This window comes from Vibrio sp. B1FIG11 (assembly GCF_905175335.1).
GTDB classification, from domain to species: Bacteria; Pseudomonadota; Gammaproteobacteria; order Enterobacterales; family Vibrionaceae; genus Vibrio; species Vibrio campbellii.
This window is the reverse complement of sequence record NZ_HG992752.1, coordinates 1,729,726-1,845,068: the sequence shown is the minus strand read 5'-3', so window position 1 is coordinate 1,845,068 and position 115,343 is coordinate 1,729,726. Positions and strand designations below refer to the sequence as shown.

Here is a 115,343-nt window from a genome sequence, read left to right as displayed (position 1 = left end):
AAAACAGGAACAACTCGGTGGTGATTTGCTCTCTTTTTTGTGCTGCTTTTCCTCGTTAGATTGAATGCAGTTAAGAGCTAGGGGGAATCCTAATGAAAATTGAACATATCGCGATTTGGACTGAACATTTGGAAGAGCTAAAAGCCTTCTATGAGAAATACTTTAACGCGGCGTCTAACGATAAATACCACAATCCAACTAAGCAGTTTTCATCTTACTTTCTTTCGTTTGAAAGTGGTGCACGACTGGAGTTAATGTCGATGGAAGGTGTGACCGCATGTGAAAAATCTCATGCAATGCAGGTAACAGGGTTGGCACACTTTGCCTTCGCTCTAGGATCAGAACAGGCAGTGGATCAATTAACCAAAACCTTAGTAGATGATGGCTACCAATGGGGCGACGGTCCGAGACAAACAGGTGACGGTTACTACGAAAGCTGCATCTTAGATCCGGATGGCAACCGTCTTGAGCTTACGGTGTAACGCAGCTTAGCTTATTTCTATCGTTCACAGGCTGCTTTCATATGAAAGTGTTCGGGCGTATACTGCAAGCTCATCAAAAAGGAGCGAGCCTGTGAACTCAAGACAAAATGAAATCCTGCAATTGGTTAATGACCGCAAACGCGTTCAAGTGACGGAGCTTTCTGACATCATTGGCGTGTCGGGCGTGACCATCAGGCAGGATTTGAACTTCCTTGAGCAACAAGGCTACTTAAAGCGTGTACACGGCGCTGCGACCGCGCTACAAAGTGACGATATTGATACGCGACTTGAAGTGCGCTTCGACATCAAACAGGCGTTAGCCAACAAAGCGGCAGACTTGGTATCACCAAACGAAACCGTATTGATCGAAGGCGGAAGTGCTAATGCGTTATTAGCCCGCACGTTAGCTGAACGTGGTGATGTCACCATCATTACCCCATCGGCGTACATCGCCCACCTCATCCGTAATACCTCAGCGAACATCATCTTGCTTGGTGGTGTGTATCAGCATCAAGGCGAGAGCTTAGTTGGGCCGTTAACCAAGCTGTGTATTGAGAACATTCACTTCAGCACGGCTTTTTTGGGTATTGACGGTTTCCATCAAGACACTGGCTTTACTAGCCGAGACATGATGCGTGCAGAAATCGCTGAAACCATTATTGCGAAAAAGCGTCGTAACATCGTACTGACGGATTCAAGCAAGTTTGGGCAAATCTACCCATCTTCGATTGGTAAAACGAGTGAAATCTCGGTGCTGTTAACTGACGAAGCCGCTCCGAAAAGCGACCTCGAACAGTTGAGAAAGCAAGGTGTAGAAGTGGTGTTGGGCTAACTAATCTACTTTGCCCTTCTCTTAGCAAGCACGGCGGCAGGGGAGAAGCCCGTCACCAACATCGTTCCACTAAGCACCAGAATGGTACCTATGATGGTATTGAAGCCGATCGGCTCGCCCAGAATTAAATAGCCCCATAGGATGCCAAAGACAGGGACAAGGAACGTGACCGTGAGGGCTGAAGTCGGGCCAATTTCAGAGACTAAGTGGAAGTAAAGTAAGTAGGCTAAGCCAGTACATAGCACACCGAGTGTAATCACAGAGCCCCATTCAAAGGTGCTTGGTTCTGCCCGCATTGGCAAGAATGGCAGCAAAGGAAGTACCCAAATCACGGCTGCCCACATACTGCCGTGAGCATTATCAAAGGCAGGGACTTGTCGCGCATTCTTGGTGTAGTTGGTTGCAATACCATAGCTGAATGAAGCCATTAAACTCGCCCCGATAGGGAATATTGCTTCATTGCCAATGGTTGAAGAATCCAAGCCAACAAGAACGGCGACACCGCCAATACCTATCATCATGCCAAGAATCGCTTTTGCGCTTAACGGGCTGCGATACCAAACAAAGCCAATTAAAGCCCCCCATATCGGTGCCGTTGAGTTGAGAATAGCTAACGTTGATGCATTCAGTGTTTGTGCTGCATACGCGAAAAGCAGAAAGGGTACGGCACTATTAAACAAGCCAATAATGAAAAAGTGTTTAATGTGTTTGAAGAAGACAACTCTCTTTCTGAGGTAGAGGGCAATCAACAATAATGCCACTGCTGCGAAGGCTACTCGAAACTCAATTAAGTAAGCGGGTCCAAATGTATTGGCGGCGACTCGCATAAATAGAAACGAACCTCCCCAAATAGCAGCGAGACAAAGTAAGCGAAAAAAACTGGCTGCACTCATGTTACATCCTTGGTCGAGGTCTAGCGCCTCATTGATTAATTGTTGCGCTAACAGTGACTTAAACCAAAGGTGAGATCAACCAGTAATCCAATGTCAGTTCCGATTCTGGCTTATAAATTAATGACTCTCAGACCAGACCGCGAACTCATTGCCACTCGGTTCGGTGAAATGGAAACGACAACCTCCGGGGAATTCAAAGATCGGGCGGATGACTTGCCCTCCGAACAGCTCAACTTTTGCTAACGTGGCGTGAATATCTGAGCTGTAGAACACCAAAAGCGCAGCCCCATTTGTTGTTTGGCTGACTTGCTCCGCTACATAAAAGCCACCGTCTAAACCTTGACCTGTAAATGCGCTGTACTCGGGGCCGTAATCAACGAAGCTCCACTCAAAGGCTTGCTCGAAAAACCGCTTTGTTGCGCGGATGTCTGGTGTACCAAACTCAACGTAATTTAACTTTTCATGTTGGGGCATCATGGTGTCCTTTTCATCGATGTGTTTTTCTGTCAGTGTACTGGTTCATTCCTCGAGAAACTTATCACTTCCTCGAATTTTATTGCTAAACCTGATGTTCTGAGAAAAATTTCATAGATTATCCCTATTAAATCTATCGTTATTTCCCATTAAACAAATGTAATCATTGAAGATATATTCTCGGTGGGCAGAAAAGAGCTTTTGAATACCCATTTGCCATATGAATGGCTAAATGGTTAGCACGCATTGGAGAGCAACCATGCAGATGTCAAAAAGCTTTTTATTAATTACAGTTGGCTTAGCCAGCACATCTCTACAGGCGCAAACCCTGACAAGAGACAATGGTGCACCAGTTGGTGATAACCAAAACTCTATAACGGCAGGTGAAAACGGCAGTGTATTACTGCAAGACGTTCATCTGATCCAAAAATTGCAGCGTTTTGCTCGTGAGCGTATTCCTGAGCGTGTCGTGCATGCTCGTGGTACGGGGGCTCACGGTGAATTCGTTGCATCTGGTGATTTTAGTGATCTAACGGTTTCCGCTCCTTTTACTAACAAAGGAAAGGTAACTCCTGTTTTCGTTCGATTTTCGACCGTTATTCACTCGAAAGGCTCACCAGAGACACTTCGTGATCCACGAGGTTTCGCAACCAAATTTTATACTGAGCAAGGAAACTGGGACTTAGTAGGTAACAACCTACCTGTGTTCTTTATCCGTGATTCGATTAAGTTTCCAGATATGGTGCATTCGCTAAAACCATCACCGGTAACGAATGTACAAGACCCAAATCGCTTTTTTGATTTCTTCAGTCATGAGCCGAGTGTGACCAACATGTTGACTTGGGTTTACAGCAACCTAGGGACACCTGCGAGCTACCGTACAATGGATGGATTTGGCGTTCATGCTTACAAGTGGATCAATAAGCAAGGCGATGTGAACTATGTGAAGTTCCAATGGAAGAGCCAACAGGGTATTGAAAGTCTTCGTCCTGATGAGGTCACCGCTATGCAGGGTAAGGACTTTAACCATTTGACCAATGATCTGTACGAGGAAATTGGGCGTGGTAATTACCCTAAATGGGATCTTTACGTGAAGGTGTTATCACCAGAAGCGTTGAGCAAGCTCGACTACAACGGCTTGGATGCGACCAAAGTATGGTTGAACGTACCAGATAAAAAAGTCGGTACTATGACGTTGAATCGACTGCCTGAAAGTTTCTTTTTAGACACCGAACAGTCGGCATTTGCGCCTTCAAACCTGATTCCTGGCATCGAGCCTTCTGAAGATCGCTTGCTGCAAGGTCGCTTGTTTGCGTACGCGGATACACAGCTATATCGCTTGGGTGCGAATTTATTCCAACTGCCAGTGAACCGTCCGTTAGCTCCGGTAAATAACCACAATCAAAATGGTGTGAGCAACAATGCTCAGGCAGCAAATGGGGACGTAAACTACGAGCCAAGCCGTCAGCTTGAATTGGTAGAAGACACGCAGTTTAAAGCGGTTGAAACCAAGTTGGCTGGTACTGTTCAACAAAAAGCGATCAGCAACCCACGTAATTTCTACCAAGCGGGTGTGTTGTACCGCAGCATGAACGAGCAAGACAAGAAAGACTTGATTGCTAACCTTGCTGGTGATCTGAACAAGGTAATGGATAAAGACGTCAAGGCAACGATGGTGAGCTATTTCTATCGTGCAGACAAAGAGTACGGTACGCGCCTAGCAAAAGCGACCGACACAAATCTCTCGCAAGTTAAAAACAAAGCGATGATGTAGGCGTAAAGTTTTGGCCTACGGGAGATAAATCTGCTCTTTTCTGCCCGGAAAACAGGGCTCCTGTAGGCCATTCTTGATTTGATGAGGGTGAGTCGATGAAAACACTATTTTTGCTCAGTTCTATTTTGTTTTCTCTGAGCTTGTCTTTCAGTTTGTACGCTTCTGAAGAAAAGCTAGAAACGGAATATCAATCTTTAGTAACGCTGTTCTTTGATGCTGCCCGAATTGGCAATAATGAAGTGGTTGAAGCCTTTGTTTCACAGGGCTTTCCAATTGATCAACGCAATAACCAAAGTTATACGGCATTGATGGTTGCCGCATACCAAGGGAATAGAGAAACCGTCCGTTACCTACTGGACGCTGGTGCTAATGCTTGCTTGCAAGACAAGCGTGGTAACACCGCATTAATGGGGGCGCTCATTAAGCGTGAAGTCGGTATTGCTAAGGACCTCTATCAAGCTGGCTGCTCTCCAGAGCTACGTAATAAATCGGGTCTAAATCTAAAAGAATTTGCCGAAGTTTTTGGGCAGAGTGATGTTCTGAAATCTTTGGCAAAATAACATCACGCTTAGTTCTCCTATGGGAAACTCGCGATGAAATAAGTAAAGAGCCAAGCATATGCTTGAGTTCAAAAACAATACTAACAATAAGGATCTTATTTTATGAAACTAAGTGCTTTAATGGCGGCTTGCGTTTTGCTATCAGGTTCGGCTCTTGCCGATGAGTTAACGGTGGAAATGACCGATCTTGCAACAGGTAAGTCTGTTGGCGAAGTTGCGATTACAACTAGCGATTATGGTACGGTTTTCACTCCAAACTTAAGCGGTCTTCCATCTGGTGCTCATGGTTTCCATATCCACGCTAATGGCTCTTGTGATAGCAGCATTAAAGATGGAAAAACAGTGTTAGGTGGTGCTGCTGGTGGTCACTATGACCCTAAAGGTACTGGTCAGCATGGATTTCCTTGGACTGATGGCAACCACTTAGGTGATCTACCTGCAATGTACGTAGATGCAAACGGCATGGCGAATCAACCTGTGCTTGCACCACGAGTTAAGCTAGCGGATGTAAAAGGTCGAGCGCTTATGGTTCACTTTGGCGGTGACAACCACTCAGATCATCCAGCGAAACTTGGCGGTGGTGGTGCGCGCATGGTTTGTGGCGTAATTAAGTAATCCCCCCAAGCTTAGTACACGCAAAAACGAAAAACGGTCCAGTTTTGCTGGACCGTTTTTTGTTATTCAGAGGGGGGATTAAGCGAAGTTTTCTACGATGATGTCATCTGCATTTTTAACAAACACCGCGCCTTTCTCTTCCATTTCAGCAATGACCGCATCAATAGTATCTGGCAATACCGCGCGGCTAGATGCTAGGTTTACAATCACTTTGAAACCTAACTCTAGAGCTTGAGTGACGGACTTTTTCACACAAAAATCGAGTGCCAAGCCACCAACAACCACGGTGTCGATGTGGTTGAATTTTAAGAACTCATTCGCACCGGTGGTTTTGGTATCCGCCACGTCATGGAAAAAGATGCCGTAAGGGTGGGCGTCTGGATCCATACCTTTGTTGACTTGGAAATCGTATTCCAGAACAGGTGGCAGACCGTCTAGCAGTTCCACCCCAGTAGTACCAAGCACACAGTGGCGGTTCCACTTAATATCCACATTGGGCAGGCCAACTGGCTCAAGCATATTTGCTGGCGTTTCTGCATCCCAAGCCGCTTTTGGTGGGTGCAAGTCACGGCTGACTAATTTCAAACGACCTTTCGTGTGGTTCTTAAGCAGCTCTGGAACGATTTCTAATGCGCCAGTAACTGGCAGTTCGTCAGGGCAAAGTTCGGTGAAACCTTTCTCTGGATCGACATCGATCACAGCAGTGGTTTGATAATTAACTCGAACGGTCATGGCAGACTCCTTGTCTGTCTCTATGCTTGCGTTAGCCACGCAAGCAGTTTTGGAAAAAGGTGACTTCGTCGCTTGCTAGGGTGTACACCATAGCTGGCTTACCGCCTTTGCCTTTGTTGGTAGAAGCGACTTTGTTGGTCGGCTTAAGTACGCCGGAATCAATCAAACGGCGTTTGATCGTCATTCGGCTGATGTCGATGCCGAACTCTTGATAGGCGGAAATAATATCGGCAACCAAAAACTCTTTATCAAGTGCGAACAGCAGGACAGAGGTGTATTCGATAGAGGCGCGCAGCTTTTGCCATGCTTTTTCAATCATCTTTTGGTGATCAAAAGCGAGGGTTTCTTCACCATCAAGGATTGCTTGGAGCGGAAACCACTTCAGATGACATTCTGGTACGCCAGCGTTATCGATTTGCTCTTTGTTGTTACGGTCAACCAAGGCGTAGTGAGTGATGTTCAGGCTCCAATCCTCAGGATCGCGCTTTGGGTCACCATCGACAAAGGCTTCACTAAAGTGACGCGGATAGGTGTGGATTTTTTCACGGCAAATACGACGTCGTGCCGCTTCGAAGTTCTCGTCTGCTGGTCGTCCACCTTCGTCGGTCATGTCTTTATCAAACACGAACCCGCCGGGAAGAGCCCATACACCGTGGTACGGACGTTCCGGATTCGAACGTTTGATCAGCAACACTTCCAACCCTTTATCGGCGCAGCCAGATAGCCTGAATGGAATGATGTCGACGGTTACGATCATGATTTGGTCCTGAGAATAATTTGTAAGTAATCTAGCGCATAACAAGTAGTCAATCAATGGGTAAGTAACCGATTGTTAGAAACGTACTCATCGCTGCCTAGCGTTTCTCTTTAAGCAAGGGTGTGCTTATCTGCTTAGGTTATCCACAATAACTGTCGGATTTTTGTGCGTAAAAACCTTATAGAAATGAGTGGTTAGTAACAAAAGTTGACAAACCCTAAGTGGGTGTTTATTGTTTACGCAATTAAGTTAGTAACAACAAGTTATATACCCAAGTTTGCCTTGTTGAGAACTTTCCACCAACTTGGTTGGGAAAACAATAAGATGCGGTTTGTACCGTGCTGAGGGAATTTGGGTATAAACGAAAAAGGGCGTGTAGAAGGGCTCCGAATGACCACCAATTTATTTTCGTCTCGCATCATCCAAAGTGCGTTAGATTTTGACGTATACAAAGTGAATATGATGAGTGCTGTTGCAGCGCTCTATCCCGATGCGATGGTGTCTTATAAATTCATCGTACGCAGTGAAGAAGACCTGTCTGAATTACTGCCAGAGGTGAAAGCTGAAGTACTTAAACTGCAAGACATCACTTTCTCCACTGAAGAAATCGAGTACATCAAAGGTGTTGCACCTTATCTAAACCCTGAGTTTGTTGATGCGCTGCACGCGTTTCGTTTTAATCCTCAACGTGACGTTTCTTTCAACATTAAAACCATGGCAGATGGTACCAGCCAATTGCGCATTACCATCAATGGTCTTTGGAAAGAAACCATTCTCTACGAAACCATCATCATGAGTATTGTGTCCGAAGTGCGTAGCCGTGCACGTTGGGCAGAGATTCCAGTCGAGCAATTCCAATCTGTTTTAGAGGAGAAGGTCCGTCACCTTAAAGCAGAACTGAAACGTCGCAATATCACCAACTTTAAGTTTGCTGATATGTCGACTCGTCGTCGTTTCTCGTTTCAAGCTCAGCGATCAATGTTGCAGTATCTGAGCGAAGAGTTGCCTGACAGCCTCACTGGAACCAGTAACTACCATTTGGCGAAAGAGCTAGGTCTAACACCGATTGGTACTGTGGCACATGAATGGTTTATGGGTCATCAAGCATTGGTGAATGTTCGTGATTCACAAAAGGTGGCTTTGCAACGTTGGCAAAAGATGTTTAACGGCGCGTTAGGTATCGCGTTAACGGACACTATTGGCATTGATGCGTTCTTAAAAGACTTTGATGAAGAACTCAGTAACGCGTACGTGGGAGTGCGCCATGATAGTGGCTGCCCTTACACATGGGGCGAGAAGATGATCGAGCATTACCAATCGCTTGGCATCGACCCAATGACGAAAACCTTAGTGTTTACCGATGGTTTGAACTTTGAGCAAGCACTGGATATTTGTGAGCACTTCCAAGATCGTGTTCAAGTGAGTTTTGGTATTGGAACGTCACTAGCGAACGACATGGGTGATTACGCAAACGCACAAGGTATCGCATACAAGCCGCTGTCTATTGTGATTAAGATGGTGTCATGCAATGGCTCACCAGTTGCTAAAATCAGCGATGAGCCAGAGAAAGCGATGTGCGAAGACATCTTCTTTTTAATGAACTTGAAGCGTCGTTTTGAGCAGCCACTTGATCTTGACGAGTGCCGTGTACTGATCGACCGTCTAGAGGATGAAGGAGATAATTACCTCATCGACGCCTGATAATAGAAGTGAATGATTGATAAAAAGAGTGGTGCAAATGCATCACTCTTTTTGTGCCTCACAAACTTCGTTATATTTGATCTCGCACAGTGCCCCACACTTTGTGCGATAAGGGAGACGTTTACTGCCTGTATTGGCACGAACCCTCTTTACAATAAGCCCCTCTAGGTCGGCACTCTTTAGGTGTTTTTCTCGAACCTTCTTCCAATAATCATCAAAAGCCATACGTCACCGTGTTGTCATTTTTATTTTTATAAATTTGTTATTATTCTATGCAACACATTCCAGTTTCTAATGTCAGAAAAATCCTAAAAATCGTTAAGTAAAAGGCGATTTGTTGTAATGCTCTCGTTTCTTGATTTTTAACTTCTATGGTTTCGACAAATTTATATCGGCAAACCTAGAAGGCGATTTGGTTATAGTACAAACAAAGATCAGGTCGGGAACTTACGATGAATTTGGTTGTGCATCTACAGAAGAAAGTGATTAACAAACACGGTTATGAGTGGGCGACGCGCCAAGCGTGGAAGTGTGGCATCAAAGCGAACCTTGTTAAGCGTGTGATTGGTATTTACAAGGGGCAAATCGTGTGTGTTGTTGAAGGTTGCCGCGCTGAACTGACGACACCAATTAACAACCCTCTGCATGACGATGAAAAACAAGGCCGTTACGTATTTGTTGGCGGAATTTTCTGGGAGCCAAACAATATCATTGCTCCGGGTTTTCCTGACTTTATGTTTATGCACTTACGTAGCCTCAGCCATCGTCATAAATATCTAACGGACGATGAATTGTTTTTAAGTTTGGCTTAAGCATTCTGGAAAAATCGGATGACGAGTCTCTTTCTTAAATCTTTACTCGGTGCGGGCGCAGTGTTGATCATTGCTATGCTGTCGAAGTCGAAAAGTTTCTACATCGCGGGTTTGGTGCCATTGTTTCCAACTTTTGCGTTGATCGCTCATTTTATTGTGGGCAGTGAACGAGATATGGAAGCCTTGCGGCAAACGGCACTGTTCGGTATCTATTCTCTTATTCCTTATGCCGCGTATCTGATTTCAGTCTTCTATTTTAGCTATCGCTTGAGCTTGGTTGGCACGTTAACAGCGGCGACACTTGTTTGGGTTATGTTTGCTTCGATGTTGCTTGCATTTTGGACGCGATGGATGGTGCCTGCGTAATTATTACCCATCCTTACAATGTAGTTAGCCGAATACTCATAGCTCACCCTGATGTGATCTAGCTCTGATTTACCGTGGCTTGCCTTTTTGCTGACGTTATCTTAATAAAACAATGTTTTTTAACCTGCTAATGACAGAAGGCTTAATTTGGCCTGATGTGAATTTCAGCCCGCGATTTACTATACCGCCAAGCAAAGATAACTGTACTGGGAAGTAATCCATGAATATGAAATCTATCGCAATCGCTGCAGCCGTTGTTGCTGTACTAGCAGGCTGTAAAGATAAGACGCCACCGGCACCAACAGAAGCGAACATTACGCTTGTTGAAGCGGTAACTGAAACAGTGAAGAACCCACACCAAGTGTGTAAAGACGTGGTTGTGACTCACCAAGTAGAGCCAAAAGATAATAACAAGATCCTTGGCACGGTTGGTGGTGCCGCGGCAGGTGCTGCATTAGGTAACCAAATTGGTGGTGGTTCTGGTAAAGTGATTGCAACGGCGGCAGGTACTATCGCGGGTGCAATGGCGGGTCGTGAAATCCAAGACAATGTTCAGAAGGGTGATGTTGTGACATCAACTGAGAAGCAGTGCCATACAGAGTATACGACTTCTGAAAAAGTAGTCGGTTATGATGTCACTTACGAAGTTGCTGGTGCACCAACCACGGTTCGTATGAAGAGCAAGCCTGCTGGCAAGACATTCCCAATTCAAGATGGCAAAGTGGTTCTACCGCAATAATCGCCAACAAACTTGAATATAAAAGCCCTTTGCTTAAACGAGCAAAGGGCTTTTTTGATCATGCAGTAATTACTTCTCGACAAAATAGTCGACTAAGGTTTTGCGCCACTCTCTCGACTCTCTAATCTGCAATAATGCGCGATTGATCTCTTCCTCATATTGGTTGTTTTCGGTCATGATGAAACCGTAGTTTTGCTTTTCCAATTGGTAAGGTAACACTTCAAGGTTTTCAAATTGTCCGTTCTGTCTGCCGTTACCAATCATGTACTTTAGGACGACATCATCGGCGACAATTGCTTCAACTTCCCCATTTTCCAATGCTTCCAGCAAGGTTGTCATGTCGTCGTAGCTTTTGTGTCGAATACCAAAACTGGTGAGCATGAGCGAAGAGGTCGTTGCTCCTTTGGCGCCAACTTGAACTTTGGCAAGGTCATTGACGCCTTTGATTTGAGAATATCCTTGGCTGAGCGTGAGCTTACTGGCTAAAACAGCGGTAATACTTGCGATGAAGAGCATGCTAAGTACACCGATTAGTACAGTGACGATACGCCCTGTCAGGCTCTTAAACTCAAAATAATTGAACGGGCCGCGAGTGATGAACAGTAAGCCAAGTATAAAGCTCTCAACCCAGCGACCGGTTCGAGTGTTCATTGAATACAGCTTTTCATTCTTTCCTTTCTCTATGATGTAGAAAAAAGCGCCTACTAAACTTGCTATCAATACAATTGCCCCAATGATCAGCCATAACGCAGGGTTCAAGAATATCGACTTTAAGGTATGTAGGTAGCCTTGACGCTTAACCGCGATGGCGAGGTGTGTTTCATAAAAGGAGTGAGAAAAATCGGCAAATAACTCTCGCTCTGGTGTGATCGATATACAGGAGACGCCAATATCGACTTGGCCAGTTTCAATCGCACTGAGGAGATCGTCGAGAGGATGATTTTCAAGCTGAAACTCTACTCCCATGTTTTTGGCAATTCGCTCCCATAGCTCAACGCTCAGGCCGTTAAGTTCTTCACCAGTCGAATGAATAACAAAGGGAGGACAGGGATAAGTGCCGACTTTGAGAGGGGTAGCGAAGGATGCTGAGCTAAATAAGAAAATAACGAAAAGTGCGGAAGTGACAAAGTGTTGAAGTGTCAATTTGAATACGTTTTGCATGCACAAGACCTCAAATAAGAGGCAGCTGTGAATTGTATCGAGAGCGAGAGTCACCCTAAAAATGTAAGAATGTTCAGAAACAGAGGGGGTGATGACGAATTCAGTACTGCCCTAGTTTTATTATTTACGCTTTTAACTATAGCAGTTGTTACCAAACAACAAGGGACAGTGAATTGCCCCTTGTTTCGGTGCCGTCTACGCCACAGGTGCTTGGTGGTGCTGTTGCTCTTCCGCGAGTTTTGCGGCTTGGGCTTGTTTTTGTTTGCGGCGTTCGCGCTTAGATAGCCAAACCAGAGGCACCACAATCATCACTGTGCCAATTGCCATAAAGATATCTGGCACTTCACCAAACCAAATCAAACCAACGATTACCGCGCCAATCAAGCCGCTATATTCTGCGCTGGCAATTTTGTTGCTATCGATAGAGCGATAAGCCAATACACAGGTTGCTGCATAAATCATGATGAACAAGCTCGAACCTGCCGCAATAGGGAAGGAACTCCAATCCCATGCTTCACCTTCAATAAACACCAACAACAATGATACCGGGATGCCGGCTAGGTTAGTCATCAACAGTGTGTGTGGGACAGATTGGTTTTTTGGCAGTTTGCGGATCAGCAGGTTGTTGATCGCCAATGTGACTGCGACAACCAATGCCGATAGTGCCGCCCAATCAATCTGATCGGGACGAATAATCACAAGCACGCCTGCAAAGCCCATCACTGCCGCCGCAATGGATTGACCGGAAAGCTTTTCTCCAAAGAAGATGGCCGCCAGTGGCAGCATGATCAAAGGCGCGGCATAGAAGATCGCGTTCGCGGTGGCGAGTGGCATCGACGAGATGGCAAACACCATGAAAATCGCGCCAGTTAACCAAACGTGCGCACGAACTACATGCCACTTGAAGCCTTCCATTAATGGGGCTTGTTTAGTGAGCAAATACACGGGTAGTAACATCATTACAGCTGACAATTGTCGGTAAAACACAAACTGAAAAACCGGCACTTCATTACCGACACTTTTGATCAAAGCGTCTGAGAGCACCGCAACTAGGTTACCAACGATTAATAGCAGCATGGCTGCACCGACAGATGTGACTTTCACTTTATTCCTCTCCTCATTCTTTGCCAAAGAGTAGGTGATGTCATAGGATGAAGTGAAATGATATTTATTAGTTTAAGTATGAGATTTTTAGATAATGAAACTACCACCTCTTAGAGCGGTCCACTGTTTCGAATCTGTTGCGCGCAATTTGAGCTTTTCCCTTGCAGCAGAAGAGCTCAACGTGACCCAAAGTGCGGTGAGCCATCAGATCCGTATATTAGAAGACTACCTTGGTGAAGCCTTGTTTATCCGTCAGGGGCGTAAGTTGTCACTCTCGGATACCGGCTTTCGTTATCTTGAAGATATCAGCCCTGCCATTAGTGCGATTGCGATGGCGAGTCAAAAGGTGCGTGAAGGAGAAAAGGGCAGTCTTCGGTTAGCGATTTACAGCTCGCTGGCGGTGAAATGGCTGATCCCAAGATTGGCAGACTTTAAGCGTCAGTACCCAGAAATCGATCTCTCGCTCAATATGGTCGCCGGAGATCCCGAACAAACCGACAGTGTTGGTGATTGCTTTATCACAGTGCAAAAGCCGAAGCGTAATTATATGGCAGTGCGCTTATATGATGAGGTTTTGTATCCAGTATGCAGCCTCAATATCTGGAAAGAAATCCAAGACCAACCTATGCCGAATGCGCTCTGGCACTATCCGATCCTTTCTACTGACTCTATCTATCGCGAACGAGGTAAAGATTGGGCAGAGTGGTGCAAAGCCGGTGGGTTTGAACTGCCAAAAGACATTGATATGCAGCACTTCAGTCACATGTTGCTTGCTATCGAAGCTGCTCGTTACGACCAAGGCATTACGTTTGCCAATGATTTCATGTTGAATGAACGAGATAAAGCTCAGGATTTGGTCTATATCCCTTCGCATGGACTGGAAACGGGAGACAGCTTCTACTTCGTACACAAGAAGAATCGTGCTCGTCAGCCTGAAATCATCAAGTTGACTAACTGGCTTAAACAACAGTGCTTGTAGTGTAATTGGAGTGATTGCTTCGCTGCTCTCCTTGTGGTGCTAGACTTAACTTAGGCAGGTCAGTTGGGAGAATATCATGAGCTACGCACACATTTTGGTGGCAGTAGATTTATCAGATTCGAGCCGAGCGGTAATCGAAAAAGCGATTGCGATGGCAAGAGATGCAAACAGTAAGGTGTCCTTTGTTTTCGTCGATCACGATAGAGTCGCGCTGGAATCGAAAGACGAGCAGAAGCTAATGCAAGAACTGCAAGTGCTAGCGGAACAGAGTGATTATCCAATTAGCGAAACCATGGTGGTCGTTGGGGATTTGCATATTAAGCTGGCTGGTGTTGCAAAGGAAAACGACATCGATTTGGTGGTTTGTGGACACCATCATAAGTTTATGAGTCGTCTGTTCTCTTCCATTCCTAAGCTCGCGAATGCTATTGAGGCAGACTTGCTCGTCGTATATTTGGACTGAGCCTTCACTCAAGAGCACAAACGATAAGGGAGGCTCTGTGAAGCCTCCCTTTGCGATCATAAAAAGCGATTATTGCTTTTTGATCAGCGTTTTAATCACATCAATCGTGTATAGCTGGCAATCGACAGCGGTTTGCGGATCGAAGTCTTGCTTATGTTGATCGGTGTTCGACAGGATACGGATGCCAACGAAAGGTACTTGGTAAGCTTGAGCAACCAATGCCGCTGATGACGTTTCCATCTCTTCAACAGACGTACCGTAGGTTTTATGGAACCAGTTGATGCGGTCTACTTCGCGGTTCCATTCGTCCGCTGAACCAATCAAGCCTTTCACAACTTTGCCTTTTTTGTATTCTTCAGACAAAGAAAGAGCAGTTTCAACCAATGCTGGATTCGCCTTGAATTGTTTGTGTTCAACAAACTCGCCGTTTTCACGTAGACGCATGGTTACGTCGAAGTTCTGCCACTTCGTTGGGTCGATGCCTTTGCCTTTTTCAGTAAACTCAGACTTGTAAGAGCCCATGTTGAAGCTGGCTTCACCCACGACAATGTCACCACGGTATAGCTCAGGATCGTGACCGCCCGATGTGCCTTGGTTGATGATGTACTTAGGATTGAAGTGTTCAATCGCAATCGTGGTAGAAGCGGCAGCGTTCGCTAAGCCAACCTCGGTACGAGACACGACAACTGGGTAGCCATCGATTTTACCTTGCCAGAAAGTCCAAGAACCAACGGTGGTTTCTTTCGCATCATCCAATGCTTCAACCAATGTACTGGTTTCAATATCCATTGCACCCTGAACAAGGATAGGTTGAGTTTGAGCGAAAACAGAGAAGGAAAGTACTGCAGGAACAAGTGCAGCGAAACGTTTAAAGATTTGCATACGACATACTTACAAATGAAAAAGATGGCGCAATCTATCAATGGCAATCGTTTGCGTCAATTGGTGCCGTTGTTATTTTTCTCAATAAGTGAAAATTCTTGATTGTCGTTCTAATTAACGAGAATGAAAAAATCCGAGCGGGGGAGGCTCGGATTGGGTCTTTATCAGGATGAGATGCAATCGCTATTCAGCATTAAGGCATTTTGCTTAGGTTGTAGAATGACGCTAGCTCGCCTGTTGCTTTTTCGCCGTTCATATCTAGCTTCATTAGCATGTTTTCACCAACGAAGTACTGGTTTGGACCAGACTCATCAACTAATGTGATGGTGTTGCCTGATTCGTTCCAAGTGAACTTACCTTCCGATTTGATTGGGTCGCCTTCTTTACCCTCGTACAGCTCTACCAATGAGTAAGTGCCGTCTTCGTTCAGGGTTAGCGTGGTATCGATACCCGCGCAATCAGCACAAGGAAGTTTGCCTTTGTAAATGCCGTTCCAATCCAGTGCATTTTGCGCGTTGTGACCAGAATCAACAAAAGTATCTGTGGTGATCACTTGCTCTTCTTCAATCGGTGTTGCATCAACGGTGGTTTCAACTTCTGTTGCTTGAGGAACCTCAACCGCAGTTGTCTCCGCGGGTTTCTCATCCTGACAGCCTGCTAAGATAACGACTGCACCAGTTAGTGCCAATAGTGTCTTTTTCATAATATTCCTCTCTAAATCAACGAGTTGATATACCAAAATAATCTCGTTGCTTGTATGCTAAGGTCACTTGGGTATACCGTGATAATAATAGACCTGTTTCCTAAACCTGCGTCAGAACAAAGCAAACCATTGAACAGCCTTTGTAAGAAAAACTCTTTAACGTCAGTGGTTTGAAAATAAAAAGGAATAGGAAAAGAAAATGGAAGAATTAGTCATAGGTGCGCTTAGGATATTGGGAGCACTTATTCGTTGGTTGTTGATCGAACTTTGTTTAGACAGGGTTGCTTATAGTATCGGTTACGCGGGATTGTATATTCTGACGTTAGGTAAAAGGCCGCACCGTCCCGTCTCGACAGAAATGCAGGGACGGATTGTTCTGCTTGGTATCGTGTTGAGTCTGCTAATCTTTGCACTGCTTATATGGCTGTAGCGATAGCGATAACACCAATAGTAAAGAGACAACAAAGCAAACAAAAAGGCTCATCCGACGATGAGCCTTTACTGTATTAAGATGCCTTATCCATTACTGGAGGCGTTTTGACCTCCTTTGGCGGCGACGCCTCTTCGGTATTATCAGTAAAGATTTCAGCCACGGCGCTACGTTCTAGTTCACCTTGCAGATTACCTTCGTCATCCACAACCGGCAGTGAGTAGTCACAAGACATGGTGTCTGGTAGCACTTCTTCAATTACGGAATCAGGAGAGACAACAGGCACTTCTTCGTAGATTTCTTCTGCCAGCTCTTGCGCGGCATCCGTCTTCGCGGCGTCTAGCAAGCTTTCTTTGGTAACGACTCCTTGATAGCCTTCATCGGTCACGTGGTACGCGTAGTCTTGTTTCACGCGTTTCATCTCGACAAGGGCTTCTTCGATAGTCGTAGCTGCAATACGATATGCTGGTGGCTGCATTACGGTTTCTACCGTAAGCGCTCTAGCTCGGTTTACGTCCTTAACGAAGGCTTCTACATATTCATCGGCAGGGTGGAGCAGAATCTCGTCTGGAGAACCTTGCTGTACTAACTCGCCATCTTTCAAAATAGCGATACGGTCACCTAAGCGAAGCGCTTCGTCCAAATCGTGAGTGATAAAGATAATGGTCTTATGTAGCTTCTCTTGCAGTTCAATCAGCTGATCTTGCATCTCGCTCCGGATCAGTGGGTCGAGTGCCGAGAATGCTTCATCCATCAATAGGATCTCAGCGTCAGTCGCCAGCGCGCGAGCTAAACCAACGCGTTGTTGTTGGCCGCCAGAAAGCTGAGCAGGGTATTGGTTCTCGTAACCTTTAAGGCCGACTGTCTCCAACCATTCGTTGGCTTTCGCAATGCGTGCTTCTTTCTTGATGCCTTGGATTTCCAGGCCGTAAGCGACGTTGTCAACCACAGTGCGATGAGGCAAAAGGCCAAAGCGTTGAAATACCATCGACATTTTATGGCGACGAAACTCTTCCAACTCTTTTGAAGACAGCTGCATCACGTCGACGCCTTCAACCAAAATTTGTCCCATGGTCGGGTCAATTAAACGGTTAAAGTGACGAATCATGGTCGACTTACCAGAGCCAGATAGACCCATGATAACGAAGATCTCACCTTTGTTAATTTGCAGGTTGATGTCTTTTAAACCGACGGTATGACCTGTATCAGCCAGAATTTGGTCTTTGCTCTGACCTTGTTTTACTCGCTCAATCACTGTTTTTGGCTTTGGTCCGAAGATCTTGTACAGCCCGCTGATTTCAATAAGTGGCTTAGTCATGTTTCAGATCTCCTAAGTGTGCTTGGGTTCGCTTCGCGTAAGCTTGCGACGCACGGTCAAACAAAATCGCCAGTGCCACAATCGCTAGGCCATTAAGCAGACCAAGAGTGAAGTACTGGTTGGTGATTGATTTCAATACTGGCTGACCTAAGCCTTTAACCCCAATCATAGAAGCGATAACAACCATAGAAAGCGCCATCATGATGGTTTGGTTGATACCAGCCATAATAGTTGGCATTGCCAAAGGTAATTGTACGCCGACTAAGCGTTGCTTGTTACTTGCACCAAAGGCGGTGGCGGCTTCAAGTACTTCTTTGTCTACGAGTCGGATGCCTAAGTTGGTCAAACGAATCACTGGTGGGATTGCGTAGATCACAACCGCAATCAAGCCAGGGATCTTACCGATACCAAGGAGCATCACGACAGGAATCAGATAAACGAATGCGGGCATGGTTTGCATCACATCGAGCAGTGGTGTTACGACAGATTGCACGCGATTGGAGCGCGCCATGGCAATACCAATTGGAATGCCGAGCGCAATAGCGAGCATGGTACAAACCGTGATGATGCTGAGCGTCCGCATCGTGTCTTCCCACATGCCAAAGTACCCAATCAGTATCAATGACACGAAGCACGCGACAGCCAGTTTCCATGAGCGACTAGCGGCATAAACCAATGCAGTACACACACCAAGAATGATCATCCATGGTGTAGAAATGAGGAGTTTTTCGAACCAAACGAGAAATGAGAGAAGAGGGTCGAAGAATGATTCAATAAGGTCGCCATATTCGCGAGAGAAATCGCGGTAGGCTCCATCTAAGGTTTTGCGGATGGCTCTGAGATCTGAGCGATCCATTTCTGGGAATTCGCTAAGCCAATTCGAGTCAGACATGTTTACTTCCTTTTCTTGCCGAGACTCAAGCGAGCCTCGGCATACAACAATTTTGGTATTCCTATACCATTTACGAAACGTCTAAGTCTTACAGTGCACCTTGCACTTTTTTAGCTATGTCTTGTGGAACCCATGCGTTCCAGATCTGCGGGTAATTTTCTAGGAAATGGAACATGGTTTCTTCACCGTCTGCTTGGTTGTCTTCCATCCAAGCTAATAGCTGGTTCATGTCCGCATTGGTGAAGCCACGCTTAGTGAAGTAGTCGTAAGCAGCTGGAGAGCGTGAAGCAAACTCCTCAGTCGTAATGGTATGAACTGGTGAAGGTGGGTACATGGTTGCTTTTGGATTTTCACAGTCTGTTTGTGTTGTACAGCTGACGAACTCTTTCTCATCAACGCCGCTACCAAAATCCACTTTTACCATGTCGTATTTACCAAGAACCGCAGTAGGTGCCCAGTAGTAACCGAACCACGCTTCTTCACGCTCGTAGGCTTTTGCAATTGAGCCAGACAGACCAGCACTTGAACCTGGGTCGATGATGTCGAAGCCTGCGTCAGCAAGATTCATCGCTTTGAAAAGATTGCCGGCGCTAATTTGACAGTTCCAACCGGCAGGACAGCTGTAAAATGCTGATTTTGCTTTGTCTTCAGGATGAGAGAATAACTTCGCGTGCTTTTTCACACCTTCGATGGTTTTCATTTCAGGGTATTGCTTAACAAGGTAGGCAGGGATCCAGAATCCTTCTTCACCACCATCGACGAGCGCTTTACCTGCATAGCGTAGGCGTTTTTCTTCGACACCTTTGTCTAGCGCGTCTTTAAGGCTGTTACTCCACAGTTCAGGTGCCACATCAGGCTGTCCTTTTTCAATCATTGATGTGCCTGTCGGCATGGTGTCGCCAGGGATGAGTTCGGCATCACAGCCGTAGCCGTGCTCAAGAATAAAACGGTCCACATTGGCAATCAGTGTTGCAGAGTTCCAGTTCATATCTGCAATGGTAACCGTTCCACACTCACTTGCGTTTGCGTTGGTTGCTGCTAGCGCACCAATCGCTAGTAGTAAGGGAGTTTTGTACGTCATATTGAGTTTCCTTTCTCTAAATAGCTCACTTAGGGTAACGAATTAATCATTAGTGTTCAAACCAATGTGTTGGGTGAATTATAGCTTTATTTGTTAACAATCGTGAAAACGAAGGCGAATTTTTGATGAAAATAGCCTCATAAATGAGAGGTTTTTTATCGACTCATGTCAATGAATCGTATGGTAGTTTGTATGCGCCATTGCATTATTGTTAGATGTCTAACGAATATTCGCTGTTGATGAGATTTTTGCAAACTAAGATATTGGCATATGCTAGAAACTTTAATTGGCATATGCCATTAACGGGCGTAAGGTGAAGGTGTTTTGTAGAGAGGATGTGATGGCGAGACCAAAAATAGAAAGACGTATATGTGGACGTGCAGCGCACCATTGTTTTAAGCCCAATGGCGTACCGTTTTATGATCTAGAGAAGGTCAACATATTGCCAGAAGAATTAGAAGCATTGCGATTGGCCGATCTGGAAGGATTGAGCCAGCAGCAAGCTGCCGACCAAATGGGAGTCTCTCGCCAGACCTTTGGTAATACGGTTAAAAGCGCGCGTTTTAAAGTCGCGAAAAGCCTAGTTGAGGGTCATGCACTTGTTTTTCCTGACCAGGAGTCAAACTCATGATTTACGCTATTCCGAATGACGGCGAACGCGTCGCCAATCATTTTGTTAAAGCCCCATACATTGCGATTTATTCCGATACGGAAGGGCTGTTGAAAAACCTAGCTAATATTGCTTCTATGCCACAAGCTGGCTGTAAAGCAAAATCTCAACTTATTCAATCTTTGCAAGAATATCAGGTGGATGCGGTGCTGGTTCGTAATATTGGTGAACGTGCGCTTGGTAAGCTTTTGAGCAGTGGTAAGCAAGTCTTCAAGCTATCAACTCGCAGCTCACTGGATGATGTGATGGGTGTACCTCGCTCACCATTAACAGTTGCGACGCAAGGTCGCCCTTCGACCAATCATGCCAAAAAAGGTGGTTGCGGTGGCTGTGTTAGCAAAAAAGCGCCGTCGCTATTGATCAATCCTCAATCTCAATCAAAAAACACACTCATGACGTTGCGCCCGACTAAACTTAAAGCATTGGTTTCTTCTTACGTGAAAGAGGTGAAGTAATGGTTTGGTTGTTCACTTTTCTGGGGTTCTTAGCCATCATTTTGTTGATGTCACTGGGCGTGATCTTTCACAATAAACGCATTCAAGGCAGTTGCGGTGGCTTGAATAACGTTGGCGTTGACAAAGTGTGTAACTGCGAGACCACTTGTACAGAGAACGAACGCCGCCTTTATCAGATCCAAGAGCCAAGTTCGAAAGTTCAATAGACCCTAATATTGTCTAGAAGATCAAATTTTTAATGGTGAGTTTTTGCGCATTTTTTGTTCGCTTCTACGCTTAAGATTCGTCTTAATAAAGGAGAACCAAAATGGCATTTATGAAGCAGGATATCCCAAACCGTGTAACGGTGTACCATGACAATGTCGATCAGGAACAAGAACTAAAGAATGCGATGTTGCCAGAGAAGCCACGCTATTTTAACGGTTCTCCTACCTATAAAGCCGACAGTGTAGAGCAGTTCCAAACCAAACTGGACCAGATTGGTATGTCGTTAGACAAATAGACCTCAACTGAATACAACAACGCCCTCAAGTTTCGAGGGCGTTTTTTTGTTGGTGAAGTTAATTGTGTTAAGTCTTAGCTTTACTGTGTCGCTTCGTTGCAGACCTGTTTTTGTACTGCTGGTGGCGCTGGTTCGTAATGGCTGAGCGTCATGTTAAAACTGCCTTCACCGCCAGTAATTGAGCGCAGACGACGAGCATAATCTTGCAACTCGTTGACCGGAGACTTGGCTCTTAACATAGTGAAGTTCGCGTCGATAGGCTCAGTACCTTCAATCAGCCCGCGATTACCGGATAAGTCGCCGGATACATCACCCACATTCGCGGTTGGAATATGAAGCTCCATTTGCACAATCGGTTCGAGCACAATCGGGTCTGCATTGTTGATCGCATCTAAGAAGGCTTTCTTACCTGCGATGACAAACGCGATTTCTTTCGAGTCAACCGAGTGGTATTTACCATCGTAAACGGTCACTTCGACATCTTTGATTGGGTTACCAGAAATCGCTCCTTCTTCTAGTGCTTGAACAATGCCTTTTTCCACCGCTGGGATGAGCGCGGTAGGAATGGCACCGCCGACCACTTTATTGATGAACTTGAAGCCCGCGCCGCGTTCGAGTGGGCGTACTTTTAGTTGCACCTCACCAAATTGACCCGCGCCGCCGCTCTGTTTCTTATGACGATAATGACCTTCTGCTGGCTTGGTTATGGTCTCAAAGTATTCGACGCTTGGTTGGCTGGTTTCCACTTCCAATTTGTAAACAGAAGACATTTTCTCAAGCGCTACTTTGAGGTGGAATTCACCCTGACCACTGATGATGGTTTCATTAGTGCGCGCGCGATGTTCGATTCGAAGAGAAGGGTCTTCACTGGCGATTTTATTCAGCACATCCCCAAGCTTTTGTTCGTCGCCACGTTTAACAGGTTTGAGGCACAGTGAGTACATCGAGTCAGGGAAGTTGAGGGTTTTGAGTTGCACGCCATCTTCTTCATGAGAGTCATGGACAATGGAATCAAATTCCAACTCATCCACTTTGGCGAGCACGCAGAAATCGCCGGCAAGCGCCCTTGGGATCTCCGTTCTGTCTTTGCCTTGTAACTGGTAAAGATGACCGACTTTAAATGCTTTGTTGCTTTCGCCAATGTAGAGTTGACTGCCTGCGTTGATTTCACCTTGGTAAACACGCAAGTAGGCAAGTTTGCCCATGTAAGGATCAACGCTGATCTTGTACACATGCGCTACGCTGTGCTCAAGTGCTTCACAGTTTACTTTGACCTTTTTACCGTTTTTCTCCAGCAGCGGTGGGTTGCCCTCATTTGGCATCGGCATGATTTCCGCAAGAGTTCTCAGCAGCAGTTCTACCCCTGCGCCCGTTTCGGATGACACAAAGCAGATTGGAATCACGTGTCCGGTTCTCAATGCTTCTTCAAATGGATCATGCAGTTGTTCCGCTGTCAGTTCTGAGCCTTGTTCGAGATACAGTTCCATCAACTCTTCATCGACTTCAATCACTTGGTCTATCAAGGTTTCATGGGCTTCTTCGACTTTGGCGAGCAGGGTCTCGCGTTCGATCTCTGGTTCGAAATAGCAATCCACGACCGATTGAGCATCGGCTGAAGGTAAGTTGATTGGTAAGCAGTTGTCACCGAAGTGTTCGATGATGTTTTCCATCACTGCTTCAAGTTGGTTACCGTGATTGTCGAGCTTGTTGATGATGATCATCTGGCACTTTTGCTGCTCTTTAGCAAAGGCGAACAAGCGGTCAGACGTTTGGTTGATGGGCATTTGTGGGTCGATGATCAACGCGGAAGTTTCAACGGCAGGGAACACGCTGAGTGTGCGTCCGAGTAATTCACTTTGTCCGGGAGTGTCGATGATATTGAGGCGGTGTTTGTTCCAACTTAGGGCGACTGGTGTGGCTTCGATACTGTGTTGATATTGGATGGATTGTTGGTCGAAATCGGTCACCGTATCGCCTTTTTCCACACAACCTAAATGGTTGGTAGCTTGGCAGGTGTAGAGCAGTTTTTCTATCAGTGTGGTTTTGCCGGTACCCGTTTGACCGACAAAGGCGACGTTGCGGATCTTATTGATAGGCATAGAGCCTCCTTGCAAATGACGTGCGAAACCGAGTGAGCCTTTAGCGGCCAATCAACGGTTCCAAAGCAAACCTGATATCAGGCACGAACTGCATTGGAGTAGGGCGGGTTTACCGCCTTTTCGTCTTCCATGTCATTTTTCGGATGACTCTATACATACAACCACCACCTTGCTGAAAAAGCGCATTAGAGGTTACTACGGTATTAGCATGCCGTAATAACCCCGTAATTTATGTGACTTATTTCATCCTGACGGTGATTGTTTTTTAATCTAGGTCATGAAATGGGTGATGGGGTGATCACTGATCCTTTACAGGACGATTTCACCTTCTCGATATACCAAAGCAGGCTCAACATCCTGACCCAGTAAAACCGGACCATCTAAGTCGACCACTTTCGATTGGACAGCGATAGGTAGCGCTGCACGCATCGCCAGTGAAGTGCCTAACATGCAACCAGACATCAAGGTAAAGCCAAGGCGTTTCGCTTCTTCTGCAAGCAGAAGGGCTTCGGTTAGACCACCTGTCTTGTCGAGCTTGATATTAACCATTTCGTATTTGCCTACCAATTCATGCAATTGTTGGCGCGTATGGCAACTTTCATCGGCACAAAGTGGAATAGGGTGCGAAATGTCTTTTAGCTTGTCATCGTCATTCGATGGCAAAGGCTGCTCAATCATCGCAATATTCAGCGGCGCTAGCGCGGCAAAGGTGGCGTCTAAATCCAGTTCTTGCCATGCTTCGTTCGCATCCAGCACGATCATCGCATCGCCTGCCGTTTCACGAACTGCGCGAACACGTTCAATCACTTGTTCGCCATCGAGCTTCACTTTAAGTAGTTTTGCGCCTTGTTCGATGTAACTACGGGTCTGGTTTGCCATCGCCTCTGGTGTGTTAATCGACACAGTCATCGCAGTGACAATCGATGCAGGCAGTTCAAATAAATCTTGAGTGTGTTGCTTGCCCGCTAGCTTCGCTTGTAAGTTCCACATCGCGCAGTCGAGTGCATTACGTGCCGCGCCGCCAGGGAGAAGGGTTTGCAGCTTTTCTCTGAGGGAGACTATGTTTGCGTCACCTTTGGCAAACAAACTTTGCAGTTCATGAGCGGCTTGAGAAATGGCTTTGATCACCGATTCCACCGACTCGCCGTAACGGGGATAAGGCGTACATTCACCTTGGGCACTGATGCCACTCTGCTCTATGGTTACTCGCACCACGTGGCATTCGGTTCTGCTGCCACGGGAGATACGGAAAGGTGTCGCCATCGCAATGGTGACGGGCTCTACATGAATTTTCATCGCGTCTACAATCCTTAAATCGCAACTTAAATCGCAATAATCTTTTGAGTAATTTGCTCTACGCCAAAACGCACAGGATCGGTGACAGGTACTTGGTATTTCTCCGTCCAGTCTTGGCAAAGCTGTGCGGCATCATCTTCACTGATTGCAGAAGTATTCAAGCAGATTCCGACAAGACGTGTGTCAGAGTTTGTTAAACGTGCTGCTTGTAAATTCGCTTCGATGGTTTGCTCAATCGTTGGCAACCTAGCATGAGGAAGGTTGCGAATGTGTGGGCGACCGATCTCGTGACACAATACCAAAGCGTCTGCTTGTGCACCGTGAAGCAAGCCTAAACTCACGCCAGCAAAAGAGGGATTGAACAGTGAACCTTGCCCTTCAATGATGTCCCATTCGTGGTCAGTAAACTCAGGGCTAATGGCTTCCACTGCACCAGAGATAAAGTCCGCGACAACCGCATCAATCGAAATACCACTGCCCGCGACTAAGATGCCCGTTTGACCTGTGGCTTTGAACTCAGCTTTACAACCAGCTTGCTGCAAGGCTTTCTCAATCGCGAGGGCCGAGAACATTTTTCCAACCGAGCAATCGGTGCCAACCGTTAGCAAGCGTTTACCCGAGCGCGTTTTACCATTGCCCACTTTCAGTGATTCATCGTAATGGCGTACATCGTGCAACTTGGTTAAGCCACGTTGCTGTAAGTCGTTCAAAGGCGCAAATTCAGAAAGACGTTGATGCATACCCGAGGCAATTTCAAAACCCATTTCCGCCGCTTCCAGTAACGTCGCCTGCCATGATTCAGGAATAACACCACCAGGGTTTGCGGTACCGATGACAAGCGTTTTTGCGCCTTGCTGCTGAGCTTGTTGCAGCGTCATGTCGGTTAAACCTAATGAAACGGTTTCTGACGTAAGACGAAGCTGACCTAAACAAATCTCTGCGCGCCATTGATGGATACCGCGTGCAGTTTTTGCGGCTAATGGATCGGTGACGTCGCCAAGAAAAAGTAGGTATGGTTGAGCAATTTTCATGATGGTTCCCTCTGTCATTCGTACGTTTTCAGACAATGTAGTCAGTTTGAAGAGGGAAGCCGAATGCCTATTTGTTGTGCGCCTATAACTTGAGGTTATAGGTGAGTATGAGTGCTAACTTACTGATTAACATGCTGCTTTAACGACTCAATAAAAAGCTTGGTCGATATAGATTGCGGCGAGTGTTCTGCAAACATGATAGAGATAGAAAATGACAGCGCCGGAGAAAGTGAGCGCACGCTTACTGATTCGTCATCTTGATACTGTTTTGCTGTCCATGGGTCGACAATCGCAAACCCGGCATGATGCTTGACTAGCTCGGCGGCAGCGGCGTAACTGCGTACTGTGATCGCATGGTGATAATGTTCATCACGCGCAGAGAGTGTTTGATGAAGCAATAAACCGAGTGGGTCACGGCTGTCCAAGCCGATGATTGGCAATTCGTGCTGAATCAAATCATCAAACGATACCGAGTCGTCAGTTGAACTGAGCGCTTTTTTTGGTGCAATCAGAACAAGTTGTTGCTTGAGTAACACCTCACTCAAAATCGCGGGTGGCGCTTCTTCACCAAAGGCAATCGCCACATCTAGTTCGTGTTTAAGTAAGCCTGAACACAGCTCATCACGGTTTGCGGTTAATAGCTCAAATGAGATGCCTTGTTGCTTCGACAGCGCAGCAACCGTTGGAGCAAGCAGTTGGGAAGCTAAGACAGGCGGCGCTCCGACTCTCAAGTGCTGAGTGCCTTGCTTCACCTTATTGGTGAGGGAGCGAAATTGCCCAAGCTGTTGGTAGACTTTCTCGGCTTCTGGCAGTAGGGCTTTGGCTTCTTGGGTCGGTACTAAGCGGCCTTTAACACGCTCAAACAGGGCAAAGCTAAGTTGTTGTTCCGTGTGGGCAAGTACCCGAGTGACATTAGGCTGAGATACATGCAATAGGCGCGCGGCACCAGACACGGTTCCGGTTTGCATGATGGCGTAAAAGACTTCCAATTGTCTTAAATTCACTGCGGTTTCCTTTGCGGTTATCGAGCAAGATAAGTTTCCCTAATTTACTTCATTCCTGTCTCTAACTCTATGTTGTCGTTTTGATGGAGTTTTCACTGTGCATTATTTTCATCGTTTTTGCGTTCCTGATTTGTTAACGTAGTGTTGCTTTTAAACCTCAAGTAAACTTGAGGTGAGACGTTTATTGAACAAGAGGATAGAGATGGAAATCAGCGTAGGCGAAGTGGCGAAGCGTTCAGGGGTCAAGGTGTCCGCATTGCATTTTTACGAGCAAAAGGGATTGATTTCGAGCTGGCGAAATCAAGGTAATCAGCGTCGTTATCATCGCAGCGTGCTTCGTCGCGTGGCGGTCATCAAAGCTGCGCAGCAAGTTGGATTGTCATTAGAAGAGATAAAACAGGCACTGGAAGAGTTGCCCAAGCACCAAGCCCCAAATAAGGAACAGTGGGAAACCATGGCTAGTCATTGGCATGAGCAGTTAGAGCAGAAAATTCAGAAACTCAAAGCATTACAAAGTGATTTGGGGGGCTGTATTGGTTGCGGCTGCTTGTCGCTAGAAACCTGTGCATTAAGAAACCCAGAAGATGTACTGGGTAAAGAGCACGCAGGGTCAAACCTAACACTAGACGAAGAAGGTTGAGTCCTTCTTCATCGACGTGTTTGAAGAGTTAGTGTGGCAGGTTATTGTTCTGAAATAGAATACATCAAGCGTTCAAATCGCTCATGGCCATGGAGTAGCTCGAGATCGGGTTCTTCCGCTAATAGATCGCGAATGGATGGGCTGGTATCAATCGCACGCTCCAAGTCCTCAATCGCTTGCTCTTCAATCCCTAAACGAGAGTATGCACAAGCTCGTTGATACAAGGCTGGACCGTTGGTGTCATCTACTTCGAGTACTCGGTTACACAAGCTCAGTGCCCAGTGATACTCTTTGATCTCCATTGCTGCGTCAGCTTTGTAAGTCAATGCTTCCAAATCCCCCGGGCGAACAAGCAAAATTTCATCGTAGATATCGATACGTTGCTCAGGTGTCTGTGAACTTTGTGCGCGAAGCCATAAGTTATGGATCTCGTTGATCTTTTCTATTTCTTTGTTGTTCTCACTGATAATACGAGTCTTGCGTTTTAAGTCGCGCTCTAATGCTAAAAATTTCTTTTCGTACTCTTGGGCTATTTTTTCTAAGCGTTTGTCTGCCATTTCTTTGGTGTTGTGCTTGAACTCGCGCAGGGATTGCCAACCAACAAAAGCAATGAGCGAGGCGACACCAGCAATGATGTAGAAGAAGTACGTGACGGTGACATTGGCATAGTTCAGTGACTTATCGGCCACCGTTAACTCACGGTCAGTGATTTCAACAATCATTCTACGCTCTAGGTCTTGTTGCTCCTGACGAAGTGATTTCAACTCATCAAGGATATAACGCTCCATTAATGGTCGGTCTAAAAGGTCGGATTCTGAATGTTTTTCTTCTGATGCTAGGGTTGGAAAAGAGAGGAGAGCAGCGAAGAAGATGCTAATGAATAAGCGCATAGAACGTCCTTTTGCGTCGTGTGTGGTGTAATCCCTGAAACCATAGCAAATAGAGGCTGGTTTTAGCAAAGAACTGATAAAAAATGCTTGTTTTATAAAGTTTTCTAATGAGCTTGATGCTTGTCCTTTTTATGGTGAATGGATATCCTTTCTTTTTATTGGAAATGTATGGCAAGCAGTATGGACGCAAAATCACAAGCCTATCTTGAGCAATATCTTCAAACATTATCTCAGCAAGAAAAAGACGCAATCCCATCGGTGAGTACGGATTACTACTGCGCTGATGAACATAATGCGAATGCTTGCGCTGAATTGGTAAGAATTGGTCAGAAAACCGCCTCTTGCAGCATGGAGCTTTGGTATAGCGAACAGGGAGAAATGATGCCTCAAGTTGGACACTTACAAGTTGTGACCAACTGGGATGGTGAACCGGTATGCGTCATTCGAATCACTGATGTTAGTACTTGTCGATATGCAGACGTGAGTGAGGAATTTGCTCACGCAGAAGGGGAAGGTGATCGCACAATGGCTTGGTGGCGAAAAGCGCACACCAGATTTTTCAAAGCGGAATGCGAAGAGCTGGGTATCAAATGGCATGAGCAGCGATTATTGCTTCTAGAGCGGTTTGAAGTGGTTTATCCGCAATTGAAATGAACCTGATAGAAAAAGGCTTGGTGAAATACGAAGCCTTTCACTAATAAGATTATTTACGCCAATTGTTCTTGGCTATAGAGCTGTTGGATCAGCGTTTGCCACTCTTCTCTTAATACGCCATATTTTACTGAGTCGTAGTACTCGCCTTGGTAATAACGTACTTTGCGAATGCGTGCTTCTTGCTGCATGCCAAGTTTTTCTGCACAACGCATCATTCTTGGGTTACCTGACCATGTTGTTAAGCCCACTCGTTCTATGTCTTGGGTATCAAAGATGTGGCTTATCCAAGGCACGAGTGCGGAAAAGCCCAGCCCTCTATCCCAGTAGTTCGAATCGTAAATGACGATGCCAGCTTCCAACCAACGAGTGCTCTCACATTCCCAATACCAGCTCACTGAACCGACAGGTTTGCCCTCGAACTCAATCAACAACATGTCTTTGCCTTTCAGTAGGCGTTGAAAGGTGTGGTTCCGAAAGCCTTCTAATGTTGGTGTTTGATAAGGGAAGTAAGGACCATTAAATTGCGCCCAGCGTTCATCCTCAGTGATGAGCTTATAGAGCGCTTTGGCTTCTTCCGGAACGGCTCTTCTTAGTGTGATGCCTTGGAAATGGTACATAACACTCCTTTTAGTAACGGATTTTTAGTAACGAGTTAACGTTTGATGGCAGTGATGCTGAACGTATGCCAATGTTTAGCGTTCCCAACAGCAGTGGTGCCGTCTTCATCCCTCTCATAAAAGTGGATGATTTCGTAATCGTCAAATAATGCTTCGACTTCTTCCCTAGTAAACGCACTGATATTTGAGTGTATGTCTGTACCAACCCAGGAATCGCGAATTCCCAGTAAATCGCCGCAGAATATACCACCCGGTTGTAATGTTTCGTTAATTCTCTGCCAAACGCTTTCGAAGCTTTCACTAGGGCAAAAGAACAAGCTTGCACTGGCAATAAATAAACTGCACGGTGGGTAATCAAAGTCACTAAAGCAAGATTGCGATATGGAAAAGTTAGGATTGCCTTCGAAACGCGTCAAGCAAGTTTCCACCGCATCTTGATGAGTGTCAAACGCGTAAACGGTAAAGCCTTGATTAAGAAGGTAGTTGGAATCTCGACCAGTACCGCATCCTGCATCAATGGCGATTTTGCTGTCGAGCATAAGGAGATTGGCGGCACGTTCTACGTTTGGTCGGTGAGGTTGGCTCGCAACCTTTTGATAGTATTCGTTCCATGTTACTGACATTGAGATTCCTTTCTTCTGTGTAAAAAACGCTAATCAGTGCTGAATAGCGTTTTGATTTAGATTTGTTGATTTTATCCTTACAGGGAAGCTAGAGCTGATCCTCTATTGGCAGGATGCCCGAGAACCAAGCGCCCATTTTCCGCCATACGCTGGCTTCTGGTTCTGAATCGAATGTTTCGCCTGTCGCTTGATCAAGCCAGATGATATCACCGTCTTTGATGGCAACCTGGTAGGCACTTTCTTTGAGTTGTTCAGGCAACATGGCGAGTGACTTCTGCACGTATTCTGGTTGTTCTATGACCACACCCATCTCTGTATTGAGCTCAGCTGAACGTGGATCCCAGTTCATTGAACCGACAAATAAGGTTTTACCATCGATCATCATGGCTTTGGCGTGGAGGCTGGCTCTGCTGCTGCCCGTTAAGCTCCATTTGCTTTTGATTTTGGCGCTGGCTTTTACTTCCCAAAGTTTAATCCCTGCTTTAACCAAATCTTCACGGTATTTGGCGTACCAGCCATGAACGGCAAACACATCGTTTGATGCCAAGCTGTTAGTGACTATCGTGATATCTACCCCACGTTGGGCGGCTTCTGCCAGTGCTTTGGTTCCAGAATCCGTTGGCACGAAGTAGGGAGAGATCAAAACAAAGGACTCTTCTACATTAGCTAAAAGCTCTCCCAAGTTCGCGACCAGTTGGCTTTCTTGAGTGGCAATCTTATCGGGCATGTCGAACCAGACATCACCTTGGCCCCAATACAAATGAAGCTTGCCCTGCTGGAGCTCTTCATAAAGATCTAATTCTTTAAAGTTGTATTGGCCGGTGGAGAATTTTTCTTCTAGCTGCAGCTTTTTGACTTGAGCCTGAATCGCATCGTCTGCCACTTTTTCAGACTCAGGCACAATCCACTCCATTGGAATGGCATAAAGGCTATTCCAATAAAGATCGAATTGATCCGCAGTTTGCGTCACCGCTTCACCGTAAAGCATCAAATCGAAATCACCAAATTCGACGTTAGATTCAAAAGAGAAGTATTCATTACCAATATTTCTACCACCAACGATGGCGGAAACACTGTCAGAAATCAGAGACTTGTTATGCATACGTCGATTTAGGCGTTCAAAATCGCTTGCCAATGCAAATACACGAGCATCTCTATAATGGTGCGGATTAAAAAGTCGAATTTGGATGTTTGGGTGAGCATTCAATTCCGCCATTCCCGCATCGTTTCGCTTTTGCATATCATCCAATAGTAAGCGTACTCGCACACCACGCTGAGCTGCTTCATACAAACGCCACGTGATCAGTTGGCTGGTTTCGTCACTGCGATAAATGTAGTACTGCAAATCAAGACTTTTTTCTGCGGATTCAATTAATGCAATTCGGGCAAGGAGGGCATCGTTGCCTTGATTAAGCGGGTAGAAGCCCGTGTCTGAGTTAGGATCTTTGTCGTAGCTTTCAAAGAATTCTGCCAACGCAGAGTCACTTTGGTAGCCGAACTGAAAGCTGGTCGACTTCTCACTAGGGTCCCTTGGCTGAATTGAGGAACAGGCCGAGATAAGTACAAGCATTGAACCGAGTAAGGTTTTAGAGAGAGAACGTAGCAATGCACACTTCCTTGTTAATACATAACGTAACTCTTTGATTATATATCAAGCGTTGAAAGTAGGTAATGCGAGCGATTGTAGTCAAGTCGCAGTTTTCTTAATCAAGCAATCGAATCTAAATGAGTCGGTATGGCTTTTGAGGGCATATTATTCGGGCGGACAATATCATGTTTTTTACTTATCTTTTACTCAAGAATGGTCAATATCACTAATATCTGGTGGTAATTACCAACACTACACTGATAGAAATAACCATTTGAAGTTAACTTATTGATATTTAAGGTTTAAATATTTGGCATGCCGATTGCGTATAAACAGTGAGCGTAAGAGGCCGTAACTTGCGAAGTTGGTTAAGTTTTTGTTAATTTTATTAACTTGCCATGGATAGTTCTTTTGCGATTGATAATTGCGAAACACAGCGGAAGCGCGGCTCTCTTATAAAGTTGTCTATTTCAGATGCAAAAACTCACTGTTTGTCTGCGGGGAGTAGGATGCTAGGTTGCCGAATGTTCAGTTCGTTAACTCAGCGCCGAGGCGCAAGCCTGATGGGGACAAGCAGGAGAATACAAAAATAAAAAAGGAATTTTGATGTTAGCAAAACCAGTATTACGTTGGCTTTTACCCTTCGTTGTGGTGGGTAGTTCTTATGCGGGCTATGCCGCAATTGCTGCTACTGCACCCGAGAAAGAGTCAACCAAAGACACCGTTACTGAACCGACGGTACAAACCTCTTCACTCTTTCCTACTGATCACAAAGTGGTTATCACCAGCCATGGTGAGATGGTCCCTTTCGAGAAAACACACTTAGCGGCGCAAGTTAGCGGCGAAGTAGTCAGTTGGCACCCCAACTTTGTGACAGGTGGCATCGTTAAGCGTGGAGAGGTGTTATTCACGATTGAGAGTGATAACTACGAAGCGGCCGTTTTACAGGCAGAAGCTGGCTTGGCAAGCGCACGTGCTGCGTTGATCGAAGAGCAAGCCAAAGCGGAAGTCGCAAAACGCCAAGCGAAAAAGTTAAGCGACAAACAAGTCACAGACCTTTACCTACGCAAGCCACATGTGTTGAGTGCTCAGGCTCAAGTGAAGTCAGCTCAAGCTGCGCTGAAGCGAGCGAAGCGTGACCTAGAAAATTGCAAAGTAGTAGCGCCATATGATGCGCTCGTTGTTGAGCGTGATATCGGTGTGGGTCAGTTTGTTTCTTCTGGTTCTCGTGTGGCAACACTGAACAATATCGAAGTGGCGGAAATCCACGTACCTATCGCTGGCTTTGACAGTGCTTTTCTTCCTGAATCACTGAAAGAGCTGCGTGCAACGGTTACGCAACAAGGCATTCTATCGACGACTCGTGAAGGTAAAGTCGTTCGAGATCTTGGCATGATCGACAGCGCGACGCGCATGATCAACATGGTCATCCAAGTAAGAGACCCATATGGTCTCGACAATAATCAGCCGCCAATTAAGTTTGGCTCGTATGTTGAAGTTAGCTTTACTGGTAAGGAACTTAAGCATATCTACCGTCTTCCTCAAGAGCTGGTGAGAAACCGCACTGTATGGGTTGTGAATGGTGAAAATGAGCTTCAACCAAGAACGGTAAATGTCCTTCGTGCTGAGGGGGAATTCCTCCTCGTGGGCGAGGGTCTTGAGCAATCAGACAAGTTGGTACTGACGTTGCCTGAGTACCCGCAAAAAGGCATGGCTGTCCAAGTCGCAAAAAAGAATGACGACTCCGAAACCGTCGTACAGTAAGTAGGAGTCAATCATGGAAGAGAATCAACAAAAGGGCATCATTGCCTATTTTGCGAATAACTCTGTCGCTGCGAACCTAATGATGGTGTTCATCATCGTGATTGGTATCGTCAGCTTCATGTTCATTCAACGACAAATGTTTCCAAACGTTGAAGTAAACTACATTAATATTCACGCGGCATACCCAGGAGCCTCTCCTCAAGAGATTGAAGAGAGTATTTTGGTTAAAGTCGAAGAGTCGATCAAAGACGTTACTGGGATCAAAAAGACCGTAGCACGTGCTTCTCGAGGTAGCGCTCATGTATCGATAGAAGTGGATGTGAATGCCGACATCAAACGTGTATTGGACGATGTAAAACAGCGGGTAGACACCTTATCTAATCTGCCTGCAGGCATGGAACCCATCAACGTTTATCAGGTGGAGTGGCGACAAGAGGTGATAGAGATGGGCTTGGTGGGTGATAGGCCACTGGAAGAGCTCAAACCTATCGCTAAGCAAGTTGAAGACGAATTACTGCAACTGAAAAACGTTATGCTGGTGGATATAAATGCACCAGAAGAAGAGATTGCGATTGAAGTCGATCCGCTTGTTTTGCGTAAATACGACCTGACTTTGAACGATGTGAGTAATGCGATTCGTCGTTATTCTGCAAACTATTCTGCTGGTGAAGTAAAAACCAATGCAGGCATGATCGCAGTACGTATTGAGAACCAATACTACCGTGGTGATGAGTTCCGTAATATCCCAGTTAAGCTTGGCGCAAACGGTGCAAAAGTTCTGCTACAAGACATCGCAACAATTAAAGACGGCTTTACTGAGGAAGATCGTTACTTCGAATACTCGGGTCAAAATGCGATCTACATGGCGGTTCAAGCCACGCGTGATCAAAACATTATCCCAGTTGCTGAATCCGTTCGTAACTACATCGAAGCAAAGAACAAAACCTTACCTGACGACATTCAACTGAAAGTTCTCGTTGATATGACCTACTACCTAAATGGTCGTCTCGACATGATGTTGAAGAACCTTCTTCAAGGTGCCGCGTTGGTGGCCATCATGCTCTCGGTATTCCTTCGTTTCCGCTTAGCAATGTGGGTAATGTTGGGGCTACCTGTGTGTTTCTTAGGCGCAGTAATGATGATGCCAATGCTGGGTATCACCGTGAACATTGTGTCTTTGTTCGCCTTTATCATGGTGCTCGGTATCGTGGTGGATGACGCCATAGTAACCGGGGAAAGTGCCTACAGTGAGATCGAAGAGAAAGGCGGTGGTGTTGAGAACGTTGTGACGGGTGTTAAGCGTGTCGCGACTCCTGCTACCTTTGGTGTGTTAACCACGATAGCGGTGTTTGCCCCATTCCTACTCTCAAGTGGGATTGATAGTGCCTTCTTCTACGGCATTGCGGGTGTGGTGATCCTGTGCCTTATCTTTAGTTTGATTGAGTCTAAGTTGATCTTACCGGCTCACTTGGCGCACACGAACTTTACCCCAATTAAAGCAGGTGGTTGGCGGGATAATTTCAACAAGCGTTTCTTCGGCTTTGTTAATGGTCCTTACCGCAGCTTTGTTAAAGCTTGTACCCATTGGCGTTGGACCGTGTTTGCCTTCTTCTGTGGTCTGTTACTGATTAGTGCTGCTTTAGTTAGCTCGAACTACGTGCGTGTGATTCCAAACCCGAAAGTGCCAACGGATTATCCGGCGATTACGATTGAGATGAATGACACGGTATCGAGCGAGCAAACCATCAATGCGTTAAAAACCATTGAAGGCGTGATGCAGAAAATCGAAAACCAGATCATTGATGAGCATGGTCAGGGGATGATTCGGGATGTGCTTTCTTACAACCGCAGCCGTACTGAAGGTCGTATTCTTGTACCGCTTGTGGATGAAGAGCTGCGTCCATTCAATACCTTTGAACTTGCACGTCGCTGGCGTGAGGCAATGCCAGTTATTCCGGGCATGAAGAGCTTTAAGATCCGTGAGCAAAGTGCAGGTGGCGGTGACCGTGATGAATTTGGTTACTTGCTGTTTGGTTCGGACATTAACGAGCTAAACGAAGCGGGTCGCTACCTGATTAGTCGACTTCAGCAAGAGGAAGGCCTGTACGATATCTCTTCCTCTATCGATTCTGGTAGTAAAGAGGTACTGCTATCACTTGCCCCGGTTGCTTATGATTTGGGCTTGGATCTGACTATGATCGCAGAACAAGTAGGCGGCAGTTTCTACGGTGGTGAAGCGCAGCGCATTATTCGTGATGGAGAAGAAATTAAGGTCATGGTGCGTTACCCGCAACTGACGCGTGAAGCCTTCTCATCACTACGTTACGCTGTGATTACCACGCCAGCAGGCAAGAAGGTCATGCTTGGTGATGTGGTGAAGATCAACGAACAACCGGGCGTGAGTACCATTCGACGAGAAGGTGGTTACCAAACCGTTTACGTTTATGGTTCTATTGATGAAGAGCTGGTTGAACCTCAAGAAGTTGTGAAGGTAATTGACGACAACATCTTGCCGGACATGAAGCAAGCCTTCCCAAGTGTGAAAACGGAATTGGGTGGTGATATCGAAGAGCAAGCCGCGCAACGTAACGAGCAAATCATGTTCTTTATTGCAGGCATGATCATCGTGTATATCTTGCTGGCTGTGCCACTTAAGAGTTACACCCAACCGCTTATCGTCATGTCGGTGATTCCGTTTAGCTTAACGGGGGCGATTTGGGGACACTTCTGGCTGGATATGGACATCAGCATGATGTCGACATTTGGTTTAATTGCGGCAGCGGGTGTGGTTATCAACGATTCCTTGGTGATGACAGATTACGTTAACCAAGTGCGAGAAAAAGGCATGAGCATTAAGCAAGCGGTTGTTGAAGCTGGCTGTGCACGTTTTCGAGCGATCACGCTGACGTCTATTACCACCTTCGCTGGTGTGCTTCCTATCATGTTTGAAACCAGCTTGCAGGCGCGTTTTGTTATTCCGATGGCGGTCGCGCTTGGTTTTGCCGTTCTGTTTGCAACTGTCCTTACCTTGATTCTGGTGCCTTGTTTGTACCTGATGCTAGAGGATATTAAAAACATCTTCCGCATTATTAAACGATTCTTTGGTCGCTTGATAGGTAAGTTCAAATCACAGTCATCAAACACTGTCGGCAACGAAAGCACGCAAAGCTAGTTTCACCTAAAGCGAAAATCTAAAGCAGCCTTCGGGCTGCTTTTTTTGTGCCTTAAGCGAACTGAAATGGACTATCTATAATATAAATTGAGTGAATGGTTAAATATTCATAAATATCGTTGGTTAATTTAACACAGTGTGTGTGAAATTCGCCATTGAGCAGATGGTAGAAAAATAAACTTTTGTTTAACTTATTGATATTAAAGGTTTAAAAAGTTGGCATCCTATGTGCAATGTATAGAGCGCAACCCAATGAACTGCTAATCCCTAAGGAGCTTATTATGCAAAGCGTATTTCTATCTACTCTAGGTCTTATTGCTGTAATGTCATCACCAATCGCTGCTGCTAACACTCTAGACAAAGAAGAGTGGAGTGCGGATTTACGTCAAGAATTTACAACAATGAAGCATGAGGCGGTTGCGGACATCCAACAAATGAACATGGACGCTATTGATGAACGCGATGAACGCATTGTTAAACACATCAAAGAACAACAAGCTCAACTGGTAAAGGTCAAATGCCAGAAGACAGAGGCAACCAAGTCATAACCTCTGACGACAAAGATTCCGTGTTAGTCACAAGGACGAGTGATTAACCAGAGTGCATCCGATACAAGCACGACGTTAGTGAGCAGTCAGCGTCAACCTTGTTGCTCTATTTGCCAACCTATTAATGGGTTGGCTTTTTTATGCCTGTTGATTGAGGAGGGGCGCCAAAACGGGGAGTTGAGTAGGAGAAATACGGCAGATAGAAAAAAGCCCGCGAAGAATACCTTCACGGGGCGAAAAAAGGGCACCAAATTGGGTGTCTATTCATTTTGGAGATGGTCGAACGTCCATATCATACTGACAATAGGCTTGGTGAGAGGCTTACCACCAGTGCGACCAACGAGGCTAAAGTTAACATTGTTGTAATGATTGTTAAAATGTTAATTCTTCAATCAATGATTTCATTATCGTTAGTTCAGGATGTGAATGTGTTGTTGGTGTGTGTCATAAGTGTGCCAAATATCGTTTTTGATAATAAAACTTATCATAAATCCTACGGTGATCATTTGGGTTGGTTATATAAAACTCGACATACTGCATTCTTAATTGTTCATATTTGCACTTAATGCCACATAACAACCCTGCATTTGTTAAGCGTTTGTATTGCTTTTAACGCTATTTTCCGAAAACAAAAAGAGCGACCTAAGCCGCTCTCGTTCATTTTGATAATTAAACTTATCAGTCGTTTTAGATTTCTTCGTGCCTATGGACTAGGCCGAAGTCAGCTAAAATGGCATACGCAGCAGGGATCATAAACAACACCAATAGAGTGGATGCAAAAATACCAAACACGATGGAGATAACCAGTGGTTGGATAACCTGTGCTTGCAGGCTGGTTTCAGTCAGTAACGGAAGCAAACCTGCTGCAGTGGTCATTGATGTTAGGAATACTGCTCTAAAGCGCTCCCGACTGGCTTTGACTACCGAGTCGTGCACATTATCACCTTCATCTACATGATGGCGTATGTACTGAACTAACAGAATCGAGTCATTCACCACAATCCCTGCTAATGAGACGAAGCCCATCATACTTGGCATACTTAATGAGTGACCGAGTAGGATGTGTCCCCATACGACGCCGATAAAGGCAAGCGGTATCGCGAGCATTACCACGAAAGGTTCTAAATAACTGCGGAATTGGTAACTCAGAATCGCAAACACGCCAAACAAACCAAGCAAGAAGCCTTTACCCATTGATGCGCCAGTTTCGGCGGTATCTTTGGCTTCGCCTTCAAAATCGAAGCGAAGGCCAGGATACTTTTGCATCAGCTTTGGCGCTTCATCTTGTTGGAACTGACGAATTATGGCAGTTGAGTTGGCTTTCGTATTGTCGATATCGCCGAATACGCTCACAGTGCGCAAGCCATCAATGCGCTGGATTCTTACGTAATTACGCTGGAAATCCAAAGTCGCAATGGTCGCGAGTGGAATTTGACTGCCATCGGACAAGATAATCGGGAAGTTTGCCAATTGCTGTAAGTCACCCGCTTGTGCTTTATCGAGGCGAACTTCGATGGAAATGTTTTCTACCCCAACTTGGATCTCGTCTGCGGTTTGTCCAAAGAAAGCCGCACGCAATTGATTGGCGATGAGCTGGCCGTTAATCCCATAAGCTTCCGCCCCCGGACGCAGTTTAACCAAGACTTCTTCTTTACCCATACGCATGTCATCCAACACGCCATGCACACCGTCAAACTCATTCAAGTATTGCTGAATGTCGATAGAGGCTGCTTTGAGCGCATCCAGATCATCATGCTTCGCTCGAATTTCAATAGCTCGTCCACCCGGGCCCATGGTCGGTTGTTTAAATACCAACGAGATAGGATCGGCAAGTTCACCAATGTCTTCGCGCCATGCATCGATAAATTCATCGATGAGTGTGTTACGACTCTCTGCACCAAGCAAATCCAAACGTACCGTCGCAATATGAGGGCCAGATTCATTCGCGTCAGCGTTAGCGTTGAATTGACTGGTGATGTGCAGGACCAATGGATTGCCGTCTTCCACTTTCTCTGTCCATTCTTTATCTAGCTTTTGAGCGGAAGCGACGATCTTATCGACGACAGCTTCCGTTTGAGACAGAGAAGAACCCGGAGGAAGAATAATGCGCGCTTCTGCAATGTCGCCATCCAATTCAGGGAAGGGTTGGAACTTGAGTAAACCACCTACTAACGTGGCTGCGGAGATAAGAAGCAAGGCAACCACGCCCCCCATAAAGGCATAGCGATATTCAACCACTTTATCTACCGAATTGACCAATGTGGTGTTGCGGAAGTTTTCAAAAGAAGCGAGCAGCTTTTGTTTGAACTTCGGTGTTTTTCGCTCTTGCTTTTGTTTGTGTAGTGAGTGAGAAAGGTGGTTAGGTAAGATCAAGAAGGCTTCCACCAAACTCAAACTCAAAACGAGGATCAGAACTTGAGGAACCGCTTTAAGTACCGCACCCATTTCACCTTGCAAGAATAACAAGCTACCGAAAATACACACCGTAGTTAAAAAGGAAGATATGACCCCCGGTAGTACCTTTTTTACCCCTTTAATTACGGCATCATCGATCTCTTCTCCTCTGTCGAGGTGAGCGGCAATCGATTCAGCAATAACGATGGCGTCATCCATCATGATACCTATGGCCATGAGTAACCCAACCAAAGACATGATGTTGATAGACAAGCCAAGTTGCGCCATCAAAAATAACCCACCTAAGAAGGCTACGGGCAAACCAGCTGCGACCCAAAAAGAGTAGCGAAAACTAAAGAACAACCACATGGTGGCGAAAACCAGAATGATACCTTGCCAACCGTTTTTGACCATCATGGTCAGGCGATCCCAAAGCACGGATGAAAGGTCATTGGTCATTTGTAGCATCACACCGTCTGGCGCGATGGCTTGTTGTTCTTCGACAAATTGAGCAACACGTTCCTTGATACGCAGTGCATCGTCTTCTTTGTTTTTGCTGACTTTTAGTAGGGCAGAAGGGTGGCCATCGAAGAGGACTTTCTGTTCGTCCAATTCAAACCGATCGGTAATCGTCGCAATGTCTCTTAGACGGATGATTGATCCATTTGGTCCAGAGCCCACGACGATAGTCTCAAGCTCTTCTGGCGTCACGCGTCGTTCGTCAAAGCGGATCAGAAAGTTCTTATCTGGCGTTTCGACATTACCACTTGGCAACTTGACGTTTTGACGACCAATCTGCTCAGCAATATCACCAACACTCAAGCCGAGTTGGCGAATAGCTTGAGTGTCTAGCTCTACTCTGAATTGGTGATCTGAGAAGCCGGCCACGTCAACTAAAGATACGTCATAGTCGAGCTTTAACGTGCGCTTAAGTTGTTCTGCGTAAGCTTTTAATTCTGGCCATGTGGTATCTGCAGTGATCGCGACATCCACAACTGGCTCATTCCAATCTAGTTCTTGGACTACAGGAGATTCAATCTCTTGTGGGAAATCATTAATCGAGTTGATCTGAGTCTGAACATCAACCAGCATGCGGCTGATGTCGGCTTCTTCATTCAGTTTTAAGATAAGACGCGCAGAGCCTTCAATCGCTTCACATTGCGTTTCTTCAATGTTAGCAAGACCATCAACAGCATCTTCCATTCGGACACAGATACTCTCTTCGACTTCTTGCGGGGAAGCGCCAGGGTAAACTACACCTGCTAGGATGTAAGGTGGATCAAACTCAGGAAAGGTTTCCCGCTTAATCGTGGAAAGTGAAGAAATACCCAATATCAGCAGCGTTAGCATCAGCAAGTTGGCTGCTGTTGGGTGCTTGGCGAAGAATCGGATCATGAATCAGACTCCTCAATAGTGGCTTCTGACTGTTCAGGTGATTCTTTCAATAGCATGCCGTTAATAGCAGGCAGCAAATCGTTGATGATCAGCTTCTGACCTTGCTCAAGTTCACCATCAATCACCACTTGGTTATTGCGGCGGTATAGCACTTCAACCGTCACGAGTTGCAGACGATTATCATCGCCCATCAGGTAAATCTTATCGCCATGAAGCGCACGCTCCGGTATGACCCAACTCGGATTCTCTTGCCCCTCAATCAAGGCACGCACAAACATGCCGTTAACCAGTGGGGGAACAGAGGTTGGGTTCAATGCTCGGTAGTCTTGTTCAATTTCCAGAATCACACCGGCCGTCGCTTGGCTTGGATCAACCGTTTCACTGATGCGTGCAACTTTCGCAGGCCAGCTTGCAGAGAGGTTACCGCTGCTGAGTTCAATGTTGGCATGAATCGAATTCATATCAGGTTGTGGAATACCAGATTCATCACGGACAAACTCACCGATGCTCGCTGCCAAAGTTTGCATGTCATGAATGGAAAGCTGAGCTTCAACCTCCATGACATCAATGCCATGCCCGGTCACCATGGTCTGTTGTAGGTTAACTACTTGGTTTTGCTCAATTTCGACTTCTGCAATACGCAGATCGTAAGGTAAAGTAATGATGGTTTTATCAAGTGAACGTTTCGCTTCATCGACTTTTGATGCATTGACCTTAACTAGGGCTTCTGCGACACGCTTTTCATCCGGCATTAAACCGATTTGGTTTTCGATATCTAGCACTACCTTACGTTGAGAGAGCGCGCTTTGTTCTTGTTGGTCTACATCTGATTGGGAAGTTAGGCCTTTCTTGCGTAGGTTTTGTTTACGGTCTAACTCTTTGTTGGCGATAACCAGGCGGTTGGCTTCTATCTTGAGGGTGCTTTTGAGGTTCGCTTCTTCTTGGTTCAGCTTAGCCAGAGAGGTTTGGGCAGACTTGAGGTCAGCTTGAGCTTGAACCAGTTTTAACTCGTAATCGAGAGGATCGATACGCAAGATTTCCGTCCCTGCTTGCAGCACTTGTCCTTTTTCCAGTTGCGGGTGGCGGTAAACTACTTTGCCGGATACTTCGGCTATCGCTTTCCATTCAACTTTCGGAGCTATTTTACCAAAGCCAATAGCAACAGGTGCGATGGCTTTGAGTTCCAGAGGAATTGTTTCAACCAATCTTGCACGATCACTTGCGGGCTTGACGGGCAAATCTGGTTTAAGGCTCATCGCCAAAAATAGAATGACGACCCCAACAGCAAGGGCAGGAAAGAACAGCAGCTTTTTATTCATTTTCATATTGGTCGCCCGAGTCTAAAAATCCATGTTTCATCAGTTGTATGTTGTGTTCGAATAATCGGTTCAAGAAGGCTTCTGAGAGCTCGATACCGTGAATAGCCAGAAGTGCTGGTGGTGCCATAAAAGGAAACACCATTAAGCTGATGTAAGAGACGCGACAAAGTTGAGGGTCAGCGTCTTTTCGCAAAACGCCACCATCGACTAACTTATCAAAGATCACGCCTTGCATTGGCTTGCTGATATCAGCGAAAACTTTTTCGAGCAACTTACGTTGGGTCTCTGAAGGAGGCATATGCATGACTTGGGCAATCAAACGCGGGAACTGTGGCACCTTAATCATCTCGCGGTAGTAGGTTCGCATTAAATCGAGGAAGTTTTGCTCATTGCTGTCTGACATCAATGCCTGCATCTGCTTTTGCATTGGTGACAGTGTTTCGCGCAACATGGTCTCGAACAAGCCCTCTTTGTTGCCAAAGTAGTATCGAATCATCGCCACGTTCACGCCTGCTTTCTGCGCGATCAGGCGAGTAGATACCTTGTCGTAAGCCATAATGGTGAAGAGTTCGCGCGCATGGAAAATCAGCTTCTCCCGTGCGTCGATTTTATCTGTGGGTCTTCCCGCCCTTCGATGAGCTTCCGTCACAATCGTCTCTCAAAATATTAAACATTTGATTAATTATAAGACGCTGATTTCTCATGCGACATACGAAAAATTAATCAGTATTTAATCAAGTGATTAATTTGTGAGGGAGAAGGTAATCATCAGGAACAAGAGTACGACGGTTGGTAGGTGGAAAGTTAAAAAGGGAGCCATATAGGCTCCCTTGCTTAGACAGGATGGTAATCAAGAGCTACCAAGGATGTTGTCAGCTTTGTTGATGTTCTTCTCCATAGTGTTCCAAGCGTCTTCAAGTGACTCAAGGAAACCGCCTTCATCGAAGATGTAAAAGAGTGCAGAAGACATAGCGACACCAATGATTGCGTATTCGATCGCAGTGATACCATCTTCGTTATTTAGAAAGTGTTTAAATACGTTCATTTGTTTATCTTTTGAAAGCTGTTTAATTTGATTGATTAGCTGCTGCCTAGTACTTTGCCCGATTGTTTAATGTTCTTTTCCATCGTCTCCCAAGCATCTTCTAGAGACTCTAGGAAGCCGCCTTCATCAAAGATGTAAAAGAGTGCAGAAGACATAGCGACACCGATAATTGCGTATTCGATTGCAGTAATACCATCTTCATTAGAAAGGAAATTCTTTAGTGTTTTGTTCATTGTGTTTCTCATTGCATAAGTTATTTAAAGTTTCTCGCTGTGCTTTTAAGTAGCTACAGCTCGTTAAGACCATTTCAATATGACTATTATCGAATCAATACACCACGTTATTAACAAAATTTAGTTTCTAATAAGAAAACTTCGTCTAAATCTAGAATAAATAATCTACCTAAAGTAAATGAATAGTGTGATTTGCACTCATATGTCGGTGCGGAGATGTATCAGGTAAAAACATGGAACTCAGTTTGGTTTTTTTAGCCTTTTTTATAAAAAAACGCATCATTAATTCGATTTGTTAATCATTGTTAATTTATATTTATCCGTTTCTTGGTTGGATATCACGAAAATCTTATGTAGCATCCTTTCTAAAATTTAAGGCAATGACAATTAATTAATCCTTTTGCTTTGGTAATCATTAATGGTTAACACTGAACCGTGGTACTTGTCTCAAGTTACATTGAGAGGAGGACAGACATGATTAACGTTGTGATTGTTGGGGTTTCAACCGGTTTAGGTGATGAAACCCAGTAATGACTGGGCATGAGAGTGTGGAGTGTAACGGCTTCTTCTACTCAGCCTTCATGGTTTATACATGTGAGGTTTGAGATTAATAGTTAGAAGTGAGGAAGGGGACAAACTTATCGGATATCTCTGATTTCAACTAGAACACGAGTGATGGATGCCCAGTATTTAAGCAAATCTAATAAATGTATTACGACGGCATAAGCAAAAAAGCTAACAAAGAGTACGAGTATGTACTCATATAGTTTATTTCGAAACAAAATAGACCCCAGTTATTGGTTTTTAATTTTTGTGCCTGCTTAAGTTAACATCAAAAAAAGATTATTTGAATGTTGATAACATGAATAATTAACAATTAATGTTATTAGTGTAAGTCTGATCTTGGTTTGAGGCTAATATATGAAGCAGTAATTTCGAACTGAGTTCTGGTTAAGGAACGATATGAAAAAAAAATCACCAGTCTTGCATTTTCGTGTGATGGTATTACTTCAGTGGAATACGCCATTATTGGCGTTTGTATGTCGGTATCACTGTTATATATATTAGATAGCTCGAGCTTTCTACAAACATTGAACGAAACTTGGATTGATATGGCAAGAAGTGTTAATAGCTCTCTGAATGGATAAGAAATGAATAATGGTTATTATAAATTCATTAATACTCACATTGCTTTTAGTCATCTCATATGAAGATGTAAAACACAGAAAAATATACAATAAAAGAGTTGTTCTTTTGTTGTTGTTACTGTCTGTTAAGTATCTTTACGAGCTTTTTTTTGGTGGCGCAGAATTCCAAATCTCTGGGTATGAGTTTTCTATCTATATAGCGATATCTTTATTTTTCTTCGCTTTAGGTGCATTTAGGTTGCTAGGCATGGGTGACGTAAAACTGATAATGATTATGCTCATTTTTATTGAGTTTAGTGATTATAAATTGTTTTTATTTCACATGACGCTTATTGGCGGCGGGCTTGCCGTGCTTCAGTTAAAAATCCTTAATCACTATTTTGATAGATTTGGCTTTTCTTCGAATGGAGTTCCTTACGCGATTCCGATCATTGCATCTTACGTCATACATTCAAATACACTTTTTTTATAAAGGCAAAGCATGAGATTTCAAACTATTGGTTTACTTGCCCTCTTTATCATCGGGATGGGGGCTGTTGGTATCTACAAATCAGAAGATTTAAGCAGGATATCAAATCATGAAGAAACCGAAAACGCAGAACCACAAAACGTCCAGAAAACGGTGCTTGCTTTAGCCGTTAGGAATGCTTCTAAGGCGGGAACATTGGTGTCACGTGATTCTTTCGAGCTTCTACCTGCGACCTTTAGCCCAGAAGATGAAGGCTTATACATCACTGAAGGTGAAGAAGAGCTGCTTGATCCGGCGATTTTTATCTTAAAGCACAAGATGGACGCTGGACAGCTTATCTCCTTGGATGACCTTGAAAGTCTAAAAAGTAAAAACTTCACCGATATGGTGCTGAGAGTGGATAGAAGCTCAATCGAAAACTTCACTTCAGATTTCTATGACGTTTACTGGCACTTTAATAACTCTGGTCGAGATAAAAACTCCAGAAAAGTGAAATTATTCTCGAAGAATGTATTTATTCGACCACTAAACCAATCGCAAGAAGGGGAGCAAAACGCAGTGCCTCATAACAGCGATCATGAAAATCTTAGCCCGGTTGTATTTTCGGTCAATGACGATGTGGTAGAGCGTTATTTGCAAGCCGATCAGTTGGGCTACTTCAAGATAGTCAACGTGACACAAAAGAGTATCAATCTAGAAAACTATTCAACATTAGAAGTTGATTCATCTAAGGAAATTCAAGCAAATGATATTAGTTCGAGCTACAAATACGATGTCAACTTTATTAAATAGAAAAATCGTTCTCGGCTTTGTTTTGTGCTTAGCATCTTTATATGTACAGGCCGACACGTTTATTACTATGTCTGTCAATGAAACTAGGCATCTGTCCCTTTCGTATGTCCCTAAAGATATCGTTGTTGGATCGGACAAGATCGTTGATGTCACTCTGACAGATAGTAATAACTTGTATCTTATTGCACATGAAGCGGGGAAGACCAAGGTCATTGTAAAAGGAGAAGAAGAAACGACTGAGTATGTCATTCAGGTACGTGACACTGACCAGGATACCGAAAACCTCAATAAATATCTTAATTCCGCAGGCTTCAAGGACATAGAAGCGGTCAAAGTCGCGGAGAAAATTTATATCAATGGCGCTGTTAAAGACAAAGTCGAAAAGCGAGAGCTTAATGAACTGATCAGGAGTGCAATTTCAAGCTATTACGTTGATAACACGACGATCACTGAAAACCGCCAAGTGCGAATTAAACTCACCATGGCCGAAGTGTCAAAGAGTATTGATGATGATCTTGGCATCCAGTGGAGTGCTGGCTGGAGTAAAATAGATGGTGTGACGAGTGAAATGCTCAACGCCACGATAGGAATTTTATCTCGCAATAACTTAGCCACGGTACTTACAAGGCCTTCAATCATCGTCACGAACGATTCAACTGCAACATTCGAAGCAGGGGGCGAAATCCCCGTCTTGACTTACGATGATGAAAACGTTGACGTTGAATTTAAAGAGTACGGAATCAAGTTAGAGTTTAAACCAGAGATCAAACGAGATCAGAGTATTGACCTAAGAGCGAATATCTCATCATCACAAATTGCTGGTTTTATCAACTTAGCAGGTAATGACACTCCACAGCTCAACACTCGGAGTGTGAATACAGAGCTCAACGTTAATGACGGGGATATTTTCGTTCTTGCAGGATTGATTGATAACAGTCAGACGCAAGCCGTGTCAAAAGTTCCATTCTTAGGTTACTTACCCGTTATTGGTGCGCTATTTACGTCTGAGAACTTTCAATCTAATAAAACTGAGTTAATGGTCTTTGCAGAAGTTAACTTTGTAGAAAACAGTATAGAACAGCCAAAACTACCAAAGGTAAATATAAAGTCCTCCCTTTCTATATTCACTAATATAGATGGTGGTGATGACGTGCCTGAAGTAAAGGATATTATTAAACATGCTCAATATCATTATGAAAACTAAATTTAAATACATCTTTTTGATAGGGATGGTGACACTCTTTTCTGGGTGTAGCAGTGCACTAAAAGATGATTACGTTTATATCGTCCATGAAATATCTGAAGGAAATAATATTCAATATATTCTTCCTTTTTCAAAGGCGATCAACCAAGAAATAAAGAACGAAAGTGTTTCTTGGATTCATGGAATTAACGTCTATCATACAGATAATTTGTCTAGGGAGCGCCTATATCAATTAAAAATTGATATGGAAAACATCTACGACTTCTCGCCGAACTTTATTGATATCGGAAACTACGATGATAAGCAACTTCTGTTGTGGGAAGTACATGTAAGTGATACGCGACTGGTGAATTGTCAAGTCTGGGAAGTCCCTACATATGGACATTTCTCAATGTCTGATAGTGAACTCGATAACTTTGCCAATGAAACGGCCTGTTCTTCATTAGAGCTGTGGTAATTTAAATGATTTTAGAGAAATTAAAACGAGCAAGTAAAAGCCAGACTAGCGCAAAAGGTAAAGCTTTTTCACCTTACATGATTATTGTTATCTCTAACAACAATGAGATCATGCAACGTGTTCAGAACTATTTTTCTGCTTACAATGTGGAAATCATCGATTATCAAGACGATATCGAGTCATTAGAGAACGTATTCAACCTACACTTTAAATCAAAGATTTACGTCATTAGTGATGAAGATACGTTAAGAGAAAAGGAAGGGCTTGCTAAGTTTGTAGAAGTCACTAAAGGCCGAGTGGGGACACTCATTTATGGTGATCGTGAAGATCTGGATTATTACTGGTTCATCAAATCAGAAGGTATCAGTGAATACACCAGTTATTCTGATATGTCCAAGCAAGTGTTTAATATGATTTTGTGGTTTTTCGGAATTGTAAAATCAAACAGCAGCCACTGGTTTTTGCTTTCTGACACGACCCAACTTCATGGTGATAAGGTCTTACACTACGTATACGATAATTTACGTGACTACGTAAGAAAAAGACCAAGCTTGAATACCTTATTTATCAACTTGGATGTTTTCAGCATCTCTTTAGACGCGCGTATTGGTAAAAAAGCAGACCCTAAGATCATTAATATGTTGATCAATGGAGAGAACGTCGATTCGAAAGCGGCCGAAGAATACATCATTAAGGTTGATGAAAATTTTTCATATTTCTCGATTGATGTTTTGCATCACACCACATTGCATTCGATCGACAAAATTGCTGAACAGTTGATGAGTTTTTTCAATATTTTTGACGGTGAGTTTTCTTACATATTTATTTATGTTCCTTTTTACTTTACCAAAATTGAGCTCTATCAACAGCTGATTAATAAATCTGACAACGTAACTATGGTGACAGATGCCTCTCTAGAATCGGTATATATGCTTAAGTATCTTATTGAACAAGAAATAAAAGGAAAAGATGCGAATGTTAAAACATTCCAGATCAAGTCGAATAAAGAAAGTCGTTATTTATTAGATAAGAGTAGTATTTATAAAAAAACAGGCCAAAGAATTACTTATAAGTTTAACCCTGACAGTAAGAGCCGATTTTTTAAGAATAAAGATAGTAAGAACGAAATTATCACTAGGTTGGTGAAGAATGATTGATTCAAAAATATTTATGCTCTGCCGAAAGTTTGTTTTAGATAATATCGATATTACAGATATTCAACATGAAGACGATGGCATTAAAAGTAGCACCATCTACAACACAGTGAATGAATTTCTTTCAAGTTCTTCATTCATTCTAACTGAGTCAGATCGTCAGAAGCTAACAAAAGAAGTCAAAGATGACATATTTGGCTATGGACCTTTAGAAGATCTGCTTGGTGACAACACCATCAGTGACATTATGGTTAACAGCTTAACGGAGACGTTTGTAGAACGTAACGGCAAAATTAGTCGTGCTTACGATGTAGTTTTTCAGAATGAAGATCAGGTCTTACGTATAGCGAAAAAAAATCGTATCTCCCATTGGTCGACGTATTGATGAAAGTTCACCCATGGTGGACGCACGTTTGCCGGATGGGAGCCGTGTAAACATCATTGTTCCACCCATTGCTCTAGATGGCTGTAGTATCTCGATTCGTAAGTTTCGTGAAGATAAGCTCGATATTGTTGACTTAGTTCGATACGAGTCGATGACAGAGGAGATGGCGCTTTATTTGAGTGTAATGGTTCGCTCTGCGGCAAACATCATCATTTCTGGTGGTACTGGCTCGGGTAAAACGACATTGCTTAACGCTTGTTCCAACGAAATCAACGAGGGTCATCGTGTCGTGACCATTGAAGATGCTGCAGAGCTCCAATTACAACATGAGCACGTTGTTCGTCTTGAATCTCGTCCTGCGAGTAGTGAAGAGTCAGGGGAGGTTTCAATACGTTCTCTTGTTATTAACTCTCTACGTATGCGCCCAGACCGAATTATCGTAGGTGAGTGTCGTGGTGACGAGGCTTTCGAGATGCTTCAAGCGATGAACACTGGTCACGATGGCTCGATGTCGACCATTCACTCGAATAACCCCAAAGATGCGCTAATTCGTTTGGAAAGCATGATTATGATGACGGCAAGTAACTTGTCTCCAGAATCTATCAAAAAGCAAATAAGCCAAGCGGTAGACATCATCATTCAAACCAGTCGTCTTATCGATGGTCGACGGAAAATCACTCATATTACGGAAGTAGGTAACTTTGATGGCGGTGTTATCGCAACGCAAGACCTATTCGTTTATGACCACAAAAAAGATGATCACGTAAACGAGGTCAAATCCACTTTGCTAGAGCGAAAAGTTAAGGCTGCGGGCTTGGAAAATGAACTCGCGTTGGTATTTACTGATGTTTAATCGAAGCAACAAGATAGACGAGTATATTGAAGACGCTGAGCTTCCTGAGCTAGAGGAAGCCAGTAAGTTTGATGAAGTCAAAAAAGAGATCAACGATTTCTATATTAAGTACTTGAGTCAGAACATCCTGGTTATCTTCTTTGAAATCTATGGGCTAGGTGCTTTCGTTTTGCATTGTGGCGTTATCTTGTTTTACGTCGCTTTTATGATCTTCGTAAGTGAGACGTTTGATTTATCTTATTTCATCACACTGATTCTCGTGGGTGTTGTGATAACGATTGGTAGTTTGCTGATTTTGAAAGAGTACCATTTGAAGCTTAGTAACTACTTCGAAGATAAGTTTGCCTTTTCACTCCGGATGATCAGCAGGAACTTGTTGTCTGGTAAGACAATTATTTCAGCAATTGAATCAGCGTCACGCCACACGGTTGGTAAGATTCGAATCGAGTTTGAACGAATCATCAAACAGGTGCATGCAGGAAACACACTGGAAGAAGCGTTGATTGCAGGTGAAAAAATCTATCCCTACAAAGGGTATGCGGTATTCAGTGCAAACGTTCAAATGAGCCTAAAACGTGGTGGCAGCATTAAAGACTCTTTAAACGAACTTGCCCAAGATCTTGTTGCTTCTCAGGTTATTCGTAAGAAGACATTGGCGTTGACATCTGAGTCACGAGGGGCAGCAAAGATATTGGTTGTGTTACCTTTTTTGATGCTCTTTGTTCTCAAGAGCTTTGCAGTTGAAAACTATGAGTATTTGATTAGCGAACAATACGGTAAGTACATACTTATCTATGTGGTTACAAGTGTAAGTATTGGCTTTGTTTTAATTAAACGAATGATTGACAGTGTAGCGCTATGATTATTGCCATCAGTATTCTACTTTTCTTACTTGGTTCAATTGTTTTTATACTTAATAGTAAAAGTATGAAAGAAGAACAAGAATATGTAGATAACTTTAAGTTTATGATTTCTGACCATGATAGTAAACAAGAATACTATAATATATTTAACCAAATCTCTGAGCAGAAAAAGATTTTAGATGATTTTTTATATTCATTGATTACAAAGTACCTATCTGAAAATGAACTTTATACAATGCTACCTTCAGGTGGTTTGGTTAATAAAAAAGATAAAACTAATTTTTTTCTTATTTATTTTATAGAAGCAATACTAGGTTTGGCTATTGTTTACTACCTGAATGAAGACAAAATGAAAATGTTGGCTTTTATGGTAGTTTTTATAATAGTTAATAATATTATGATAAAGATGATCTTTAGGACATTTTTTATTAACGAAGAACGACGTCGAATTAAGACTAACTTCACTTACTTCTTGGATCTATTAGCAACAGCTACAAAATCTGGTATGACGGTGGAGTTGGGTCTCATTGCTGTGTCTGAGTATATCGGAAACATGTCATCTTCACTGGCAAACTACATCAAGATCTACTCGAATGATATTTCTAACAATGGCTTTAGCATTGCGGGGGAAAACCTACGTAAAAACTTGGATTTACAAGAGGTTAAAGACTTTACTGCGGTACTCGAAAACGCGGTAGAAAGCGGTGCGGCAGTGACTGACGCTTTACGCGTTTTGTCAAAGGAGACCCGAGATTTTCACTTTATTGAAACCGAAGAAAAGATAGGTAAGGTAAACGCGAAAATGGGTATCCCGCTTATTGTTTTCATCATGTTCCCTATTATCGTCGAAATCATCGCCCCAGGCGTCCTGAACCTAGTGAGTAAGATGTAATGAAAAAACGATTATCTACTTCAATGCTTTGTCTCGCTTTATTTGGGTGTCAGTCGACAGGCCAAGACTATGAAAGTGCAGAGCTTGCATTCAACTTAGAAAGCTATGACAAAGTGATCGCACAACTATCGGAGAAGAAGAAGCTCAGTGATAGAGAGAACTTCCTGTTGGCTTACTCATTCTATAAAAATGGCAATGGAGACAGAGCTATTTATGTCTTGAGTACCAAAGAAATACTTAATTATGACGATTTATATTTGTTATCAGTGATTTACCTAGAAAACGGTGATACCGAACGCTCTAGAAGTTATCTTGATGACATAAAAAAGACTCAGGGATACTCAGGAAACAATAAGCTAGCAGCGAAAGTCGACAATTTATATGCGGTCTCACAGTGTGAAGAACTTGGAAAAAAACAATGTAGTGAGCGCTTTAATACATTGAGTAAAAAATACCCGACGTCGGAAAGTATCTACAACAACATGCTGCTTTCTAGATTCGCTTACAAACCTGACGATAAAGCCAACTTTTTGAAGATCTATAACTCGTATGAAACTGGTACTAATGACATTGAGTATGTTGTCTTAGCTGGCATAGTTGCAGGCCAAGACGAAATGGTCATTGACCTTCTCAATAAGAAATATAAAGACAAAGAAAAGGCCTTGTTAATTTATGAAGATATTAAATATACCTCACTTAAATGACGAGGATGGTATAGCTGCAATTGAGGCTGTATTCACAATACCAATCATTATATATATTCTTATTGTTACAGTTGGATTTTTTCAGTATGTTGGGAATGAGAGTCTACTAAATTATAATATTACTCGTTCAGTTCAGTTATTCGATTACAAGTCCATAGAGAAAGAAGACAACGTAGAACTATCAAAGTCGAACTTTCTTAAAGAGTTGAATCATAAAGTGAACACAAATGTTATTAATATTAACTCTAACTCTCTTAAATTCATATGCTTCCAAAGTGTTGATGATTTAGTTGTCCGTAAAAACGAGTTGGAATGTAATCAAAGCAACATTAAGAAAACGAATTTAATTCTTATCTCTTTTGACTTTGACTACAAGAGGTTTTCATGGCTGTTTTCAACGATATATCCATCAGCCTTCTTAGACATGAAAAGAGAACTGGTTATTGTCAATGAAATTTATTAACTCAGAATATGGTGGGATGGCAGTCGAAACAACAATTCTTGCGCCTGTTTTGTTTCTCGCACTGTTGTTAACCATGCAATATGCCGCTTCAACGTCCTTGAAATTTGAAATGTCTGACATGGCTTACCAAGCCGGTGAAGTGATATCTAATCGCCGCGATATATTTGAAGGCAACTTGAAAGAGGCGGAGGTAAAAGATCTTTCGGAGATATTCCACTTAGAAGACCGAAATATTTCAATCATTGTTGAAGAACTGGCATATGGGGAAACAGTAACCCGTCAACAATATAAAAAAGTACGATTGAACCATGATCTTGAAGGGAAAGCCTGCGATATAGATACATCACTCTCTGACATCAGTCCTGTCATCAACGCTTATAAGAAGTATCACTCAGTCTATAGGGTGACTCTGTGTCGTGAAATTGCCGCGTTCAACACCATTGAGTTGCCAGAAGAAATTTATCAGTGGTTTGAAGTTAAGTTTTCTTCCACTCATTACGGGAAACACCACTAATGCGAAATCAAAGAGGGTCGGCTACGCCAATCGTTTTGTTGGTTATGCTGTCTGCAATTGTATTTGCTTACTACTCATACGATATGAGCCGAAGCTATTTAGCTGCAAAAGTCCAGATTAACACAGCTAGCGAACTTAACGATCTTACCGCTATAACGGGTGACTCGGAGTGGAATGTAGAAAAGCAGGTGGCTGAATCAAACGGTCTTGATGTGAATGGCTCCAACGATGATTGGACCTTTGAAGAGCATGACGATGATGAAGTCGTGTATATGACGACCTCTTTGCCTATGCAGCAGCACCGCAAATTAACCCCGGGCTTGAGCAGTGTGGGCAATGATTCATTCACCGTGAGTGCAAAAACGATTAGAGCAAAACACTATGAAGATTTGAATGTCATCATCGCTATTTCGAACGACCCTAGAACTCGTTCAATTGCGAGTGAAGTCAAATATGAAATTAACGATGCTCTCAAATCATTATTTGATAAAACCAATTCAACGCTAACGGTGATTCCTTATGGGTATCGTATCAACATAAGTGGCAAGTGTTGGAGCACCTTCCCACGTGGAGATAACTTCCCATTTCAATGGTGGGAGAGGTATTTTGGTGAGCTTGATGTGCTCAAGACCCTTGAGAATCAAAAATCTTCGATAGAAAACAATATATCTAACGCTAACTCTCAGATTGCCGCGAAACAAAGACGCATTAACGAGATCAATGAACTGCTTGCTGAAACAGAGGACCCAGAAGAGAAAGATCAACTAGAGGCGGAAAGAGAACGCTTAGAGAGGGAGATTGACGATCTTTATGAAGATATTGAGGAGTATGAGTCTGACCTCGAGGACAAAGAAGAACAGATCGAAGACCAAGAGGAGGTGATTGCAGAGCTCGAATCTAGCCCTATTTATGAGGAATACAAAGACCTTGCCTATCACTATGCTAAGCCAAACTATGGAGGCGCCAACTACCTCTACTTAGACAACTACTTTGACGAATTTCTCGAGTCTAATGGGTACAGCTATACAGATGGTGACGCTATTTCCGATTCGAAGCGAACGAACATGGCTAGTGTAGACGAGTTGAAAGTCACTAGAAATAAATACTTCGGAAACTCTAAGACCTGCCCGAGTCAGCAAGCTCTAACTAATTCGAGTGATTATAGTAAGTTTCTCTCCATAGTTAATAGTATGGATTTCAGTGATAGCTTTGTTTCTCCAATTCAGGGCTTTAACTATTCACTGAAAAAAGCATTTAACTTAGATAATAAAAGAACGGTTGTGATTAATATTACTTCCTTAGACGATACTTATCTTTCTGAACAGGACCAAAAAGACGAAGACAAAGACATACTCTCGGATTTTTGCAGCACGGTGCAGAACAAATACGTTAATGATGTGTCAGCTAAGTCGATATTTATAATCGATACCAATTCTAATCTTGATGATATTGAAGCGTTAGATTGTACCAACGCTTGGAATAAATCAACGGGAATTATTGATATCGATGAAATTGATGAAGATGAAAAGCTTACAGACAGAATCTCCTACGAACTTTTACAAGAATCTAGCTCTACTTATATTGGAAATGAAGACGATGAAGAATAAATCATATTTTGTGAAATTTGCTTTGACGCTGATGTTTACTTTCAGCCATACAGCCATCGCTCAAGGGTTAGTTGAGAGTTGTGATACCTACTTGATCCCTAAGAACACAATGAAAGATGGCAACTATTATTCTTTTATGGGACGCACTATCGAATCTCATTCAGTTCACAGTTATGTCCTGAAACAGAAGCTAAGCGAGCTGAAGGCATCCTCCTATGATATCTGCGAACGAAACGACTTTTCTGCTTTGCACAGGACATTGAATGCTAATAATTTTAAGCATTTAACTACGGTTTACTTTGATACCGCATTGTATGAAGCGAGAGAGGCGGATTTATCTCATATATCTTCAACGAACGAGTTCATCGATGCTGATGCCTTGCTTGTCGTAGGATCTTCCTCAATTGTGGGAGATTCGATTTATAACCTAAACCTATCATTAAAACGTGGCAATGAAGTTGTCGAAAAACTGAAAGGTCGTAAAGATATTTTCTTAATGAATTTAGGTGCCTATGGGCAAGATAGCTCGAAAGCGAACGAGGAGTTCTACAAGTCAAAACGACGAAGTGTGTCGATATATGGATTAACCTATGAATAAAGAGACATTTTGGACTATCGATAAAAAGAAAAGAAGCTTATATGGTGAAAATGGAATTGATATTCATTTTACCAAATATGAATTCAACCTTTTCTATTATCTCATACACAGTCAAGGCGAAGTACGGTCAAGCGATTCGATTATTGATGAAGTTTGGGGAAACGCAAATGAGGGGAATTATCGGCCAGATAGTTCCAATCTTATTCAGTTGATATCGAAAACAAGGAGACAGCTCAAGCCTCTTGAGCAAATAATGGAAATTAAAAGCCAACGTGGGGTTGGCTATTATTTAACATTGAATGATGGTTACGAGTTTAATGATGATGAGATCACTTATGCAGCGAATACCATTTACGATCGTGATCCAGAATCTGAGAAGAGGTACCGCTTTTTCCAATCTCAGTTCCTTAAAGAGCTCTTCAGTATTAACGAGAACCGTGAATTTAGGATAAGAGATTTAGGCTTTGTTTTTCTTCTTTCTGTGTTTTTCGTTGGGATCATGTTGAGTCGTAATGCTCTGCATTACCCCAAACTGCCATTGGAAATCGATTCATCACAACTGTTGTTAGATAAGTGCAACATTGATGCGAATGTGATTTTTACGAGCGAAGAAATAGCGTGTACTGAGATTTCAAATTTTGATTTCGATAAGAAAGGTTCGTACATCATAAGTAAGGTCGAGGGTGACATCTATGTTGCTTCGTTGTAAGAAGAAGGACTTACTGGTTGTTTTGATTTTTTCTTGTTTAGGCATCTTTATGCTGAAGAAGCCTGCGTATCACGATATCTCTCATCGCTTCTCGGCAAATGTTTCGACCAATGAGGGTATTGAGTTTGACTATATTATTGATGCTTTGAGTGGAGGAAAACTGCTCTTACAGTCAACACTTAAGGTCGATGATAAAAGTTATACCTATACAAGATTGTTTGAGTTAGTGAAACTTGAAGAGAATGTCTTTGTTATCAATGAAACAGGTATCGGAGACAAGCTAGACAAGGCCGTCGAGCAAGCATCTAAATATGATTTCTTTCACTCGGTTCAGAGGCTAGAAGTTTACACGCTTTCCCCAAAAGTATTGGTGGTGCATTCAGAAGGCAAGTTCATTTTACTGCAAAAGGCCAGTGACGACTTGGACGCATGATATTAGAAGCCCTACGATCGTGTAGGGCTTACTGTTTAAGCCCGTTTTACCCCCAACTTAACACAGTCCAATTTGGTCTATTGGCGTGCTCTTTTAGGCGAGGGCATGGATTGACCAGATAGGCGTAATCTGCGTATTCACACAGTGGTAAGTCGTTGACCGAATCCGTGTAGAAATGGATTTCTGAGTAGTTGTCAGGCTGAGTTTCTAACCACTGTTTTAAGCGCGTTACTTTGCCTTCTCGGTAACTAGGGATTCCGTCAATTTCTGCGCTATAACGGTTATCAGCCACCACTAAGTCAATCCCGAGAGCGTTAGGAATACCGATGCGTTGACCAACCGTTTCAACCAAAAAAGTGACGCTGGCCGAGATGATGACCATATCAATCTCATCACGAGACAGTTGTTCAATCAGTGTTTTGGCTTGAAGGAACTGTTTAGCAAGAATATGGTTTTCAACGCACTCTTCTACCAAGGCGTTTACCTGTTCAATAGGCATGTTTTCTAGCGGCTTGATGGAGAACGTTAGGTAATCTTCCATGTCCATTTTGCCTTCTGTGTACAAGCCCATTAGACGCTTATCTTCCTCAATAAAGTTAGGCGCAGTGGCGATGCCTTTCTCAACCATAAATTCATTCCAAATCATTGCGCAGTCAGCGTTGATTAAGGTTTCATCCAGATCAAAAACATACAAAGGCTTGGACATAGTTGGCTTCTCACAGTTTGAATCGAGGTCGACGGAATGTGTCGCTCAGTATAGAGCGAGGTTTACGAGTATGGGACGTATGCTAACGATAAACTGTGACGATTTCGTGGCACTTTTTCTGGCTTTTGTAAAACAGAATATCAATGTCATGGGTTGAATCATGTCTGAGTTGGCGATAGACAACTACAATACAGTGATACTTATACGAACTGCGTGCTTTAGATGCATTTGTACGTTACGTAAATTGGTACGCTAGGTCTACAGATGCTCTAGATACAAGGCTGTTTTAGATATAAGGCCTCTTTAGTGCCTGATCTCATTATTGTGTACTGAATACAGTCTTGTTTTTGAGTGATAATAGCGCCACTCGCGTACAGCGAACGTTAAGAAAAGTACAAAAAGAATCCCCGATATGAACCAGTATGTAAATGATCCATCCAATTATCAGTTGTTAATTAAAAACTTGCTGTTTTCCCCAGTTGCTTTCAACCCCGAGCAAGAAATCGTCTACGCGAACCACCGTCGTCACAGCTACAAAACGTTCCATGACCGAGTGAGACAGTTTGCAAACGCACTCACCAAAATGGGTGTGAAGAAAGGTGATACGGTAGCGGTCATGGATTATGACTCTCACCGTTATCTTGAATGCTACTTTGCCATCCCGATGATTGGTGCAAAACTGCACATGATCAACGTGCGCTTGTCTCCAGAGCAGATCCTCTACACCATCGACCATGCGGAAGATGACATTCTCCTTATTAACGAAGAGTTTCTGCCAATTCTGGATCAGATCAAAGGCCGTATTGATACGGTCACGCGTTACGTGGTTTTGCGCGATAACGATGAATGTGAATACGAGCGTCTGCTTGAGCAAGAAAGCACCGAATACAACTTCCCTGATTTCGATGAAAATACCATCGCGACCACCTTCTACACCACGGGTACGACGGGCTTCCCGAAAGGGGTGTTCTTTACTCACCGCCAACTGGTTCTCCACACCATGGGCATATTGAGCACCATCGGCACCAATGCGTCGCAAGGTCGACTGCATCAAGGTGATATCTACATGCCGATTACGCCAATGTTCCACGTCCACGCCTGGGGACTTCCGTACATGGCAACCATGCTTGGTGTTAAACAGGTTTACCCGGGCAAATATGTTCCAGATGTTCTGCTTAACTTGATTGAGCAGGAAAAGGTGACATTCTCACATTGTGTACCGACTATCTTGCATCTGCTATTAAGCTCGCCAAAATCCAAGTCTATTGATTTCTCGGGTTGGAAAGTTGTGATTGGTGGTGCAGCACTGCCAAAAGCATTGTGTAAAGCAGCACTCGAACGTGATATCGATGTTTTCGCCGGTTATGGCATGAGCGAGACAGGCCCAATCCTGTCTATTGTTCAGTTGACTCCAGAGCAGCTTGAACTCGACCTCGATCAGCAAGCGGAATATCGTTCTAAAACCGGTAAGAAAGTCGCGATGGTGGAAGCTCATATTGTCGATGATGAAATGAACAAACTTCCTCACGATGGTGAAACTGCAGGGGAAATTGTCGTACGTGCACCTTGGCTAACGCCGAACTATTACAAGGACAACAAGAACTCTAAAGCGCTTTGGCGTGGGGGCTATCTGCATACGGGCGATGTCGCGCATATCGACGATGAAGGTTTTATCAAGATCACTGACCGTGTAAAAGACATGATTAAGATTTCTGGTGAGTGGGTAAGCTCTCTAGAACTAGAAGACATTCTGCATCAACACCAAGCGGTTTCCGAAGTTGCAGTGATAGGTATGCCACACGATAAATGGGGCGAGGTGCCACTAGCGTTGGTGACGTTGAAAGAAGATGCTGAAGTGACAGAGAAAGAGTTGTTAGGCTTTGCGAAAGACTTTATCACGAAAGGCATTCTTGCCAGAGAAGCACTACTACTCAAAGTGAAGCTGGTGGACGAGATTGCCAAGACCAGTGTAGGTAAAGTGGATAAGAAAGAGCTGCGTAAACTTCATCTGTAAAGTAGTGACGCTGTTTGAGTCCAACCCATAATATTCGGCCCCGACACAGGTTATGTGTCGGGGCCGTTTTCTTATCTAATTGAGAGAAAGACTTGGGTTACGTAGTTAAACCAAACCTTGCTCTTTTGCCATGTGGCTGGCGATGCTTGGTGCTTTCCAGATGCTTGGTAGCAAAATGAAAGACACGGGCACGGCCGTAATTACGATGAAAGATTGCAGAGCAGAGATGCCGCCAGAGCCCATCGAAATAAGTGCGATAGCCACGACACCCATCATTAAGCCCCAGAACGAGCGGATCACAGCGTTTGGCTCTGCTGAACCTGTCATTACCACACTGATGGTGTAAGTCATTGAGTCACCTGTGGTCACGATAAACGTCGTGGTCAGGATCAAGAACAATACCGAAATCACCATTGGGAATGGCAGTTCAGAGGTAATCGCAAGCAGAACCGCTGGTAGGTTAAAGCCTTCAAATGCGGATGAAATCAAACCTGGGTTTTCTAGCTCGAATGCCAGACCACTACCGCCAACAATACTGAACCAGAAGCAGGTAATCAAAGGCGCAGCGATGCTGATAGACAGGATCAACTGACGAATAGTACGGCCGCGTGAGATACGCGCGATGAAGATTGCCATCATCGGGCCGTAACCAATAAACCAGCCCCAGAAGAACACGGTCCACCAACTTAGCCATTCTGTGTCGCCACGGTAAAGCGCCATCGGGAAGAAGTTGTCCACCATGCGGCCAATACCCTGTACATAACCATCAACAATAAAGCTGGTTGGGCCGAAGAACAGGATGTAACCGATCAGAGCTACAGACAAAATGATGTTGTAACGGCTCACAAGTTGAATGCCTTTACTCACACCACTTAGTGCTGACAAGGTGTACATTAGAATTGCAGCCACAATCACCATGCTTTGAGTGATGAAGGTATCTGGCAAGCCGAATAGCGAGTTCAACGCGTAACTGATCTGCAGACCTAAGAAACCAATTGGACCAATAGTACCTGCCGCGACGGCGATAATGCTGCAGGCATCTGCTACATCACCAATCCAACCGTTAATGGCCTTGTCGCCAAATACAGGGTAAAGCAGAGTGCGTGGTTTAAGTGGTAAGCCCTTATCGTAGTGAAGGTGCATCAAAACCACAGAAGAAAGACAACCTAAGATTGCCCAAGCAAGGAAGCCCCAGTGCATGAAAGACTGAGAAAGTGCATTGATTGCAGAAGCTTTTGGTGAAGCTTCACCATATAGCGGTGGCGCAGAAACAAAGTGAGCGATAGGCTCAGCTGCAGCCCAGAAAACACCGCCACCCGCGAGTAGGGTACAAAGTACGATCGACAACCATTGAAAGGTATCGATATCCGGTCTCGCTAAACCACCCAAGCGCACGTAACCCGTACGACCAAGCGCAATAGCCAAACCAATAAGGAAATTCAGAAGGAGCAATACTTGCCAGAAGGCACCGAAGTATTGAGTCGCAAACCCAAAGCCTGCGTTAACCATTGCGGTCAGAGAGTCTGTATTCGTCAGAGCAAGCAATACAAACACGGTGAGGAAGCTACCACTTAGCCAGAATACTGGGTTAGTGAGTTCAAGGCGCTTTAGAACGGAAGGAGGATGGATCGCAGAATAGTCTGCCTCCTGAATAGGAGCATGAGAGGCGGCGTTCGTCATATTTGACATAATTACTTCGCTTTTTAGGGCTCGGAAGCCGTGCATTTCCCTCACACCAATAGCTCGAAAAGTGTGAGGATGATCAAAAAGCCGCTGATACTAGCACGTTGAGAAGCTCAATATAACCGCAGAGTGCGATTAATTGTCGATCTCTAAAGTAAATAACTGATTTATGGAATGAGATTATTTGCGTGAAGTGCGCCGCATTTCATACGTAAATGACATTTCCATTATTTTTGTAAGGACACCTCAGGATTACATTGAGCCAACCTGTTCTAATAAAAATTAAAGGTCTTACCCTATGGCTCAAATTGAACTCAACGGGACGTGGCAGCTTACCTCGCCACATCGTCCAGATATCGATATTCCTATAACTTTACCCGGTGACAATGTATCCGCATTATTGCAAGCAGAGCTCATCCCGAATCCTTATTTTGCTGATAATGAAGCGAAAGTTCGTTGGATTGAAACTTGCGATTGGCACATTTCACGCGAGTTTGATGTCGATGGTTCTGTGCTCTCTGCCAAACAAGTGTGGATGACGCTCACACGTGTAGACACCTTAGCGACCTTTTATATCAATGGTGAGCAAGCACTAATTTGCAGCAATATGTTCACCCAGCAACGTATTGATATCAAACCTTACTTAAAACAAGGCAATAACACGATTCGAGTTGAGTTTGCCCGTGTGGATATAGAAGGGCTAGAACGTGCTAAGCGATTGCCATTCCCTATCCCTTCGGCGATGGGGAACAACCAGATCCCGCACATGAACTTGATTCGCAAAACCCAATGTCACTCGGGGTGGGACTGGGGTATTTGTTTGATGGTGTCTGGCATTTATGACCCGATTCAAATTGATGTAGTGAACGATTTGTGGCTCAAAGGATTCTCGACAGAGCAACAATGGCAAGCTGACGGCGGTGTGCTGGTTGATGTATTAGCTGAAGTAGAAACCGATACTCAACCTCGTGAAATCACGATCGAATTTGATGGTCAGCGCCAATCGATTCAAACCGAAGGAAGTGGTCACTATCACAGCCAGTTCCATATTACTGAGCCAAAACGCTGGTGGCCTGCGGGCTATGGTGAAGCTTACCTTTACTCAATGACAGTATCTTGTGGTGATCAATCGCTATCACGCAAGATTGGTCTGAGAGAGTTGAGCTTAAACAACCAAGTTGATGAACATGGCTCGGCGATGGAGTTTGTTGTCAACGGCACACCAATCAATGCCAAAGGCGCAAACTGGATTCCGGTGGATGCAATGCCGGGTCGTGAGTGTGAAAGCCGCTATCGTGCGTTATTGCAAAGTGCTGTCGACGCCAATATGAACATGATTCGAGTCTGGGGTGGCGGCCAGTATGAAAGCGAAACTTTCTACAACCTTTGTGATGAATTGGGTCTGTTGGTTTGGCAAGACATGATGTTCGCTTGCTCGCTGTATCCATCTGATGATGATTTCTTAAAAGATGTGGAACGGGAGTTGCGATTCCAAATCCCGCGTTTGAAAGAGCACCCGTCGATTGCACTGTGGTGTGGTGATAACGAAGTGATTGGTGCAATCGGTTGGTACGACGAATCCAAGCACAACAAAGTCAAATACACAGTGAACTACGATCGTCTCAATCGAATGATCGAACAAGTTATTGGTCAGCAAGACGATTCACGTCGATTTTGGCCAAGCTCGCCTTGCAATGGCGAGCTGGATTTTGGCGATGCGTGGCACGATGACAGTAAAGGTGACATGCATTTCTGGGACGTTTGGCACTCAGGAAAATCGTTTAATGCTTATCTAAACATCAACCCACGATTCTGTTCCGAGTTTGGTTTCCAATCTTGGCCTTCGTTTGCTGAAGCAAAACAGTTCGTACCAGAGCAGGACTGGAACGTTACCTCTCCAACGTTTGAACAGCACCAAAAGAACCCGCGCGGTAACAGTATCATCACGGAGATGTTTACTCGCTATTTCCGTTTCCCTTCCGGCTTTGAACAAATGCTGTACCTCAGCCAAGTGCAACAGGCGATGGCAATCAAAACAGCTTGCGACCATTGGCGCGCGATCTCCCCAGTATGTCGTGGCATGCTGTATTGGCAACTTAACGACAACTGGCCAGTGAGTTCATGGTCTAGCTTGGAGTACAGCGGCCGTTGGAAGCAATTGCATTACCATGCGAAACGCTTCTTTGCGCCGCAGTACTTGGTGTTCTCTGAGCATACTGGCAAGTTGAGTCTTCACTTGTTAAATGACGCCAAAGAATCAGTTGGTGTGAGTGCGAAATTGCATTGGGTGAGTTGGAAAGGTGAAGTGAAACAAACTTGGTCGTTAGAGAGCACCGTGTCCAATGACAGCAACACCGTGGTTTGGCAGTTGGATGAGGCATTTGATTCATCTGAATTGAAATCGGGTTTCTTCTACGTAGAAGCACAAGTAGGAAACGAGAGAATCACCAACACTTGGTTTAGCTCTCATGAACTAAAAACACTACCGATGGAAAGAGCAAATATTGAAGTAACGATTGAAGCCAACAAAGTCACACTTATTGCCGATAAGCCGGCGTTCTTTGTTCATCTGGAATGTGATACCGCAGGACGCTTTGACGATTCAAGCATCACGCTATTGGCAAACCAACCTGTTACGGTTGAGTTCTTGGGTGAAGACTTAGCAACGATGGCGGAATCGCTACGCGTCTACCATTGATGCAATAAAAATGACTGTCATAGACTAATGTTGACATAGATAGCGGCAACATCATGAAAGGGGGCCTCCGTGCTCCCTTTGTGTTTTAGAGTTAAGGTGTCAAAACAGATTACGCTTTGCCCACGCAATCGCCTGCATGCGATTCTTCACTTCCAGTTTGCGGAAAATGCTATAGAGATGGGATTTCACCGTGTGCTCGCTGACAAACAGTGAGTCTGCAATGTCAAGATTTGAGCCCCCTTGGCAAAGGGCTGTCAGAACCTGCATTTCTCGGCGAGTAAGCTCAATTTCTAGTTTCGTATCCAGCTCAGTAACGGTGTGATTTAAGTTAACGAGATAGCCAACTAATCGGTTGAGGATGTCTCGAGAGAGCCAATTCTCTCCGCTCAATATCCCTTTTAAACCTCTGATTACCTTGTCGAAGTCATCTTCAAAATAGAATAAGCCTTTCAGATTTGACCAAGTGAGCAGGCTTTCTACGCCTAAGTTGGGGTCGGCGTTTACTAATATGGTCGCATCGACATGTTCCAATTCACTGAGTGTCATCTTGACTTCAGAAAGATCAGGTAACGAGCTATCGACGATTGCGACATAGTGCTCATCTTGGTGAGGAGGTAAGTCAACTTCAGCGCCTTTGGCCAATAACACCGGCTGCCCAAGTTGTTGTTCAATGGCGGTTTGTAAACCTCGACCTTGAATATTATTGAAGGTAAACAATAAGATGGTGTTTTTGATTGTGTTGTTGTTCAGCATTAGTGGGCCTCCTGTCGAGACTGCATAAATTCATTTCCTACTTGATGGAAGCGATAGAGCACCAGATCCAAAAGCCCATCAAAGCAATGCTTTACCATGGGGTTTTCGAATATTTGTGTGGCGGATGCTTTAAAAAACGTGACTCGTCTATGGTGGTAGAAATCCCGTATGAAAATGTCGAATAAAAGTTGTTTAATCACGGGCTCATGAACCGGAAAATGGATGATGGCATTGCCCATTACGTGAAGGATATCTGAGACCAAAAACTTCAAAATCGACCGTCCTAAATGCCATAAGCTGAGAATCCTAAATTCAGACCTCAGCTCTTGGTAAATGAGATGACCAACTAACATACCTTTGCAGTAATAAAGGCGCGCCTTACTGGGGGATTCACCAAATTGGTTCAGCGTGTCTTCCACACCGCCTGGTGTGATTAACTGCTTGTGAACTGCGTCGATCTGTTCGTATTCGGACAAGCTGATTTGGCTGAGGGAGCAACTTTTGACATCGGTAACCTGATACTGGTAAACAATGTCTTTAAAGCTCAAGTAAATGCTTTTACTTTGCGAGGTTTTGACACGTTTGTACTCGCTGGAAGTGTATTGGTATTGTTCGCCTATATAGTGAGAGAAGGCGAGTCGTTTTAATAAACTTGGTGTGACTTTACCGCTTTCCCATTGACTTAACGTCGGTTGGTTTAAACTCTCAAAAGCGCTGTAACTCCTTGCTAACTCATCGGCTAATTGGCCTTGAGTTAAACCCCTCTCCTTTCGAATTGCAGCAACTGCGTGCGAAAATTCTAACTTGTTAACCATATATCTACGTCCTGAACTCATTATATTTTTAATTGCTTCGAAGCGGCTCAGAATGAGCCAAAACTCTATGTTCTTGATCTTTTAGTGAGGTACATCATTTGGTCTGCATGTTGGATTAAGGTGTCACTAGAGCTTCCCTCATAAGGGAAGCGAGCAACGCCAACACTCAAACCGATGTGAACGTTTTGAAAATGGATAAAAATAGGTGCACTGCATGCTTGATGTAGCAAAGACTGAAACTGTTCTAAATCCTTTGTATTTTCGAGCTCAGGTAAGCAAAGAATGAATTCGTCACCGCCAATTCTTGTGGCGAATTGGTCGTTGTGCAGCATGTTCAAAATACGTTGCGCAGTGATACGCAGTACTTTGTCTCCAGCGTCGTGACCAAATTCGTCATTCACGGCTTTAAAGCCATCTAAGTCGATATATAGCAAAGTGAACGGTTGAGCTCGTTGAATCTGTTGCTCTATCAACTGATTGCCTTTGAAGCGAGAGTAGCAGCCTGTTAGCTCATCTATCTCGAGCAGTCTTTCTAGTTTTTCAACTTGTTCATATTGCGTTTGCCAAGCGCTGTGCCAATAACTTTCAATTGAGCGCAAGCCCTTGTAAATAAATAGGTTGAACAAGTACAGAAACGTACTCCGAATGGAAAACTCACTTAAACCTTGTAGTTTAAACGGGTCGTTACCCGCGGTTATCAAATCAATGTTAAAGCAAATAGCCATTGATAGGACATATGTGATTGACGACCAAAGTACGCCAAACTCAATCAAAGTGAGAAGAATATTGACTGTAACCAAGGAAGAAAAAAGAAAGTGTCCGCCTAAGAAGTAGTACAAATAAAATGTGAGGGTATATCCGAGGATCAGCGCGATAACAACTGAGCGCTGTTTTTGTTCGAGTGCGAATGCTTTGCCCACCCAGAGGTAGGTAAAACAAATTCCCGCGGATAATGCATAAGGAAGGTATACAACATAATCAACCCCTCTGATTGCACAAGCGAATAGGGTAATAAGAATCCCCAAACTTGTTGAGCGCATGTAGTAGCGCGTAAAAATTCTGGTGAACTGCGTTCTGTCCATAGTTATGTCTCAAAGGAACAGCAAATAATGGGCAGTTAGCGAGAGGAGTCCGTATGGGGTGAGTGTGAATGGAGAACGTGAGAAACAAATAAATGGCATCGCATGAAGTTAGAAGTGCGATGCGCATATGCTTTTTTCGGGCGTTTTTCTCGTCTGCAAGCGACACTGCATTTCATAAAGTTGCTCGATACCTACTGCCGTTTTTATAAACTATTCTATGAGGCGATGTTGCATAAAACTATACGGTTTTCGGGAAAATGCCCCGATCTCAATATGTCCGCATAAAAAGTGGGATATCGGCAGATTTATCTAGGAAATACTAATACTTAAGTGCTAAGGTTCATCAGTAAAATCAGTCTTAAGTTTGAGATGTCTACTTGAGTTTTTGGTGGATACGGTAACCCATTGCATAACCAAGATAAAACAGAGCAGCAAGCGTCACAAAGGCAGAAATGTAGGCAAAAAAGTGATTCAGTCCCAAGCCAAAAGACAAGGTAAACGCGATGCCGTTTACGGCTTCCATCGGCATCTTGTACCACGACGCATGGACCGTCGAGCCAAAGAGAAAGAGTGTGCCAATTAAAAAGAGTGTGCCGATTGATAGGCCAACCCATCTGCTGCTGTTCATGTTCATCTCAAGAGTTACAGAGTTCGTAACAAAATATTTCTGGATGAGTATTATACAACTGAGTGAGGGGGAGGGTGTTAGCAATATTTACGCGAATACAGCAAGAGGCCACCGGAGTGACCTCTTTTTAATCGGATGGCGTATTAATTATCCAATCCAGGTGATGAAGTACGGGATGATCAGTGCATTGGCTAAATCGATGAAAAATGCGCAGACCAAAGGCACGATGATAAAGGCTTGGTGTGAATTACCATACTTTTGCGCGACCGCCGACATGTTTGCCATTGCCGTTGGTGTTGAGCCTAGTGAAATACCGCCAAACCCCGAGCAAACTACCGCTGCATCGTAGCTTTTACCCATTAATGGGAACACCACAAATATCGCGATACAAATGGCAACGATGAACTGAGCACCAAGAATAATGAAAATAGGTCCAGCTAAATCGACCAGTGCCCATAGTTGCATGCTCATCAACGACATTGCTAAAAATGCGCCCAAGGCCATATCTGCAATCAGCGCAACGGCTGGTTTTCTTGCCGGCCAACGTGTCCCCGTAAGGCGAGGATAAGAGGCTGGAATAAGATTAGAAATCAATATGCCGGCGAACAAACAAGTCACAAACAACGGCAGTTCTAGACCCAAGCTGCTGACCCCTTCATTTAAAATTGCACCTAAGATAATACAAACATGAATGGCAAGCATCGCATCTAAAAAATCATAAGCATTGATGGATGGTTGGGGCTCATCTTGCGCCGTACCCACGTCCATTTCTTCCACTTTAGCTGGCTTCAGGTTATGTTTGTTGATCAGGTATTTTGCAATCGGGCCGCCCATCAAGCTTGCTAAGATTAAGCCAAACGTTGCACTTGCGATGCCGATTTCCATTGCAGTGTTAAGGTCGAAGATCTCAGCAATTCGAGGTGACCAAGCAATCGCAGTGCCGTGCCCGCCAATAAGAGAAACTGTGCCGCTCAACAGGCCAACGGCTTCTGGTTGATCTAACATCGTCGCAATTCCAATGCCCGTGAGGTTTTGAATTAGCATATAACCGATAGTGACAGAGAGCAGGATCAATAATGGCTTGCCGCCTTTGAACAGATCTTGAAGGCTGGCGTTAATGCCGATGGTGGTAAAGAAATACACTAAAAGCAGATCACGGGTAGCAAGGTCGAATTGAACATCGATATGCGTGACGTAATGAATTATTGCGAACAACACCGAAACTAGAATGCCCCCAGAAACGGGCTCTGGGATGCTGAATTCTTTTAAGAAGCTGCTGGCTTGGGTTAGGCGTCTACCTAAAAACAGTACGACGATCCCAAGGGTCACCGCGAGAAAAGATTCGACTTGTAATACACCGTCGACAAAGTTCATAACCACTCCTGTTATGGCAAAAACATGTGAGAGAATTAATCGGTACGTTTATCTCTAAACATACTGACATGTTTGTATGACATCCAATTGCATACTGACGAATTTGAACTAGGTCGGATTGTGTTGAGAACCGTATTTTTGTGACCAATAGAAAAGAGGAGTGATACAAGGTTAGATGAACCTTTGTATGACTCCTCTTGGTTCGTTCAAAAGACTTGTTAATTAAACAGCCAGTAGCTCTCTGGATTATCTGGACATTGATAAGGACCACACTCCGCGAACGTGCCAATCACATTAAGTGCCACGACAGAGATCGCGAGTAGGCACGTGATACGTCCCAGATTACTCATTTCATAAGGCTCTGATGACTCTTCTTTATTGATCAGCATGAGGATGACTGCGACCGCAAATATTGTGGCAACAAACAAGACAAACGCCCAAGTGTAATAGTGCATCCCAAAGATTGGGCTACCGTAACCCGGCGTACCAGGAATCACGTGCAACGAAACTTGTCTCAGTGATGTTGCCACACCGTATAGCGCACCGATCAGTACTACACCATAGTGTCGTGATTGTGGGCCATAGACCACGTTCAATAAGAAACCAAACATGATCATAATGAAGCCGATACGTTGCAATAAGCACAGTGGACAAGGCAGCTCATTCAGAACAAATTGCAGCACAAAGCCAATCAATAGCACGGCAGTCATGCCAAGCAGACCAAGGGTGTTGAGTAAAGCTAGATTGTTTCTATTCATGTGCAGTCCCCTTTACAGCAAGATTGAAAGAGGATCGGTGGCGTGATGATTGAACCAATACAAACCAATGATCACTGAGGAAGCAAAGAAGGCGTAGCCCACTGCTTTCTTACCTAAAAACGCGCTTAGCATTGCGATTAACAACAGCAAAAAGATTAATGTCATCATGAGGAGTTCCTTCCTTACTCTCTGATTTCAATCCTTTTAACTATAGATAATGCGAGCTAATGCGCGACTTTATGCACTAATAAAAAAGAGGAGAGGTTAGGTTCGAGGTCCCCTGTGAACCTAGCCCCTCCCCAAAACCGTGACTTAATTTACTGACTTTCACCCAGCGATGATTGCTCTAATGTCCAATCACCACCCAGCGACTTGTAGAGCGCAACCGTGACTTGAGCCGTTTGTAACTTGGCCGCGACTTGTCTGTCTTGCATCATGCGTTGTTGGCGCTGAGCATCGAGCACTGACAAGTGGTCAATCAACCCAGCACGGTAGAGCGACTTGGCTTTACTCACGGCTTTGTCTGTTGCTACGAGTGCATCATCAATTCGACGCTGGTTTTCTTGGCTTCTGCCATAAGCAAACAAGGTTGAATCCACTTCAGCAAAGGCGGAATCTACGGCATGTTGGTAAGTCAGCGTTGCTGCATCAAAACGAGCTTGGTTGATCTCTTCAAGCGCATCGCCGCGACCACCATCGAAGATATTCCAACTGATACCAGCCGCACCAACCCAACCGAAAGAATCACTGCTGAATAGATCATCAAAGCTAGAAGCAGACACGCCCGGCGCTCCCGTTAGGAAGAACTTTGGATATTGATTGGCGATACTTGCCGCAAGTTCTTCATTGATGGCTGCCATTTCACGTTCTGCAAGACGAATATCAGGACGACGTTGTAACAAGTCAGAAGGTAAGCCCACTGGTACCATGTTCTGCATCGCTGGCACTCCCTGAGTGTCTGCAAGTCTGGTCTCGACTTTCGACAGCGGCTCACCAATCAGTACCGCGATGCGATGTTTATGAACTTGCTGTGCGATTTCCAGTTGCGGGATAATCGATTCCATCGCTGCCAACGTTGCCTTAGCTTGGGCTAAATCGAGCTCTGAGCCATAACCACTGCGAACCACCTTCTCGACCAACGCCAAGGTTTTCTGTTGGTCTTCAAGGTTCGATTTGGCCAAGTCGAGACGCTCGGCTGCCCCTTGATACTGCAAGTAGTTATGAATCAAATCCGCAGTAAGCAAAGTCGTTAGCCCGCTTTGATAAATCTCTGCTTGCTCAACTCGAATTTTTGCAGCGTTGGACTGACGGTCAATACGGCCAAATAAGTCCAACTCCCATGCGATGCTCGCCCCTGCGAATACGCCGTCATGCTGGTTATCCAACAGTGTCGTGTTACCAATTTGTGGTGGTAAGCCTGCTGCTGAATCGCCAATAGGATTGAGCGCAGGACCAAGCAGTGAATCGTTCTTACTCAGTTGGTAATTGAAGTAACCTGCACCTACATTGACGGTAGGTACTTTGAATGACTCTACAACGGTTTTGTAGCTGTCAGCCACCTTGATACGCTCTGCCGCTACCTTGAGCGGGATGTTTTGGCTTTGCATATCGAGAACTAAGTCATTCAGTGTTGGGTCATTAAACTCTGTCCACCAAAAGGCTTCGTTCTCACGATTTTGGCTAGCGCCATCTTGCTCAACATGCAGATAGGTTTCTGCCATGCTGGTGGTTGGTGCTTGATAATCTGGGCCAACCGCACAACCAGATAAACTCATTGCCAATACTAGTGGCGCAATAACGAATTTTTTCATGATTACGCCTCCTTCAATTCAGCGTCTGTTTGGGTCGTTTGTGGTTTATCTTTGTATGCCAAGCGATACAGCGCAGGCATGATGAACAGTGACAATACGGTTGCCGCTGCTAATCCACCGATAATAGTTGCGGCCATTTGGTCGAACAGTAGGTCCGACAGCAAAGGGATCATGCCAAGAGCCGTTGTCAAAGCACCCATCGATATCGCCATGGTGCGGTTAACGGTTGCTTCTTTGATGGCATCTGCCAACGGGCGCCCATTTGCTCGTTCAAGCTCGATTTGATCCATCAGTACAATACCGTTTTTAATGATCATCCCCGTTAGTGTTACTGCACCAATTAACGCCATGAAACCAAATGGTTTATCAAAACCAAGTAGCGCAAAGGTGGCGCCCGTCGCGGCTAATGGCAAAGTCGCAAAGATGATGATTGGCTGTTTAAAGCCGTTAAACATCGCCACCAAAATGATCACCATGATCAACATTGCTTTCGGTAGCTGCTTGAAGATATCTGTGACCGCTTTGTGCTCGTCGTAGAACTCGCCACCCCATTCCATGCTGTAACCCGCAGGAAGGTGCATAGCTTCAATCTGTTCTTTAACAGCATTTCTTACTGTTGCCGGCGTCGAGTGACGCGCTACACCCGCTTGTGCAGTGATGGTTTTAACTCGGTCTCGACGCCAAATCATGCTCTCTTCCGGTACGAGTTCAAAGCCATCAACCACTTGCCCGAGAGGCACACTGTGCATGCCAAGTAGCGAACGCACGGGTAATGTTTCTAGTGACGCCATGTTTTGAGACGTGCCACGCAGCTGAATTGGAATCAACTCATCATTAAGGTTCATCTGACCTAGCGGCATGCCATCAGAAGCGCGTTTTAAAGCAAAGGCGATGTCCGCACGGTTGATACCAGCTTGGCGCATCTTGTCTTGGTTGATGATGGGTTTCAGCACCTTGCTTTCTTGGCGCCAGTCATCACGAACGTATTTGGCATCGGGATGCGTGGCAAAAATCGCTTTCGCTTGATCCGCCAGTTGGTGCAACACTGCTTCATCAGGGCCAGAGAAGCGAGCTTCTACCGCGTACTTGTCTGACGTCGCCAGTTTTAGTGCTCTAAAGCGTGGCTCTGCATCTGGGAACTGGTTTTGCAGCCATTTGTCTCCACGTTCAACGAGCTTATTGATGCCTGCGTAATCTTTGGTATTAATCAAGATCTGGCCATATGCAGGATCAAACGGTTCTGGCTCTACGGTGACTGAGAATCGAGGTGCACTTGCGCCCATGTAACTAGAAATACTTTCTACTTCAGGTTGCTTTATCAGCCACTCTTCAACTTTGCGCATGTCAGCCGAGGTCTGTTCAATCTTGGCGCCATTCGGTAGCCAGTAATCAAGGAATACAATAGGGCGGTCCGATTGTGGGATAAAGTTCACCGCCACATAAGGCACGGCAAACGCAGTCACTAAAATCAGTGGAATCAGTGTTGTTAGTGCTTTGATTGGGTTATCGACCGTCCAAAATACCAATTGCTTATAACGACTTGGTTTAGCTTCTTCATCGACAGGCGTTGGTTTAATGAACATCCAACACATCAAAACAGTAAAGGTCATGGCTACTAGCCAAGACAATAGTAGCGATGAAGCAACAATGTAGAATACTGAACCCGCAAACTCGGCGGAGTCTGTTTTGGAGAACAATACAGGGCTTGCACCCATGATGGCGATGACAGTTGCACCAAGCAGTGGCACTGCGGTTTCTTTCACTGAATCAATAGCGACGCGTGTGCGCTCGATGCCTTTGCTCAGCTTTACAATCATCATGTCAGTGATCACGATGGCATTGTCTACCAGCATGCCCAGAGCAAGGATGAAGGTTCCTAATGAGACGCGGTGTAAGTCGATGCCTGCGATGTTCATGTAAATCAGCGTGAGTAAGATAGTTAGCAGCAAGCTAGAACCAACAATCGTTGCACTCTTAAAGCCCATGAAGACCAATAGCACTACAAATACAATAGCGACACTTTCCAGCAGGTTGCCGACAAAGTTATCAATCGCTTTTTGTACTTCTTCAGGCTGATAAGCCACGGTAGAAATATCTACACCAAGGGGCAGCGTCTGCTCGTAGTTGTGGATAATGTCACGAATGGTATCGCCCAATGACACTACGTTAATGCCTTCTACTGGACTTACAGCTAGCGTCACCGCAGCTTCACCGTTAAATCGGCTTTCTGTCAGCGCCGGCGTTTGGTAACCCATGGTGACGTCAGCAATATCACCTAAGCGAATCAAACCAGTTCCTAGTTCACTTACGCCACCTTTGATGACCAAGTTACGAATATCGTCTAATGATTGAAATTCACTGGTTTGTGTGACGCGAATACGCTCTGTCCCAGCATCGAATTTGCCCGCTTCAAAGGTCATGTTTTGTGTGCTGAGCTGGTTCCACACCTGCGCAACAGATAGGCCGTACTGTGCTAAACGCTCATCGGGCATATCGATATGTACGACACGTGGCTGTACACCGTGAAGTTCGATCTTTTTGATGCCTTTTACCGCTTTAATTTGGCGTTGAAGCTCTTCTGCATAGCGGCGCAGTTCTTCTGGAGCAGCATCGTTACTGTGGATAGAGAAAAGCATGCCGTACACTTCAGAGAATTCATCTTGCACAATACTGATTTGTGCAGTGGAAGGTAGCTGTAGCTTCACGTCGTCTACTTTGCGGCGCAGCAAGTCCCACTGCTGAGGCAATGCCTTGGAGTTGAGGCTTTCCTTTAAGTCGACAAATACCATCGACATGCCTGGGCGAGACAATGAACGCAGGCGGTTAAGCTCGGCCATTTCTTGCAGCTTGGTTTCAATGGTATCCGTAACTTGGTGTTCAACCTCTTGGGCTGACGCCCCCGGATACAAGGTGACGACTACTGCTGTTTTTACGGTGAAACTTGGATCTTCTAACTTACCCAAATCGAAGTAAGAGTAGATACCCGCCACCACACTTAAGGCGATGAAAAACAGCACGAAAGTACGCTGTCTTATCGCGAATTCAGCTAAATTGAGCATGGTTAAGACCTATAGCGTTTTGATGGTAAGGTTTGGCGTGTTGTCGCCAGGTTTGAGGTAATGCGTTCCGCTGATCACGACATAGTCACCTTGGCGGAAATTGCCAGACACGCAAGCTTGATTAGCATCGATAGATTTCAAACTCACTGGCTCGGTATGAACAACCGCATCGCGCACGACGTTGACGTGAAGCGTTTTCTTCTCGCCCAAAATCGCAGAGTACGGGAAGCAATGGCTAGATTGGCTAGGCTGGAATGAAGTTGTCACTGTCACTGCTTTACCATTGAATAACTCAGTAGATAGTGAGTCGATCGCTAAGGTGACAGGATATGTTTGTTTGAGTAGGTGCTTTTTCGGCGCAATTTCAGTCACTTTCGCATCATAAGCGTGTTCCGATGCATACCAAGAAAGTGCTGCAGATTGACCAAGACTGAACTGGCGAATCATGTTTTCAGGTACGTCGATATCGACTTCCCATTGACCATCTTGTTGAATGGTAGCAACACTCACTCCTGGCAGAGTTTGCTCAAATGCGTCAATGCGAATTTCACCTATGTTACCAGTGAATGGTGCTCGTAGTGTGGTGTATACCAGGGCGTCTTCCGCGCGTTGGATATTTTTCTCAACCACTTTCACTGCGGATAAGCTGCGTTCATAACCGCTGATGGCACGATCTAAATTAACGCTGGCAATCGCGTCGTCTGCCGTCGCTTGCTTCACGCGTTTTAGCTCAGCCTTTGCGAGTTTATGCGCGGACTTTGCTTCTAACATACGTGCTTGGAGTTCTTCCAAAGAAACTTGGTAATCGTGAGGATCAAGCGTTGCAATGATCTCTCCCTTCTCGACATGATCGCCTTTCTTTACCAAAACACTCTCAACGGTGCCAGGGACACGGAAAGAAAGAGCTGCGCTTTCTTTAGCCTGAACAATGCCGCTAAAAGACTTGTTCAATGCAGTGTTTTCAGCAGAAACTTCGATCACTTGAATCGGACGTGAGGATTTCGGTTCTTCCAGAGTGGCTTGGCTCTGATTACAGCCAAATAGGGTAAGTGTCGCAGCACTCAAGGCAGTGGTTTTGAATAGACGATTCATACAATGGCTCCATAAATTTGGTGCCATCATACAATTGTACACTGTTCAGATAATTACCCAGTAGCGTGACTCACTGTCTCAAAATTCGAGACAATATATTCATCTAAATAAGTTTTGGGATTTCATTAGTTAGGTGGTCAATAAGTAGACGACTCGCTTGGCTTAGCGTTTTAGGTTGTGGGTAAAGCAACCAGCCCGATTCTTCCGTGACAGAATAGTGTGACAATAACTGTACTAAATCGCCGGATTCCAGCTCTCGTCTCACCAACACTTTGGGCATAAAGGTAATGCCGCGATTTAAGATGGTCGCGTTCTTAATAAAGCCGATGTTATTGGAGATAAGTTTTGGACTAAGCTGCACACTTTGCTCTTGGAAGTGCCAAACATTGTCTACTTCGCCATTTGGCCAACGAAAACAAACACACTGATGTTCCTTTAGTTGCTCTAAGTTCTCTGGCATGCCATGTGTTTCAAGGTAATTGGGAGAAGCGACTAAACAACGGTCGAGCGTTAAAAGCTTACGGGCAACAATGTCGGAATCAAACAGTGCACCACCATGAAAAGCGATGTCTAAGCCTTGTTGAAACATGTCTCTGAAGCCATTGTTGATGTTGCGAATATCCAATTCAACGTGCGGGTACTTATCATGGAAATCGAACAAAATAGGACGCACCAGTTCGTCGGTCTCTGGCAGCAATCCAAGCTTGATTCGACCGCGGACCTCATTGGTGTCGTTGCTGACTTGTTCGTTCGCCGAGTCGAGCATCGTCAGCGCTTTTTGTAGGTTCTCATAATAGGCTTCGCCGTTGTTGGTCAGCGATAAACTGCGCGTGGTGCGATGGAAAAGCTGAGCGCCAAGGGATTGCTCTAAATCGCCGATTCGTCGGCTGACATTCGCACGAGGTAAATCCAACGCATTGGCAGCGGCGGTAAAGCTACCTAACTCCACAACCTTGATGAACAGTTTGAGATCGTCGATTTTCACTCTGGCGCTCCATGCTTATTGAACACTGTACTAAACCGTGACACTCTAAAGCATCACAACGTTATGCACAAAATATAACGTCAATTTTGCTATAAGAAGAATAGGGTATTAATGTGCTTAGAGTCATTCAACGTCGTCGAATTAAGAAAGTCATCAAGCTGCTCTCTGCCCGATTGATTAAGGGCTATGGCAGCCGCGAGTATTTCTCTATTGGGCAAGTAAAAAGCAGCACAAGCGAGTTGAGCAAGCGCCAACAACAAATCGCTTTAGCGCTTTATGTAAACCCGCAGGAACTGAGTTCAGAGGCGAAAGCGGAAGTCTTGTCGTTGCGTGACGATGTTTCGAATGACTTTTTCGATGGTGGTGATTACACCGCACAAGATGTACTGAATTTGTTTGGTTCGGGTGGTTGGAAAGGTGGTCGTATGGACGACGATATGTCCCACCGATTCGGAATGAACAGTCGATACTAAACAAGGTTGTATTAGGGAAACGAACCGCAATGAAACAACTGGATCTCAACTTACTTCGTATCTTTCTGGTGTTACTTGAAACTAAGAACACGCGTATTGCTGGGGATCGACTGGCACTTAGCCAACCTGCAGTCAGTAAAGCGTTGGGAAGGTTGCGTGATTACTTTGGTGATGAGCTGTTTACTCGCGTTCACTCGGGCCTGAAGCCAACGCCACGTGCGCTTGAACTGGGAGAGAAGCTTCCCGTGATCATGGAAAGCTTGGATGAGGTCATTCTGGATTCCCCAAGCTTTAACCCTTCTGATTATCAAGGCAATATCACCATTGCAATCAACGGCTTTATTTCTAACTGGCTCGGTGCACGTTTGTGTCTCGCGGTGATTGAAGAGGCACCAAGCGCACAAGTAAACATCGTGAATTGGGATTCTCAAACACTCAAAAAGCTACTCGATGGTGAGATTCAAGCAGCCATCAACTATTCGCCAATTGAAACCAATAAGCAGTTTACCCACCAAGTCATTGGTGAAGATGATTTTGTTGGTTTAGTGAAAACTAACCATTCATTGGCAGGAAAGACTCTGTCTCAGTCTGAAATCAATCAAGCAGAATACGCCAGTTTGGTGGTGCCGGGGTGGAACGATACCCAGCCCTTTATTGCCAAGCACCTTTCAAGTGAAGTGTTGAAAGTAAAAGCACGTAGCTCCTATCTGCATACCTTGCTCGATGTGATCAAGCAGAGCGATATTATTTTACCTTGCTCTAAACAACTTGCTCGTTATCTTAGCGGTGAGTTTGACTATGTCACGTTCCCAAACCGCGCACCGGATGAACTAAAAAATATTGTGTTGGTGGAATCGCACAATAAGCGTATGCACCCTATGCACCAGTGGCTCAAGCGAAAAATCATCACAACTTCTCAAGCCATCATCAAAGAAAAAAATAAGCCTCTCGGTTGAGAGGCTTGGTTTGTTAGTTTTTCGTTTAGTGATATTAACTAGTCAACACAGTTGATCTTTTCAAACTCACCAGGTCTCCATGTTTTGTCAAACAGTGGCTTAGTTGGACCATAAAAACGAATTAGAGAGAACCAGCTTGGATTTTTGAATTGAAGCCAGTTTTTAGCTGCTAACGATGCATCTTTTGGTGCTGTAGGACCGAAGAATAACGTTACAGAACCATCTTTGTTTGCAATTGGGTGGTCACGGTCACCTAATGAAGGCCATTCATGGTTTTCTACATCAACGCCACTAGCGGTTGCACCATCATAAGCTGTAACCGACCAGAATAAATCAACTGGAACATTTGCTGGGATATTCAGAGAGTAGTTACATGTGCCGACTAAAGGATTGTGATCGCTGTCTTTATAAGCTCCGGCGTATTTGGCACCAAGCCCTACCTTAGCGTTGATCATACCAGTCGATATTGAATAATGGTTAGTATACATGTGAGCTAATGCGTCAACATTTGTATATCCAGTTTTCACGTTTCGGTAGTATGCATCTGACACTGCGAAATTTTGGTTACCATTTTCTGTAAGAGCATGAGCAACCCATGTAGGACGATCTTTCCAGAACCATGTATCACCAATTTTTGAATTGGACAGCTCATCAAAATTCAAAGCGATATTTTTAGTGATTTTCCAACCTGTTTGAGCGGCTGCATCGAGAAGCTTTTTCTGTTCTGGTGTAGGGGCAAACTTGCTACCTTTTTTAATGCCTACAGCATTCATTACGCCATTCATGTAAGGGTCAAAAGTTGCCAACTCCATATTTTGAACAGCGCGGTCAAGCATTTCATAATAGGTGTGATCGTTCTTCCAAAGAGCGTTAGCTGGCACGTCGGATACTTCAAAGAACTTCATGTCTTTACCGTGGCCTTTAAGCGGGTAAATCTTAATTTCTTTTATACGGTCTACCGCTGGCTGAAGCTTATTCATGTCCATAAAGAATGAACGCAAGAATAAGAACACTTCTGATGTGTTGGATTCGTAAATGAAATACTTATCAGATACGTCTTTAAATTGATCGCGAGTGTAACCAGGAGGAAGAATAAGGAACTTAGCTGCTTTACCTTTGTCTGGGCCTGCTTTACCAATATCACCGAGGTATTGACCATGAACTTGATCTTTATCTAGAGGCCCACGCAGAGGCTGCTGATACATATCATCCATCAGTGATTGCAACCCAGCTGGGTGCTCAATTACTAATGGGCCAGTATCCTTCATATCTAGCCAACCCATAGCATAAATTACATCTGAGTTAGGTGTGGTGATTTTTGTGTTTGGTTTTAATCGATCTTGATAGATTGCAATTTTGTTGTAGGCAGTAGTGCCATCCATCAGTCTAGCATGGCCTTCCTGCATTGCTTTCATATTAACGATTGGCAACGCCCATTCATAGAGTGTGGTAGCGCGCTGAAAATAAGATTCAGTAAATAGGGCTCTTTGACTATCAGGAGTTGGTTGACCACCGTTCATTTCTAAGTTCGCAAGAGTAGAGTAGCGGTCTTGTAAAAGTTCTGCCGGAGTTGAGTTCGCAAATACCGAAGTACTTCCTAGGGCTAGAGCGGAAATTGATAAAGCAATAAGAGTCTTATTCATCATCGGTTCCTTGTTATCGGGTTTATGAATGTTTCATTTATTCAGAAAGAGAACTGCAATCACTATCAGTTATAGATAATGATGATTTCATCACTTGTTTGCGTTTTGCTCACAAGTTTTAATTGATGGTACAGGCATAAATGCTATCTATTCGTTTTCAATAACAGAAATGAATTGATGTAATTCAGGTAATAATTAAAAGGAATTAAAGGATGGGTTGTTAACCGTCACACGCGATGCTGTTTTCTATATTGCAAAGGGGTGATGCCATTGGTGCGTTTGAACTGGCGGATAAAAGAATCGGCAGAAGCGTAGCAAAGCATGTCAGCAATGGTGCCGATTGGATATTCGCTGCTGGTGAGCTGCTTTTTGCTCTCGGTGTCGCGGACTGAATTCACGATATCTCGGTAGGTGAGGTCATTTTTGTTCAACAAGTTCTGCAACGTTCTCGGGTGGATGCCGAGCATTTTGCTGACCAAGGTTTTGCTGATATCACCGAGAGGAAGCAATAACAGAATCGAGTTGGTGGTGATTTCCAATAGCGTGTTGTGATGTTGAAGACCGTGAGAGACTTTGCGTCGCATTTGATTGGTAATGGTCATCTCCAAATAGGGCTTTTCTGCGAGTAGGGCTTTGGGGAACTCAAAACCATCGAACTGACTACCCAATATCACTTTGCATCCAAAGAAACGTTCAAGACGTTCTATCTGTTTTTGCTGCTGTGCTCCTGATTCACCTTGGTAGCGCGCTTTAAAATGCACTTGATGCAACTTCAACCGTTCTCCCAATACCATCTTGAACGTCGTAATAATGCCTCCGATGGAAAGTAAAGAGTGTTGGCTTGTATCGACATTGGGTTCGAATAAGAACTGAGTAAAGTGGCGAGCAATGTCGTCACGAATATCAAGTTGATGGCGAGAAGCACGTTGCTGATAGCTGTACAGACCAAACAAAACCGGATAGATGTTTGCGAGAGATTCCTGACTGGCAATCAGCAACATAGCGATGTCCAAAGACTGGTAGTCAGTCAAGGTACTGAGCTCTAGGGCGAACAGCGGGTCTTTAGTCTCTTTGGCGGCCAAGTTCAGCAGTTCTGCAAATTGCTGATGGCTAAGCTCTTGGTTTTCATTGTGTAAGGTTGAGATTTGAATATTGAGCTTTGAGGTTAAGGTTTGAGGCTCCACACCATATCGTCTGCACAATCTAGGAAAAGCAGAGAGGTATAACGCACTCAATCGATATTCGTTTTTCACTCAAATATTCTCAAAATGTCAATTTTTAGTCTTGGCTTGTTTTTAAACTGCGCCACATTGAGTTGGTCAAGAAATGACTGATTTCAACTTCATCCTCCCGATACCGCCTGAAATGACGAGTAGAGAATAGACATGAAAAAAGTAACGAAAACCCTTATCTCTGGTTTGATATTTGCCGCTTTAACCAGTAGCGCATACGCAGACAACAACATCAAGATTGAGAACATGCACACCCGCTCTGGTGATTTTGCTTTTGAAACCAGCGTGCTCAATGGCATTCCAACAGAGGAAAGCTCAAAGAAATTGTTTAATCTGATGGATTTTCAGCGTGCGACACAAGCTTACATTTGGTCTATTCCGCTGACGTCTAACTACGCGTGGAAGGCGGCGTATGAAAAAATGGGCTCAGAAGATGGACAAATCACTTATGTGGCATCGCATCAGTCTAAATTGGGCGGCCTAACTTACAACACCTCAACGCCTTACGCGATTACATGGTTTAACGTAGAGAAAGAGCCCGTAGTGGTGAACATCCCGACCGACGAACTGCGTGGTGCGGTGCATACCATGTGGCAGATTGGCATTGCACAAATGACCAAGCCAGGCACATACGTGATAAAAGCTAAGGGCAGCGAAACACCAAAGAACCTACCAAAAGATGCGGTGGTACTTGAATCGGATACCAACTATGTCTTTTTTGGTGTGCGCTTAATGGCGAAAACCGAGAAACAACGCATGACGGACTTGGAGTCGATGTCAATCACGCATTTGGATGGCAAACCACTCAGCGATCGAGGTGTTAACTTCCCGAAAAAAGGTCTCGATGCGAAACACCCACGTGGTATGGAGTTTTGGCAAGTGCTCAACGAAGCCATTCAAACAGAACCTGTTGCAGAACGCGATCGCATGATGCACGACATGTTGCGTCCATTGGGTATTGAGAAGGGTAAACCATTCGAACCAAATGCTGAGCAAGTGAAGATCATGAAAGAAGCGGTCGTGCTTGGTGAGGCCATGACTAAGAATATCGACTTCAACAAAACGGGTCGTTTACATCAATCGGAATATGGGCCTGAAGGGAACCGTTGGGAAGTTGCAACAGCATCAACACCAAACCAAGATCGCGCTTATGGTATGGATCTCGATGGTCGCGCGGCATGGTTTTATGAAGCGGTGACGAACGATATTGCGATGCATGGTTTTGAAAACGGTGGCTGGGGTCAGATATACCTTGATAACTATCGTGACGGCGAAGGCTATGGCCTAAATGGTAGCAATCATTACACACTGACTTTAGATGGCGATGTGAACTATGCCGACTTGTTCTGGACCATTACGGTGTACAACGTGGAAAACCGCGCCATCATCGATAATGATATTCAACGTGCGGATGTCGGCTCAAACGTTCTGGGCACAGTGAAAGACGCAGACGGGAACTACACGTTCCATTTCTCACCCACTAAGCCAGAAGGTGTGAATGAAGCAAACTGGGTACAAACTCGACCGGATGAAAACTGGTTTGTGTATTTTCGCGCTTACTCACCAAGCAAAGCGTTTGTTGAGCAGAAACCAGAAACGATTCTGCCAAACTTTAAACACGTGAAGTAACCTCAAAAGCCACCATGATGCAAATTGTCGTGGTGGCTTTTTATTTGTCCGGAAACTTACCTGAGAGATTCAGATTTCGTAATCAAACACGATGATGTCTTCAAGCAGTGGCCTAAATACTTCTTTCAATGCATCGTGCTCTGGGTGTGGTAGGTAGTTCTGACGACCCGCTTCATCGGTAAACGTCATCATCACAGCGTGTGTGTAGTCTTTGTTCTTTCCTTCTGGGCTATTATTTAAGCCCCATTCAACGTCGGTTACGCCTTCCACTTTCGTTGGCATGGCTTCGAATAGCTCTCGCAGTTGTTGGATTTTGTCGCTGGTGGCAGAAGCTTGAAATTTGATGAGTAGAATGTGTCTGATCATAGCTTTGTGTTGTTATATTTTGTTGTGTTTGAAGAACAACACTATAACGGGCATCTACTCTAAAATTAGCTTTTGGCTTCACAAAATAGGGAAACAAAAACGCGAGCACTTTGGCTCGCATTTTAGTTGATCTAGCTAGATCGTAGGTCGTTAGATGGGAGCAGTTAACCCTCGATGCGTTTCACTAAGTAGAAATGCTTTTTACCGCGTTGAAGCAACCAGTACTGATCGAACAGCGGGAAGTTCAAGCTTGGGTTTTGTGCATCCACTTTCTCGCCGTTCACACTGATGGCGTTGTTACCAATAAGCTCACGAGCAATGCGCTTGGAGTTGGCTAATCCTGATTCAACCAGAAGTTCGACCAAGTCTTGCTCGGCACTTTGCATGCTTGGTAAGCCATCGAGTTCCAACTGCTTTAGCTCGCTCAAACTTAGTTGTTGCACATTGCCACTAAATAGCGCTTGAGTGATTCTCTCTGCACTTGCTAAGCCTTCCTCACCATGGACAAAGCGCGTCATTTGCTCTGCTAGGATACGCTGTGCTTGCGGTTTGCCTTTACTCTCTTTGTCTTGTGCCTCAATCGCAGCAATCTCATCGCAGCTCAAGAAGGTGTAGTAGCGCAGGAAGTGGTAAACATCGGCATCTTCAGCAGATAACCAGAATTGGTAGAAAGTGTAAGGTGAGGTCTTACTTGGATCTAGCCACACTGCGCCACCTTCGGTTTTACCAAATTTAGTGCCGTCAGATTTGGTGATCAAAGGTAGGGTTAGACCGAAGACCTGCTCACCATTTTGGCGGCGAGTAAGGTCAATGCCGCTAACAATGTTGCCCCACTGGTCATTACCACCGATTTGCAAACGACAGCCGTACTGACGGTTTAATTCTGCGAAGTCGTAAGATTGCAGCAGTGCGTAACTGAACTCGGTAAATGAGATGCCTTGATCTGGGCGCTGCAAGCGTTGCTTCACCGACTCTCGGCTGATCATGGTATTCACGGAGAAATGCTTACCTACGTCGCGGAAGAAGTCGATCACGTTAATCTGCTTCACCCAATCCGCATTGTTTACCATGATCATTGGCTTGCTGACTTGGTTATTCATCAACTGTTGAATTTGATTCGACAGATCTTGTACCCAACCCGTTACGGTCTCTTCTGAGTTTAAGCTTCGCTCTGTGGCTTTAAAGCTCGGGTCACCAATCATACCGGTCGCACCGCCTATCAGGGCGATGGCTTGGTGTCCTGCATCTTGAAAACGTTTGAGCATAATCAGTGGCACAAGGTGGCCAATGTGCAAGCTACCTGCGGTTGGATCGAAACCGCAGTACAAGGTTTGTGGCTCAGATAGCAGTTGTTGAACTTGGTCTAAATCGCTCGCTTGGGCAATTAAACCGCGAGCTTGTAAATCTTCAATCAGTGTCATCGTCTTATCTTTATCTGGTTTGGTTGTATTCAGATTAAAAGGCGATGCGGAATCGAGGTATATCCCTAAAGGGACAGTTTGTTATCTTGATTGAGTGATCAGGTGGTTGAGGAACAACTGAAAGAACTCGCTTAGCGATGCCACATTCAACTGCGCGTAAATGCGTTTACGGTGGTTCTTAACTGTGCCTTCCGTAACATCTAGGTGTGTTGCAATCTCTTTGCTGTCATAGCCTTGCGCGATCAATGCCGCGATTTCTTGTTCTCGTTTAGTGAGGACGGTTTGGCCAAACGATGCCAGTGCGGATTCAATCGCCGTACGCATTTGCCCTGAATATGCGTTAGGGCTAAACACTGGCTCGGCAAGTGTAAACTCGGTCTGTTTCCAGTGCTGTTGGCACAAAGACTGAATAATCGCGAAGTTAGATTTAAGCTTGGTGACTTGAGGCTTGGTGAAGCGTTTATCATCTTGCATAAATCCAAAGTAGAGCATCACCCAACGCTTCGGTTCGATTTCGATCAGCATGCTGAGTTCATCCTTCCAGCCCGTTTGATGGTAAAACTGCTCACAGTAGGCTTGGTAATCGAGATCGTTACGCGCGACGTCTTTGCCTACGACATCTTTGAGCGTAAAAATGCCTTGCTCTTTGTTGGTGTTAAGCTTCTGGTAAAACGGGTCGTTTTGAAAAGAGGTGGTGAGATAACGCTGGAACAAAAGCTCGCGTTCATTCTCAATCGAATCATACAGATAGATAGGGTGTTTGCCTTCGCGGTAGCCGAGGATCACCGCGCAATCAAAACTCAATAAAGAAGCAATAACACGCATCAGTTTAGGCGTAAAGCTTGGTGAGTTAAGGGCAGAAATTGTCAATGCAAGTTGAGTGTTGAATGCGTCGTTAGGCATGGGAATTCGAGCGTGCGATAAAGGTTGAGATAAGCATAACGCAACAGACAGATATCCCAAAGTGATCAAAAAGGGGAGCGTTGTGCTCCCCTCAAAAAATTGTAGTACAAGCGCGATTACTGCGAATCGGTCAGCTCTTTGTTGACCCAGTATTTCGAGCCAGAAATGTTCGCATCAACCAACAATCCCGTGGTGTTTAGCTGATATACCGCTACGCCACTGTTGAATTGCGCTGTCATCTCTTCGCCATCCTCGCCTGCAACTAAAGAAGCTTCGCTCGATGCTTCCCAGCCTTCCTCGACAAAGGTGTTGAAGTTTTTTTTCTTTCTCAAACAGCACGACTTGTTGGTAGAACTTACCGCCAACACCAAGGGCGACGCCAGCTCCAAACATGTTCATGTAAGTGCGCTTGTCGGTCGATTTGTTGACCGCAACACCGGAGCCTGAGTTGGTGTGGAACATCAACGACAGTTTGCGTGAATCAAACACTGCGTAACCGTAAGCTTTGTCGTAGAGTATTTTGGCTTCAGGTTTCTCATTAAACAGTTTGAGCAAGGTGCTATCCGCCATCAAATCAATCGCTTGGCGAGCTTCTTCTGGCGTATCACCTTCCATCAGCTCATCAATTTTCTTGTCGGCTTCGTCGATCCACTCTTTACTGGTTTCAATACTTGCATCCGTCCATTCGCCAGCGGTGTTAATCGCATCTTCTGACCAATTAGTAAAATCTTCCCATGCTTGTTTTGAGAATTCTTTGGTGCTGTCCCACGTCTCCTTCGCCGTATCCGAAACTGCCTCCCCTAGGTCTGAAAGGCTGTTAGAAATGTCGTCCCAGTCGGCATAAGCCGGAGAAGTGAGCATGACTAAGGCAGTGATAAGAGCAAGAGGCTTTTTCATATATCCATTCTTCTATGAAATAGGTGTGCTTTAATTTTAGGTGAAAAAGGGAAGGGGGAGAATATAAGGAAGACATAGCGTGGGATTGCGGTCACGAACTCACATAGCTTTTACATGGCAGGTAAAGAAAAAACCCTCAAACTCAGGAGTTTGAGGGCTTCGTATTACAAGTTAGAGAGGCTCGTTTTACTTGCTGACTTTACCTAGCTTCAACCATGTATCGATAACCGTATCTGGGTTGAGTGAAACAGAGCTGATGCCTTGTTCCATCAACCATTCCGCAAGGTCATCGTGGTCTGATGGACCTTGGCCACAGATACCGACGTATTTGCCCGCTTTGGTTGCCGCATCGATGGCCATTTGCAGCATGGCTTTCACTGCTGGGTTACGTTCATCGAATAGGTGTGCAACATCACCAGAGTCACGGTCAAGGCCAAGCGTAAGCTGAGTCATGTCGTTTGAACCGATAGAGAAGCCATCGAAGTACTTCAAGAACTCTTCAGCAAGTACTGCGTTTGACGGTAGTTCACACATCATGATGACTTTCAAACCTTGGTCGCCGCGGCGTAGGTCGAACTTAGCCAGTAGGTCGATAACCGATGCCGCTTCGCTTGGTGTACGTACGAATGGGATCATGATTTCAACGTTCTTCAGACCCATCTCGTTACGAACGCGTTTGATTGCTTGAGTTTCTAGCTCGAAACAGTCTTCAAACACCGGAGAAATATAGCGAGACGCACCACGGAAGCCGAGCATTGGGTTCTCTTCATGCGGTTCGTAACCTTTACCGCCCACCAAGTTGCTGTACTCGTTCGATTTGAAATCAGACATACGAACGATCACGCGTTTTGGCCAGAATGCAGACGCGATAGTCGCGATGCCTTCGGTTAGCTTGCTAACGTAGAAATCGATTGGATCTTTGTAGCCACGGATACGCTCAGTGATTTCAGCTTTTAGCTCATCGCTTTGCGCATCGAAGTTCAGCAACGCTTTCGGGTGAATACCAATCATCTTGTTGATGATGAATTCAAGACGCGCAAGACCGACACCTTCGTTTGGAATTTGAGCGAAGTCGAATGCACGGTCTGGGTTACCCACATTCATCATGACTTTGGTTGGAAGCAGCGGAAGCTCATCGACCGCTGAGCGCTTGATTTCAAACTCCAGCTCGCCTTGGTAAACGTAGCCCGTTTCACCTTCTGCACAAGACACAGTCACTGTCTCGCCGTCGGTTAGCTTGCTGGTGGCATCACCACAACCAACGATAGCCGGAATACCAAGCTCACGTGCGATGATCGCTGCGTGACAAGTACGGCCGCCACGGTTCGTGACAATCGCAGACGCCTTCTTCATTACTGGTTCCCAGTCTGGGTCAGTCATGTCAGTAACCAGTACATCGCCTTCTTGTACCAATGACATTTGGTCTAGAGAGTCCACCAAACGCACTGGGCCTTTACCGATACGTTGACCAATTGCACGACCTTCAACCAAAACGTCTGCTTTGTTGCTTAGCTCGTAACGCTCAATCACGTTTTGCTCGCTTTGAGAACATACGGTCTCTGGGCGTGCCTGTACGATGTAAAGTTTGCCGTCGATGCCATCTTTTGCCCACTCAATATCCATAGGACGTTTGTAGTGCTTTTCGATGATCATCGCTTGTTTTGCTAGCTCTTTGATCTCTTCATCATTCAGAGAGAAGGCGTTGCGCTCTTCTACTGACGTGTCGATGATCTCAACTTGCTTACCGATCTCTTGACGGTCTGAGTAGATCATTTTGATCTGCTTAGAGCCAAATGTCTTCTTAACGATAGGGTGTTGACCTGCTTCTAGCATTGGCTTGTGAACGTAGAATTCATCAGGGTTAACCGCCCCCTGAACCACCATTTCACCCAAGCCCCAAGAAGAGGTGATGAATACGACTTGGTCGAAGCCAGATTCCGTATCTAGGGTAAACATAACGCCAGAAGAGGCTTTGTCCGAGCGCACCATGCGTTGGATACCTGCCGACAGCGAAATGCCGCGGTGGTTAAAGCCTTGGTGTACACGGTATGAAATTGCGCGGTCATTGAACAGAGATGCGTAAACGTGCTTGGTCGCTTCTAGTACTGCATCAATGCCTTTTACGTTTAGGAACGTCTCTTGCTGACCTGCAAATGACGCATCCGGTAGATCCTCTGCAGTTGCAGAAGAGCGAACGGCAACAGAAATCTCAGGATGATTGTCTGTCAGTTCTTTGTAGTTATCACGGATGTCTTGTTCAAGATCCGTAGGGAACGGGGCTTCTAATACCCATTGACGAATGGTGGCACCTGTCTTACGCAGAGCTTCTACATCCTCAACGTCTAGTTCATCAAGTAGTTGGTGAATACGCTCATCCAAACCTTCGTGGTCAAGGAATTGGTTAAACGCATACGAGGTTGTCGCAAAACCGTTTGGTACTGATACACCAACATTGGCTAGGTTAGAAACCATTTCGCCAAGTGAAGCATTTTTACCGCCGACCTTGTCGACATCATCCATGGATAGTCCATTGAACCAGAGGGTGTTCTTTTGCATGTCTTTCTCCAGAAACATTGCAGCTTTGTAGGGGATTAATACCAACCTCGAACAGCGGTGGTTCATCCTTGCAGGTCAATGTCATCGAAGACACAGTTTCGGGCTGACAACAGCCATTGCAGCTAAGGGGCGTTAACTACAACTTCCCAACTAGGGCTTAAACGAATTTTCCGACGCAAACATGTATCAACACTTTTCTTGGCTGATATGAAAGGCAAACGATTACGTGTTTACTTAAAAAAACTCCGAAGAATTTTCAAAGCTGTGGGGCACGCAATTGCAAGCCAAACTCATTTATTAATATTATGTAAACCATCCTACTCAAATGAATTTGAAAAAATAAACAAAAATGCAAATAAATAGCCAAAGTCGTGATGTATTCTATGTTTCTGACGGAACGGCCATAACATGTGAGACATTAGGCCATGTTGTTTTGGGTCAGTTTTCCTTCATTCCTAATGAAAAAACCTTTCCTTTTGTCGAAAGTGAAGACAAAGTTGCCGATGTTATTAAGGAAATCGAGATTTCCTACCAGCGTGATGGGGTTAAGCCCTTGGTATTCTTCTCGATTGTTGTGCCAGAAATTCGTGAAATGTTACTCAAAGCGCCAGCTCACGGTTATGACGTGCTAGAAAGCATTGTGCAGAAGGTGCAAGATGACATTCAGATGGAGCCACAGCCGAAGATGCAGCGCTCACGTAGCGTAAGCAAAGATTCGGATACCTATTTCGACCGTATCGCTGCGATTGAATACACGCTTGCTCACGATGATGGCATCACACTTAAAGGCTTGGATGAGGCCGATATTATCCTCCTTGGCGTGTCACGCAGTGGCAAAACACCGACCAGCCTGTACATGGCGATGCAATTTGGCTTACGTGTGGTGAACTACCCGTTTATTGCAGAAGACGTCAAGATGATGCGCTTATTGCCGGAGTTTGAGATTCATCGCCACAAGTTATTTGGTTTAACCATCAACCCAGAACGTTTGAATGAGATCCGCGAGAATCGCTTGTCAGGCAGTGAATACGCAAGCACTGAACAATGTAAGTTGGAGCTTGATACGGTAGAAGCGCTGTTTAGACGGGAGGCAATTCCTTACATCAACACTTCGTCTTTGTCGGTGGAAGAGATCACCACGCGCATTCTCGAAAGAGCAGGAATGAAGCGTCGCTTGTTTGGCTAGGTTGCCCTTGTTTGGCTAAGTTGCTAGTGAAAAATAACAAAAGAGGAGGCATCCGAACCTCCTCTTTTGTTATTAGCGGTTAGCTTTAACTCATCGAAAAGCTTGTGAACTGTTCGATTAGTAATGTTGGAACATTTTCTGGATGTCTTGGTAATTTTTGGTCTGTGTTAGCGATAGCATCAACAAAATACGAGCTTTCTGAGGGTTCAACGTACCAGATGCCACGAAACCGTATTTATCGTCGTCAATCTCAGCATCTAGGGTAGTAGAGCCGGTAGGCGTGCGAGAGCTGCGAACAACCATGATGCCATCTTTACTCGCCTTTTCTAACTCATCAAATACCGTGTGGTACAAGTTACCATTGCCCACACCTGCGCTGACGATGCCATCAAACTTTGCATCGACGAATGCTTTCACAGGTAAGCTCGACGCATTGGCGTAGTTATAAACGATTCCGACTTGTGGCAGCTTATCGAGCTTGGAAACATCGAAGGTTGTTTCAGTGGTGTGTTTGCGCTCTGGGCTGCGTTGGTACTTCGCATCGCTGTTGTGAATGTAACCGAGTGGACCAAAGTTCGGTGATTGGAAGGTGCTGACTGATGTTGTGTTGGTTTTCGTTACGTCACGCGCATCAAAAATGGTGTCGTTCATTGCGACTAGCACGCCTCGACCTTGAGAATCTTCATCCGTTGCGGTCACCACTGCGTTGTAGAGGTTAACTGGGCCGTCAGCACTCATTGCCGTAGAAGGGCGCATTGCACCTACGATCACAACAGGCTTGTCACTCTTCACCGTTAAATCTAGGAAGTAGGCGGTCTCTTCTAAGGTGTCGGTACCATGAGTAATCACAATGCCATCTACGTCGTCCTGAGCGAGCAGTTCATTCACACGCTTGGCTAACGTTAGCCAGACTTCATCGTTCATGTCCTGAGAGCCGATGCTGACCACCTGTTCACCGGAAATGTCGGCAATTTTGGTCATACTGGGTACGGCGGCGATCAACGAATCAACACCGACTTTACCTGCGGTGTAATTTGATTCTGTCGCAGATTGACCTGCGCCAGCGATAGTGCCGCCAGTCGCCAGAATTTTGATGTTTGGTAAATCGGCATTGGCAAAAGCAAATGAGCTCATGCACAAACCAAGCGTGATCGAACTGAGGCGGAGAAACTTTTTGGTCATAGGAATCACCTGTTTTTGGGTTAGATGTTGGGGGAAACGTTATCTATCCTAAAAACAGAACAGTAGATCTTTTGAGTACAACTTCACCAATTTACAGATGAAAATCGTGATCAACTAATCACTTAAAGAACATTAAATCAAGTGTTTAACCTAATTGGCGTGCTTCATTAACAAGTGAGATCTTTCAGCAGTCTGTTTAACAATTGGTTAATTGCTATTCATGCATTTGTAATTAACGACTGAATTTGACGATGTATTGAGGGAGAAAGCTTTGGCTGAGCACCGCTTGCTCAGCCAAAAATTGGGTTGATTAATCTTAGCTAAGCGCAGGCGCGAGAGTTTGAAGATCGGCTGGTTGGTGCAATGCCAAATAGTCTAGAAACTCAGGCTTTGGAATAGGTTTTGAAAAGTAGAAGCCCTGTATGTTGTAGAAGCCGAGGTCATGTAGAGCCCACAATTGCGCCTCCTCTTCGACACCTTCCACAATGACAGACATATTCAGTGTCTGGGAAAGAGTGTGTATCGCCTCGAGTAAAGGCTGCGTTGTTTTTCCGTTACCTAAACTGGTTACGAAGACGCGATCAATCTTGATGATGTCGAATGGGTATTGCCCAATAAAATCCAGACCAGAATAGCCTGTACCAAAATCATCAACGGCAATACGAATGCCCAGTGAGGCCAGTCGGTCCAAGTGTTGACGCAATATTGAAAACTCATCTTTGTTAAAAATCGCTTCTTCGGTAATTTCAAATACCAAACGTTCACTAATGAAATAACTGAACATCAAGCGAGACTCGACTTCTTTAATGAAGTCATCTCTGAGAATCAAAGAGCGACTGACGTTAACGCTAATGTAGCGATCATGAAAGGCTTTCTTATTTGTTGAGATCATCTTGATCGCTTTGTCCAACACTAGATAAGTGATCTGATCGATCATCCCAACTTTCTCGGCAAGAGGGATAAAGATACCAGGAGAAATGAACCCTTGAACCGGGTCGTTCCAGCGCACTAAAGACTCGCCACCGATGACACTGCCATCACGTTGGTCAACGATAGGCTGATAATGCACACTCAAGTTGCGCCCTTTGATAGCTTGAGCCAGAGAGAACTCCAAACTGTTTCTGGCCACCTTTTTTGAATTAAAAAACAGATGGACGACCAGAGCACAGGCCATTCCTAGCAGCCCAATCCATAACTTGCTTGCCAAGAATTGCCAATAGAATGCATAACCAATTGTCGAGTAGACCGTGAAAGGGAGGATTTCTGAAGTGATTTGTTCGCTGCGCAGTGCGTTGCCATCAGTCAGATCAACAGCGGTTCGATTAATAATATCGACTCGATACTTCATGTCACCGAAGCTAAAAATATCCTTCACCAGCATTTCCAGTACTTGTTTTGGAAATACCACACTGATGCCTCGCCCTTTATCCGAACTAAAAAATAGGATCAATGCTTGGTTATTGGTCAACGCTCGCTGCGTGTAAGACAGCGTGGCGTGTACATCGCTATCACCCAAGCGTTTTAGTATTGTCGAGTAAATCCGAAAGGACGGATGACGTTCGCTACTGGTGCACTGTACCTTGCCATTTTGATCAAATGTAGCGATGTCTTTTGCCATCCCTAAACCAAAGATGTTGGTGCGTAAGTCGTGGATCAGTTCGCTACACGGTTTGAGATAAAACTCATCATCGAGTAAATGAGCTAACTGTTGAACATTGCTGTGAAACTCAGATTCAATTGCCTCTACTGCCTGTTGTGTGAGCTTTTTATGATATTGATGGGCAAAAGGGATAAATGCCACCATAGTGATCGAAAAAGAGAGTAGGCCGACAACACACAGTGTGAGGTTGTTACTCCACTTTTTAGATGGATTGGAGAAGAATCGATTTGCCACAGATATAAGTACAGCAGGTAAGTAATGACATAAAACTATATTAAGCATGTCAATTTTAGGAATTGTTCAATGTAAAGTGTGATGAGAGTCTTATAAAATTTACGCAAGTTACTATTTTTTAATAAAAAATAAGATTCTCTTTCTCATAAGTTTGGTAAATACCCCTTTCGGTAATATTTGTTATGTAATGGTTTGCACTTCAATTTTTCTTCAAGGTTTTGTCTGAAAAAAGTTGTTCAAAGTGTCGTTGAAACACGCATTTTCCATCGTTTACTCTGACATTTTCTTAACGAAGTGTTTCAAAACTTGGTTTAGTTTATCTACAGCAAACGATTTCGTTGTACGTCTGCAATTAACAAGAGGTTAGGGATATGATTGCCAAGGTTTTCTCTGTAGAAGTGACTTGTCCAAGTTGTGGTGAGCTTCATACTAAAAAGTCTAGGGACTGGTTTATCGATAAAAGTACGCCGTTTTTAACCGGTGAAGGTTACGACTTTTACTGCGGATGTGGGCAAGAAGTTGAGTTCTCTTTGCTGTCTCAGCAACACGGCTCTGTGGTGAGGCCGTTGGAAGAACTAGCGTTCTGACGCTCGTTAAAACATAGAACAGTATTTGTTTTAGCAAAGTATAAAGTGCATAAAAAAAGCGGCTTTACCCCGGAAAAGATAAAAGCCGCTTGCTAATATAACCAAGCACTTACTGTAACTTGGATATAGACGTGTTATTCCACGTCTTAGCGCATAATCATTTGTTCACGACCAGGGCCAACCGATACCATTTTCACTGGTACGCCCATTAGCTCTTCAATACGTAGAACGTATTTTTGTGCCGCGACTGGTAGCTCTTCGAATTTACGGCAACCAGTAATGTCTTCACTCCAGCTTTCCATCTTCTCGTAGATTGGTGCTAGTGCAGCCGTTTGAGGCCAAATTGGGTTCTCACTGTGCTCGCCTTCGTAACCAACACAGATTTTTAGATCTTTAAGACCTGTCAGACAGTCTACTTTTGTCAGTGCGATTTCAGTCGCTGCCTGAAGCTCAACGCCGTTCTTAGTCGCAACTGCATCAAAGTAACCCATGTCACGTGGGCGACCTGTTGTTGCGCCGAACTCACCCGCTAGTTCACGGAATGCATCTTGCTCTTCCATTGCAGTGATTAGCGTACCAGTACCTACTGATGAGCTGAACGCTTTTGCGACTGCAATAACACGCTCTGGACGCAGAGCAGGAAGACCACTACCGATGCCAGCGTACATAGACACAACGTTTGAAGAGGTTGTCCATGGGTACTCACCGTAAACAAGGTCACGGCCCGCACCTAGTTGTGCTTCGAACAGTAGAGTTTGGTCTTTTGCTTGTAGCTCTTTTAGCGGCAGCGTTACGTTGCAAATAGCATCACGCCAAGGGGCAGACACTTCCAGCAACCAGTTCGCCATTTCTTCAGCGGTTTGCTCGAATTCAAACGTTGGGTAAAGGGCACGTAGTTGTGGAAGTTTCCAGTCCATCCAGAACTTGATGCGTTCTACTAGAACTTCTGGTTGTTTTAACCAACCAACTAGGATGCCTTTTTTCATCACACGGTCGCCGTATGCAGGTGCAATACCTTGACGAGTAGAACCGTATGCTTTGTCGCCTAAGCGTTGTTCTTCTAGCGTATCTTCTAGTGCGTGTAGAGGTAGACACAGTGTTGCACGATCAGAGATGCACATGTTCACTTTAACGCCCGCTTCCGCGACTTCCGCAATCTCCTGAGACAGCGACGCAGGGCTGATAACCATACCCGGACCTAAAACTGCCAAACAGTCAGGGTTGAAAACGCCACTTGGTAGCTGGTGCAGCTTGAACGTACCTAGGTCGTTAACTACGGTGTGACCCGCGTTGTTACCACCTTGGAAACGAATGCTTGCAGAAGCTTGCTCTGCCAAAAAGTCAACGATGCGGCCTTTGCCTTCATCACCCCAGTTTGCACCCACAACAACGATAGACGACATAATTCATTCTCCAAAAACAGACCGGAAAATCTTAGGATGCTCGCATGAATAAGAGAAATTAATTATACTCATTAACTTGATAAGAAAATCATATCGGGTAATTTTCTATGTTGGATTTGAACTGGTTACGTACCTTTGTCACCTTGGCAGAAGTGAAACATTTCGGAAAAACAGCGATTGAACTGCACATGACGCAGCCAAATGTCAGCCTTCACATCAAGCAACTAGAACAAGCTACTCGTACCAAGTTGATTGAACGCAACCCAGTACAGCTGACTCAGGCTGGTAAGCGATTATTAGACACTGCCGAGCACATGCTGAATGAGCTGCAAATCTGCCAATCCGATCTCAATGCCATTAATGACTTAACGCAAGGGACGCTCTCGATTGCGGCGAGTGATATTGTCTCGCGCCTGTTACTTATCAAGCCATTCCAACAATTTAAAAACGAATATCCTGGTATCGATTTAGCGCTGTTCAACACCACTTCATCACAAGCGGTAGATTTAGTAAAAAGTGCCCGCGCAGACATTGGCTTTGTTATTGCGCAGAAAGAGAGTCAACCACTGCACTTTACTCCTCTGACGCAAATACACTGGTGTGCTTTCGGCGATAATATTTTCAAATGGAAAGAGAACACGGAAGAGAACCAAACCTTGATTCTACTGGGGCACGATACCCGAACGCGTGAACTGATTGATGCCTCTCTGCCAGAGCTAAACCTGCCAAAACACAGAGTTATGGAAGTGGGTAGTGTAGAGGCGCAAATCGACTGGGCCGAAGCCGGCTTTGGAACGGCGATTGTGCCTGATTTCTCACTAGATCCAAGATTAAAACTCTCACGAGAAGTGACGCCCTTACCTAGCTTCCCCAACACCGATTTTGGCTACATCGTGCGCCAGAATCAGGTGCTATCCAAAGCCGCCAAACAGTTATTGAAGTGGGTGGGTGAGAATGTATCTGTTGTAGAGGTTTAACGGTTTGAAAGACACAACGATTACCATCTCTTTACCATCCTTGATTCACCGAATTGGTGGTGACCATGCCAAACGAGCCAAAGCTATCGCTGCAGAGAACAAGTGCGAACTGAAGCGCATTCGACGTTCTCGCAATTGGCAAATTACGGGTGAGGCTTTGGATTTAAAAGCGTTTCTCGACCGTATCAAGGCAGAAGAAGCTGAGCCGATGCGATTTATGGTTAACAAAATGGAAGCTGGTCTAGCCAAACATAGCGATAAGCTTGAGCCTTTGGAAGCTAAGCTCATTCGATTGGTAATGGAGAACCCAAACATTACTTTGGCAGAATTGATGTCGGAGACCAACTGTACTATCGCGCAAGCGCGAACGGCGCGCTTTGAGGCCGAGACGCTTTAAATTCATCTCGATTTGAGTTGTTTCCTGTTTCAGCAAGAACTCCAAAAATAGCCCACACTATGAAAGTGTAAAAGCAGAATACTTGGAGGAAAACATGCGATGGCGCAATAGTAAAAGAAGCTCAAACGTAGAAGACCGTCGAGGACAATCAGGGGCAAGAAGCTCTGCCTCAACAGGCTTACTCGTTGCGCAATTGTTCCGTTTTCTGCCTTTCCTCTTAAAAAGCAAGGTAGGGCGAGTGGTGTTACTTGGTGGCGTTCTGTTCTTTGGGTATCAAGCTCTTATGGGAGATGGTGACCTGATGGGACAAATTGCAGGCACGCCAGCGGTGACGCAACAGTCAAACAACTCAGCAAATAGCCAAGCGTTAACGGATGAGAATGCCCAATTTGTTGCGGCCATACTAGGGACGACCGAAACGGTTTGGGGTGAACTGCTGCCTAATGGTTATTCGGAGCCGACTTTAGTGCTGTACAGTGGTTCTACAATGACAGGGTGCGGCGTGGGTAGGGCGGTGACAGGGCCGTTTTATTGCCCAGCAGATCGGAAAATATATCTAGATTTGAGTTTTATGGATGAGCTCAAAAGACTCGGAGCACCAGGAGACTTTGCTTTCGCTTACGTAATTGCTCATGAAGTTGGCCACCACGTACAAACACTGCTTGGCACCAGCAATCAAGTTCGCCAATTGCAACAGCAATCCTCTAGAGTTGAAGCGAATGAATTGAGTGTCAAACTTGAACTGCAAGCTGACTGCTACGCTGGCGTATGGGGATTCTACGTCAATAATGAGATGAAACTGCTTGAGCCTGGAGATATGGAAGAGGGTATTGCTGCGGCAAGTGCTGTGGGCGATGACCGATTACAATCTATGGCAGGGCAAAGTGTACAGCCCGATAGTTTTACTCATGGATCTTCAGAGCAGCGGGTCGAGTGGTTTCAAAAAGGCTTTCAATCGGGTGATCCAAACCAATGCCAAACATTCGAAACTAACTGAGCAATGATGAGAGAGAATTATACAGTTTGAAGGTCAAGCAACCGTGATCTTGGTTTTGCTGTTTACAAAGAGTGAAACCAGACGGGAGCTTGACCTTACTTATCGAGTTTTGTTGCGAACTCGCTTTACCACATCAAATCGTCTGGCACGACGAAATCTGCGTATGGGTCATCTTCTGCTGGGATATCTGATTCAGGCTCTTTCTGTTCAATGATCACAGACTCGTCACGCTGAGCAATCTTGTTTGCAACAGGGCGAGGAATAACTACATAGCTCTCACCGACGATGGCAATTGCCAGGATACCTTTGATCAATTGATCACGGATGATTGAATCGACGTAAAGCGACTTCACAAGTGTACCGTGTGTGAAGTTGTATTTGATGTCGCCATCTTTCAAATCAACCTTGTTCATTTCAATCAGCTGGTTGATTTGCGCTTTGATTTCTTTGTTCAAGCGTTCTGCATTTTGTTGCTCGCTCAATTGCTTGTCACGCTCTAACTGCTGACGTTTGTTCTCTTCAACCGCCGCTTTTACTTCGCGAGCTTGAACGCGTGATTTTTTAGAGCCTTTTTTCGCTTTTTTCAGTTTTTTCTCGTTAACCAAGCCTGCTTTTAGCATCTGCTCTTGAAGGGTAAGTTTTGCCATGTTCTATCCAGTAAGTGCGCAATTTTGTGCATTTTAACCAGTCATTCGTCGCAAAGAAAGGGGCTGGTGCCTTTCTCATCTACATTGGATTGCTTGAAACAAGGGTAGCAATAGCATTGAGAAGTGGTTCAAATAAAGAACTTTATGCGATAAAAATAAATAATATTAAATAGGATGGCGTGTTAAATATATTTAGCCATACCTAGAGTTCTTATCTCTAATGTTTGTTTTGTAATTTAAATCTGAATTTATTGTGATGCTGTTAATATTAGTAACTATTAAATAAAGTACATTTTATTTGGTTGGTTTTAAATTTGTCGATATCAGTCACAAAAGAAAAGGTAAGGAAATAAACTTAATTAATGATCCTTTACCATAACGCGATGACACTCATCATTTAATATTGTTGCTAGTAATGACCGATATATTGCTGTCTTTCCCGACGAATGTTTTCTTTGTACCTTTTGTTTTTCTTCTTCTTATTATGTGCATCGATCTCATCTTCAACGTGGTAGATGTAGCCGTTGCAGATATAGAATTATTCGAGTCAGGCAGTCTATTTAGCGGTGGGCTTTTATTACCACCTATATTATCCAAAGTACCCTTGGCGGTAGGTTTGTGTGTTAGTTTCTTTTTCGCCACTATTCTATCGTTTTACTCATCATCTTTTCTAAATCAACACCTTAGTTCTGTTTTTTTGACGGTTGCGGAACTTGTCTCTATTCCAGTTAACTTCTACCTATCCTTGTATATCAGCGCGAAGCTATTAAGCCCTTTAGCGCCACTTTTTGATAAGAGCAAAGCTTTTGCAAAGGTCGACTTTATTGGAATGAAGGCAAAAGTTCACAGCAGTGAGGTGAACAGTCAACGTGGTGAAATTATTGTTCATCATAATGGCAGCGAATTTTTACTGGATGCACGGATTTTGGATTCTGATGCACCCATTGAATATGGGAACGATGTTGTGATCGTTTCTCTCAATAAACAAAAAAAATATTACATTATTAATCAGTAGCTAGAAAATTAAGGAGCAGCTATGCAGATTTCTCCAAGTCTGATATTCCTTGGGATTGGTATCGGGATTTTTTTGATTATTCTTATCTTTCTCACCACCCGATATAAAAAGGTTCGAGGTGAAGGCGACGCACTAATTGTCAATGGACTGCATGCCACGCGCGCTTCTCTAACTGGTACTTTTGTATGGCCAGTGATCAACAAATTTGAGTTTATGGATATTACTCGTAAAAAGATCTCTGTTGTTCGAAGTGGTCGCAAAGATCAAGAAGGTGAAGAATACGAAGGCCTTCATTGCCGAGACAATATTCGTGCGGACCTTAAAGTTGATTTTTACATCGGTGTGAATCACGAAGAAGAAGACATTGTTCGTGTTGCTAAACTTTTTACTGCCCATGATGCTTCTAACCTAGAGCGACTAAAAGAGCACTTCCAACCAAAGTTCTCTGAAGCACTGAAAACGGCAGTAAAACAGTTTGAATTTGAAGAGCTGTTAACGAATCGCCGTGCTTTCCGTGATGCCGTTGTTGAAGTCATCGGTAGTGAAATGGATGGCTTTAAGATCTACGACGTTGTTATCGATAAAGTTGACCAAACCGCGCTAGACGCTCATAGCCCAGGCAACATTCTTGACGTAGAAGGTATCCGTAAGATCTCTGCCATCACAGCGCAAAAGAATACGGAAACCAACGCGATTCGTCAGGATGAACGTACAACGATCAAGAAGAAAAACGTTGAAGCTGAGGCAAACCGCTTACAGCTTGATAAGCAAGAAAAAGAGAGTATTGCCCGCACTCAGCGTGAAATCGATATTATCAAAGCGCAAGAAGAAGCGTTGGCCGCTGAAAAACGTGAAGAATATGAGCGAATCACTAAGCTAGCAGAGCTAGAAACTGAAGAAGAAGTGGCTAAGAAGCGCGAAAGTGTTGAGATGGAAGTCGAGATGACGCGTATCGCAAACCAACGCCAAGTGGCAATTCAACAAGAAGAATTGAACCGTTCAGTAGAGACTGAGCGAGTTCGTACTGCTACGGAAGTTGCTGAGCGAGAAATGCAGAAAGAGACGACGGTAGAAGAAGCGATGAAGTCTGTCGCGGAAACTCGTTCTCAGCGTGTAGAAATCGAACGTAAGATTGCTCGCGAAGAAGAAGAGACGGAAAACCTACGCGTTAATGAGCGTGTTAACCGTGAAAAACGCATCAAACTGACCGAAGCAGAAGCGGTTGCTGAATCTGCACAGATTGAACTGCTGGTTGCCGCTCGTGCAGAAAAAGATGCCGCTCGCGAACGTTCTGAACGTATTTTGATTGAGAACGAAGCTGAGCTGAAAGTGAAAACGCGTGATGCGGAAAACGAGCTAGCGGTGAAGACACGTCAAGCCGAAGCGGAACAAGTAGTGACGACCAAGCGTGCAGAAGCTGAGTTTGTGGCGAAAGACCGTGAAGCAGCAGCAAAAGAGCGTATGGCACAAGCAGAGAAAGAACTGATCAGTGCTACGGGTCTTGCTGAAGTGGAAGTTGAGCGCGAGCGTGCACTTGCGATCAAAGAGACGGGTGAAGCAGAAGCTTACACCTTACAAAGTGCCGGTGAAGCGGAAGCGCAAGCTCTACGTGCTAAAGGCCTGGCAGAAGCAGAAGCTCAGACAGCTCGCTTTGAGGCGGCTCAGCAATACGATGATCACACCCGTGAACACGACAAGTGGGTGATGCAGTTGCAACAAGAGAAAGACCTTGAATTGGCGCGCATTGATGCTCAGAAAACCGTGGTTGGGGCGAACGCTCAAGCCTTGGGTGAGGCGCTATCGAAAGCCGATATCCGTTTGTTTGGTGGTGAAGGAATGGAGCAAATCCGTCGCACTATCATGGATGCCGCTGTCGTCGATGCGAAGTTTAATGAATCAGAGGTTCTTAACCCACTGGTCTCAGATTATGTGAATGGCAACCGTAGCCTGCCGCAAGACATCAAAGACGTGTTAGAGAGTACAGAACTGAAAAGCAGTGACTTGAGTAATGTCGCGCTCGCAAGTTTACTGAATTCACAAGGTGGCGCTGCGGAGCTAATGAAGAAAATCCAAAGCTCCCTAGATACGACAACCAGCGATAAATCATAATTTTCACTCTCTCTAAAAAATCCCGCTTCTTCGTAAGCGGGATTTATAGGTATTAGCATGTCAGATATGACTCAAAAAGCGGTGAGTGATGCTGGTGCATACGATGTTTTAAAGACGCGTTTGTTGCAGCAAGGCAGCCAGCTAAAGTCTCTCTCCCAATCCTTCAATCAGCAACGCCAAGAAACGTTTGGCGGCCAAGATTTTAAATTGATCGGTAAGGTCAATGTTCAAACCGATGCTAAGTGCATTCCAATCGATATGGCTCAGGTAAACCAGCATTTATTGTTCGGTTATCATGTGCAAGTTGGGATGAAAGCGACGCCTTCATTAGACGATGTGTTTGGGCTTTATCACCTCCACGAAAATGAAGGGACATTTCGTGTTGAGCCGCTTCCACTTGAATCCAGTTTTTTATCCGATTCCCGTTTTAGCCATGAATTGACGGAACTGTTTACTTACTACCGAGACGCAAAGCTTTCACAAATCTCTCGCCAAGAAAGCACGCTTTATATCGCCTTCCAAATTGGCATGCGTCCAGAAGACAGAAAAGTCTTCCGTTTTCAGATCAACGCTCATTCTATCGAGTACATTGATTCCTTAGGTCAGAACGCCTTAACCAGTGTTCCTCAACATGATTTTGATTGGATCCCAACAACGCGAGATGACCACGTGCTTGGCGATCATCCGCATGTGTCTATTCAAGATAAGTTGTTTGTTGAATGTGTTGGCGGGGACTTAACCATCAAGGTGGAAGACAATACCAAAGATGGTAAAGGTATCTATAGAGAAGACGTTGAAGACCCACACCAAAGCGTGGCTGACGCACATATCGATTACGCGTTTGTCGGAGACTTAATTGCACTACGAGTAAAGCCAAACCGAGAAAAACACGCTCGATACTTCCTCTACAATTCAGTGACTCAGTCCGTCGTAAGGGCTGATGCATTAGGGGCAAGCGCAAAAACGCTACCTGAAGATCATGGCGTGCTATACGCCAATGGCTATGTTTTATCAAATGGTGAAGACAAACAGTTCGCCTTTGACGCTGACCAGCTCAAGTTCTTCCAGCAGATCACGTCACCGAATGGTGAAGATATTCTTTATATCTTTTTCAACGCCGTTGAAGGTTATTACATCGCGTACACCTACAACTTGATTGAGAAGAAATTTGAAGCGCCAATGGAGAGCCACGGTTACAGCTTATACCCAGATGGCCGCTGGTTAGTGTTTCAATTGTCTGAGAATGAAGAGGCGTCGACCATCCACCCGATGAGGATTTGGGATACGCCATTTTCTACCCCAGAGCACTATGCGAAAGTCAACGCGCAAACCCAAGGCAGCAGTCCACTGTTCAATCTTGGTAATACGGAGTTGGTTCGAGCGCTGTCTTCTGTTCTTTCGATTTGCCAATTAGCGCAGAGTGAAGAAGTAACTCAAGCGGCCTATGAAGTACTTATCAAGCAGTGTCGCTCGACCCTCGATCACTACACTTGGCTCAATCATGATTACGCTTGCGGAATAGGCAGTGCGATCAATGAACTCATGGGGACTACCGATAAGATCATCGATGAGTTTGCCAAAGTTCAGCAGTTACAAAAACATGCTTCAAGCAGCCTTGATGAGCAAAAATCGGCAGTTTCCGAGCTCATCGGCAAAATCAAACTGGCCCCAAAAGAGCAAGCGAACACATTACTGAGTTTGCTTAGTGAAGTAAAAGGGCAAGTCGGTGTGACTATGTCGCTCCGTCAGCAACATTACATTGATGAAGTTCAAGTTGACCGTTTGCTTGAAGAGTTACAGGCACAGCGCGAGTCACTTAACCTGCATTTGCTCACCCTTCTTCAAGACGAAAAAGCGTACGTCCCTTTCAAGAAGCAAATTCAAAAAATTGAATTACAGCTCGAAGAAGTAACCAAAACGGCGGAGATTCAGAAGCTTAATGAAGAAGTGGAAACGCTTCGTCATGAGCTCCAGATAGTGACGGAAGAAGTCACGGACATCGAAACAGAAGATCCGACACAAGCTACTCGGATCTTAGACCTCACCACAGAAGTAACGTCGCTGCTTAACACGGTTTCAGCTAAGCTAAGAGCAAAGTCTCAAGGCTTACAAAGTGAAGAAGCTCAAGCGGAATTTAGTGCTCAATTTAAGCTGCTCAGCCAGTCTGTGAGCAGTGCAATGGAGCAAGCGTTAACGCCAGACGATTGTGATACCCAGCTTGCTAAGCTTGTTGGGCAATTGGATAAGTTAGAGTCGCGCTTCGCGGATTTCGACCAGTTTCTAAGTGAGATTTATTCAAAGCGTGATGAGATCCAATCAACGTTGGATAACCACAAGCAACAGCTCATTGCAGGTCAGCAACGTCGAGTACAAAACTTACTTCAAGCTGCTAACGTTACCATGAGCAGCATAGAAAAACGAGTTGAGCGATTCGATGATGTTGCAGGACTGAACAGCTACTTTGCCACCGACGCAATGGTTCTCAAGCTACAACAGTTGTCTCAGACTATTCGTGAGCTTGGCGACAGTGTCAAAGCAGACAGCGTTGACTCAAAATTGAAGTCGCTTCAAGACCAATCGCTACGCGCATTACGAGATAACCAAGACATCTTCGAGAAAGGTGGTACGGTTCTACGCTTGGGCAAGCATCGATTTAGTGTGAATCAGCAACCACTTGACCTCAGTTTGGTCGATCAAAGTGGTGAGTTGGCGCTGCACATCTCCGGTACGGATTTTTACCAAGCAGTAGAAGACAAAGCATTTCTCGACCTGCAAACCGTTTCTCGTTTAGACGTTGCCTCAGAGAGTGAGGACGTCTATCGAGCGGAGTATCTTGCGTACTTAATCTTGCATCAAGCGTCTATCAATCAAGATGGGCAGAGCCTAGATAGGCTTTATGAAGCTTTGAGAGAAGATAAGTTGAACGAGCTTGTTCAACGCTTTGCAGCACCACGATATCGAGAAGGGTACGTCAAAGGTATCCACGACCATGATGCGGTTAACATTTTACGTAAGGTGCTGCCTGTTTATCAGCAAGCGGGGTTATTGTGTTACAGCCAAACCGCGCGCTCGAAGGCCATCTTGTGGCTATTAGAGCAAGATGCTGACCAAATAGGTCACTATCAACAACAGGCGCAAAACGCGAAGTTATTGCGAGAGCATTTAAATGCATCGCAAGCGTATCAAGAGCTGCAAAAACAACTGGTTGATTCCCTAAATGATGATCAACATGAAGCCGCTGACTACCTTGCGCAGCTATTTAGTGAGCAAGATTGGCAAATCGAAGTGAGTCAGGATTCCCTTTCTCTCTGCGAAGATTATTTGCAATTTAGACGCAGTTTGGGCTGGCAACCTCAACCGCTCAGCTTTACCGAATCATTTAACGATCATCATCAGTGGTTAAGTGCGTACACTGCGAAAAAGCAATACGGTCAGGCATTCGTATGCGAAGCGGCGACGGTGGCTGTGGTGAATACCTTGTCTGAGAAAAGGCTAGCCAGTGTCGACTTTTCATTAGTGTGTCATGTCGAAGGGTTACTGGGAGAGCACACTCGAATTAGCAAAGGCAGTTTAGAGCTCGTATTGGATGACTTTATTCAAAGAAATGAACATCACCGAAGCTCGGTCGTTCCGAATTTTGAAGCTTATCTATCCCAGCGCACCCAGTTGTTGAGTTCTGCTAAGGAAGATTTCCGTCTTAGTGAGTTTAAACCTCGCCCATTAACGTCATTTGTGCGCAACAAGCTGATCAGTGAGAGCTACTTACCTCTTATTGGCGACAACTTTGCTAAGCAAATGGGTACGTTAGGCGATAAAAAGCGTACTGACTTGATGGGGATGCTACTTCTTATCTCTCCGCCTGGTTACGGTAAAACGACGTTAATTGAGTATGTTGCACACAAATTGGGTTTGGTGTTCATGAAGATCAATGGCCCATCCATCGGTCATCAAGCGACATCCCTCGACCCCGCCGACGCCCCCGATCAAAATGCGGCGCGTGAAATTGAGAAAATTAACCTTGCTTTCGAGATGGGCAACAACGTGTTGCTGTACTTGGATGATATTCAACATACCCATCCCGAATTCTTACAGAAATTCATCTCACTCTGTGATGGTACGCGTCGCGTAGAAGGCACTTGGAAAGGGAAAACGAAAACCTATGACATGCGCGGCAAAAAGTTTGCTGTCGTGATGGCGGGTAACCCGTACACCGAGAGTGGCGAAGCATTCCGAATCCCAGACATGTTGGCTAACCGTGCGGACATCTACAACCTCGGTGATATGCTCTCTGACCAGAAATCGATCTTCGATTTAAGCTTTATCGAAAACTCGCTCACGTCCAACAGCGTGCTTGCGCCTTTAGCAACGCGAGACCTGAATGATTTGTACCGCTTTGTCAGAATGGCAGAGGGAGAAAGCATCGCGCTGAGTGAGATGAGCCATTCTTATTCTGCGATCGAATCTGGCGAGATCGTGACAACCTTGCAAAAACTGATCATGGCGCAGCAAATTGTCTTGAAGGTGAATCAGCAGTACATCAAGTCAGCCGCAACAGCAGATCAGTATCGTGTCGAACCTCCCTTCAAGCTGCAAGGTTCGTATCGAAACATGAATAAACTGGCGGAGAAAATCTCGTCAGTGATGACTGACCAAGAGATGAGCACGCTGCTTCAAGATCACTATCAGGGTGAAGCACAAACACTGGCCGCGGGCACTGAGGAAAACCTACTCAAGCTTGCAGAGCTGCGTGGTGATATGACGGATGAACAGCAAGCTCGTTGGTCTGAAATCAAAGAAGGGTATCTGCGTCAGCAAATGATGGGTGATTCCGAAGACCGAGCAGGGCAGGTTGTGCAGCAACTTGCTATGTTGAATCAACATGTTGCTCGATTTGGTCGTCATGATCAGGAGGGAAGCTAAATGAATCGACAGAAATGGTCAGCGTGGCTAGAGGCTTCGATACAAGATTATCGCCTAGATGATAGTGAGCGAAGAGAGCTCCAATCAGAGCTGCAGGACTCGGTATTAAGTCATGAAGACCGCGCCTACCTGCGTAATATGAGCTTTAAGCTCGTGCAGCAAGAAATCCAAAATCAAGGTGATGCAGCCGCTTTAGTTCGTTGGTTGGAGCGCGTGGTCAAGGTTTTAGACAATGTTATGAGTGAGAACTCGGCAGACACCGCGTCGAGTTGGTTTTCTCCGGGTAGAGCGTGTGCGTCCGGCATCATTGAACAGCTGAAGCTGGCTCGTCACTCGGTGGACATTTGTGTTTTCACTATCGCGGATAACGACTTAACCGATCAGATCCTCGCCGCGCATAAAAGAGGCGTGGCGGTCCGAATCGTGACCGACAACGACAAAATGTACGATAAAGGCAGTGATGTTGAATACCTTGCAGCACAGGGCGTGGCGGTCAAAATTGATACGACTCGATACCATATGCACCATAAGTTCGCGATCTTCGACCAACAGAGGTTGATCAATGGCAGCTTTAACTGGACACGCAGCGCTTCTAAATACAATCAGGAAGATATCACGCTTACCGACGACCGCAGGTTTGTTTCTGCGTTCTTAAGACAATTTGAAACGCTATGGCAGAAGTTTCCTTGCCATAAGCCGTCATAAATATAGGGAGATCCCATGACCGAATTGATGAATTCTGAACATCAGGTACTTGAGGTGGACGCTACTCCTCAAATCGTCGCACTCGCAGAGCAATTTGATGCGTTTGATAGCGTAGCGACGATCACTTTTGGTAAAGAGGCGCTGGAAAAAATCACGGCTTTCTCTGACGAAGTGTTAGAGCAAGTTCGTGTTCGCGACAGCGGTGAAGCGGGCGATATTTTGCATGCAATGGTATCGTCCATGGACAGCGCTGAATTCTCAAATTTAGGCAAAACCAGTTTGTTATCAAAACTTCCTCTGGTAGGTGAGCTTTTTGATTCATTCAAAAAATTCTCGGCAAGTTTTGATTCAGTGAAAAGCCAACTGGAGCAGCTTTCAGGGCGTTTAGAAGCACAAGAAATGAAGCTGGCTCATGATATTACCCAGCTCGATACGCTCTATGACCATAATTTAGAGTTGCTCGGCGGATTAGAGCAGTACATCGCCGCTGGTAAGTATAAGTTAAACCAGCTTACGCAAAATGTGTTACCAAGCTTACTGGCACAATCTGAGCAAAGTGGTGACGCGTTGGATGCCCAGAAATACCGTGATGCGACCCAAGCCGTTGCGCGTTTAGAAAAGCGCGTGCATAACCTTGAGCTCACTCGCCTTGCTGCTATCCAAACCGCACCTCAGATTCGATTGTCTCAAGAAGGCAATAAAATGCTGATGGAAGACATTCAAGATATCGTGCACAACACATTTCCATTGTGGAAGCGCCAATTCTTGATTGCGATTTCCAATTACGAAAAAGAAAAAGCGTTGAAGGTAACGCGTGCGGTGAAGGATTACACCAATAAGCAATATGTGCAAAACGCAGAGAAACTGAAGGCGTTAGAAGAACAAATTGCAGAAAACTACCAGCGTGGCATTCTCGATCTCGATTCTCTAGAGACCGTGAATCAACTGACGATAGAAACGTTGAACAATACGCTATCGCGAGTGAAGGAAGGCAGAGCGCAACGCGAGCAGGCTCAACAAGTGATTGAGCGAGCAGAGGCAGAACTTAAACAAGCGCTTGAGCAAACCTTGTAAGGTGAACCATCGAGAAATCACTCCCTCACTCATTTTTTATCTACTTTTAACGAGTGATAGAAAATAGGGAGTGATTTTTTTGGTAAAAGAGACAGTGTGGCTTTATCCCGAACTTAAGCGAGACCACACTGCGGTGATTGCACTTACATGTGACCAGAACCGTGGAACATGCCACCGAACATTCCGCCAAATATCATCCCTAAAATGCTGAAGATGATCCCTAGAATGATCATCGCAGGAATTGAAGCGATAGCGAACTTGACCATAAAGATCACCATCGACATAAATGGCATTTTAATATCAACAACCGTCACTTCTTGTTTTGAATTTTCATCAGACACGAGCGTTCTCCTAAATTTGCATTCTGAATATGCAGCCAGTTTATTACACCTAAACACAAGAAAACGTTGAACTACTTTGCGCTTTTCTCTTTATGGGATAACAACTGATTAATTTGAGAAATACGGCACGCTATGAATCGCTATCACAAGCGGGTAAAGCCTCTCAACCAAGCGCTGGGTAATCTGTATAGCCGTGTTCATTACCACCAAAGAGTGTTGAGCCATCCAGGTCTGCCAGAGGTTGTTGGTGCTGTAAGCGCGCCACCAAATCTGGGTTAGACACAAACGGGCGTCCAAACGCGACTAAATCCGCATAACCTTTTTCAAGTACCTCGTCAGCACGCTCTTGTGTGTAACTGCCAGCCACGATAATCGTATTGGTGAAGTATTCGCGCAGCTCGATGCGGAAGCTTTCTGGAATCACTGGTGCGTCGTCCCAATCCGCTTCTGACAGGTGTAAGTACGCAATATCACGAGCTTGAAGTTGTTTCGATGCATCGAGGATGGTTGGCACAATGTCTGGGCAGTTCATGTCCTTGAAAGTGATGAAAGGTGCGAGTCGTACTCCTACTTTGTTGGCTCCAATGGCTTCGCTCACCACATCGACCACTTCTAACAAAAAGCGAAGTCGGTTTTCGCGAGTACCGCCGTAGTTGTCGGTTCTGTGATTTGAGTTGGTACGTATAAACTGGTCAATCAGGTAACCATTACCGCCGTGGATTTCGACGCCATCGAAGCCTGCTTCAATCGCACGTTTCGCGGCATGGGCAAAATCTCTTACCACACGGTCAATATCCGCTTGAGTCATGGCTCGAGGCTCTACACAATCGACCATGTTGCCATTGCCTTGTTCGTCGGCAATCCAAACTTGAGTTTCTACTGGTTTTAGTGCTGATGGGGCAATAGGCTGTTCGCCTTTTTGAAATGTCGGGTGTGATACACGGCCAACATGCCATAACTGACAAAACATCGCTGCGCCTTGCTCTTTTGCTGCTTGAGTGACGGTTTTCCAGCCAACCACTTGTTCATCAGTGTAGACGCCTGGTGTGAATGAGTACCCCTGCGAATCGTCTGAAATCTGGGTGGCTTCAGAGATGATTAAGCCTGCGGTAGCGCGCTGCTTGTAGTAAGTCGCCATCATTTGGTTTGGGATATTCCCCGGTTGGCTGGTGCGCGCTCGGGTCATTGGTGCCATGACTACGCGGTTTTGTAGATCCAGTTGTTTTAGCTGTGCTGGTTCAAATAGCTTGCTCATGATTGGTTCCTTACTTAAGTAGTGGTACTTGGGTTTTGTTGCTTACCGATTCCATCCAATCTTTCACGGTGTTGTCCCATTGGATTTCTATGGCACTGAAGAACCCGCGCAAAATAGAAAATAGGATCGCTTCGTCTACCAAAGCCACATGCTGATAAGAGTCGAGATTCAACACACTTTTCACACGTTCAATGAGCGCTTCGACCTCTTTGGCAATGTTTGGAGTGTCCTGCAGGAGTGCATCAAAATTGAGTGCGTCAGTTTCCTTTTTTGCGCGCCAAGCTTGCTGTGCAGACTGAGTGGCAAACTCTGGTAAATCCATGTTTGACCAACGTGGGTAACCCACTTTTTGTAATGGAAGGAACGCGATTTTTTGCCAATCCAACACCGCTTGCGATGGTTGGCTTGTTTCACTTGATGTTTCCAGTTCAAGGAAGTAAGCGATGATATCGAGACTTTCTGCCATCGCTTCACCGTTGTCTTTGATAAGAAGTGGCACTTGCTTGGTTCCAATCAGGTCTGTTGTGGTTTTGTCATCGTTATAAGCAATATTGATGACGTCGAGTTGGATATTCAGCATGCCAGCAACATAGCGGACGCGAGCACTGAATGGGCAATGTTCGTAAATGTAGAGTTTCATAGTGTTTTCCTAGTGATTTAATTGGGCAGCCCCGCTTGTTCGGGAGACGTTAAGTCAGGGCTACCAGTAGGGATGAAATTAGTTGTTGAAGCTCGGAGCTAACTCAGCCTGTTTGCTTTCTTTGCGGTTTGCTAAGCGTATGTTGTTAGCCAAGCAGTGCGCCACCATCAACATCAATCACGGCGCCAGTCATGTAGCTGTTTTCAATCAGAAGTAAGTAAGCTCTTGCAACGTCACCGGCTTCGCCTACTTTGCCAACAGGTAAGCTATTTTGCGTGCGTTGGTACATGGCATTTCTGTCGTCTTCGTTCATGCCTTCATACGCCTTAGTTCTAGTCAAACCTGGGCTGACCGCATTTACTCGGATAGGAGCCAATTCTTTCGCCAGTACTTTCGTGGTCGCTTCAATGGCCGCGTTGATGGCAGTTTTGACGTAGGTGTTAGCAACAACTTTGCGCGATAACATGCCAGACGTTAGCGTGATTGAGCCGCCTTTCTTGATGTAGCGTGCGCCATGTTTCGCCGCGTTGATTGCGCCCCAAAACTTGGTATCAAAAGCGTATTTTGCTTGGGAAACTTCCACGTCTACGACTTTTCCTGCCGGAGCATAAGAACCTGCTGTGACGATCAGGTGGTCAAAAGCACCAATGGTTTCGAAGTAGTGGTAAACCGACTGTTCATCGCTGATGTCTAGCCCTGTTTTTCGGCTTGCTACGTGGACAACCGCATTGTCGCTTGCAAGTTGTTGGCTAAGTTCAGCACCAATACCTGATGTGCCACCTAGTACGACGTAAACAGTTTTTTCTGTTTTCATGATTTGCTTCTCCAATCTTGTTTCGTTGGAGCCAGTATATTGACTGGAAGAAATTTGATAATTGGGTAATATTTGAATTGATTATTCAGCTCAGGTGAATAATGAAGTTTAAGGAGAGAATGTGGACAAGTTTTCGGATATGACGCTGTTTGTCAGCATAGTGAAGAACCAAGGGCTGGCGGCGGCTGGTAGAGAGCTCGGCTTATCGCCAGCAACAGTAACGGCAAGATTGCAGTCGCTGGAAGACCGTTATGGGGTGAAATTACTTAATCGCAGTACAAGGCATATTTCACTGACGGACTCTGGTGCTATGTACCATCAGGCATGCTTGGAAATCATCGACAGCGTTAAAGAGACGGAAAACTTACTCCAAACTGGCACCAAAGAAGTGCGCGGCACACTTAAAATCTCGGCTCCTCGTGATATTGGTAAGCAATACATTTCGCCAATACTGTCGGAATTTAGTCAGCTCTATCCCGATGTGATTCCTTATCTGTATTTGAACGATAACTTATCCAACTTAGCTGAGTCCGGTTTGGACATCGTTATCCGATATGGTGAGTTAGCCGACAGCAACCTTATCTCTCGCAAACTGGCGTCCAGTCGCCGAGTGCTTTGCGCTTCTCCTCAGTATTTGGCAAAGAAAGGCACGCCGATCACGCCACAAGATTTAGCACAGCATGATTGCTTAGCCATGGTTCGCAGCAATGAAGAGTTGAAAACATGGCACTTTCAAGATGAAGAGCAGCACAATGTTGTTACTGTCGTACCGAAGCGTTTTTCTGATGATGGTGAAGTGATTCGTCAGTGGGCGTTAGATGGAGCGGGTATTGCGTTGAAATCGATTCTCGATGTACAAGAGGACATCAAACAGCAGCGTTTAGTGACGGTATTAAATGGCTATATGAAGAACTTCAACGCATCGACCTCTTCTGCAGGCGCGGATTTGAACGTGATTTACCTGAGCCGCCAGTATCAACCCAAGCGACTTCGCTTGTTTTTGGACTTCTTGATTGAGCGTTTTCATAGCCAGTTCCCGGAATAAGCAAGGCTTAGACGGCAACCTGTAATTGAGGCCATGTGATTAGCCAGTTTTTGGATTCTACCCGAGATTGAAACAGCGCTAATTTTCGCTTGGTATTGTAAGTAATCTGGCCTTCAAACAAAGACTCAAATCCGAACGCAGAAATGCACTCTATCTGGTTCTTTTCGTTCAATCTGGCCGCAACCGCCGTCTCTTTTTCTGGCCAGTAACTCATCGCATCTAAGGTACTTTGGTAAGGTGTATCACCATTTCTTAGGTGCATGTTTGCTTGATTGCGCACTTGCCAGTTGAACTCTGGCATCAAGGCGTTTAGCTGCGTTTCGTATTTGAGGTAGGTTTGTTCGTCCAACTCATTCGGATCGAAATAAACAACATCAAGATCATTTAATGGTGTTGGAATTGGCTTTTGATGAAGGCGGTCCCAAACTAGGTTTCGTACAAAGCCAGCGGCAATGTAGCAATCTGGTAAAGCAAGTGAGCGAACACACTCTAATGCATGAGTGCGAAGTGGATCTCCTGCCAACAACTGAGCAAGTTTATCTTCAAGCATCGGCATTACTTCGCTGATGGCAGCTCGATGCCCAATTCATCGCGTTTTCGCTTACTCAAGCCAAGTGCAACTAATCGATAAGATTCTGATAAATAGTACCTTAGCTCTTCGTCTAGGCGTCCTGAGGTTTCCGTTTGCTGAATCCACTTCATACCTCGGTTAGCGAAATAAGGGGCCGGAATATAGCCTTCATAATCACTTAAAAAATCGAAGTTTAAAGGTGAAGTCTTAAACGTAAATGCAGGCTGTTTGTCTTTACTCCAGCCACCAATAGCAAATACCTTTCCACCGACTTTCCAAACGTGTGCATCCCCCCATTGAACAACATGGGAAGTGGCAGCGAATGAGCCGCAGAATTGATTAAATTCATCGTATGTCATGATGACGTCTCAACCTATCTTGGTCACGGATTTCGCTAGACTAACACAGGTTGAGAGTAAGGTTAGGACCTTTACGGAAAAGTGCTCACCAACGCTTAGATTCCGACATGCTGGTGGAGAGATGGTCGATAAAGGCTCTTAATAACGGTGTGACTTGTTTACGTGTGCCGTAGATGGCATGAACGCCTAACGTTTTTGGGTGCCATTCTGGTAACAGCTGAATCAACTTACCCTCAGTGAGCAAATCCTTCACGGTTGGGAAAGGCTGTAAGCTGATTCCGTTACCATTTAAAGCGGCAGCAAGCAGTACTTCCGGGCTATTCGCGCTGATATTGCCTTTGATGGAGACTGATTCATCACCGTTTGGTCCAGAGAATATCCACTCAGAACGACCAAAATAGCTAAACGAAAGACAATTGTGGTGTCCTAGGTCTTGGGCGTTTAACGGTGCACCTTTTTGTTCGATATATTTGGGGGACGCACATATCACCGAGCGGCATTCACCTAATTGCTTTGCTACGACATTAGCAGGCAACTCATTGGTGGTGCGTATGGCAAGATCAATGCGTGATTCCACAAGGTTTACGGTTTCATCTGTCGACACAATGTCAATCGCCACATCAGGCCACTGTTCAACAAAGCTTGTGATAGCATCAATGAGGAAGCTACTCACAATGGAATAGCTTGCGGTAATACGCATTTGACCTTTTAGATTCACTCGATTTTGGTTTCGGATTCCGCTTAGGGATTCTTCAAGTGCAAGTAGCTCTCGTGCGATCTCAAGCGTCTCTTTCCCTGCACTGGTTAAGCTGAGGCTTCGAGTTGTGCGGTGGAGTAAACGAGTATCCATCCACTTTTCGAGCTCACTTAAATAACGTGTCACTTTGGTTCGTGAAAGATCGAGATGCTCTGCTGCTGCACTCAAGCTTCCTCGCTCTACGATCGTGACAAAGACATTCATTGCCTCAAGTCTGTCCATTCTGTTGCTTCACCTCAAGAAAATCGCCGTCACAGTATATGTCCGGATTTCGCAACAGTGAAAGTTAATTTGCTGTCTATTTCATCTAAAACCAATCAAATAAGATGACCTCAACATTAAACGAGCCGCATGAGATGGTTCTCTAATACGGAATAAGATGATGAATAAGCGTTCAATTACTCTACTGATCACAGCACTAGCGGCATCGAACTATGTGTCGGCTGCAGACTTAACGATTAACCACTACAACCCCGGTGAAAATGCGATCTTTCCTGCAAGCTCTGTTCTTGTTTCTGGTGAAAAAGAGCTGATGTTGTTTGACGCACAATTTAGTGTCAAAGATGGAAAAAAGTTGGTGGAACAGATTAAAAAGAGTGGCAAAGAGCTGTCGATGATTTACATCAGCAGCGGTGACCCAGACTATTATTTTGGCCTAGAGCCTATTGTTGCGGCCTTCCCTGATGTGAAAGTGGTTGCGAGCGAAGCGGTTGTTAAACATATCGAGCGAACAAAAGACGCGAAGCTGGCGTACTGGGGACCGATTTTGAAAGAGGGGGCACCATCAAAAATTGTTGTGCCTACTGTACTCAATGACACCTCTCTGACGCTTGAAGGTAAGCGCATTGAAGTAAAAGAAATCAATACTCATGATGCTTACCTATGGGTGCCTTCAGAGAAAACGGTATTTGGTGGAGTATCGGTTTACAGTGGCGTTCATGTTTGGATGGCGGACACTCAGTCAAAACAAGAGCGTGCTCAATGGTCTCAATCGTTGGAGCGTATGAAAGCACTGAAACCAAAAACCGTGATTCCGGGACACTACCTTGGTGATATGCCGAAAGGTGTGGAAGGTGTTCAATTCACCATGAATTACATCGCAGATATTGAGCAGACATTAGAAAAATTAAGCAAGCCATCATCAAGCGAGATTTCGGCAGCGATGAAGGCTAAGTACCCACAATTTGCTGCTACAGAAGGCGATCTTGAACTGGGCGCGAAAGTGCTAAGTGGTGAAATGGAGTGGCATTAATCTAAGCCTGTTATTCGCCATACTGCCCAAAAAACAGCCCTCATTGTGAGGAGCTGTTTTTTATTACTTAGCAGTTTGCGGACGAGGCTTATAAATCTACCACTGATGACCGTTAAGTTAATAAGTGTCAATTTGAAAACTTCTGTTCATTTTTTGTTGGGTTAAATCACATACTGACACATTCAAAATCGGTACATGACCGATTAAATAACCATACAAAAAGTCATATTTTGGGTGTCACAGATGATTGGCGTATTTTTCCCCAATAAATGCCTAGTCTAACGTGCAAATTATCTGTTAATTCATCACGGTGATGGACGTCATATAACTTGATACAGTTTGGCCAATTTAGCGTCTGTGGGGGTGTGTACACACTTCTTCATTGTCATAAGAGTCGAACAGTATGGTTAATGATGTAGATTTCACCTTTGATGTGTCTGGGTTCTCCGGTGCATTTAAAGTCGAAAGCTTCCGGATTACGGAAACAGTCTCTTCTCCCTTTGAAATAAACTTGACGGTGTTGTCCGACGACGATGCCATCACGTTTGAAGCCTTAAGTCGAAAAATGGGCGTCCTAAGCCTGTTTGGTCAAGGTGTAGGAACGGCTCGCCAGTTTAACGGCAGTATCTCTGAACTTCGTTACTTAGGCTCTGGCCGCCGCTTCTCGCGTTATCATATTACTTTGGTTCCACACCTCTGGTTTCTCACTCAGCGTCAGGACTGTCGCATCTTTCAGATGCAAGCGGCT

General features: G+C 44.7%; 109 protein-coding genes and 1 pseudogene (1 of these 110 running past the window's edge). 54 read left to right on the top strand and 56 right to left on the bottom strand.

The window, feature by feature from the left end; genetic code table 11:
* Positions 1-92: 92 nt before the first annotated feature.
* Both KHO06_RS24900 and KHO06_RS24895 read left to right on the top strand, forming a co-directional pair.
* Positions 93-482 (top strand): VOC family protein, encoded by a 390-nt coding sequence (locus tag KHO06_RS24900; RefSeq protein WP_212582788.1) that lies wholly within the window; start codon positions 93-95, stop codon positions 480-482.
* A gap of 91 nt (positions 483-573) precedes the next feature.
* Entirely contained in the window at positions 574-1,314 is a 741-nt protein-coding gene (locus KHO06_RS24895) for a DNA-binding transcriptional regulator YciT (protein ID WP_005436345.1), read from the top strand.
* A gap of 5 nt (positions 1,315-1,319) precedes the next feature.
* Here the strand turns inward: KHO06_RS24895 and KHO06_RS24890 are convergent, their stop codons facing one another.
* Entirely contained in the window at positions 1,320-2,207 is an 888-nt protein-coding gene (locus KHO06_RS24890) for a DMT family transporter (protein WP_050918135.1), read from the bottom strand.
* 117 nt (positions 2,208-2,324) lie between these two features.
* Entirely contained in the window at positions 2,325-2,681 is a 357-nt protein-coding gene (locus KHO06_RS24885; protein ID WP_005429455.1) for a VOC family protein, read from the bottom strand.
* A gap of 259 nt (positions 2,682-2,940) precedes the next feature.
* Between KHO06_RS24885 and KHO06_RS24880 the strand changes: the two genes are divergently transcribed.
* From KHO06_RS24880 to sodC, 3 genes are all read left to right on the top strand, one after another.
* Positions 2,941-4,455, top strand: a complete 1,515-nt coding sequence (locus KHO06_RS24880; RefSeq protein WP_212582787.1) for a catalase — start codon at positions 2,941-2,943, stop codon at positions 4,453-4,455.
* A gap of 95 nt (positions 4,456-4,550) precedes the next feature.
* Positions 4,551-5,015 carry an ankyrin repeat domain-containing protein gene (locus tag KHO06_RS24875; protein ID WP_212582786.1) on the top strand — a complete coding sequence of 155 codons (465 nt, stop codon included), beginning with the start codon at positions 4,551-4,553 and terminating at the stop codon, positions 5,013-5,015.
* A 102-nt stretch (positions 5,016-5,117) separates the two neighbouring features.
* The gene (gene sodC / locus KHO06_RS24870; RefSeq protein ID WP_005429472.1) at positions 5,118-5,630 is read left to right on the top strand and encodes a superoxide dismutase family protein; all 513 of its coding nucleotides are present in this window, start codon (positions 5,118-5,120) and stop codon (positions 5,628-5,630) included.
* 78 nt (positions 5,631-5,708) lie between these two features.
* Here sodC and KHO06_RS24865 read toward each other — a convergent pair whose 3' ends face one another.
* Both KHO06_RS24865 and KHO06_RS24860 read right to left on the bottom strand, forming a co-directional pair.
* Positions 5,709-6,362, bottom strand: coding sequence for a nicotinamidase (locus tag KHO06_RS24865; RefSeq protein WP_045383881.1), 654 nt, complete (start codon positions 6,360-6,362; stop codon positions 5,709-5,711).
* A 31-nt stretch (positions 6,363-6,393) separates the two neighbouring features.
* On the bottom strand, positions 6,394-7,119 hold the full coding sequence (locus tag KHO06_RS24860; protein ID WP_005429474.1) for an NUDIX domain-containing protein: 726 nt from the start codon (positions 7,117-7,119) through the stop codon (positions 6,394-6,396).
* Positions 7,120-7,509: 390 nt separating this feature from the next.
* On the opposite strand from KHO06_RS24860, the gene pncB reads away from it, so the two are divergent.
* The gene (gene pncB, locus KHO06_RS24855) at positions 7,510-8,820 is read left to right on the top strand and encodes a nicotinate phosphoribosyltransferase (RefSeq protein WP_212582785.1); all 1,311 of its coding nucleotides are present in this window, start codon (positions 7,510-7,512) and stop codon (positions 8,818-8,820) included.
* 42 nt (positions 8,821-8,862) lie between these two features.
* On the opposite strand, the gene KHO06_RS26850 is transcribed toward pncB, so the two are convergent.
* Entirely contained in the window at positions 8,863-9,045 is a 183-nt protein-coding gene (locus KHO06_RS26850) for a hypothetical protein (protein ID WP_005429476.1), read from the bottom strand.
* Positions 9,046-9,272: 227 nt separating this feature from the next.
* Here KHO06_RS26850 and KHO06_RS24850 point away from each other — a divergent pair, with 227 nt between their 5' ends.
* The 3 genes from KHO06_RS24850 to KHO06_RS24840 all read left to right on the top strand — a co-directional run bounded on the left by KHO06_RS24850 (position 9,273) and on the right by KHO06_RS24840 (position 10,737).
* Positions 9,273-9,632 (top strand): hypothetical protein, encoded by a 360-nt coding sequence (locus tag KHO06_RS24850; RefSeq protein WP_005429478.1) that lies wholly within the window; start codon positions 9,273-9,275, stop codon positions 9,630-9,632.
* 18 nt (positions 9,633-9,650) lie between these two features.
* Positions 9,651-9,998, top strand: a complete 348-nt coding sequence (locus tag KHO06_RS24845) for a GlpM family protein (protein ID WP_005429480.1) — start codon at positions 9,651-9,653, stop codon at positions 9,996-9,998.
* Positions 9,999-10,218: 220 nt separating this feature from the next.
* Complete coding sequence (locus tag KHO06_RS24840; RefSeq protein WP_005429482.1) at positions 10,219-10,737, top strand: glycine zipper 2TM domain-containing protein; 519 nt, start codon at positions 10,219-10,221, stop codon at positions 10,735-10,737.
* A gap of 69 nt (positions 10,738-10,806) precedes the next feature.
* Here KHO06_RS24840 and KHO06_RS24835 read toward each other — a convergent pair whose 3' ends face one another.
* Together KHO06_RS24835 and KHO06_RS24830 are read right to left on the bottom strand one after the other, a co-directional pair.
* A complete protein-coding gene (locus KHO06_RS24835; protein WP_212582784.1) occupies positions 10,807-11,898 on the bottom strand; it encodes a transporter substrate-binding domain-containing protein in 1,092 nt (363 codons plus the stop codon).
* A gap of 195 nt (positions 11,899-12,093) precedes the next feature.
* Positions 12,094-13,002 (bottom strand): DMT family transporter, encoded by a 909-nt coding sequence (locus KHO06_RS24830; RefSeq protein ID WP_212582783.1) that lies wholly within the window; start codon positions 13,000-13,002, stop codon positions 12,094-12,096.
* 94 nt (positions 13,003-13,096) lie between these two features.
* On the opposite strand from KHO06_RS24830, the gene KHO06_RS24825 reads away from it, so the two are divergent.
* Both KHO06_RS24825 and KHO06_RS24820 read left to right on the top strand, forming a co-directional pair.
* Entirely contained in the window at positions 13,097-13,981 is an 885-nt protein-coding gene (locus tag KHO06_RS24825) for a LysR substrate-binding domain-containing protein (protein ID WP_005429498.1), read from the top strand.
* Between the two features lie 76 nt (positions 13,982-14,057).
* On the top strand, positions 14,058-14,444 hold the full coding sequence (locus KHO06_RS24820) for a universal stress protein (protein WP_077262786.1): 387 nt from the start codon (positions 14,058-14,060) through the stop codon (positions 14,442-14,444).
* A gap of 69 nt (positions 14,445-14,513) precedes the next feature.
* Here the strand turns inward: KHO06_RS24820 and KHO06_RS24815 are convergent, their stop codons facing one another.
* Both KHO06_RS24815 and KHO06_RS24810 read right to left on the bottom strand, forming a co-directional pair.
* On the bottom strand, positions 14,514-15,326 hold the full coding sequence (locus KHO06_RS24815) for a 5'-methylthioadenosine/S-adenosylhomocysteine nucleosidase (RefSeq protein WP_212582782.1): 813 nt from the start codon (positions 15,324-15,326) through the stop codon (positions 14,514-14,516).
* A gap of 193 nt (positions 15,327-15,519) precedes the next feature.
* Positions 15,520-16,029: a copper resistance protein NlpE gene (locus tag KHO06_RS24810; protein WP_012129984.1), complete on the bottom strand. Its 510-nt coding sequence runs from the start codon at positions 16,027-16,029 to the stop codon at positions 15,520-15,522.
* Between the two features lie 199 nt (positions 16,030-16,228).
* Between KHO06_RS24810 and KHO06_RS24805 the strand changes: the two genes are divergently transcribed.
* Complete coding sequence (locus tag KHO06_RS24805) at positions 16,229-16,459, top strand: hypothetical protein (RefSeq protein ID WP_047476411.1); 231 nt, start codon at positions 16,229-16,231, stop codon at positions 16,457-16,459.
* Positions 16,460-16,535: 76 nt separating this feature from the next.
* Here the strand turns inward: KHO06_RS24805 and KHO06_RS24800 are convergent, their stop codons facing one another.
* From KHO06_RS24800 to KHO06_RS24790, 3 genes are all read right to left on the bottom strand, one after another.
* The gene (locus KHO06_RS24800) at positions 16,536-17,777 is read right to left on the bottom strand and encodes a glycine betaine/L-proline ABC transporter ATP-binding protein (RefSeq protein WP_005429507.1); all 1,242 of its coding nucleotides are present in this window, start codon (positions 17,775-17,777) and stop codon (positions 16,536-16,538) included.
* On the bottom strand, positions 17,770-18,669 hold the full coding sequence (locus tag KHO06_RS24795; RefSeq protein ID WP_005429511.1) for a proline/glycine betaine ABC transporter permease: 900 nt from the start codon (positions 18,667-18,669) through the stop codon (positions 17,770-17,772). The genes KHO06_RS24800 and KHO06_RS24795 overlap by 8 nt, the downstream gene beginning before the upstream one ends.
* A gap of 88 nt (positions 18,670-18,757) precedes the next feature.
* Entirely contained in the window at positions 18,758-19,750 is a 993-nt protein-coding gene (locus KHO06_RS24790) for an ABC transporter substrate-binding protein (RefSeq protein WP_212582781.1), read from the bottom strand.
* A 340-nt stretch (positions 19,751-20,090) separates the two neighbouring features.
* On the opposite strand from KHO06_RS24790, the gene KHO06_RS24785 reads away from it, so the two are divergent.
* The 4 genes from KHO06_RS24785 to KHO06_RS24770 all read left to right on the top strand — a co-directional run bounded on the left by KHO06_RS24785 (position 20,091) and on the right by KHO06_RS24770 (position 21,377).
* On the top strand, positions 20,091-20,381 hold the full coding sequence (locus tag KHO06_RS24785) for a DUF134 domain-containing protein (RefSeq protein ID WP_038891747.1): 291 nt from the start codon (positions 20,091-20,093) through the stop codon (positions 20,379-20,381).
* Complete coding sequence (locus KHO06_RS24780; protein ID WP_122020351.1) at positions 20,378-20,875, top strand: NifB/NifX family molybdenum-iron cluster-binding protein; 498 nt, start codon at positions 20,378-20,380, stop codon at positions 20,873-20,875. Before KHO06_RS24785 ends, KHO06_RS24780 begins: the two co-directional genes overlap by 4 nt.
* Positions 20,875-21,081 (top strand): (Na+)-NQR maturation NqrM, encoded by a 207-nt coding sequence (gene nqrM / locus KHO06_RS24775; RefSeq protein WP_005429522.1) that lies wholly within the window; start codon positions 20,875-20,877, stop codon positions 21,079-21,081. Before KHO06_RS24780 ends, nqrM begins: the two co-directional genes overlap by 1 nt.
* Positions 21,082-21,182: 101 nt before the next feature.
* On the top strand, positions 21,183-21,377 hold the full coding sequence (locus KHO06_RS24770) for a hypothetical protein (protein ID WP_005429524.1): 195 nt from the start codon (positions 21,183-21,185) through the stop codon (positions 21,375-21,377).
* 80 nt (positions 21,378-21,457) lie between these two features.
* Here the strand turns inward: KHO06_RS24770 and fusA are convergent, their stop codons facing one another.
* The 4 genes from fusA to KHO06_RS24750 form a co-directional block, all read right to left on the bottom strand.
* On the bottom strand, positions 21,458-23,476 hold the full coding sequence (fusA, locus tag KHO06_RS24765; protein ID WP_212582780.1) for an elongation factor G: 2,019 nt from the start codon (positions 23,474-23,476) through the stop codon (positions 21,458-21,460).
* 309 nt (positions 23,477-23,785) lie between these two features.
* Complete coding sequence (gene dgcA / locus KHO06_RS24760; protein WP_212582779.1) at positions 23,786-24,772, bottom strand: N-acetyl-D-Glu racemase DgcA; 987 nt, start codon at positions 24,770-24,772, stop codon at positions 23,786-23,788.
* Positions 24,773-24,798: 26 nt separating this feature from the next.
* The gene (dgcN, locus tag KHO06_RS24755) at positions 24,799-25,803 is read right to left on the bottom strand and encodes an N-acetyltransferase DgcN (protein ID WP_212582778.1); all 1,005 of its coding nucleotides are present in this window, start codon (positions 25,801-25,803) and stop codon (positions 24,799-24,801) included.
* Between the two features lie 119 nt (positions 25,804-25,922).
* Positions 25,923-26,807, bottom strand: coding sequence for a LysR family transcriptional regulator (locus tag KHO06_RS24750; RefSeq protein ID WP_212582777.1), 885 nt, complete (start codon positions 26,805-26,807; stop codon positions 25,923-25,925).
* Positions 26,808-27,009: 202 nt separating this feature from the next.
* Here KHO06_RS24750 and soxR point away from each other — a divergent pair, with 202 nt between their 5' ends.
* The gene (gene soxR / locus KHO06_RS24745) at positions 27,010-27,447 is read left to right on the top strand and encodes a redox-sensitive transcriptional activator SoxR (RefSeq protein WP_038891738.1); all 438 of its coding nucleotides are present in this window, start codon (positions 27,010-27,012) and stop codon (positions 27,445-27,447) included.
* 41 nt (positions 27,448-27,488) lie between these two features.
* Here the strand turns inward: soxR and KHO06_RS24740 are convergent, their stop codons facing one another.
* On the bottom strand, positions 27,489-28,337 hold the full coding sequence (locus tag KHO06_RS24740) for a hypothetical protein (protein ID WP_045374416.1): 849 nt from the start codon (positions 28,335-28,337) through the stop codon (positions 27,489-27,491).
* 180 nt (positions 28,338-28,517) lie between these two features.
* Here KHO06_RS24740 and KHO06_RS24735 point away from each other — a divergent pair, with 180 nt between their 5' ends.
* Positions 28,518-28,991, top strand: a complete 474-nt coding sequence (locus KHO06_RS24735; protein WP_212583435.1) for an ASCH domain-containing protein — start codon at positions 28,518-28,520, stop codon at positions 28,989-28,991.
* 53 nt (positions 28,992-29,044) lie between these two features.
* Here KHO06_RS24735 and KHO06_RS24730 read toward each other — a convergent pair whose 3' ends face one another.
* The 3 genes from KHO06_RS24730 to KHO06_RS24720 all read right to left on the bottom strand — a co-directional run bounded on the left by KHO06_RS24730 (position 29,045) and on the right by KHO06_RS24720 (position 31,837).
* Positions 29,045-29,608, bottom strand: coding sequence for a GNAT family protein (locus tag KHO06_RS24730; RefSeq protein ID WP_212582776.1), 564 nt, complete (start codon positions 29,606-29,608; stop codon positions 29,045-29,047).
* A gap of 35 nt (positions 29,609-29,643) precedes the next feature.
* Positions 29,644-30,231 (bottom strand): class I SAM-dependent methyltransferase, encoded by a 588-nt coding sequence (locus KHO06_RS24725; protein ID WP_081232847.1) that lies wholly within the window; start codon positions 30,229-30,231, stop codon positions 29,644-29,646.
* An 88-nt stretch (positions 30,232-30,319) separates the two neighbouring features.
* Positions 30,320-31,837, bottom strand: coding sequence for a phospholipase D family protein (locus KHO06_RS24720; RefSeq protein WP_212582775.1), 1,518 nt, complete (start codon positions 31,835-31,837; stop codon positions 30,320-30,322).
* A gap of 588 nt (positions 31,838-32,425) precedes the next feature.
* Between KHO06_RS24720 and KHO06_RS24715 the strand changes: the two genes are divergently transcribed.
* From KHO06_RS24715 to KHO06_RS24705, 3 genes are all read left to right on the top strand, one after another.
* Complete coding sequence (locus KHO06_RS24715; RefSeq protein ID WP_050913986.1) at positions 32,426-33,583, top strand: efflux RND transporter periplasmic adaptor subunit; 1,158 nt, start codon at positions 32,426-32,428, stop codon at positions 33,581-33,583.
* A 13-nt stretch (positions 33,584-33,596) separates the two neighbouring features.
* Positions 33,597-36,755, top strand: coding sequence for an efflux RND transporter permease subunit (locus KHO06_RS24710; protein ID WP_212582774.1), 3,159 nt, complete (start codon positions 33,597-33,599; stop codon positions 36,753-36,755).
* 281 nt (positions 36,756-37,036) lie between these two features.
* Positions 37,037-37,303 (top strand): hypothetical protein, encoded by a 267-nt coding sequence (locus KHO06_RS24705; protein ID WP_212582773.1) that lies wholly within the window; start codon positions 37,037-37,039, stop codon positions 37,301-37,303.
* Positions 37,304-37,990: 687 nt separating this feature from the next.
* Here the strand turns inward: KHO06_RS24705 and KHO06_RS24700 are convergent.
* The 5 genes from KHO06_RS24700 to KHO06_RS24680 all read right to left on the bottom strand — a co-directional run bounded on the left by KHO06_RS24700 (position 37,991) and on the right by KHO06_RS24680 (position 43,689).
* Positions 37,991-41,092 (bottom strand): efflux RND transporter permease subunit, encoded by a 3,102-nt coding sequence (locus tag KHO06_RS24700; RefSeq protein WP_212582772.1) that lies wholly within the window; start codon positions 41,090-41,092, stop codon positions 37,991-37,993.
* Positions 41,089-42,417 (bottom strand): acriflavin resistance protein, encoded by a 1,329-nt coding sequence (locus KHO06_RS24695; protein WP_038893064.1) that lies wholly within the window; start codon positions 42,415-42,417, stop codon positions 41,089-41,091. The genes KHO06_RS24700 and KHO06_RS24695 overlap by 4 nt, the downstream gene beginning before the upstream one ends.
* Entirely contained in the window at positions 42,404-43,060 is a 657-nt protein-coding gene (locus tag KHO06_RS24690) for a TetR/AcrR family transcriptional regulator (protein WP_038893065.1), read from the bottom strand. Before KHO06_RS24690 ends, KHO06_RS24695 begins: the two co-directional genes overlap by 14 nt.
* 201 nt (positions 43,061-43,261) lie before the next feature.
* Positions 43,262-43,456, bottom strand: coding sequence for a Flp family type IVb pilin (locus KHO06_RS24685; protein WP_038893066.1), 195 nt, complete (start codon positions 43,454-43,456; stop codon positions 43,262-43,264).
* 35 nt (positions 43,457-43,491) lie between these two features.
* Entirely contained in the window at positions 43,492-43,689 is a 198-nt protein-coding gene (locus KHO06_RS24680) for a Flp family type IVb pilin (RefSeq protein ID WP_038890826.1), read from the bottom strand.
* Between the two features lie 1,158 nt (positions 43,690-44,847).
* Between KHO06_RS24680 and KHO06_RS24675 the strand changes: the two genes are divergently transcribed.
* The 15 genes from KHO06_RS24675 (at position 44,848) to KHO06_RS24610 (ending at position 56,934) form a co-directional block, all read left to right on the top strand.
* Positions 44,848-45,309 carry a prepilin peptidase gene (locus KHO06_RS24675; protein ID WP_199436171.1) on the top strand — a complete coding sequence of 154 codons (462 nt, stop codon included), beginning with the start codon at positions 44,848-44,850 and terminating at the stop codon, positions 45,307-45,309.
* Between the two features lie 9 nt (positions 45,310-45,318).
* Entirely contained in the window at positions 45,319-46,098 is a 780-nt protein-coding gene (locus KHO06_RS24670) for a hypothetical protein (protein WP_212582771.1), read from the top strand.
* The gene (locus KHO06_RS24665) at positions 46,052-47,302 is read left to right on the top strand and encodes a pilus assembly protein N-terminal domain-containing protein (RefSeq protein ID WP_045415844.1); all 1,251 of its coding nucleotides are present in this window, start codon (positions 46,052-46,054) and stop codon (positions 47,300-47,302) included. Before KHO06_RS24670 ends, KHO06_RS24665 begins: the two co-directional genes overlap by 47 nt.
* The gene (locus tag KHO06_RS24660) at positions 47,277-47,759 is read left to right on the top strand and encodes a hypothetical protein (protein ID WP_038890821.1); all 483 of its coding nucleotides are present in this window, start codon (positions 47,277-47,279) and stop codon (positions 47,757-47,759) included. Before KHO06_RS24665 ends, KHO06_RS24660 begins: the two co-directional genes overlap by 26 nt.
* 5 nt (positions 47,760-47,764) lie before the next feature.
* Entirely contained in the window at positions 47,765-48,916 is a 1,152-nt protein-coding gene (locus KHO06_RS24655) for a hypothetical protein (RefSeq protein ID WP_212582770.1), read from the top strand.
* Positions 48,909-49,298: a hypothetical protein gene (locus KHO06_RS26670; protein ID WP_244858427.1), complete on the top strand. Its 390-nt coding sequence runs from the start codon at positions 48,909-48,911 to the stop codon at positions 49,296-49,298. The genes KHO06_RS24655 and KHO06_RS26670 overlap by 8 nt, the downstream gene beginning before the upstream one ends.
* Before the next feature lie 13 nt (positions 49,299-49,311).
* Positions 49,312-50,151: an ATPase, T2SS/T4P/T4SS family gene (locus tag KHO06_RS24650; RefSeq protein WP_244858426.1), complete on the top strand. Its 840-nt coding sequence runs from the start codon at positions 49,312-49,314 to the stop codon at positions 50,149-50,151.
* Positions 50,144-51,013 carry a type II secretion system F family protein gene (locus KHO06_RS24645; RefSeq protein WP_038890818.1) on the top strand — a complete coding sequence of 290 codons (870 nt, stop codon included), beginning with the start codon at positions 50,144-50,146 and terminating at the stop codon, positions 51,011-51,013. The genes KHO06_RS24650 and KHO06_RS24645 overlap by 8 nt, the downstream gene beginning before the upstream one ends.
* Before the next feature lie 65 nt (positions 51,014-51,078).
* Positions 51,079-51,906 carry a type II secretion system F family protein gene (locus KHO06_RS24640; RefSeq protein ID WP_160167804.1) on the top strand — a complete coding sequence of 276 codons (828 nt, stop codon included), beginning with the start codon at positions 51,079-51,081 and terminating at the stop codon, positions 51,904-51,906.
* Complete coding sequence (locus tag KHO06_RS24635; RefSeq protein ID WP_038890816.1) at positions 51,906-52,610, top strand: hypothetical protein; 705 nt, start codon at positions 51,906-51,908, stop codon at positions 52,608-52,610. The genes KHO06_RS24640 and KHO06_RS24635 overlap by 1 nt, the downstream gene beginning before the upstream one ends.
* Positions 52,611-53,059: 449 nt before the next feature.
* Positions 53,060-53,587 (top strand): tight adherence pilus pseudopilin TadF, encoded by a 528-nt coding sequence (gene tadF / locus KHO06_RS24630; protein ID WP_045419393.1) that lies wholly within the window; start codon positions 53,060-53,062, stop codon positions 53,585-53,587.
* Positions 53,587-55,194, top strand: a complete 1,608-nt coding sequence (locus tag KHO06_RS24625) for a hypothetical protein (protein WP_212582769.1) — start codon at positions 53,587-53,589, stop codon at positions 55,192-55,194. Before tadF ends, KHO06_RS24625 begins: the two co-directional genes overlap by 1 nt.
* Positions 55,184-55,792 carry a hypothetical protein gene (locus KHO06_RS24620; RefSeq protein WP_045458678.1) on the top strand — a complete coding sequence of 203 codons (609 nt, stop codon included), beginning with the start codon at positions 55,184-55,186 and terminating at the stop codon, positions 55,790-55,792. Before KHO06_RS24625 ends, KHO06_RS24620 begins: the two co-directional genes overlap by 11 nt.
* On the top strand, positions 55,785-56,501 hold the full coding sequence (locus KHO06_RS24615) for a helix-turn-helix domain-containing protein (protein WP_038890811.1): 717 nt from the start codon (positions 55,785-55,787) through the stop codon (positions 56,499-56,501). The genes KHO06_RS24620 and KHO06_RS24615 overlap by 8 nt, the downstream gene beginning before the upstream one ends.
* A gap of 49 nt (positions 56,502-56,550) precedes the next feature.
* Complete coding sequence (locus tag KHO06_RS24610) at positions 56,551-56,934, top strand: hypothetical protein (RefSeq protein WP_155396340.1); 384 nt, start codon at positions 56,551-56,553, stop codon at positions 56,932-56,934.
* A gap of 46 nt (positions 56,935-56,980) precedes the next feature.
* On the opposite strand, the gene KHO06_RS24605 is transcribed toward KHO06_RS24610, so the two are convergent.
* Positions 56,981-57,640 carry an HAD family hydrolase gene (locus tag KHO06_RS24605; protein ID WP_212582768.1) on the bottom strand — a complete coding sequence of 220 codons (660 nt, stop codon included), beginning with the start codon at positions 57,638-57,640 and terminating at the stop codon, positions 56,981-56,983.
* Positions 57,641-58,052: 412 nt separating this feature from the next.
* Here KHO06_RS24605 and KHO06_RS24600 point away from each other — a divergent pair, with 412 nt between their 5' ends.
* A complete protein-coding gene (locus KHO06_RS24600; protein ID WP_212582767.1) occupies positions 58,053-59,654 on the top strand; it encodes a long-chain fatty acid--CoA ligase in 1,602 nt (533 codons plus the stop codon).
* A gap of 105 nt (positions 59,655-59,759) precedes the next feature.
* Here KHO06_RS24600 and KHO06_RS24595 read toward each other — a convergent pair whose 3' ends face one another.
* Positions 59,760-61,343, bottom strand: coding sequence for a BCCT family transporter (locus tag KHO06_RS24595; protein WP_212582766.1), 1,584 nt, complete (start codon positions 61,341-61,343; stop codon positions 59,760-59,762).
* Positions 61,344-61,635: 292 nt separating this feature from the next.
* Here KHO06_RS24595 and KHO06_RS24590 point away from each other — a divergent pair, with 292 nt between their 5' ends.
* Entirely contained in the window at positions 61,636-64,035 is a 2,400-nt protein-coding gene (locus KHO06_RS24590) for a glycoside hydrolase family 2 protein (protein WP_212582765.1), read from the top strand.
* 99 nt (positions 64,036-64,134) lie between these two features.
* Here the strand turns inward: KHO06_RS24590 and KHO06_RS24585 are convergent, their stop codons facing one another.
* The 11 genes from KHO06_RS24585 to KHO06_RS24535 form a co-directional block, all read right to left on the bottom strand.
* The gene (locus KHO06_RS24585; RefSeq protein WP_212582764.1) at positions 64,135-64,788 is read right to left on the bottom strand and encodes a LuxR C-terminal-related transcriptional regulator; all 654 of its coding nucleotides are present in this window, start codon (positions 64,786-64,788) and stop codon (positions 64,135-64,137) included.
* Positions 64,788-65,603, bottom strand: coding sequence for a helix-turn-helix transcriptional regulator (locus KHO06_RS24580; protein WP_005429581.1), 816 nt, complete (start codon positions 65,601-65,603; stop codon positions 64,788-64,790). Before KHO06_RS24580 ends, KHO06_RS24585 begins: the two co-directional genes overlap by 1 nt.
* A gap of 65 nt (positions 65,604-65,668) precedes the next feature.
* A complete protein-coding gene (locus tag KHO06_RS26845) occupies positions 65,669-66,685 on the bottom strand; it encodes a GGDEF domain-containing protein (protein ID WP_043883238.1) in 1,017 nt (338 codons plus the stop codon).
* A gap of 373 nt (positions 66,686-67,058) precedes the next feature.
* A complete protein-coding gene (locus KHO06_RS24570) occupies positions 67,059-67,313 on the bottom strand; it encodes a hypothetical protein (RefSeq protein WP_021018121.1) in 255 nt (84 codons plus the stop codon).
* 147 nt (positions 67,314-67,460) lie between these two features.
* Positions 67,461-68,687 carry a sodium/glutamate symporter gene (gltS, locus tag KHO06_RS24565; protein WP_212582763.1) on the bottom strand — a complete coding sequence of 409 codons (1,227 nt, stop codon included), beginning with the start codon at positions 68,685-68,687 and terminating at the stop codon, positions 67,461-67,463.
* A gap of 218 nt (positions 68,688-68,905) precedes the next feature.
* Positions 68,906-69,445: a disulfide bond formation protein B gene (locus tag KHO06_RS24560; RefSeq protein ID WP_212582762.1), complete on the bottom strand. Its 540-nt coding sequence runs from the start codon at positions 69,443-69,445 to the stop codon at positions 68,906-68,908.
* A 12-nt stretch (positions 69,446-69,457) separates the two neighbouring features.
* Positions 69,458-69,613, bottom strand: a complete 156-nt coding sequence (locus KHO06_RS24555) for a DUF5993 family protein (protein WP_005429588.1) — start codon at positions 69,611-69,613, stop codon at positions 69,458-69,460.
* A gap of 149 nt (positions 69,614-69,762) precedes the next feature.
* Positions 69,763-71,256 carry an efflux transporter outer membrane subunit gene (locus KHO06_RS24550; protein WP_212582761.1) on the bottom strand — a complete coding sequence of 498 codons (1,494 nt, stop codon included), beginning with the start codon at positions 71,254-71,256 and terminating at the stop codon, positions 69,763-69,765.
* Positions 71,257-71,258: 2 nt separating this feature from the next.
* On the bottom strand, positions 71,259-74,315 hold the full coding sequence (locus KHO06_RS24545) for an efflux RND transporter permease subunit (protein WP_212582760.1): 3,057 nt from the start codon (positions 74,313-74,315) through the stop codon (positions 71,259-71,261).
* A 9-nt stretch (positions 74,316-74,324) separates the two neighbouring features.
* Entirely contained in the window at positions 74,325-75,407 is a 1,083-nt protein-coding gene (locus KHO06_RS24540) for an efflux RND transporter periplasmic adaptor subunit (RefSeq protein WP_212582759.1), read from the bottom strand.
* Positions 75,408-75,510: 103 nt separating this feature from the next.
* Entirely contained in the window at positions 75,511-76,392 is an 882-nt protein-coding gene (locus KHO06_RS24535; protein WP_038890800.1) for a LysR family transcriptional regulator, read from the bottom strand.
* 113 nt (positions 76,393-76,505) lie between these two features.
* Here KHO06_RS24535 and KHO06_RS24530 point away from each other — a divergent pair, with 113 nt between their 5' ends.
* A complete protein-coding gene (locus tag KHO06_RS24530; RefSeq protein WP_005429597.1) occupies positions 76,506-76,865 on the top strand; it encodes a DUF6559 family protein in 360 nt (119 codons plus the stop codon).
* A gap of 29 nt (positions 76,866-76,894) precedes the next feature.
* A complete protein-coding gene (locus KHO06_RS24525) occupies positions 76,895-77,821 on the top strand; it encodes a LysR family transcriptional regulator (RefSeq protein ID WP_212582758.1) in 927 nt (308 codons plus the stop codon).
* A gap of 38 nt (positions 77,822-77,859) precedes the next feature.
* On the opposite strand, the gene KHO06_RS24520 is transcribed toward KHO06_RS24525, so the two are convergent.
* Together KHO06_RS24520 and KHO06_RS24515 are read right to left on the bottom strand one after the other, a co-directional pair.
* Positions 77,860-79,467, bottom strand: coding sequence for a DUF1254 domain-containing protein (locus KHO06_RS24520; protein ID WP_244858425.1), 1,608 nt, complete (start codon positions 79,465-79,467; stop codon positions 77,860-77,862).
* 224 nt (positions 79,468-79,691) lie between these two features.
* Positions 79,692-80,717, bottom strand: a complete 1,026-nt coding sequence (locus KHO06_RS24515; RefSeq protein WP_212582757.1) for an AraC family transcriptional regulator — start codon at positions 80,715-80,717, stop codon at positions 79,692-79,694.
* 132 nt (positions 80,718-80,849) lie between these two features.
* Between KHO06_RS24515 and KHO06_RS24510 the strand changes: the two genes are divergently transcribed.
* On the top strand, positions 80,850-82,325 hold the full coding sequence (locus KHO06_RS24510) for a DUF1214 domain-containing protein (RefSeq protein WP_212582756.1): 1,476 nt from the start codon (positions 80,850-80,852) through the stop codon (positions 82,323-82,325).
* A gap of 69 nt (positions 82,326-82,394) precedes the next feature.
* On the opposite strand, the gene KHO06_RS24505 is transcribed toward KHO06_RS24510, so the two are convergent.
* The 5 genes and pseudogenes from KHO06_RS24505 to ppsA all read right to left on the bottom strand — a co-directional run bounded on the left by KHO06_RS24505 (position 82,395) and on the right by ppsA (position 88,468).
* Positions 82,395-82,691 (bottom strand): Dabb family protein, encoded by a 297-nt coding sequence (locus tag KHO06_RS24505; protein WP_167424062.1) that lies wholly within the window; start codon positions 82,689-82,691, stop codon positions 82,395-82,397.
* Positions 82,692-82,855: 164 nt separating this feature from the next.
* Complete coding sequence (gene tyrS / locus KHO06_RS24500; protein ID WP_212582755.1) at positions 82,856-84,112, bottom strand: tyrosine--tRNA ligase; 1,257 nt, start codon at positions 84,110-84,112, stop codon at positions 82,856-82,858.
* Between the two features lie 81 nt (positions 84,113-84,193).
* On the bottom strand, positions 84,194-85,015 hold the full coding sequence (locus KHO06_RS24495; RefSeq protein WP_212582754.1) for a helix-turn-helix transcriptional regulator: 822 nt from the start codon (positions 85,013-85,015) through the stop codon (positions 84,194-84,196).
* Between the two features lie 116 nt (positions 85,016-85,131).
* Positions 85,132-85,912, bottom strand: a pseudogene (locus KHO06_RS24490) (hypothetical protein).
* 186 nt (positions 85,913-86,098) lie between these two features.
* On the bottom strand, positions 86,099-88,468 hold the full coding sequence (ppsA, locus tag KHO06_RS24485; protein ID WP_212582753.1) for a phosphoenolpyruvate synthase: 2,370 nt from the start codon (positions 88,466-88,468) through the stop codon (positions 86,099-86,101).
* 349 nt (positions 88,469-88,817) lie between these two features.
* Here ppsA and KHO06_RS24480 point away from each other — a divergent pair, with 349 nt between their 5' ends.
* Positions 88,818-89,654 (top strand): pyruvate, water dikinase regulatory protein, encoded by an 837-nt coding sequence (locus KHO06_RS24480; RefSeq protein ID WP_045374514.1) that lies wholly within the window; start codon positions 88,818-88,820, stop codon positions 89,652-89,654.
* 117 nt (positions 89,655-89,771) lie between these two features.
* On the opposite strand, the gene ansB is transcribed toward KHO06_RS24480, so the two are convergent.
* A complete protein-coding gene (ansB, locus tag KHO06_RS24475) occupies positions 89,772-90,836 on the bottom strand; it encodes an L-asparaginase 2 (RefSeq protein WP_212582752.1) in 1,065 nt (354 codons plus the stop codon).
* A 316-nt stretch (positions 90,837-91,152) separates the two neighbouring features.
* Positions 91,153-92,640, bottom strand: a complete 1,488-nt coding sequence (locus KHO06_RS24470; protein ID WP_045400350.1) for an EAL domain-containing protein — start codon at positions 92,638-92,640, stop codon at positions 91,153-91,155.
* A 461-nt stretch (positions 92,641-93,101) separates the two neighbouring features.
* Here KHO06_RS24470 and KHO06_RS24465 point away from each other — a divergent pair, with 461 nt between their 5' ends.
* Positions 93,102-93,317: a hypothetical protein gene (locus KHO06_RS24465; RefSeq protein ID WP_005429629.1), complete on the top strand. Its 216-nt coding sequence runs from the start codon at positions 93,102-93,104 to the stop codon at positions 93,315-93,317.
* A gap of 146 nt (positions 93,318-93,463) precedes the next feature.
* On the opposite strand, the gene KHO06_RS24460 is transcribed toward KHO06_RS24465, so the two are convergent.
* Complete coding sequence (locus KHO06_RS24460) at positions 93,464-94,720, bottom strand: adenylosuccinate synthetase (RefSeq protein WP_012129939.1); 1,257 nt, start codon at positions 94,718-94,720, stop codon at positions 93,464-93,466.
* A gap of 107 nt (positions 94,721-94,827) precedes the next feature.
* Between KHO06_RS24460 and KHO06_RS24455 the strand changes: the two genes are divergently transcribed.
* The 3 genes from KHO06_RS24455 (at position 94,828) to KHO06_RS24445 (ending at position 97,091) form a co-directional block, all read left to right on the top strand.
* The gene (locus KHO06_RS24455; protein ID WP_005429633.1) at positions 94,828-95,697 is read left to right on the top strand and encodes a LysR family transcriptional regulator; all 870 of its coding nucleotides are present in this window, start codon (positions 94,828-94,830) and stop codon (positions 95,695-95,697) included.
* A gap of 4 nt (positions 95,698-95,701) precedes the next feature.
* Positions 95,702-96,094, top strand: coding sequence for a ribosome recycling factor family protein (locus tag KHO06_RS24450; RefSeq protein WP_212582751.1), 393 nt, complete (start codon positions 95,702-95,704; stop codon positions 96,092-96,094).
* A gap of 94 nt (positions 96,095-96,188) precedes the next feature.
* The gene (locus tag KHO06_RS24445) at positions 96,189-97,091 is read left to right on the top strand and encodes a neutral zinc metallopeptidase (RefSeq protein WP_045374531.1); all 903 of its coding nucleotides are present in this window, start codon (positions 96,189-96,191) and stop codon (positions 97,089-97,091) included.
* Between the two features lie 125 nt (positions 97,092-97,216).
* On the opposite strand, the gene KHO06_RS24440 is transcribed toward KHO06_RS24445, so the two are convergent.
* Positions 97,217-97,738, bottom strand: a complete 522-nt coding sequence (locus KHO06_RS24440; protein WP_005532322.1) for a DUF2058 domain-containing protein — start codon at positions 97,736-97,738, stop codon at positions 97,217-97,219.
* 415 nt (positions 97,739-98,153) lie between these two features.
* Here KHO06_RS24440 and KHO06_RS24435 point away from each other — a divergent pair, with 415 nt between their 5' ends.
* From KHO06_RS24435 to KHO06_RS24415, 5 genes are read left to right on the top strand one after another with little or no spacing between them, the layout of a single operon-like run.
* Positions 98,154-98,753, top strand: a complete 600-nt coding sequence (locus KHO06_RS24435; protein WP_081232812.1) for a DUF1449 domain-containing protein — start codon at positions 98,154-98,156, stop codon at positions 98,751-98,753.
* A gap of 21 nt (positions 98,754-98,774) precedes the next feature.
* Entirely contained in the window at positions 98,775-100,862 is a 2,088-nt protein-coding gene (locus tag KHO06_RS24430; RefSeq protein ID WP_005429644.1) for a peptidase, read from the top strand.
* Positions 100,863-100,919: 57 nt separating this feature from the next.
* Positions 100,920-105,782 (top strand): DNA repair ATPase, encoded by a 4,863-nt coding sequence (locus KHO06_RS24425; RefSeq protein ID WP_212582750.1) that lies wholly within the window; start codon positions 100,920-100,922, stop codon positions 105,780-105,782.
* Positions 105,783-106,487 (top strand): phospholipase D-like domain-containing protein, encoded by a 705-nt coding sequence (locus KHO06_RS24420; RefSeq protein ID WP_045383987.1) that lies wholly within the window; start codon positions 105,783-105,785, stop codon positions 106,485-106,487.
* A 15-nt stretch (positions 106,488-106,502) separates the two neighbouring features.
* Positions 106,503-107,561 (top strand): toxic anion resistance protein, encoded by a 1,059-nt coding sequence (locus KHO06_RS24415; protein ID WP_212582749.1) that lies wholly within the window; start codon positions 106,503-106,505, stop codon positions 107,559-107,561.
* A 143-nt stretch (positions 107,562-107,704) separates the two neighbouring features.
* On the opposite strand, the gene KHO06_RS24410 is transcribed toward KHO06_RS24415, so the two are convergent.
* The 4 genes from KHO06_RS24410 to KHO06_RS24395 all read right to left on the bottom strand — a co-directional run bounded on the left by KHO06_RS24410 (position 107,705) and on the right by KHO06_RS24395 (position 110,611).
* Positions 107,705-107,902 carry a hypothetical protein gene (locus tag KHO06_RS24410; protein WP_005429656.1) on the bottom strand — a complete coding sequence of 66 codons (198 nt, stop codon included), beginning with the start codon at positions 107,900-107,902 and terminating at the stop codon, positions 107,705-107,707.
* A gap of 163 nt (positions 107,903-108,065) precedes the next feature.
* The gene (locus KHO06_RS24405; RefSeq protein ID WP_212582748.1) at positions 108,066-109,157 is read right to left on the bottom strand and encodes an alkene reductase; all 1,092 of its coding nucleotides are present in this window, start codon (positions 109,155-109,157) and stop codon (positions 108,066-108,068) included.
* Positions 109,158-109,167: 10 nt separating this feature from the next.
* Positions 109,168-109,797, bottom strand: a complete 630-nt coding sequence (locus KHO06_RS24400; RefSeq protein WP_212582747.1) for a GrxB family glutaredoxin — start codon at positions 109,795-109,797, stop codon at positions 109,168-109,170.
* Positions 109,798-109,942: 145 nt separating this feature from the next.
* Positions 109,943-110,611, bottom strand: a complete 669-nt coding sequence (locus KHO06_RS24395; RefSeq protein ID WP_212582746.1) for an SDR family oxidoreductase — start codon at positions 110,609-110,611, stop codon at positions 109,943-109,945.
* A gap of 121 nt (positions 110,612-110,732) precedes the next feature.
* Here KHO06_RS24395 and KHO06_RS24390 point away from each other — a divergent pair, with 121 nt between their 5' ends.
* Positions 110,733-111,656: a LysR family transcriptional regulator gene (locus tag KHO06_RS24390; RefSeq protein ID WP_009706305.1), complete on the top strand. Its 924-nt coding sequence runs from the start codon at positions 110,733-110,735 to the stop codon at positions 111,654-111,656.
* Positions 111,657-111,663: 7 nt separating this feature from the next.
* Here the strand turns inward: KHO06_RS24390 and KHO06_RS24385 are convergent, their stop codons facing one another.
* The 3 genes from KHO06_RS24385 to KHO06_RS24375 form a co-directional block, all read right to left on the bottom strand.
* Positions 111,664-112,206, bottom strand: a complete 543-nt coding sequence (locus KHO06_RS24385; protein ID WP_212582745.1) for a nucleotidyltransferase family protein — start codon at positions 112,204-112,206, stop codon at positions 111,664-111,666.
* A 5-nt stretch (positions 112,207-112,211) separates the two neighbouring features.
* Entirely contained in the window at positions 112,212-112,586 is a 375-nt protein-coding gene (locus KHO06_RS24380; RefSeq protein ID WP_212582744.1) for an MmcQ/YjbR family DNA-binding protein, read from the bottom strand.
* 85 nt (positions 112,587-112,671) lie between these two features.
* A complete protein-coding gene (locus KHO06_RS24375) occupies positions 112,672-113,565 on the bottom strand; it encodes a LysR family transcriptional regulator (RefSeq protein WP_212582743.1) in 894 nt (297 codons plus the stop codon).
* Between the two features lie 160 nt (positions 113,566-113,725).
* Here KHO06_RS24375 and KHO06_RS24370 point away from each other — a divergent pair, with 160 nt between their 5' ends.
* Both KHO06_RS24370 and tssI read left to right on the top strand, forming a co-directional pair.
* The gene (locus KHO06_RS24370; RefSeq protein WP_212583433.1) at positions 113,726-114,595 is read left to right on the top strand and encodes a Vmh family MBL fold metallo-hydrolase; all 870 of its coding nucleotides are present in this window, start codon (positions 113,726-113,728) and stop codon (positions 114,593-114,595) included.
* A 403-nt stretch (positions 114,596-114,998) separates the two neighbouring features.
* Positions 114,999-115,343 carry the 5' portion of a type VI secretion system tip protein VgrG gene (tssI, locus tag KHO06_RS24365; RefSeq protein WP_212582742.1) on the top strand. Its footprint extends 1,971 nt past the window's final position, so the window shows 345 of its 2,316 coding nt (coding positions 1-345); its start codon is at positions 114,999-115,001; its stop codon lies off the right edge, out of view.

Coding starts and splice junctions, on each gene's coding strand:
- KHO06_RS24470 (WP_045400350.1), bottom strand. CDS start 92,640: ATGGTGGCATTTATCCCTTTTGCCCATCAATATCATAAAAAGCTCACA.
- KHO06_RS24625 (WP_212582769.1), top strand. CDS start 53,587: ATGCGAAATCAAAGAGGGTCGGCTACGCCAATCGTTTTGTTGGTTATG.
- tadF (WP_045419393.1), top strand. CDS start 53,060: ATGAAATTTATTAACTCAGAATATGGTGGGATGGCAGTCGAAACAACA.
- KHO06_RS24545 (WP_212582760.1), bottom strand. CDS start 74,315: ATGCTCAATTTAGCTGAATTCGCGATAAGACAGCGTACTTTCGTGCTG.
- KHO06_RS24670 (WP_212582771.1), top strand. CDS start 45,319: ATGAGATTTCAAACTATTGGTTTACTTGCCCTCTTTATCATCGGGATG.
- KHO06_RS24570 (WP_021018121.1), bottom strand. CDS start 67,313: ATGAACAGCAGCAGATGGGTTGGCCTATCAATCGGCACACTCTTTTTA.
- KHO06_RS24705 (WP_212582773.1), top strand. CDS start 37,037: ATGCAAAGCGTATTTCTATCTACTCTAGGTCTTATTGCTGTAATGTCA.
- soxR (WP_038891738.1), top strand. CDS start 27,010: ATGGAAATCAGCGTAGGCGAAGTGGCGAAGCGTTCAGGGGTCAAGGTG.
- KHO06_RS24655 (WP_212582770.1), top strand. CDS start 47,765: ATGATTTTAGAGAAATTAAAACGAGCAAGTAAAAGCCAGACTAGCGCA.
- KHO06_RS24595 (WP_212582766.1), bottom strand. CDS start 61,343: ATGTCAAATATGACGAACGCCGCCTCTCATGCTCCTATTCAGGAGGCA.
- sodC (WP_005429472.1), top strand. CDS start 5,118: ATGAAACTAAGTGCTTTAATGGCGGCTTGCGTTTTGCTATCAGGTTCG.
- KHO06_RS26670 (WP_244858427.1), top strand. CDS start 48,909: ATGATTGATTCAAAAATATTTATGCTCTGCCGAAAGTTTGTTTTAGAT.
- KHO06_RS24700 (WP_212582772.1), bottom strand. CDS start 41,092: ATGATCCGATTCTTCGCCAAGCACCCAACAGCAGCCAACTTGCTGATG.
- KHO06_RS24615 (WP_038890811.1), top strand. CDS start 55,785: ATGAATAAAGAGACATTTTGGACTATCGATAAAAAGAAAAGAAGCTTA.
- KHO06_RS24810 (WP_012129984.1), bottom strand. CDS start 16,029: ATGAAAAAGACACTATTGGCACTAACTGGTGCAGTCGTTATCTTAGCA.
- KHO06_RS24660 (WP_038890821.1), top strand. CDS start 47,277: ATGCTCAATATCATTATGAAAACTAAATTTAAATACATCTTTTTGATA.
- KHO06_RS24415 (WP_212582749.1), top strand. CDS start 106,503: ATGACCGAATTGATGAATTCTGAACATCAGGTACTTGAGGTGGACGCT.
- KHO06_RS24610 (WP_155396340.1), top strand. CDS start 56,551: ATGCTGAAGAAGCCTGCGTATCACGATATCTCTCATCGCTTCTCGGCA.
- KHO06_RS24740 (WP_045374416.1), bottom strand. CDS start 28,337: ATGCGCTTATTCATTAGCATCTTCTTCGCTGCTCTCCTCTCTTTTCCA.
- KHO06_RS24680 (WP_038890826.1), bottom strand. CDS start 43,689: ATGAACAAAACACTAAAGAATTTCCTTTCTAATGAAGATGGTATTACT.
- KHO06_RS24815 (WP_212582782.1), bottom strand. CDS start 15,326: ATGCAAATCTTTAAACGTTTCGCTGCACTTGTTCCTGCAGTACTTTCC.
- KHO06_RS24650 (WP_244858426.1), top strand. CDS start 49,312: ATGGTGGACGCACGTTTGCCGGATGGGAGCCGTGTAAACATCATTGTT.
- KHO06_RS24735 (WP_212583435.1), top strand. CDS start 28,518: ATGGACGCAAAATCACAAGCCTATCTTGAGCAATATCTTCAAACATTA.
- KHO06_RS24635 (WP_038890816.1), top strand. CDS start 51,906: ATGAAAAAACGATTATCTACTTCAATGCTTTGTCTCGCTTTATTTGGG.
- KHO06_RS24835 (WP_212582784.1), bottom strand. CDS start 11,898: ATGCAAAACGTATTCAAATTGACACTTCAACACTTTGTCACTTCCGCA.
- KHO06_RS24850 (WP_005429478.1), top strand. CDS start 9,273: ATGAATTTGGTTGTGCATCTACAGAAGAAAGTGATTAACAAACACGGT.
- KHO06_RS24805 (WP_047476411.1), top strand. CDS start 16,229: ATGGAAGAATTAGTCATAGGTGCGCTTAGGATATTGGGAGCACTTATT.
- KHO06_RS24585 (WP_212582764.1), bottom strand. CDS start 64,788: ATGCTGAACAACAACACAATCAAAAACACCATCTTATTGTTTACCTTC.
- KHO06_RS24525 (WP_212582758.1), top strand. CDS start 76,895: ATGAAACAACTGGATCTCAACTTACTTCGTATCTTTCTGGTGTTACTT.
- KHO06_RS24800 (WP_005429507.1), bottom strand. CDS start 17,777: ATGACTAAGCCACTTATTGAAATCAGCGGGCTGTACAAGATCTTCGGA.
- ppsA (WP_212582753.1), bottom strand. CDS start 88,468: ATGCAAAAGAACACCCTCTGGTTCAATGGACTATCCATGGATGATGTC.
- KHO06_RS24420 (WP_045383987.1), top strand. CDS start 105,783: ATGAATCGACAGAAATGGTCAGCGTGGCTAGAGGCTTCGATACAAGAT.
- KHO06_RS24395 (WP_212582746.1), bottom strand. CDS start 110,611: ATGAAAACAGAAAAAACTGTTTACGTCGTACTAGGTGGCACATCAGGT.
- KHO06_RS24780 (WP_122020351.1), top strand. CDS start 20,378: ATGATTTACGCTATTCCGAATGACGGCGAACGCGTCGCCAATCATTTT.
- KHO06_RS24795 (WP_005429511.1), bottom strand. CDS start 18,669: ATGTCTGACTCGAATTGGCTTAGCGAATTCCCAGAAATGGATCGCTCA.
- KHO06_RS24715 (WP_050913986.1), top strand. CDS start 32,426: ATGTTAGCAAAACCAGTATTACGTTGGCTTTTACCCTTCGTTGTGGTG.
- KHO06_RS24555 (WP_005429588.1), bottom strand. CDS start 69,613: ATGATGACATTAATCTTTTTGCTGTTGTTAATCGCAATGCTAAGCGCG.
- dgcN (WP_212582778.1), bottom strand. CDS start 25,803: ATGAAAATTGCTCAACCATACCTACTTTTTCTTGGCGACGTCACCGAT.
- KHO06_RS24505 (WP_167424062.1), bottom strand. CDS start 82,691: ATGATCAGACACATTCTACTCATCAAATTTCAAGCTTCTGCCACCAGC.
- KHO06_RS24710 (WP_212582774.1), top strand. CDS start 33,597: ATGGAAGAGAATCAACAAAAGGGCATCATTGCCTATTTTGCGAATAAC.
- KHO06_RS24890 (WP_050918135.1), bottom strand. CDS start 2,207: ATGAGTGCAGCCAGTTTTTTTCGCTTACTTTGTCTCGCTGCTATTTGG.
- ansB (WP_212582752.1), bottom strand. CDS start 90,836: ATGACCAAAAAGTTTCTCCGCCTCAGTTCGATCACGCTTGGTTTGTGC.
- KHO06_RS24375 (WP_212582743.1), bottom strand. CDS start 113,565: ATGGACAGACTTGAGGCAATGAATGTCTTTGTCACGATCGTAGAGCGA.
- KHO06_RS24865 (WP_045383881.1), bottom strand. CDS start 6,362: ATGACCGTTCGAGTTAATTATCAAACCACTGCTGTGATCGATGTCGAT.
- KHO06_RS24885 (WP_005429455.1), bottom strand. CDS start 2,681: ATGCCCCAACATGAAAAGTTAAATTACGTTGAGTTTGGTACACCAGAC.
- nqrM (WP_005429522.1), top strand. CDS start 20,875: ATGGTTTGGTTGTTCACTTTTCTGGGGTTCTTAGCCATCATTTTGTTG.
- KHO06_RS24725 (WP_081232847.1), bottom strand. CDS start 30,231: ATGTCAGTAACATGGAACGAATACTATCAAAAGGTTGCGAGCCAACCT.
- KHO06_RS24640 (WP_160167804.1), top strand. CDS start 51,079: ATGAAAGAAGAACAAGAATATGTAGATAACTTTAAGTTTATGATTTCT.
- KHO06_RS24435 (WP_081232812.1), top strand. CDS start 98,154: ATGACCGATATATTGCTGTCTTTCCCGACGAATGTTTTCTTTGTACCT.
- KHO06_RS24510 (WP_212582756.1), top strand. CDS start 80,850: ATGAAAAAAGTAACGAAAACCCTTATCTCTGGTTTGATATTTGCCGCT.
- KHO06_RS24455 (WP_005429633.1), top strand. CDS start 94,828: ATGTTGGATTTGAACTGGTTACGTACCTTTGTCACCTTGGCAGAAGTG.
- KHO06_RS24480 (WP_045374514.1), top strand. CDS start 88,818: ATGCAAATAAATAGCCAAAGTCGTGATGTATTCTATGTTTCTGACGGA.
- KHO06_RS24785 (WP_038891747.1), top strand. CDS start 20,091: ATGGCGAGACCAAAAATAGAAAGACGTATATGTGGACGTGCAGCGCAC.
- KHO06_RS24495 (WP_212582754.1), bottom strand. CDS start 85,015: ATGCCTAACGACGCATTCAACACTCAACTTGCATTGACAATTTCTGCC.
- KHO06_RS24900 (WP_212582788.1), top strand. CDS start 93: ATGAAAATTGAACATATCGCGATTTGGACTGAACATTTGGAAGAGCTA.
- KHO06_RS24875 (WP_212582786.1), top strand. CDS start 4,551: ATGAAAACACTATTTTTGCTCAGTTCTATTTTGTTTTCTCTGAGCTTG.
- KHO06_RS24685 (WP_038893066.1), bottom strand. CDS start 43,456: ATGAACGTATTTAAACACTTTCTAAATAACGAAGATGGTATCACTGCG.
- KHO06_RS24840 (WP_005429482.1), top strand. CDS start 10,219: ATGAATATGAAATCTATCGCAATCGCTGCAGCCGTTGTTGCTGTACTA.
- KHO06_RS24825 (WP_005429498.1), top strand. CDS start 13,097: ATGAAACTACCACCTCTTAGAGCGGTCCACTGTTTCGAATCTGTTGCG.
- KHO06_RS24880 (WP_212582787.1), top strand. CDS start 2,941: ATGCAGATGTCAAAAAGCTTTTTATTAATTACAGTTGGCTTAGCCAGC.
- KHO06_RS24380 (WP_212582744.1), bottom strand. CDS start 112,586: ATGACATACGATGAATTTAATCAATTCTGCGGCTCATTCGCTGCCACT.
- KHO06_RS24520 (WP_244858425.1), bottom strand. CDS start 79,467: ATGATGAATAAGACTCTTATTGCTTTATCAATTTCCGCTCTAGCCCTA.
- KHO06_RS24440 (WP_005532322.1), bottom strand. CDS start 97,738: ATGGCAAAACTTACCCTTCAAGAGCAGATGCTAAAAGCAGGCTTGGTT.
- KHO06_RS24770 (WP_005429524.1), top strand. CDS start 21,183: ATGGCATTTATGAAGCAGGATATCCCAAACCGTGTAACGGTGTACCAT.
- KHO06_RS24845 (WP_005429480.1), top strand. CDS start 9,651: ATGACGAGTCTCTTTCTTAAATCTTTACTCGGTGCGGGCGCAGTGTTG.
- KHO06_RS26845 (WP_043883238.1), bottom strand. CDS start 66,685: ATGGACAGAACGCAGTTCACCAGAATTTTTACGCGCTACTACATGCGC.
- gltS (WP_212582763.1), bottom strand. CDS start 68,687: ATGAACTTTGTCGACGGTGTATTACAAGTCGAATCTTTTCTCGCGGTG.
- KHO06_RS24540 (WP_212582759.1), bottom strand. CDS start 75,407: ATGAATCGTCTATTCAAAACCACTGCCTTGAGTGCTGCGACACTTACC.
- KHO06_RS24675 (WP_199436171.1), top strand. CDS start 44,848: ATGGTTATTATAAATTCATTAATACTCACATTGCTTTTAGTCATCTCA.
- KHO06_RS24605 (WP_212582768.1), bottom strand. CDS start 57,640: ATGTCCAAGCCTTTGTATGTTTTTGATCTGGATGAAACCTTAATCAAC.
- KHO06_RS24405 (WP_212582748.1), bottom strand. CDS start 109,157: ATGAGCAAGCTATTTGAACCAGCACAGCTAAAACAACTGGATCTACAA.
- KHO06_RS24460 (WP_012129939.1), bottom strand. CDS start 94,720: ATGTCGTCTATCGTTGTTGTGGGTGCAAACTGGGGTGATGAAGGCAAA.
- KHO06_RS24645 (WP_038890818.1), top strand. CDS start 50,144: ATGTTTAATCGAAGCAACAAGATAGACGAGTATATTGAAGACGCTGAG.
- KHO06_RS24430 (WP_005429644.1), top strand. CDS start 98,775: ATGCAGATTTCTCCAAGTCTGATATTCCTTGGGATTGGTATCGGGATT.
- KHO06_RS24665 (WP_045415844.1), top strand. CDS start 46,052: ATGATATTAGTTCGAGCTACAAATACGATGTCAACTTTATTAAATAGA.
- KHO06_RS24820 (WP_077262786.1), top strand. CDS start 14,058: ATGAGCTACGCACACATTTTGGTGGCAGTAGATTTATCAGATTCGAGC.
- KHO06_RS24445 (WP_045374531.1), top strand. CDS start 96,189: ATGCGATGGCGCAATAGTAAAAGAAGCTCAAACGTAGAAGACCGTCGA.
- KHO06_RS24600 (WP_212582767.1), top strand. CDS start 58,053: ATGAACCAGTATGTAAATGATCCATCCAATTATCAGTTGTTAATTAAA.
- KHO06_RS24425 (WP_212582750.1), top strand. CDS start 100,920: ATGTCAGATATGACTCAAAAAGCGGTGAGTGATGCTGGTGCATACGAT.
- KHO06_RS26850 (WP_005429476.1), bottom strand. CDS start 9,045: ATGGCTTTTGATGATTATTGGAAGAAGGTTCGAGAAAAACACCTAAAG.
- fusA (WP_212582780.1), bottom strand. CDS start 23,476: ATGCCTATCAATAAGATCCGCAACGTCGCCTTTGTCGGTCAAACGGGT.
- KHO06_RS24730 (WP_212582776.1), bottom strand. CDS start 29,608: ATGTACCATTTCCAAGGCATCACACTAAGAAGAGCCGTTCCGGAAGAA.
- KHO06_RS24465 (WP_005429629.1), top strand. CDS start 93,102: ATGATTGCCAAGGTTTTCTCTGTAGAAGTGACTTGTCCAAGTTGTGGT.
- KHO06_RS24580 (WP_005429581.1), bottom strand. CDS start 65,603: ATGGTTAACAAGTTAGAATTTTCGCACGCAGTTGCTGCAATTCGAAAG.
- dgcA (WP_212582779.1), bottom strand. CDS start 24,772: ATGAAAATTCATGTAGAGCCCGTCACCATTGCGATGGCGACACCTTTC.
- KHO06_RS24370 (WP_212583433.1), top strand. CDS start 113,726: ATGAATAAGCGTTCAATTACTCTACTGATCACAGCACTAGCGGCATCG.
- KHO06_RS24620 (WP_045458678.1), top strand. CDS start 55,184: ATGAAGAATAAATCATATTTTGTGAAATTTGCTTTGACGCTGATGTTT.
- KHO06_RS24590 (WP_212582765.1), top strand. CDS start 61,636: ATGGCTCAAATTGAACTCAACGGGACGTGGCAGCTTACCTCGCCACAT.
- KHO06_RS24550 (WP_212582761.1), bottom strand. CDS start 71,256: ATGAAAAAATTCGTTATTGCGCCACTAGTATTGGCAATGAGTTTATCT.
- KHO06_RS24790 (WP_212582781.1), bottom strand. CDS start 19,750: ATGACGTACAAAACTCCCTTACTACTAGCGATTGGTGCGCTAGCAGCA.
- KHO06_RS24385 (WP_212582745.1), bottom strand. CDS start 112,206: ATGCTTGAAGATAAACTTGCTCAGTTGTTGGCAGGAGATCCACTTCGC.
- KHO06_RS24560 (WP_212582762.1), bottom strand. CDS start 69,445: ATGAATAGAAACAATCTAGCTTTACTCAACACCCTTGGTCTGCTTGGC.
- pncB (WP_212582785.1), top strand. CDS start 7,510: ATGACCACCAATTTATTTTCGTCTCGCATCATCCAAAGTGCGTTAGAT.
- KHO06_RS24860 (WP_005429474.1), bottom strand. CDS start 7,119: ATGATCGTAACCGTCGACATCATTCCATTCAGGCTATCTGGCTGCGCC.
- KHO06_RS24695 (WP_038893064.1), bottom strand. CDS start 42,417: ATGAAAATGAATAAAAAGCTGCTGTTCTTTCCTGCCCTTGCTGTTGGG.
- tyrS (WP_212582755.1), bottom strand. CDS start 84,112: ATGACACTGATTGAAGATTTACAAGCTCGCGGTTTAATTGCCCAAGCG.
- KHO06_RS24400 (WP_212582747.1), bottom strand. CDS start 109,797: ATGAAACTCTACATTTACGAACATTGCCCATTCAGTGCTCGCGTCCGC.